The sequence below is a fragment of the Chryseobacterium formosum genome (assembly GCF_026460885.1).
Classification (GTDB): domain Bacteria; phylum Bacteroidota; class Bacteroidia; order Flavobacteriales; family Weeksellaceae; genus Chryseobacterium; species Chryseobacterium formosus.
The window spans coordinates 1-115,343 of record NZ_JAOVZW010000023.1 but is presented as its reverse complement, the minus strand read 5'-3'; the positions used below and the strand labels follow the sequence as shown (position 1 = coordinate 115,343).

At 33.1% G+C, this 115,343-nt stretch carries 105 protein-coding genes, 1 tRNA gene and 1 other RNA gene (1 of these 107 running past the window's edge); 48 read left to right on the top strand and 59 right to left on the bottom strand.

The genetic code is table 11. From position 1 onward, the window contains the following. The 4 genes from OF897_RS17945 to tsf all read right to left on the bottom strand — a co-directional run. Positions 1-331 carry the start of a T9SS type B sorting domain-containing protein gene (locus OF897_RS17945; RefSeq protein WP_267267050.1) on the bottom strand. The gene continues 2,519 nt to the left of window position 1, outside the view, so only the first 331 of its 2,850 coding nucleotides appear in the window; its start codon is at positions 329-331; the stop codon falls past the left edge of the window. A 138-nt stretch (positions 332-469) separates the two neighbouring features. Continuing rightward, a complete protein-coding gene (locus tag OF897_RS17940; protein WP_267267049.1) occupies positions 470-3,547 on the bottom strand; it encodes a T9SS type B sorting domain-containing protein in 3,078 nt (1,025 codons plus the stop codon). An 80-nt stretch (positions 3,548-3,627) separates the two neighbouring features. Beyond that, complete coding sequence (locus OF897_RS17935) at positions 3,628-7,530, bottom strand: T9SS type B sorting domain-containing protein (protein WP_267267048.1); 3,903 nt, start codon at positions 7,528-7,530, stop codon at positions 3,628-3,630. A gap of 200 nt (positions 7,531-7,730) precedes the next feature. Continuing rightward, positions 7,731-8,555, bottom strand: coding sequence for a translation elongation factor Ts (gene tsf / locus OF897_RS17930; protein WP_267267047.1), 825 nt, complete (start codon positions 8,553-8,555; stop codon positions 7,731-7,733). A 148-nt stretch (positions 8,556-8,703) separates the two neighbouring features. On the opposite strand from tsf, the gene OF897_RS17925 reads away from it, so the two are divergent. Beyond that, positions 8,704-9,402, top strand: a complete 699-nt coding sequence (locus OF897_RS17925) for a DUF6759 domain-containing protein (protein WP_267267046.1) — start codon at positions 8,704-8,706, stop codon at positions 9,400-9,402. Positions 9,403-9,454: 52 nt separating this feature from the next. Here OF897_RS17925 and OF897_RS17920 read toward each other — a convergent pair whose 3' ends face one another. Beyond that, positions 9,455-10,411 (bottom strand): acetyl-CoA carboxylase carboxyltransferase subunit alpha, encoded by a 957-nt coding sequence (locus OF897_RS17920; protein WP_267267045.1) that lies wholly within the window; start codon positions 10,409-10,411, stop codon positions 9,455-9,457. A 47-nt stretch (positions 10,412-10,458) separates the two neighbouring features. Next, entirely contained in the window at positions 10,459-11,967 is a 1,509-nt protein-coding gene (gltX, locus tag OF897_RS17915) for a glutamate--tRNA ligase (RefSeq protein ID WP_267267044.1), read from the bottom strand. Between the two features lie 121 nt (positions 11,968-12,088). Between gltX and OF897_RS17910 the strand changes: the two genes are divergently transcribed. Continuing rightward, positions 12,089-12,433, top strand: coding sequence for a phosphomannose isomerase type II C-terminal cupin domain (locus OF897_RS17910; protein ID WP_267267043.1), 345 nt, complete (start codon positions 12,089-12,091; stop codon positions 12,431-12,433). Positions 12,434-12,460: 27 nt separating this feature from the next. On the opposite strand, the gene OF897_RS17905 is transcribed toward OF897_RS17910, so the two are convergent. Genes OF897_RS17905 through OF897_RS17890 form a run of 4 tightly spaced genes read right to left on the bottom strand, consistent with a single transcriptional unit; the run spans position 12,461 to position 16,439 of the window. Continuing rightward, positions 12,461-13,477 carry a hypothetical protein gene (locus OF897_RS17905; protein WP_267267042.1) on the bottom strand — a complete coding sequence of 339 codons (1,017 nt, stop codon included), beginning with the start codon at positions 13,475-13,477 and terminating at the stop codon, positions 12,461-12,463. Next, positions 13,474-14,496 carry a hypothetical protein gene (locus tag OF897_RS17900; protein WP_267267041.1) on the bottom strand — a complete coding sequence of 341 codons (1,023 nt, stop codon included), beginning with the start codon at positions 14,494-14,496 and terminating at the stop codon, positions 13,474-13,476. Before OF897_RS17900 ends, OF897_RS17905 begins: the two co-directional genes overlap by 4 nt. Further along, positions 14,493-15,464 (bottom strand): glycosyltransferase family 2 protein, encoded by a 972-nt coding sequence (locus OF897_RS17895; protein ID WP_267267040.1) that lies wholly within the window; start codon positions 15,462-15,464, stop codon positions 14,493-14,495. Before OF897_RS17895 ends, OF897_RS17900 begins: the two co-directional genes overlap by 4 nt. After that, positions 15,465-16,439, bottom strand: coding sequence for a glycosyltransferase family protein (locus OF897_RS17890; RefSeq protein ID WP_267267039.1), 975 nt, complete (start codon positions 16,437-16,439; stop codon positions 15,465-15,467). It lies immediately after the preceding gene. A gap of 62 nt (positions 16,440-16,501) precedes the next feature. Between OF897_RS17890 and OF897_RS17885 the strand changes: the two genes are divergently transcribed. Further along, entirely contained in the window at positions 16,502-17,581 is a 1,080-nt protein-coding gene (locus tag OF897_RS17885; RefSeq protein WP_267267038.1) for a glycosyltransferase family 4 protein, read from the top strand. Here the strand turns inward: OF897_RS17885 and OF897_RS17880 are convergent. From OF897_RS17880 to pdxA, 11 genes are all read right to left on the bottom strand, one after another. Beyond that, positions 17,578-18,318 carry a polysaccharide deacetylase family protein gene (locus OF897_RS17880; RefSeq protein ID WP_267267037.1) on the bottom strand — a complete coding sequence of 247 codons (741 nt, stop codon included), beginning with the start codon at positions 18,316-18,318 and terminating at the stop codon, positions 17,578-17,580. The genes OF897_RS17885 and OF897_RS17880 overlap by 4 nt on opposite strands. 3 nt (positions 18,319-18,321) lie before the next feature. Beyond that, positions 18,322-19,077 (bottom strand): glycosyltransferase family 2 protein, encoded by a 756-nt coding sequence (locus tag OF897_RS17875; RefSeq protein WP_267267036.1) that lies wholly within the window; start codon positions 19,075-19,077, stop codon positions 18,322-18,324. A gap of 69 nt (positions 19,078-19,146) precedes the next feature. After that, positions 19,147-19,917 (bottom strand): glycosyltransferase family 2 protein, encoded by a 771-nt coding sequence (locus OF897_RS17870; RefSeq protein WP_267267035.1) that lies wholly within the window; start codon positions 19,915-19,917, stop codon positions 19,147-19,149. Positions 19,918-20,035: 118 nt separating this feature from the next. Next, positions 20,036-21,286 (bottom strand): ornithine--oxo-acid transaminase, encoded by a 1,251-nt coding sequence (rocD, locus tag OF897_RS17865; RefSeq protein ID WP_267267034.1) that lies wholly within the window; start codon positions 21,284-21,286, stop codon positions 20,036-20,038. 184 nt (positions 21,287-21,470) lie between these two features. Continuing rightward, on the bottom strand, positions 21,471-22,205 hold the full coding sequence (locus tag OF897_RS17860) for a toxin-antitoxin system YwqK family antitoxin (protein ID WP_267267033.1): 735 nt from the start codon (positions 22,203-22,205) through the stop codon (positions 21,471-21,473). Between the two features lie 108 nt (positions 22,206-22,313). Beyond that, a complete protein-coding gene (locus OF897_RS17855) occupies positions 22,314-22,790 on the bottom strand; it encodes a hypothetical protein (protein ID WP_267267032.1) in 477 nt (158 codons plus the stop codon). A gap of 162 nt (positions 22,791-22,952) precedes the next feature. Further along, a complete protein-coding gene (gene accC / locus OF897_RS17850) occupies positions 22,953-24,308 on the bottom strand; it encodes an acetyl-CoA carboxylase biotin carboxylase subunit (protein ID WP_056075035.1) in 1,356 nt (451 codons plus the stop codon). A 97-nt stretch (positions 24,309-24,405) separates the two neighbouring features. Beyond that, the gene (gene accB / locus OF897_RS17845) at positions 24,406-24,888 is read right to left on the bottom strand and encodes an acetyl-CoA carboxylase biotin carboxyl carrier protein (protein ID WP_267267031.1); all 483 of its coding nucleotides are present in this window, start codon (positions 24,886-24,888) and stop codon (positions 24,406-24,408) included. Between the two features lie 127 nt (positions 24,889-25,015). Then, a complete protein-coding gene (gene rpmF / locus OF897_RS17840) occupies positions 25,016-25,219 on the bottom strand; it encodes a 50S ribosomal protein L32 (RefSeq protein ID WP_267267030.1) in 204 nt (67 codons plus the stop codon). A gap of 59 nt (positions 25,220-25,278) precedes the next feature. Beyond that, on the bottom strand, positions 25,279-25,803 hold the full coding sequence (locus tag OF897_RS17835; protein WP_267267029.1) for a YceD family protein: 525 nt from the start codon (positions 25,801-25,803) through the stop codon (positions 25,279-25,281). An 84-nt stretch (positions 25,804-25,887) separates the two neighbouring features. After that, positions 25,888-26,979, bottom strand: coding sequence for a 4-hydroxythreonine-4-phosphate dehydrogenase PdxA (gene pdxA, locus OF897_RS17830; protein WP_267267028.1), 1,092 nt, complete (start codon positions 26,977-26,979; stop codon positions 25,888-25,890). A 49-nt stretch (positions 26,980-27,028) separates the two neighbouring features. Between pdxA and OF897_RS17825 the strand changes: the two genes are divergently transcribed. Genes OF897_RS17825 through OF897_RS17815 form a run of 3 tightly spaced genes read left to right on the top strand, consistent with a single transcriptional unit; the run spans position 27,029 to position 29,773 of the window. Continuing rightward, positions 27,029-27,625, top strand: a complete 597-nt coding sequence (locus OF897_RS17825; RefSeq protein ID WP_267267027.1) for a riboflavin synthase — start codon at positions 27,029-27,031, stop codon at positions 27,623-27,625. Then, positions 27,615-29,069: a sensor histidine kinase gene (locus OF897_RS17820; RefSeq protein WP_267267026.1), complete on the top strand. Its 1,455-nt coding sequence runs from the start codon at positions 27,615-27,617 to the stop codon at positions 29,067-29,069. Before OF897_RS17825 ends, OF897_RS17820 begins: the two co-directional genes overlap by 11 nt. After that, the gene (locus OF897_RS17815; protein ID WP_267267025.1) at positions 29,069-29,773 is read left to right on the top strand and encodes a tRNA1(Val) (adenine(37)-N6)-methyltransferase; all 705 of its coding nucleotides are present in this window, start codon (positions 29,069-29,071) and stop codon (positions 29,771-29,773) included. Before OF897_RS17820 ends, OF897_RS17815 begins: the two co-directional genes overlap by 1 nt. 55 nt (positions 29,774-29,828) lie before the next feature. Here the strand turns inward: OF897_RS17815 and OF897_RS17810 are convergent, their stop codons facing one another. From OF897_RS17810 to OF897_RS17790, 5 genes are all read right to left on the bottom strand, one after another. Further along, positions 29,829-30,539 carry a cell division ATP-binding protein FtsE gene (locus OF897_RS17810; protein WP_267267024.1) on the bottom strand — a complete coding sequence of 237 codons (711 nt, stop codon included), beginning with the start codon at positions 30,537-30,539 and terminating at the stop codon, positions 29,829-29,831. A gap of 155 nt (positions 30,540-30,694) precedes the next feature. Next, complete coding sequence (gene rpmH, locus OF897_RS17805; protein ID WP_034755721.1) at positions 30,695-30,853, bottom strand: 50S ribosomal protein L34; 159 nt, start codon at positions 30,851-30,853, stop codon at positions 30,695-30,697. A 95-nt stretch (positions 30,854-30,948) separates the two neighbouring features. After that, complete coding sequence (locus tag OF897_RS17800; RefSeq protein ID WP_267267023.1) at positions 30,949-31,368, bottom strand: DUF1573 domain-containing protein; 420 nt, start codon at positions 31,366-31,368, stop codon at positions 30,949-30,951. Beyond that, positions 31,361-32,218 (bottom strand): hypothetical protein, encoded by an 858-nt coding sequence (locus OF897_RS17795; protein WP_267267022.1) that lies wholly within the window; start codon positions 32,216-32,218, stop codon positions 31,361-31,363. The genes OF897_RS17800 and OF897_RS17795 overlap by 8 nt, the downstream gene beginning before the upstream one ends. Positions 32,219-32,298: 80 nt before the next feature. Continuing rightward, complete coding sequence (locus OF897_RS17790; protein ID WP_267267021.1) at positions 32,299-32,553, bottom strand: hypothetical protein; 255 nt, start codon at positions 32,551-32,553, stop codon at positions 32,299-32,301. Positions 32,554-33,019: 466 nt separating this feature from the next. On the opposite strand from OF897_RS17790, the gene OF897_RS17785 reads away from it, so the two are divergent. Next, entirely contained in the window at positions 33,020-34,024 is a 1,005-nt protein-coding gene (locus OF897_RS17785; protein ID WP_267267020.1) for a DHH family phosphoesterase, read from the top strand. On the opposite strand, the gene OF897_RS17780 is transcribed toward OF897_RS17785, so the two are convergent. The 6 genes from OF897_RS17780 to tilS form a co-directional block, all read right to left on the bottom strand. After that, positions 34,025-34,816, bottom strand: coding sequence for a patatin-like phospholipase family protein (locus tag OF897_RS17780; protein ID WP_267267019.1), 792 nt, complete (start codon positions 34,814-34,816; stop codon positions 34,025-34,027). It lies immediately after the preceding gene. Positions 34,817-34,905: 89 nt separating this feature from the next. Beyond that, a complete protein-coding gene (locus OF897_RS17775) occupies positions 34,906-35,688 on the bottom strand; it encodes an alpha/beta fold hydrolase (RefSeq protein WP_267267018.1) in 783 nt (260 codons plus the stop codon). A 12-nt stretch (positions 35,689-35,700) separates the two neighbouring features. After that, positions 35,701-36,222 (bottom strand): hypothetical protein, encoded by a 522-nt coding sequence (locus OF897_RS17770; RefSeq protein ID WP_267267017.1) that lies wholly within the window; start codon positions 36,220-36,222, stop codon positions 35,701-35,703. Between the two features lie 64 nt (positions 36,223-36,286). Beyond that, complete coding sequence (locus OF897_RS17765) at positions 36,287-36,808, bottom strand: ExbD/TolR family protein (RefSeq protein WP_267267016.1); 522 nt, start codon at positions 36,806-36,808, stop codon at positions 36,287-36,289. Positions 36,809-37,017: 209 nt separating this feature from the next. Next, entirely contained in the window at positions 37,018-39,084 is a 2,067-nt protein-coding gene (locus tag OF897_RS17760; RefSeq protein ID WP_267267015.1) for a protein-disulfide reductase DsbD family protein, read from the bottom strand. A gap of 1 nt (position 39,085) precedes the next feature. Next, entirely contained in the window at positions 39,086-40,408 is a 1,323-nt protein-coding gene (gene tilS, locus OF897_RS17755) for a tRNA lysidine(34) synthetase TilS (protein WP_267267095.1), read from the bottom strand. 86 nt (positions 40,409-40,494) lie between these two features. On the opposite strand from tilS, the gene OF897_RS17750 reads away from it, so the two are divergent. The 6 genes from OF897_RS17750 (at position 40,495) to OF897_RS17725 (ending at position 45,416) form a co-directional block, all read left to right on the top strand. Then, complete coding sequence (locus OF897_RS17750; RefSeq protein WP_267267014.1) at positions 40,495-41,328, top strand: OmpA family protein; 834 nt, start codon at positions 40,495-40,497, stop codon at positions 41,326-41,328. Positions 41,329-41,710: 382 nt separating this feature from the next. After that, positions 41,711-42,358 carry an O-methyltransferase gene (locus OF897_RS17745; RefSeq protein WP_267267013.1) on the top strand — a complete coding sequence of 216 codons (648 nt, stop codon included), beginning with the start codon at positions 41,711-41,713 and terminating at the stop codon, positions 42,356-42,358. An 87-nt stretch (positions 42,359-42,445) separates the two neighbouring features. Next, positions 42,446-43,162 (top strand): C40 family peptidase, encoded by a 717-nt coding sequence (locus tag OF897_RS17740; RefSeq protein WP_267267012.1) that lies wholly within the window; start codon positions 42,446-42,448, stop codon positions 43,160-43,162. 6 nt (positions 43,163-43,168) lie between these two features. Continuing rightward, complete coding sequence (locus OF897_RS17735) at positions 43,169-43,636, top strand: DUF1648 domain-containing protein (protein ID WP_267267011.1); 468 nt, start codon at positions 43,169-43,171, stop codon at positions 43,634-43,636. A 26-nt stretch (positions 43,637-43,662) separates the two neighbouring features. Then, a complete protein-coding gene (locus OF897_RS17730) occupies positions 43,663-44,178 on the top strand; it encodes a hypothetical protein (protein ID WP_267267010.1) in 516 nt (171 codons plus the stop codon). Continuing rightward, positions 44,178-45,416, top strand: a complete 1,239-nt coding sequence (locus OF897_RS17725; protein WP_267267009.1) for a 3-deoxy-D-manno-octulosonic acid transferase — start codon at positions 44,178-44,180, stop codon at positions 45,414-45,416. The genes OF897_RS17730 and OF897_RS17725 overlap by 1 nt, the downstream gene beginning before the upstream one ends. Here the strand turns inward: OF897_RS17725 and OF897_RS17720 are convergent. Then, the gene (locus OF897_RS17720) at positions 45,408-46,034 is read right to left on the bottom strand and encodes a deoxyuridine 5'-triphosphate nucleotidohydrolase (protein WP_267267008.1); all 627 of its coding nucleotides are present in this window, start codon (positions 46,032-46,034) and stop codon (positions 45,408-45,410) included. The two genes, OF897_RS17725 and OF897_RS17720, sit on opposite strands and share 9 nt — an antisense overlap. Next, positions 46,034-46,786 carry a glycosyltransferase family 2 protein gene (locus OF897_RS17715; RefSeq protein WP_267267007.1) on the bottom strand — a complete coding sequence of 251 codons (753 nt, stop codon included), beginning with the start codon at positions 46,784-46,786 and terminating at the stop codon, positions 46,034-46,036. The genes OF897_RS17720 and OF897_RS17715 overlap by 1 nt, the downstream gene beginning before the upstream one ends. 144 nt (positions 46,787-46,930) lie before the next feature. Between OF897_RS17715 and OF897_RS17710 the strand changes: the two genes are divergently transcribed. The 11 genes from OF897_RS17710 to OF897_RS17660 all read left to right on the top strand — a co-directional run bounded on the left by OF897_RS17710 (position 46,931) and on the right by OF897_RS17660 (position 57,615). After that, positions 46,931-47,398 carry a lipocalin family protein gene (locus OF897_RS17710; RefSeq protein WP_267267006.1) on the top strand — a complete coding sequence of 156 codons (468 nt, stop codon included), beginning with the start codon at positions 46,931-46,933 and terminating at the stop codon, positions 47,396-47,398. Positions 47,399-47,579: 181 nt separating this feature from the next. Next, entirely contained in the window at positions 47,580-50,570 is a 2,991-nt protein-coding gene (locus OF897_RS17705) for a leucine--tRNA ligase (protein WP_267267005.1), read from the top strand. Positions 50,571-50,808: 238 nt separating this feature from the next. Next, the gene (locus OF897_RS17700; RefSeq protein WP_267267004.1) at positions 50,809-51,672 is read left to right on the top strand and encodes a MotA/TolQ/ExbB proton channel family protein; all 864 of its coding nucleotides are present in this window, start codon (positions 50,809-50,811) and stop codon (positions 51,670-51,672) included. Positions 51,673-51,732: 60 nt separating this feature from the next. After that, positions 51,733-52,341, top strand: a complete 609-nt coding sequence (locus OF897_RS17695; protein ID WP_267267003.1) for an ExbD/TolR family protein — start codon at positions 51,733-51,735, stop codon at positions 52,339-52,341. A gap of 9 nt (positions 52,342-52,350) precedes the next feature. Further along, the gene (locus tag OF897_RS17690; protein ID WP_267267002.1) at positions 52,351-52,893 is read left to right on the top strand and encodes an ExbD/TolR family protein; all 543 of its coding nucleotides are present in this window, start codon (positions 52,351-52,353) and stop codon (positions 52,891-52,893) included. Positions 52,894-52,935: 42 nt separating this feature from the next. Further along, entirely contained in the window at positions 52,936-53,778 is an 843-nt protein-coding gene (locus OF897_RS17685) for an energy transducer TonB (RefSeq protein WP_267267001.1), read from the top strand. 73 nt (positions 53,779-53,851) lie between these two features. Further along, positions 53,852-54,040 (top strand): DUF308 domain-containing protein, encoded by a 189-nt coding sequence (locus tag OF897_RS17680; protein ID WP_267267000.1) that lies wholly within the window; start codon positions 53,852-53,854, stop codon positions 54,038-54,040. Continuing rightward, a complete protein-coding gene (locus OF897_RS17675) occupies positions 54,030-54,902 on the top strand; it encodes a PstS family phosphate ABC transporter substrate-binding protein (RefSeq protein ID WP_267266999.1) in 873 nt (290 codons plus the stop codon). Before OF897_RS17680 ends, OF897_RS17675 begins: the two co-directional genes overlap by 11 nt. 104 nt (positions 54,903-55,006) lie before the next feature. Further along, positions 55,007-56,653 carry a tetratricopeptide repeat protein gene (locus OF897_RS17670; RefSeq protein ID WP_267266998.1) on the top strand — a complete coding sequence of 549 codons (1,647 nt, stop codon included), beginning with the start codon at positions 55,007-55,009 and terminating at the stop codon, positions 56,651-56,653. A 131-nt stretch (positions 56,654-56,784) separates the two neighbouring features. Further along, positions 56,785-57,504 (top strand): bacillithiol biosynthesis deacetylase BshB1, encoded by a 720-nt coding sequence (gene bshB1 / locus OF897_RS17665; protein WP_267266997.1) that lies wholly within the window; start codon positions 56,785-56,787, stop codon positions 57,502-57,504. Positions 57,505-57,539: 35 nt separating this feature from the next. Beyond that, positions 57,540-57,615, top strand: a tRNA-His gene (locus tag OF897_RS17660). Between the two features lie 141 nt (positions 57,616-57,756). On the opposite strand, the gene OF897_RS17655 is transcribed toward OF897_RS17660, so the two are convergent. Together OF897_RS17655 and OF897_RS17650 are read right to left on the bottom strand one after the other, a co-directional pair. After that, positions 57,757-58,092, bottom strand: coding sequence for a DUF3276 family protein (locus OF897_RS17655; RefSeq protein WP_029295477.1), 336 nt, complete (start codon positions 58,090-58,092; stop codon positions 57,757-57,759). Positions 58,093-58,191: 99 nt separating this feature from the next. Next, a complete protein-coding gene (locus OF897_RS17650) occupies positions 58,192-59,853 on the bottom strand; it encodes an ABC transporter ATP-binding protein (RefSeq protein ID WP_267266996.1) in 1,662 nt (553 codons plus the stop codon). 90 nt (positions 59,854-59,943) lie between these two features. Here OF897_RS17650 and OF897_RS17645 point away from each other — a divergent pair, with 90 nt between their 5' ends. From OF897_RS17645 to OF897_RS17630, 4 genes are all read left to right on the top strand, one after another. Continuing rightward, complete coding sequence (locus tag OF897_RS17645) at positions 59,944-60,849, top strand: transcription antitermination protein NusB (protein ID WP_267266995.1); 906 nt, start codon at positions 59,944-59,946, stop codon at positions 60,847-60,849. Between the two features lie 12 nt (positions 60,850-60,861). Next, positions 60,862-61,380: a DUF1573 domain-containing protein gene (locus OF897_RS17640; protein ID WP_267266994.1), complete on the top strand. Its 519-nt coding sequence runs from the start codon at positions 60,862-60,864 to the stop codon at positions 61,378-61,380. A gap of 10 nt (positions 61,381-61,390) precedes the next feature. Continuing rightward, complete coding sequence (gene yajC / locus OF897_RS17635; protein ID WP_267266993.1) at positions 61,391-61,747, top strand: preprotein translocase subunit YajC; 357 nt, start codon at positions 61,391-61,393, stop codon at positions 61,745-61,747. A 232-nt stretch (positions 61,748-61,979) separates the two neighbouring features. Next, entirely contained in the window at positions 61,980-62,705 is a 726-nt protein-coding gene (locus OF897_RS17630; RefSeq protein WP_267266992.1) for an SDR family NAD(P)-dependent oxidoreductase, read from the top strand. On the opposite strand, the gene OF897_RS17625 is transcribed toward OF897_RS17630, so the two are convergent. The 4 genes from OF897_RS17625 to ku form a co-directional block, all read right to left on the bottom strand. After that, complete coding sequence (locus OF897_RS17625; protein WP_267266991.1) at positions 62,706-63,239, bottom strand: hypothetical protein; 534 nt, start codon at positions 63,237-63,239, stop codon at positions 62,706-62,708. Between the two features lie 29 nt (positions 63,240-63,268). Then, complete coding sequence (ligD, locus tag OF897_RS17620) at positions 63,269-65,125, bottom strand: DNA ligase D (protein WP_267266990.1); 1,857 nt, start codon at positions 65,123-65,125, stop codon at positions 63,269-63,271. 77 nt (positions 65,126-65,202) lie between these two features. After that, positions 65,203-65,805 (bottom strand): DNA polymerase ligase N-terminal domain-containing protein, encoded by a 603-nt coding sequence (locus tag OF897_RS17615; protein ID WP_267266989.1) that lies wholly within the window; start codon positions 65,803-65,805, stop codon positions 65,203-65,205. Between the two features lie 2 nt (positions 65,806-65,807). Then, a complete protein-coding gene (ku, locus tag OF897_RS17610; RefSeq protein ID WP_267266988.1) occupies positions 65,808-66,593 on the bottom strand; it encodes a non-homologous end joining protein Ku in 786 nt (261 codons plus the stop codon). Positions 66,594-66,677: 84 nt separating this feature from the next. On the opposite strand from ku, the gene OF897_RS17605 reads away from it, so the two are divergent. Next, a complete protein-coding gene (locus OF897_RS17605; RefSeq protein ID WP_267266987.1) occupies positions 66,678-67,451 on the top strand; it encodes a hypothetical protein in 774 nt (257 codons plus the stop codon). 105 nt (positions 67,452-67,556) lie between these two features. On the opposite strand, the gene OF897_RS17600 is transcribed toward OF897_RS17605, so the two are convergent. The 8 genes from OF897_RS17600 to OF897_RS17565 all read right to left on the bottom strand — a co-directional run bounded on the left by OF897_RS17600 (position 67,557) and on the right by OF897_RS17565 (position 75,565). Then, complete coding sequence (locus OF897_RS17600) at positions 67,557-68,615, bottom strand: hypothetical protein (RefSeq protein WP_267266986.1); 1,059 nt, start codon at positions 68,613-68,615, stop codon at positions 67,557-67,559. Positions 68,616-68,658: 43 nt separating this feature from the next. Next, a complete protein-coding gene (gene aspS, locus OF897_RS17595) occupies positions 68,659-70,413 on the bottom strand; it encodes an aspartate--tRNA ligase (protein ID WP_267266985.1) in 1,755 nt (584 codons plus the stop codon). Between the two features lie 143 nt (positions 70,414-70,556). Next, positions 70,557-70,991, bottom strand: coding sequence for an ankyrin repeat domain-containing protein (locus OF897_RS17590; RefSeq protein ID WP_267266984.1), 435 nt, complete (start codon positions 70,989-70,991; stop codon positions 70,557-70,559). Positions 70,992-71,049: 58 nt separating this feature from the next. Beyond that, on the bottom strand, positions 71,050-73,230 hold the full coding sequence (locus OF897_RS17585) for a S41 family peptidase (protein WP_267266983.1): 2,181 nt from the start codon (positions 73,228-73,230) through the stop codon (positions 71,050-71,052). A 129-nt stretch (positions 73,231-73,359) separates the two neighbouring features. Continuing rightward, positions 73,360-73,566 carry a helix-turn-helix domain-containing protein gene (locus OF897_RS17580; RefSeq protein WP_267266982.1) on the bottom strand — a complete coding sequence of 69 codons (207 nt, stop codon included), beginning with the start codon at positions 73,564-73,566 and terminating at the stop codon, positions 73,360-73,362. A 3-nt stretch (positions 73,567-73,569) separates the two neighbouring features. Continuing rightward, positions 73,570-74,064 (bottom strand): DUF2975 domain-containing protein, encoded by a 495-nt coding sequence (locus OF897_RS17575; protein ID WP_267266981.1) that lies wholly within the window; start codon positions 74,062-74,064, stop codon positions 73,570-73,572. Positions 74,065-74,302: 238 nt separating this feature from the next. Further along, positions 74,303-74,947, bottom strand: coding sequence for a DUF937 domain-containing protein (locus OF897_RS17570; RefSeq protein ID WP_267266980.1), 645 nt, complete (start codon positions 74,945-74,947; stop codon positions 74,303-74,305). 108 nt (positions 74,948-75,055) lie between these two features. Beyond that, positions 75,056-75,565 (bottom strand): DUF2480 family protein, encoded by a 510-nt coding sequence (locus OF897_RS17565; protein WP_267266979.1) that lies wholly within the window; start codon positions 75,563-75,565, stop codon positions 75,056-75,058. A 108-nt stretch (positions 75,566-75,673) separates the two neighbouring features. On the opposite strand from OF897_RS17565, the gene lpxB reads away from it, so the two are divergent. The 10 genes from lpxB (at position 75,674) to OF897_RS17515 (ending at position 89,160) form a co-directional block, all read left to right on the top strand. Further along, the gene (gene lpxB, locus OF897_RS17560) at positions 75,674-76,783 is read left to right on the top strand and encodes a lipid-A-disaccharide synthase (RefSeq protein WP_267266978.1); all 1,110 of its coding nucleotides are present in this window, start codon (positions 75,674-75,676) and stop codon (positions 76,781-76,783) included. A gap of 54 nt (positions 76,784-76,837) precedes the next feature. Then, on the top strand, positions 76,838-78,613 hold the full coding sequence (locus tag OF897_RS17555) for a ComEC/Rec2 family competence protein (RefSeq protein ID WP_267266977.1): 1,776 nt from the start codon (positions 76,838-76,840) through the stop codon (positions 78,611-78,613). A 145-nt stretch (positions 78,614-78,758) separates the two neighbouring features. Then, a complete protein-coding gene (locus OF897_RS17550; protein WP_267266976.1) occupies positions 78,759-79,421 on the top strand; it encodes a succinate dehydrogenase cytochrome b subunit in 663 nt (220 codons plus the stop codon). A gap of 16 nt (positions 79,422-79,437) precedes the next feature. Further along, a complete protein-coding gene (locus OF897_RS17545) occupies positions 79,438-81,450 on the top strand; it encodes a fumarate reductase/succinate dehydrogenase flavoprotein subunit (RefSeq protein ID WP_267266975.1) in 2,013 nt (670 codons plus the stop codon). 24 nt (positions 81,451-81,474) lie between these two features. Beyond that, complete coding sequence (locus tag OF897_RS17540) at positions 81,475-82,242, top strand: succinate dehydrogenase/fumarate reductase iron-sulfur subunit (RefSeq protein ID WP_267266974.1); 768 nt, start codon at positions 81,475-81,477, stop codon at positions 82,240-82,242. Between the two features lie 182 nt (positions 82,243-82,424). Further along, positions 82,425-83,960: a TlpA family protein disulfide reductase gene (locus tag OF897_RS17535; protein WP_267266973.1), complete on the top strand. Its 1,536-nt coding sequence runs from the start codon at positions 82,425-82,427 to the stop codon at positions 83,958-83,960. 167 nt (positions 83,961-84,127) lie between these two features. Beyond that, on the top strand, positions 84,128-85,534 hold the full coding sequence (gene rlmD, locus OF897_RS17530; protein ID WP_267266972.1) for a 23S rRNA (uracil(1939)-C(5))-methyltransferase RlmD: 1,407 nt from the start codon (positions 84,128-84,130) through the stop codon (positions 85,532-85,534). Between the two features lie 43 nt (positions 85,535-85,577). Then, on the top strand, positions 85,578-88,058 hold the full coding sequence (locus tag OF897_RS17525) for a zinc-dependent metalloprotease (protein WP_267266971.1): 2,481 nt from the start codon (positions 85,578-85,580) through the stop codon (positions 88,056-88,058). 3 nt (positions 88,059-88,061) lie between these two features. Then, entirely contained in the window at positions 88,062-88,532 is a 471-nt protein-coding gene (locus OF897_RS17520) for a DUF6452 family protein (RefSeq protein WP_267266970.1), read from the top strand. Next, positions 88,498-89,160: a DUF6048 family protein gene (locus OF897_RS17515; RefSeq protein ID WP_267266969.1), complete on the top strand. Its 663-nt coding sequence runs from the start codon at positions 88,498-88,500 to the stop codon at positions 89,158-89,160. Before OF897_RS17520 ends, OF897_RS17515 begins: the two co-directional genes overlap by 35 nt. A 32-nt stretch (positions 89,161-89,192) precedes the next feature. Here the strand turns inward: OF897_RS17515 and OF897_RS17510 are convergent, their stop codons facing one another. Beyond that, positions 89,193-89,639, bottom strand: a complete 447-nt coding sequence (locus OF897_RS17510) for a hypothetical protein (RefSeq protein WP_267266968.1) — start codon at positions 89,637-89,639, stop codon at positions 89,193-89,195. 145 nt (positions 89,640-89,784) lie between these two features. Between OF897_RS17510 and OF897_RS17505 the strand changes: the two genes are divergently transcribed. After that, a complete protein-coding gene (locus tag OF897_RS17505; RefSeq protein ID WP_267266967.1) occupies positions 89,785-91,800 on the top strand; it encodes a M43 family zinc metalloprotease in 2,016 nt (671 codons plus the stop codon). Between the two features lie 333 nt (positions 91,801-92,133). Further along, positions 92,134-96,600: a GEVED domain-containing protein gene (locus OF897_RS17500; RefSeq protein ID WP_267266966.1), complete on the top strand. Its 4,467-nt coding sequence runs from the start codon at positions 92,134-92,136 to the stop codon at positions 96,598-96,600. A 155-nt stretch (positions 96,601-96,755) separates the two neighbouring features. On the opposite strand, the gene coaE is transcribed toward OF897_RS17500, so the two are convergent. The 3 genes from coaE to ruvB are packed head-to-tail and all read right to left on the bottom strand — an operon-like array spanning position 96,756 to position 99,346. After that, positions 96,756-97,391 carry a dephospho-CoA kinase gene (gene coaE / locus OF897_RS17495; protein WP_267266965.1) on the bottom strand — a complete coding sequence of 212 codons (636 nt, stop codon included), beginning with the start codon at positions 97,389-97,391 and terminating at the stop codon, positions 96,756-96,758. Between the two features lie 8 nt (positions 97,392-97,399). Next, positions 97,400-98,266 (bottom strand): MBL fold metallo-hydrolase, encoded by an 867-nt coding sequence (locus OF897_RS17490; RefSeq protein ID WP_267266964.1) that lies wholly within the window; start codon positions 98,264-98,266, stop codon positions 97,400-97,402. A 57-nt stretch (positions 98,267-98,323) separates the two neighbouring features. Further along, entirely contained in the window at positions 98,324-99,346 is a 1,023-nt protein-coding gene (gene ruvB, locus OF897_RS17485) for a Holliday junction branch migration DNA helicase RuvB (RefSeq protein WP_267266963.1), read from the bottom strand. A 166-nt stretch (positions 99,347-99,512) separates the two neighbouring features. On the opposite strand from ruvB, the gene hutI reads away from it, so the two are divergent. The 4 genes from hutI to OF897_RS17465 all read left to right on the top strand — a co-directional run bounded on the left by hutI (position 99,513) and on the right by OF897_RS17465 (position 104,283). After that, entirely contained in the window at positions 99,513-100,739 is a 1,227-nt protein-coding gene (gene hutI, locus OF897_RS17480; RefSeq protein WP_267266962.1) for an imidazolonepropionase, read from the top strand. A 1-nt stretch (position 100,740) separates the two neighbouring features. Continuing rightward, a complete protein-coding gene (locus OF897_RS17475) occupies positions 100,741-101,847 on the top strand; it encodes a DUF695 domain-containing protein (RefSeq protein ID WP_267266961.1) in 1,107 nt (368 codons plus the stop codon). A gap of 6 nt (positions 101,848-101,853) precedes the next feature. After that, on the top strand, positions 101,854-102,768 hold the full coding sequence (gene hutG / locus OF897_RS17470; RefSeq protein ID WP_267266960.1) for a formimidoylglutamase: 915 nt from the start codon (positions 101,854-101,856) through the stop codon (positions 102,766-102,768). Between the two features lie 222 nt (positions 102,769-102,990). Continuing rightward, positions 102,991-104,283 (top strand): aldehyde dehydrogenase family protein, encoded by a 1,293-nt coding sequence (locus OF897_RS17465; protein ID WP_267266959.1) that lies wholly within the window; start codon positions 102,991-102,993, stop codon positions 104,281-104,283. A gap of 61 nt (positions 104,284-104,344) precedes the next feature. On the opposite strand, the gene pyk is transcribed toward OF897_RS17465, so the two are convergent. The 7 genes from pyk to OF897_RS17430 all read right to left on the bottom strand — a co-directional run bounded on the left by pyk (position 104,345) and on the right by OF897_RS17430 (position 113,311). Beyond that, positions 104,345-105,790: a pyruvate kinase gene (pyk, locus tag OF897_RS17460; protein ID WP_267266958.1), complete on the bottom strand. Its 1,446-nt coding sequence runs from the start codon at positions 105,788-105,790 to the stop codon at positions 104,345-104,347. After that, positions 105,783-106,256 carry an IPExxxVDY family protein gene (locus tag OF897_RS17455; protein ID WP_267266957.1) on the bottom strand — a complete coding sequence of 158 codons (474 nt, stop codon included), beginning with the start codon at positions 106,254-106,256 and terminating at the stop codon, positions 105,783-105,785. Before OF897_RS17455 ends, pyk begins: the two co-directional genes overlap by 8 nt. Beyond that, entirely contained in the window at positions 106,234-106,998 is a 765-nt protein-coding gene (rnc, locus tag OF897_RS17450; RefSeq protein WP_267266956.1) for a ribonuclease III, read from the bottom strand. Before rnc ends, OF897_RS17455 begins: the two co-directional genes overlap by 23 nt. 10 nt (positions 106,999-107,008) lie before the next feature. Beyond that, positions 107,009-108,253 carry a beta-ketoacyl-ACP synthase II gene (gene fabF, locus OF897_RS17445; protein WP_267266955.1) on the bottom strand — a complete coding sequence of 415 codons (1,245 nt, stop codon included), beginning with the start codon at positions 108,251-108,253 and terminating at the stop codon, positions 107,009-107,011. Between the two features lie 29 nt (positions 108,254-108,282). Further along, positions 108,283-108,522: an acyl carrier protein gene (locus tag OF897_RS17440; protein ID WP_002976354.1), complete on the bottom strand. Its 240-nt coding sequence runs from the start codon at positions 108,520-108,522 to the stop codon at positions 108,283-108,285. Between the two features lie 268 nt (positions 108,523-108,790). Further along, positions 108,791-109,190: a transfer-messenger RNA gene (gene ssrA, locus OF897_RS17435) on the bottom strand. Between the two features lie 293 nt (positions 109,191-109,483). Then, on the bottom strand, positions 109,484-113,311 hold the full coding sequence (locus OF897_RS17430) for a T9SS type B sorting domain-containing protein (protein WP_267266954.1): 3,828 nt from the start codon (positions 113,309-113,311) through the stop codon (positions 109,484-109,486). 422 nt (positions 113,312-113,733) lie between these two features. Between OF897_RS17430 and rpsU the strand changes: the two genes are divergently transcribed. From rpsU to OF897_RS17415, 3 genes are all read left to right on the top strand, one after another. After that, entirely contained in the window at positions 113,734-113,931 is a 198-nt protein-coding gene (gene rpsU / locus OF897_RS17425; protein ID WP_034702010.1) for a 30S ribosomal protein S21, read from the top strand. Between the two features lie 81 nt (positions 113,932-114,012). Further along, positions 114,013-114,900, top strand: a complete 888-nt coding sequence (locus OF897_RS17420) for a tyrosine-type recombinase/integrase (RefSeq protein ID WP_267266953.1) — start codon at positions 114,013-114,015, stop codon at positions 114,898-114,900. Beyond that, on the top strand, positions 114,897-115,187 hold the full coding sequence (locus OF897_RS17415; RefSeq protein ID WP_267266952.1) for an HPF/RaiA family ribosome-associated protein: 291 nt from the start codon (positions 114,897-114,899) through the stop codon (positions 115,185-115,187). The genes OF897_RS17420 and OF897_RS17415 overlap by 4 nt, the downstream gene beginning before the upstream one ends. Positions 115,188-115,343 lie beyond the last annotated feature (156 nt).

Sequence of the window (115,343 nt, the reverse complement as noted above, 5' to 3'; positions counted from 1 at the left end):
GTGTACAGTAAAATGGCTTTTCTCCACTCAAATAAAGTCCTTTGTTAATTACTCTAAAGGCATCAGATACACTAGAACCGGCAATATATTGCGCTGGAACTGCATAAATTTGAGGAGATCCTTTACTTATTGTCACTGTTCCGAGTGCAACATTATTGCTATAAACAGTAACGGTAAAAGGTGTGGTCGAATCTGTGGACAAATATAATGTTCGTCCAGTGTAAGAGGTTGATTCATAGTAGGGCGCTATCCAATGCTCTGTGTCTCTCTGAGCGAATAGGATATTACTACTAAAAATTACCATTAAAAAAGTAAGTAGAAGTTTTGTCATAGTCTAGGATTAGGATTCATACAAAAATAATGTAATAATTCATATGTTTTATAAAAAAAATATAAAAAAAATTAAATTTATGATAAAAAAATACCACAACAGTTAAGTTGTGGTATTTTCATTCTATTATTTAAGATTCTATTCTCTATTCTTAACTAAAATCCAACCTGTGTATTTTATTGGAGTTTTAGTAGCATTTGGTTCTGTCCAATTGATGTGATACCAATATGTTCCGGTAACAATCTTTTTATTGGATTGAGTTCCATCCCATTTGTAGTTATTGAATTTATCACCGACAAAGACTTTATTACCATATCTGTCATAAATCGTGAAAGAAAGATTGTCTTTGTAAGCTAATTCACTATAATCGATGAAATCATTTATTTTATCTCCGTTTGGAGTAATTGCATTTACAAGATTTGGAACTGTAATTTCTACAGATACCGGAGAACAGTTGAACTCGTCTTTCACATAGAAAGTATGTTGACCTCTGCTCAAATTTGTAAATACATTAGAATCCTGCCAAGTTGATGTTCCGTCTACCGCATATTTGAAAGGTGCAGTACCTCCGGTTACAATAACTGTTGCTGTATTATTAGAAATTTCTATTGAAGTAATTACTGGCTCCAAAGCTTTTTTCACACTAACCGTTTGTTTAGTATAACATCCTGCATTTTGAAGAATAACCCAATAATCTCCTACTGGTACTGCTTGAATTGTTTGCGTAGTTGCACCAGTACTCCATTGGTATGACTGATATCCTGCTCCAGCATCTAATGTAGTTCTGCTATCAATACAGATATATTTGTCAACCAATAAAGATGATTTCTTTGGAGGAGTAACTTTAAGATTGATTTTTGCAATTGCATAACATCCGTTACTATTAAATACTCTTGCATAAACAGCACCGTCTCCTGAAATATACATATCTACTGGAAGTGTTATTTCATTCGTTCCGTTGCTTGCATCTGTAAACGTTGGGTAATACTTTTTAGTAACTGGAGTTTGTGATGTAACATTCGCATTTGGAAGATTAAATACTCCTTTTGTTTCATTATTTTCAATAAAACATACCGTTAATGTAGTTTCATTTACAACTGGAGTAGGGTAGAAATCAAGAGTGATTTTTGCCGTTCCAATACATCCTTCGTCTGTAGTTACTTGTACATATACTGATCCTAATCCAAAGAAATAATTTGTAGGATTACTGATTTGGTTTGTATTTGCATTTAAGTCTGCTAAAGTTGGATAGAATTTTTTAGTTGTAGGGCTGTAAGAAGTTACAGGCGCAGTAGTTAAATCAAAATATCCTTTGCCGGCATATTGACAAGTTTTGATTGTTACATCTGTAAGTACAAATGGTACAACATTTAGGTTTAGTGTAATTTGTTCACAATCTACAAATTCAGCAGCATTTCCACAGAATTTATAAATAATCTTATCTGCCCCTAAGTAGCCTGCATTTGGTACGTAGGTAATAATTCCTGTAGCAGGATTTAGTGTAGCAGTACCTTGTGTTGGTGCCGTAATGATTTGTACAGTTCCCGGTACTGGTGTTTGCGTTGAGCTAGTAAATGCAGGTATAATAGCTTTCGTACCGCAGATATTTAAAGTTTTAACGGTATTAGTTAAACATGTAAATACTTTATATATTGGTGTAGTAACTGGTGGACACGTACCCATCGTTACTTTTACAGTATAATCCCCTGCAACTGCTGGTGTATATGTAGCAGATGTAGCTCCTGTAATGATACCACCATTCAAATACCACTGATAAGTTTCATAGCTGTCGTCAACTTCCAAAATGATACCGGGAATACAATCTCCAGTTTGTTTTGCAATAACTGGTATTGAAGAGAATCCTGCAAAATAACCACCGTAGCCTGCAGTGCTATATCCTCCGTTTACGCCAGCTGTAACCGCTTTTGTAGATTGAATAGTTAGATTTCCTGTAACACCTTCTATTGCATAAGTCACCCAGTTTGTATTTCCTAGAAGCTGATAAGGCCCTTGTGCTGCCGTTGGTGTGATTGGTGTTCCTCCATTAGTACTATAAGTAACCGTAGCTCCTGCCTCAGTAAGAATATTAAGTTTAAGAGTGATAGTAGATGATGTGTTTGGCATTTCATTTACCTTACCAATCTCATCAATTTTTCTAGGTAGGAAACAGTTGAGGGGAGGAATATAATTAAATCCACAAGTGGCATTGCTATCATCTACAGAAACCAACTGATATAAGTAAACGTTTTTAGAAGTAGATACGAGCATGTTGTAATGTCCACTAGTTCCTTGCAACTGATATGACGAACCTGGAATTCGGTACCATTGTCCCTGGTTAATAGTAGCTGCAGGTATCAATGATCCATTTATAAATACTTGCGTATTATCTTCCGTAGCAATCACTATACCTCCTTCAAGGTCTGAAGATGTGGAAAGTGTTCTCACCATTGCAAAAGTGCTTCCCAATCTTTCGGTAGGGACAGACTGGTCAAGAATTGCATCTGAACCTGAAGGTGAATTTCCAAAATTTCCATTCATGTTACCATTAGTGAGCGTGATTGGTTTAGTGGAAGTTATTTTAGCTCCCATAAACGGAGCGGCACTTGCAGCATTTCCTGCAAATATAAATGATTCCCCCTTATTTAATGTAAAAGTATAGGGATTGGACGGTGGGGTGGCCGGTTGTCCAAAAAACGTTATTGTTCCTGGCCAGCTAACTGTCACAGTTGTAGCGTCTTCGGTAGCCATAACCCCTGCAGTAAAACTGTAAAGGGTAGCTGTACTTCCCGCGTAAGGTGTATTTGCAACATAAAACTCTTTACCTATTCCAGCTTTTCCTTTACTTGTTACAATTTCGCCATGAGAGATTTGCGCCGTTCTTAAAGTGCAATAAAAAGGTTTTGCTCCTTTTAAATACAATCCTTTATTAAGAACTTTAAAACCGTCACTTGTGGAAGCTGTAGAAATATAAGTTCCCACATCATAAGTAACAGGATTGTTTTTACTCACCATAATAGGAGTGGTATTGATCTGCACATTATTACTGAAAATATTCACTGCAAATGGCGTTACAGAATCTGTTGACAGATAAACGGCAGTAGAATATGTTCCCCCTGAATTATAATAGGGTGCAATCCAATGATCAGTATCTCTTTGTGCAAAAAGACTGTTGATTGTCAGAAGCATTACTGCAAAACTTAGTAGAAATCTTTTCATAAAATTATGGAATTAGGATTTCTACAAAATTAGAATAAATTTTAATATATTGTTAATAAATCATAAATAAAATTTAAAATCTATTCTCTATTCTTAATTAAAAGCCACCCAGAATGAGAAACTGGCAATTTTGTGTCCGGTTCAATCCATCTGATAATATACCAGTAAGTCCCTGTTGGTAGATTTCTGCCACCTGATTTTCCATCCCATTTGTAGTTATTTGGGGATGATTTGTAAACCTTTGCTCCGTATCTATCAACCACTTCAATATTTACTTGATCCTTAATTTTTAAGTCAGAATAATCTAAAACATCATTTCTTCCGTCCCCATTTGGAGTAATTGTATTAATTAAATTTAAAATTAAGAAATCTTTAATCACGGGTTGACATCCATCTCTCCCAATTACGTAAACTTTGTGCGGTCCTCTTGTTAATCCTGAGAATACATTTGAACTCTGGTAATCTGAACCGTTTAATGAATATTGATAAGGTGCAGTTCCTCCTGTAACATTAATTGTTGCACTTGTTCCTGTAACAACAATGCTTGTGATTGTTGGAGCTTGAGCGGCTGTTACGGTTACTGTTTGTCTGTAAATACATCCGTTAAATCCTAAATCTACAAAGTAAGTTCCAACACCAACGGTAATTGACGAGGTAGTTGCTCCTGTGCTCCACAAATAAGATGTAAATCCATTACCTGCATTAAGAATTGCTTTTGCGTCTAGACAAATAGTCTGATCTTGTAAAGTACTTGATTTTTTTGGAGATTTTAAACTAATTGTTAGAGTTCCAATGTTCGGACAAGCATTATTACTTGTAAATCTAATATAGAAAGTTGCTGAAGTTGTAATAACCTGAGTTGCAGGTATGGCATTAGTTCCAGCTTGCGCATTGGCTAAAGTAGAATAGAAAGTAAGGGTAACTGACGGATCTGCCGTAAATTGATTTTTATAATCACTAAGATTTACACTTTGAGAGCCATCTAAATCATTATCACAAACTTGTGTCGTTACATTTGTTGTTAGAAGAGTCAGTTTGTTACCTACGGTAAAATTAATTTGTCCAAAAGCAGTAGGGCAAGTTGTACTTGTACCATCCACTCTTATGTAAACAATTGTTGCTGAAGTATACGTCCAGTTGGTTGGAAGTGTATTCCCGTTTCCTGCAGTTGCATCGGCTTGACTTAAGTAATATCTTACTGTAAAATTTGCTGAATTTGTTACAACTTGTGGAGTTATGGTCGCAAAATTTACGTTTACAATTCCGTCAAAATTATCATCACAAAGATTACCGTTAAAATTCGCAATATTGATATTAGGAACAGCATTTACTTTGATAGCTAAATTAGCTGTATTAAAACACTGTGTTGCATTAGTGAATCTTAAATAAAAAGTTCCTGTTGTTCCGTTGTTGATTGTTTGTGTTGCAGAGATTGCATTTGCTCCTGATTGTGCATCTGCCAAACTACTATGGAAAGTAACCGAGGTTGCAGGATCTGTGGTGAAAATATTTTTATAATTCATTAAATTGACAGTTTCAGAACCATTCATGTCTGTGTCACAAATTTCTAATACATGTGTAGGAGTTAACAAAGGAACCTTATTTTTAATCACAAAATTGATTTGTCCAAAAGCGGGAGGACAACCGTTTGTACTTTCAACTCTTATATAAACTGTTGTATTTGAAGTGTAATTCCAGTTAGTTGGTAATGTATTATTATTTCCTGCGGTTGCATCAGCTTGATTTAAATAATATTTTACAATAAAACTCGCTGAATTTGTAACAATTTGAGGAGTAACGGTTGCAAAATTTATATTGATAACTCCAGAAAAATTATCATCACAAAACTCTGCATTATAAGCACTTGTATTGATATTTGGAGATTGGTTCATGATTAATGTAATCTGCGCAACTTTAGAACATCCGTAAGTTGAAGTTACATTAGCGTAAATAATTCCTGCAGGTCCTGTATAATTTGTAGGAACAGCAATTTGACCGGTCAAATTTGAATTGGTAAAATAAGTAATACTTGCTCCAACAGCCGATGTTACATTCGCAGTTGTCAAATTATAGGTTCCATTTCCTGAAGTACTGTTACAAATGCTTATTGAAGCATTATTTACCTGAAGAGCATCTGTATTAATTATAATTTTAAAATATTCAAAAGCAAATGGATTTCCGTTTCCTTGAATATAATAAATAAACTGATCTGTAGTATTTACGGTCGTTGCATTTGGTGTGTATGTAATTTGACCTGTAGTTGAATTTACAGTTGCTGTTCCGTTAGTTGGCTGAGCAATAATTGCTGTTAATGAAGGAACAATGTTTTGTGTAGAGCTTGTAAATGCAGGCGTAATTACTTTTGTATTACAAGATCCGATTGTATAAGTTGTTGTTGAAATTGGCGGACATAATGTGTAGTTATAAATCGTCGTCAATTTTGTTTCACAGTTATTTTTCGTTACCGAACAAGTATATGCTCCTGCTCCATACAATTCAGGATTAATAAAATAAGTTGTAGCTCCGGTAATCGCAACTCCATTTAAATACCATTGATAAGCATCATAATTGTTATCAACCTGAAGCTCAATTCCTGCGTAACAGTCACCAGTTTTCGTAATTGCGGGAACAGAAGAGAATCCTGAAAAATACCCTCCATATCCTACGGCACCACTTCCTGCAGCGATTCCTGCAGTCATAGCTTTTGTGGAATTTAAAGTAATATTTCCTGTCACATTTTGAATAGAGTAGCTTACCCAGTTTGGATTTCCTGTTACAGGATAGGGTCCGTTTCCTGCTGCAATTGGGCCACCGTTTAAAGTTACCGTTGCTCCGGTTTGGGTGATAATATTTAATCTTGTTGCAAAAGTTTGACCTCCAATTCTGTTAATAAAACCAATTTCATCAATTTTATTAGGCATAAAACAGCTTAAAGGTGGTATGAAATTCATTCCTCCGGAAGCATATTCGTTTCCGTTGGTTGCGCCAGAAAGTAATTGATAAACATAAACATTTTTGGTTGCAGAAATATTCATATTGTAATGTCCATTACCTTGATTTTGATATCTTGCACTTGGAACTTGATAATATTGCCCTTCATTTAGAGTTATTGCAGCTCCGGTTCCGTTAAATGTAATCTGTGTATTGTTCTCTGTAGCAATAATTAAAGCGGTTTCCATTTGAGAAGTTACCGTTCCGTTTCCTTTTACCACTACGAAATCTTTTCCTAAACGATCAACAGGTACTGCCTGATCCATCAAAATGTCATTATTGGTAAGGTTTTGAGTAGTATAAGCTGCGTTAAAGTTTCCGTTTGTTACAGAAATTGCTTTTGTCGCAACAATTTTAGCTCCTACTAAACCTGTTTTATTGGCATTTGACCACGAACTTACAACATCTAAAATGTAAGATTTTCCTTTATTAAGTGTAAAAGTTCTTGTTGGAGAAGAAATTCCATCCGAAAAAGTAATAGCTGGATTGTAACCAGAAATAGTCACAACGGTATTGTCCTCAGTTGCTATTACTCCGATTGTTGCATTCATGTGATCTTCTGATCCTGTAATTGGAGCAACACCCGCATAAAATGTAGTTCCTAAACCTGCTGCACCTTTTGAAGTTAAAATTTCGGCATGATTAGGCATTGCAAACCTGTAATTGGCAAAGAATTTTTTTGAACCTTTTACATTTAATCCCATATTGTTAGAAGTAAACAATTGTGATTGCGATGATGCAACTAAAAAGTTATTAGGAATAATAACTTGCGCAGGATTGTTTTTACTTACCTGAACAGTAGTGTATAATGTATTGTTATTAAAAATCTGAACAGCAAAAGGAGTTGCTTCGTCGGTAGATAAATATAAATATCCTTCCAATCCGTTAGTTCCGGCTTTTGCAGACATTGGAGCAAACCAATGTTCTGTATCAAGTTGAGCATTTATGATTAAACACCAAAATGTACAAATAATAAGTAGAAATCTTTTCATGCCTCAGTTTTAGGGGCGACAAATTTACATATTAATAATCAAATTTTTACGTAATGTTTTTAACATTTAATTATAATTTAATATACTTGCGAAATTTCAAAAAAATACTTTATGCTTTATTAATATCATAAAGAGCTTTATGCAAAAAAAATCCCGATGAAAAAATCATCGGGATTAATATTTTAAATTTAAAAAAGTTATTATAAGCTAACTCTGATAAATCCTGTTACTTTAAGGTCTCCGTTTACAGATTTTACGTAATCAGCAACAGAAATAGAACTGTCTTTGATGAAATCTTGGTGTACCAAAGTATTGTCTTTGTAGAATCTCTGCATTTTACCCTTCAAGATATTATCGATAATGTTTGCAGGCTTACCTTCTTCAGTAAGTTTGTGTCTTTCGATTTCCAATTCTTTGTCGATAGTTTCCTGAGAAACAGAAGTTTCGTCAAGTGCAATTGGGTTCATTGCAGCAGCTTGCATAGAAACAGATTTAGCAGCTTCATCAGCTCCGTCTACTTTTGCAGAAAGAGAAGTGATTGCAGCGATTTTGTTTCCAGCGTGGATGTAAGCTCCTAAGAAAGGTCCTGTAATTCTTTCGAAAGCACCAATCTCGATTTTCTCACCGATAACTCCAGTTTGCTCGATCAATTTTTCAGCAACAGTCATTCCGTGGAAATCTGTAGCCAATAATTCTTCTTTAGTAGCAGCGAAAATAGCCATTTCAGCAATTTCGTAAGCTAGCTCGATGAACGCTTCGTTTTTAGCAACAAAGTCAGTTTCGCAATTTAGAGAAATTACAACACCTAAAGTGTTATCTTCGTTTACTCTAGCGATTACAGCACCTTCAGAAGAATCTCTGTCAGCTCTGTTAGCTGCAACTTTTTGTCCTTTTTTTCTAAGGATATCAACTGCTTTTTCGAAGTCTCCTTCTGCTTCAACTAAAGCTTTCTTGCAGTCCATCATACCTGCACCTGTTTGGTTTCTCAATTTTGCTACGTCTGCAGCAGCTGGTGAATAAGACATAATATTTATTATTTTTTTATTTAAAATTATGATTAACTTTAATAGTTTATTTTAAAGATGTGCAAAGATAATGATTTTAATGATAAACTAAAAAATGACTTTTCACGTTATAGTATTTATTTAATAAATTTTTAAAGGTTTCCGCTACATGAAAAAAATATTTCTAATTATATTCCTATCAATCTTCAGTATAGGCTTTGCTCAAAAGAAGAAAAAAGCCAAAGCCAAAGTCGTTGCAGAGAAAGAAACTGTTATTATTTATACACTTGAAGAAGCAGAAAGTACTGCGGAAGCAAGAATTATTGCAGGTTTTATCAAACAAAATCCAGGACACGAAAAAAACGATAAGTTAAAAAGAAAACTAATTTATATTATTATGGCAGATAATTCTATAGAGGCTAAGCCTACTATAAGACCAATCAGCAAAGATAAAATTGAAAAAATAGTAAGCAATAGTGAGCTTAATAAAGGAAAAGATTTAGCGTCTAATTCTAAAGCTGCAACGCCACAACGCACAGTAAATTATGCTGCAGTAGGAAGTTCAAGTAAGAAATCTGAGCCAAGTGCTGATGCAAAAAAAACAGCTTCTTATTTAACGCATCTTTTTAATAATGATCCTAATGATAATGAAGCTTATATTAATATTAAAAATAAATCTAAATGCCGATTGATTGTAAAAATCAGTGGAAAAAAATATTACAATCTTGATGTTCCCCCAAATGGACAGAATTTTGTAATGGTAGAAAAAGGCGAGTATGTTTTGACGACCTCAGTTTGTGATGCAAAATATTCTTCTCTTAAAAAAGTGACCAGAGATATCGAAATTGCATTAAATGTTGCTGATTAAATTGACAATAAAATAAAAAAAGCGGTTAAGAATTTCTTAACCGCTTTTTTTGTTATCCTTTAAATTGCCCCATCGCAATAAACTTGTCTTGTCTGTGAGTTTCTAATTCCTTACCTGTAAATTTAGAGAAAGCTTTAATGTTTTGTAAAATTGAAGCTTTTAAATTTAAATAAGCAACTTCAGGATCGTAATGAGCGCCACCAAGTGGTTCTTCTACGATTCCATCAATGAATTTTTCTCTTAATGCATCAGCTGGAGTAAGATTTAATGCATTAGCTGCATCTTCTTTGTGATCCCAGTTTCTCCAAAGAATTGATGAACAACTTTCTGGTGCAATTACTGTGTACCAAGTGTTTTCCAACATGTAAACTTTGTTACCAACGCCAATTCCTAATGCTCCACCACTTGCACCTTCACCAATAATGTAAGTAAAAATTGGAGTTTTAAGCATCGTCATTTCGAAAATATTTCTTGCAATTGCTTCACCTTGTCCTCTTTCTTCGGCTTCCAATCCAGGGTAAGCTCCTGGTGTATCAACCAAAGTTACTACAGGAATTTTGAACTTTTCGGCTAATTTCATTAGTCTTAAAGCTTTTCTGTATCCTTCAGGATTCGGCATTCCGAATCTTCTGTGCTGTCTTTCTTTGGTAGTTCTCCCTTTTTGAGTTCCAAGAATCATAATTCTCTGACCGTCTAAAGTAGCTAAACCACCAATTAATGCAGGATCATCAGCGAAATTTCTGTCACCGTGAAGTTCTAAGAAGCTTCCTTTATCTACCATTCCTTTAATGTAATCTAAAGTATAAGGGCGATCCGGATGACGCGATAACTGTACTCTTTGCCAAGGTGTAAGATTTCCGTAGATTTCTTTTTTTGTATCTCTGATCTTGTCTTCGATCTGGCTGCATGCTAATTTTACATCAACACCACTTTCTTCTCCTACCAAAGAACATGTTTGATATTGATCCATCAGCTCTTTTATAGGAAGTTCGAAACTTAAATATTCCATTCTTGAAGTAAATTAAATCTTTCAAATGTATGAAAAATTATGAAAACCTATTTAAAATTATTTACAGCATTGCTTATTCTAGCGATACTTTCTTCTTTACCAATGAGTTCTAAAATATCTGGAACGTCTGGTCCTTTCAATTCTCCCACCAAAGCCAGACGGAGAGGCATCATTACTTTCCCCATTCCTAAACCTTTGCTTTCTGCAAAATCATGTAAATTTTGTTTAATGTTTTCAGAGATAAAATCATTTAATGAGTTTAAATTTTCTGCAAATTCAGTCAAAAGGCTGGAAGTTTCATCATTCCAGGCTTTTTTTGAAGCTTTTTCATCGTAAGAAGTTGGTGCTTCGAAGAAAAATTTTCCGTTCTCATAAATGTCTTTCGGGAAAGTTGCTCTTTCTTTCATCAGATGAATAATCTTGAGAAGTTTCTCATCTTCAATATTTAAATTTAAATCTGAATTTTTAAGAATATTCATTAAATCCTCATCTGAAGTTTTTTGAATATACTGATGATTAAACCACTCAGATTTTTCTTTGCTGAATCTTGCTCCGGCTTTGTGAACTTTATTTAAATCAAATTCTTTAGTCATTTCCTCCAAAGTCAAAATTTCTTTGTCGTCTGCAGGAGACCAACCCAAAAGTGCAACCATATTTATAAATGCTTCCGGTAAATAACCGCTTTCTCTGTAGCCTTTAGATATATTTCCGGTTGCAGGATCTGTAAAATTCAAAGGAAATACTGGGAATCCGAATTTATCGCCGTCTCTTTTGCTTAGTTTTCCTTTGCCTTCCGGTTTTAAAATTAAAGAAAGATGAGCAAATTGTGGAGCTTCCCAACCCATTGCTTCATATAATAAAATGTGCAAACCTAATGAAGGTAGCCATTCTTCACCACGGATCACGTGAGAAATTTCCATTTCGTGATCATCGATGATGTTGGCGAAATGGTAAGTTGGCATTCCATCGTTTTTTACTAAAACTTTATCGTCTAAAACATCTGTGTTTACCGCAGAATTTCCTCTGATAATGTCTACTAAACCTAAAGTTCTGTCAACTGGCATTTTAAATCTTACAACATATGGAGTTTTTTCATCCAATAATTTTTGAACTTCTTCCTCAGAAAGCGAAAGACTGTTTCTTAAACGGTTTCTAGTTTTGTTATCGTAAGAAAATACATCTCCTTTTGCTTCATATTCAGCACGGATTGTGTCTAATTCTTCAGCGGTGTCAAAAGCGATGTAAGCATAGTCTGTTTTCAAGATTTGCTCAGTATATTTGTCATAGATGTTTCTTCTCTCAGATTGTCTGTATGGAGCAAATTTCCCGCCTTTTTTAGGACTTTCATCGGGAATAATTCCGCACCATTCCAAAGCTTCTTCAATGTAATCTTCTGCACCTTCAACGTATCTTGCGGTATCTGTATCTTCAATTCTCAATACAAACTCGCCACCCTGATTTTTAGCAAAAAGATAATCATACAATGCGGTTCTTACGCCTCCCAAATGCAAAGGTCCTGTAGGACTTGGAGCAAAACGGACTCTTACTTTCTCCATTTTTAAATAAAATTTTTGCAAATTTACTCAAATTAAATATTTTACAGATGTTTAATATTTTTGATGTTGGGATTTTTTAATCTTATTATATACATTTGTACAAATTTAGAATTCATCAATTATGCTAGAAATCGGCGAAAGACCTTGGGGAAAATATTACGTATTAGCGGACGAACCCAACTATAAACTAAAAAGAATAGAAGTAAACCCGGGACAAAAGCTGTCTTACCAATACCATCACCAAAGACAGGAGCAATGGACAATCATCGAAGGTGATGCTACCATAATTCTTGATGATAAAGAGATAAAACTGTCTTATGGAGAAAGTATTTTCATTCCATTGGGAGCTAAACATAGAATCATGAATCTTTCTGAAAAACCTGTTGTTTTTATTGAAGTTCAGACCGGAACTTATTTTGGTGAGGATGATATTGTGAGGCTGGATGATGAGTATGATAGAAAATAAATAAAAAGACCGAAATTTTCGGTCTTTTTATCTTTTTAGAAAGACAGTCTGAATGTCTTTTATAAATGTTTCTTTTTCTTTTAATAGAATGTTTTTATAAGATTTAAAATCTTGAGAAGCGTCATCGTATTGATTTATACAGTAATCAATAATTTTTGAGATCTGAGGGATATTTTTTTCGTCAAATTCAAATCTGTATTTTTCATCTATTGGCATGTCTTCTTTAAACGCAGCAGAACCTTTTTTGCCAATAATTAAACAACAATCCATCATACAAGACTCTCGTGGCATCCTTTCTTTTCCAGGATGGTAACCAAAATCAATATAAACTTCAGCTTTTTTCATGTTTTCGGAAACTTCTTCCGGAGTCATATTTTCTAAAGCAAGCCATGTGAATTGACTGTTTTTTTCTTTAATTTTTTCGAGAAATTCATCATTTTTTTTAGGATTGTAAATAATGATATTTTCTTTTTGTAAACTATAATCTCCACCTTTTCTAAAGCTTTCACTCATATAGTCGGAAATTTGGCCAATTTTTTCTAATTTATTTTTAGCTAAAAAATCCACAGAAAAATAGGAGTGCGCCAAATGATAAAGTTTCTTAGTCTTTTTCATTCTCTTGATAGTAGGAATGGGATATTTATTAAAATAATGTTTGAATTTAAAATTTTTCAAATGTCTGTACTGCGAAAAATGATCCTCAAGTGAGATTAAATAATTAGTAACACTTAGCCACCAAACAATTTTATTTAAATTTTTATATTCTTCATCCCACAAAAAACAGGTATATGTTTCTGGCAGTATCAAAAAATTATCTTGGTCGTTGATTATTTTTTCTGCTATAGGAACATTGTACTTTTTATAACTTTCATGTACAGGATTTTCAAGAGTTCCATGATCGTTTTCCAGATAAGACATTTGTGCATTAAAGCCAAGTTGATTGAGTTGTTCTCCTAATTGATGCAAAGCTTCAGGTCCACCCGTTGCAAAGTTAGCAGGGCATAAAATATAAATGACAGATTTTGAAGAGATTTTTATACTCATGGTCTTGTTATTTCAGTGAATGGATGTATTTTAAAAATATATTTGATCCAATTTTCAAAAGAATATTTATTATAAACGTCTTCCGGAATATCTTCATAAGGAGTTTTTATAAACTCTTCAAGCCCTTTCATTTCATAATCTTCAAATACAAAAATATTGTTAGGATTATAAAAGTCATATTGTTTTACCAAAGCATTATTGGTTATCAGTTTCTTTTTGTAACCTAAACTTTCGAAAGTACGAAACGATAATCCATGGTGTACAGAGTTTGAAATATCGAGTACAAATTTTGACTTTTTTACATTTTCCTGATTTTCTTCAAATGTAAAAAAACGATCAACAATATTAAAAATATTTTTCTCTTTTCTCAATTTCTTATCTAAGGAGAAAATATTGATATTTGTACGTAATCCTGTATGTTTAAACCTTTTGGTTACTTTATTCAAAAGTTCTTTTCTTTCCGGCAGATAGCTTCCAATAAAGAAAATATCCTGAATGTTATCTTCAGAAGTATTTTTTTCAAAATAAAAATTAGTGATAAAATGAAAGCTAGGGTAAGCTTCTAAATCATGTTCATCAAAAACGAAAAAACGACTAAAAAGATTGGTGTACTCCTTTACTTCAGGAAAACGATCCATTCCATCCCATTGATACGCTGCAGAAACATCAGAAATAGCCACAATACTCTTAACGAACTCTAAGGAATATTGATCAGGTCTTATAAAAAGTGCATAATCAAAATGTTTATGGTCAGAAGCAATGCTTTGTTCGTATTTTTTTTGCCATTCTTCATTACGTACTTTTCTGATTTCAGTTTTATACGTCCTGTCTTTATGTATGATTTTTTTATAATTGTGAATAATTATATCTTTTGGAGGGATGCTCCATCTGTAAATATAAGTGTGAAGAATAACTTCAAATCCGAACTTTTCGAGATTTTGTTTGATTCTTTTATTAATTTCAAAATCTGATGGTGCTGCAAGAAAAAGTTTTTTATTGGCTCCAAAATTCATGTTCATTGTATTTTTCTTTTTTTACTGAATAGGTCTGCTAAATTTAAAATAGAAAATCTAAAAGGATATTTCTCCTTCATTTTTTGTCGATGATAATCAAATAATTCTCTGCAGCGTTTAATGATGTCTTTAGATAAGCTTGTATTCTCATTATCATTTTCTATACTTAGCTCTTTATGTTTGGAATAACTTTGGCTCAATCTTTTTAAGAATTTTTTATATTGAGAAAAGGTTTTGTCTTCAGAAAAAAGATTAAAATGATGCGCAAGTCTGTTTTTTGTTGATTCGTTGTTCTCGTAAATAACTCCGCCAACTTGCTGGTTTTCATGAATTCTATATCTGAAAAGCTTTTCAGGTATCATCGTGAAACTTTTATCATGTGCGGTAATTAGAGCGATCCATTCATCGTGATGAAATCCCTTTTTAATAGGAATTGGTAAAATCTTTTCTCGAATAACTGACCTGAAAGCCATTCCTGCCCCTGTTGCAATATTTTCTATAAAAGCAAGAATATTAAAATAATCGATTTTTATATCTGCATTTTTAAGCAGAGTTGGAACTTCCCAAATTGTCATTTTATCTAAAGTTTCTCCTTTTTCATTGATAGCATTACCATTACTGCAAATTGCATTTATTGAAGGATTATCATTAAAATAATTCAATAAAACTTTTACTTTGTCTCGTTCCCAAATATCATCCTGATCAGAAAGGAAAATAATTTCACCTTTACAAAGAGAAATTGCTTTCTCAAAGTTTTTTACACTTCGAAGATTTTTTTCGTTGATGTAAATTTGAAATATGTCAGGGAATTTGTTTTGATAATCAGAGAGGATATTTTGAGTTTTATCCGTTGAACCATCGTCGCAAACTATAATCTCATCAACTTTTAAAGATTGGTTTAAAATAGAGTCAATTTGCTCGTGGATAAATTTTTCACCATTATAAGTACAAAGTGCAACTGAAATTTTTGTCATTTAGCTCAAATTAAAAACTGTATTCACCCAACTATCAAGTGTGTATTTGTAATAAATTTCGTCTGAAAGTTTTTGATATTCAGTATCGAAAAAAGACTTTTCAATATTACTGAAATCTTCATTCAAAATCAAAATATTATCAGGGTTATAAAAATCGTAATTCTTAATGTTTATATTATCTGTAATAAACTTTTTTTCCAATGCCATCGCTTCAAAAATACGGAAACTCAATCCTATTTGGTTGTCTCTTTGAAGGTCGAGTATTACCTTTGTGTTTTTATATAACTTAGGTAATGATTGTTGGGGGATATTTTTAGTTCTGAAAGTAATTATGTCAATGTTTTTTGTATCAACAATTTGTGTAATTTTGTTTTTCCAGCTTTTTTTTCCGGCAACAATTGTTCTGAATTTTATATTTAAATCGCTAATCTGATTAATCAAAAGATTTAGACGCAATAATCTTTGTGTATCATACGAAGTAATATAAAATAAATCTAATTTAGGATTTTGCTTCTCTGCAGGGCAATATTCAAGATAATTATAATTGGTGATTTTCTTAAACCCATATTTTTTTACATCTTCATCATCAAATGAAAAGACTGTGTCGAAGTAATGCAAAATATGTTCAGCTGGGTTTCTAGACATACTATCATACAAATAGGCAATATTTCTATCTGCATATTTTCGAATAACTTCATGTACTCTTTCCTCAATATTTTCTGGGTTAATAACCAAAATCTGATCTTGTCTTCCGATTTTTTCAAGAGATTCGATGATGAAATCTTGTCTTTTTTCGTGTTTTAGATTTTTACCGATGAAAACTTTGCTCATTGCGTTCGTTACTCTGGCTCCAAAATTTTTATGCGTAAAAGCTCCAATGTTGATATGATACGCTTCAACACCTTTTTCTTTGAGTTTATTTACGATATGTTCATCATAGTGCCAAAAATCAAAACTGATTAAACAAATTTTCATAAAGCAAAAGTAAAGATTTTTAAGTTTAAATTTTTATTTTTGGAGAAAAGCCACGGTTTTTAATGAAAAAGAAGATTCTCATCGACGTTGAACGACTAAAATACCCCAAATCTGGAATTGCAAATGTGTGCATTTCTCTGATAAAAGGTTTAGACGAAAAATTATGCCATTTTGACTATACGCTTTATGGCCCTAAAAAAAATATCCCCTTAATCAAAGCAGATTTTGACATTATTGATTGGAAATTCTGGCAGAAAAAACTCAAAATCAATACGTCGTATTTTTCATTAATTCATGTAACGCATCAACTTTCAGATTATTTTCATTCAAAAAAATCTAATCAAAAAAAGGTGGTTACGCTTCATGATCTGAACTTTCTTCATGATAATAGTTCTGAAAGGAAAATCGAAAAATCTAAGAAATTAGTTCAAAAAAATATAGGAAACGCAGATGCAATTGTCTGTATTTCAGACTTTGTAAAAGATGATTTTCTTAAGAACAAGCATTTATTTAACTTGAAAAGCGATGTTAAAGTTGAAGTGATTTATAACGGATTAGTTTTCCCTGAAAATGAAAAATTTAACTCGGATAAAAATTATGAATTCATCAACAGAAAATATATTCTGAATATCGGTGTTCTTTTTCCGAAGAAAAATCAAGAGGTTTTATTGAATTTAATTGTTGAAAATGACCGTGATTTAGTTTTGATAACTTCTTCAGCAAAGTCTGATTACAAAGAAAAATTTCTTCATAAAATTAAAGATTTAGGTCTAGAAAAACGAGTTCATATTTTAGAAAATGTAGAAAATAATGAAAAATATTTTCTTCTTCAACATTGTGAATCATATTGTCATCCGTCATTGGCAGAAGGTTTTGGAATTCCTCCGGTTGAAGCGATGTATTTTGGGAAGCCTGTTTTTTTGAGCAATTTAACGAGCCTTCCGGAAATTGGCGGAGATTTAGCTTTCTATTTTAAAGATTTTTTACCTGAAAATATGAGAAAAGTTTATAATGATGGAATTGAAAAATTTAATGCTGATAAAGAAAATTTTGTAAAAAAATTAAAAGAAAGAGCTTCAAAATTCAGTTATAAAAAGATGGCTGATTCCTATGAAAAACTTTATGAAGATTTATTGAATTAAAGCTTCGTTTTACCGAATTTGAGTTTCCATTTAAAAGCTTTCAAACTATCACCATATTTTATGTCGATTCTGTTTACTTCAAATTTATTTTTATATGGATAAAAATCTACATTATTTCCGATTCTCATTGCAGAAGTAATTCCGATTCTTTCGAGAAGTGTGAAAAACGCTTTTTTCTTCTGTTTTTCTTTCGGAAATTTCCCGTAAGGATAGGCAAGAACTTTTGTGAAGTTAATTTTATTTTGCTCTAAAATTTCAATGTTTTTAAGCAAATCTATTTCTGCTTCTTCGATTGATAATTGAGAAAAATTACGATGAGAATGACTGTGTAAAGCAATTTCAATTAAATCGGGATTCAAAGATTTTATTTCATCAAAATTCATGTAAACTTTCTCTCCGTTATTTTCGTTTTTCTGAATATATTCAGTTGGAATAAAAATAGTCGCTTTCAATTGATGTTTTTCCAATAAAGGAAGGAGATATTGTAAATTGTTGTAATATCCGTCATCAAAAGTTAGGATGATTTTATTTTCAGTAGATTTTTCCTTTTCTAAATCCTTGAAAAATATGGTTTTATAATTGTTTTTAATGAAATTTAATTGTTCATCAAGATTTTCAACAGTTACAATTAAATCATTTTTTGGAGCGATCGATTGTGGCAAAACTTGGTGATACATCAAAATTCTGACGCTGTCTTTCTTCGAAAAGCCAAAAATCATTTTTAGAAATTGAATCATGGCTTATTTGAATTTATGAATTTCGTGCAGTTTTTTATACTTAAGAAAAGTGTAAAACGCCGCAGTTGTCGCTGCATAATATCCAACCAAACCATCCAGAAAACCTAAACGTAAAAAATAAGACTTGAAAAACTGAAAAAGCGGTTTAAACAATATCTTAAATAAATTAGATTTTTTACCGTTCTTGTACATTTTTTCTGCCATCATCGAAGTATATTTGTTAGATTTTTCGATGTGATGATAAATATCTTTGTAGGTGTAATGGTTGATTTTGCCTTTTAATTTTCCTTTGGACTCGGTTGTAATAAATTCTTCATGAACGATGTCTTCAGAATATTTTCCGTGACCTTTTCTGAAAAGTCGTTCTCTTTTGATGTTTCCCCAGCCTCCGTATTTTAAAGTTTCGCCTAAGAAAATATTATTAAATTCAACATCATAAACATTAAATTCAGGCTTTGCCTCTGTGATTAATTTTCGAATTGAGTTTTTGAGTTCTTCATCAGGAATCTCATCTGAATCTAAAAAAAGAATCCATTCTGACTGACATTTTTCGATTGCAAAGTTTTTCTGTTTTCCAAAACCTAAAAATTTTTGCTGAATGAATTTTACTTTCGGAAATTTAGAACAAATTTCTCCTGTACAGTCTTTAGAAAAGCTGTCTACAATGATAATTTCATCGGCTAAATCGTGAACGGCGTTCAGATTTTTTTCGATTATTCTTTCTTCGTTATAAGTGATGATTGCTACAGAAAGCTTCATAAAAACGTGACTTACTGATGCAAAAATACAGTTTATTTTCAGAATTTTAAAGCGGCTGTAAAATAATCGTTATGCATATTCTTCTTTCAGAAATTCGTAAGTTTTAAATGAGCTCAATGCGCTTAAATAGGAGAGTATAAACCCTTTTCTTCCATCTAAAACACCTAGTTTCAAAAAATACATTTTAAAGAAGTTGAATGCACTTTTAGAAAGTTGTTTCATCTTCTTGTACTGAATTCTTTTCTCGTAAAGATCCCGAGCTTTTAAGTGGGAATAATGAAGTACTTTTTTGTGGTAGGCTTCGTAAGAATCGAAGGAAAAATGAAGCAGATAATTTTGCAAAGTTCCAGGATTATCTACGTTGCTTAGACCCTCATGTACTCTTTTATTTTCATCATAATGAGCAACTTCTTTTTTGAAAAGACGAATGTTTTTGTCATTCTGAGTTCCTGAGTAATTTACTTTCTCTCCCATAAAAAAGAATTTTCTCTTGAAGAAATAAGCTGTTTGAGTAACTGGTTTTTTAATTTCTTTTAAAATCTCAGTTTTTAATTCTGATGTAATTCTTTCATCAGCGTCTAAAAACAGAATCCAATCATTTTTTGCATAAGAAATGCACATATTTCGTTGTTTGGTAAAATCTTCAAATTTATTTTGATATAATTTTACTCGTGGGAATTTAGATTTAATAATTTCAATGGTTTTATCGGTGCTGAAAGAATCCAGGACGATGATTTCGTCTGCAAACTCAACTGATTTTAATGCCTCTTCAATATTTTTCTCTTCATTAAATACAATCAGCAATGCGCTTATTTTCGGATCTTTCATAGTCATTTTCATTATTAAAATAATTAGATGAAAGAAATCTCAAAAAGTTAAGCAATCGTTTGTTTAATTTCTTAAATAAAAAATAACACTCTGATTTAGAGTGTTATTAATTTTAAATATGATGAAAAATCTATTTTTTATATTCTAAAATGGTCTTCTCAATTATTTTTACACAATCTAATAATTGTTCTTCTGTAATGACCAAAGGTGGTGCTAATCTGATGATATTTCCATGAGTTGGTTTTGCTAGTAATCCGTTTTCTTTTAATTGTAAACAAAGATTCCACGCAGTAGAACTTTCAGGTGTATCGTTGATTAAAATCGCATTCAATAAACCTTTACCACGAACTTTAGTAATTAAATCAGATTTTTCAATCACTTTTTCAATCTCACTTCTGAAAAGTTTTCCTAATTCTTCAGCTCTTTCAGAAAGTTTTTCTTCTTCCACAACATCCAAAGCTGCAATTGCAACAGCACAAGCAATCGGATTTCCACCAAAAGTAGAACCATGTTGTCCTGGTTTGATGACATTCATGATTTCGTCATTCGCCAAAACCGCAGAAACGGGATACATTCCTCCAGAAAGTGCTTTTCCTAAAATCAAAATATCCGGCTGTACGTTTTCATGATGACAAGCAATTAATTTTCCTGTTCTTGCAATTCCGGTTTGAACTTCGTCTGCAATGAAAAGAACATTATGTTTTTTACACAATTCTGAAGCGTTTTTAAGGAAATTTTCATCTGGAACGTAAACTCCAGCTTCACCTTGAATCGGTTCAACCAAAAATGCAGCAATATTTTGAGCGTCATTTTTAAGAACTTCTTCTAAAGCGGCAAGATCATTATATGGGATTTTTACAAATCCTGGAGTGAAAGGTCCGTAGTTTTTATTTGCATCAGGATCGTTTGAGAAAGAAACAATTGTTGTTGTTCTTCCGTGGAAGTTGTTTTCACAAACTACAATTTTAGCTGCATTTTCAGAGATTCCTTTTACTTCATAGCTCCATTTTCTTGCTAATTTCACTGCGGTTTCCACTGCTTCAGCTCCGGAATTCATAGGTAAAACTTTATCAAACCCGAATAGAGTTGTAATTTTTTTCTCGTATTCTCCTAAACTTGAGTTGTAAAATGCTCTTGAAGTTAGTGCTAATTTTTTAGCCTGATTTACTAAAGCATCAACAATTTTCGGGTGAGAATGACCTTGGTTCACCGCTGAATAAGCTGAGAGAAAGTCGTAATATTTTTTGCCTTCAACATCCCAAACAAAAACACCTTCACCTTTATCTAAAACCACTGGAAGCGGATGATAATTGTGAGCACCGTGTTTTTCTTCAAGTTCAATAAAATATTGAGAATTTTTTGTTTGTTCAACTGTTGACATATTCTTTTTGCTTTTTTACAAATTTAACTATTATAAATGAAACTGCTCAACAGTTGTGTAGTACTAAGGATGACTATGAATTAAGTTGGTTTTAATAGTGAACAATCATACCGGAAGTTAAATTTTAGTATCCGAAATGTAGATTTGTAGTTTTTATATCTATTTGAAACTCGAGATTATAATTTTAATATTTTTTTGTTTCTATTAGCTTTCCGTTTTCATCGTAGGTTTTCCAGACTCCTGATTTTTCTTCATTTTTATAATATTCCAAACTTTTCACTTTTCCATTTTCGTGATAATTTTTTACTTCTGCATTTTGTCCTTTATTTCTATAGTTTGAGATACTTTCAACTTTTCCGCTTTCATAATAAACAATCCATTCTCCTGTAGCGTCATTATTTTTGTATTTCCCTATTGAAGCTAGGTTCCCGTTTTCGTGGTAATATTTCCATTCGCCTGTTTTGTCACCATTTTCTAATGCTCCTATTTCTTCTAATTGTCCATTTTCATAATAATCTTTCCATTCTCCTTCTCCTTCACCTTTTATATAATTTGAAATGGAGCGTACTTGTCCATTTTTGTGGTAAGCTATAGATTCTCCATCCAACTCGCCGTTTACGTATGTTTCTTTCACATGTAGTTGAGAATTGTCTTTGTAATAACTAGTCCATTCTCCGGTTTTTACATCATTTTTATAATATCCTGCCTCCAGTAATTTTTCATCGTTGTCATAGCTTTTCCATTCACCATTTTTTTTGTCATTATCATAATGAGCTAATTCTAATAATTTGCCATATGCATTATAGGTTTTCCAGATTCCTATTTTTTGTCCGTTATCGTTAAAATTTCCGATTTTCTTTTGTGCATTAATTAAAAATGGTTGTATTATCAGAAGATAGAGTGTGATGAATTGTTTCATAATTTTGTTTAGTTTATATTTTAATAATTTTTTTAAATCAATAGCTTAAAACTATAAATCTCACAATTCAGAAAATTATGAGATTTAAAAGATATTTAATCAGTTAGTTTAATCTTTAAATTCGCCATAGCCTAAAAAACCAATTTTTTCGTCACTATCTGCATAGGTGACAAAAGAAGTTTTTTCTCCTTTTTTACTCCATTGTTTTCTTGTGAAATCTTTACCATCAATAACATTTGAATGCTCCGTTGCTGAATATCCTGCGTCTCTTATTTTCATTTCTATAAAAGTATTATTCATTGCTCCCGCATAAAGCATAATAACCCCATCCATTTCGCCTTTTGGAGTGTATAATACCTGTACTCGGTTAAATTCTGATTTGAAGCTGTGAGCATCGCCCTCTTCCTCACTTTTTTCAACTTCTGCAACAGTGTAACCTTTAGCTTGCATGAAAGTGTTGATATTCTTCTTGGTAGAGTTGTGGTAGATGTCCTGAACAGTCATCAGTTTTTCATTGTCAAATTTTGTCTGTCCAAAAAGGATGTTTGCAAACAGACAAAGAAATAGTAATTGTAAATTTTTCATGGTTTTTAGTATTAGTTAGATAAATTTATTATCCAAATATATTAGAGATATTGAAAAACTGCAATCACCCAAAAGGGGTATTTTTAGGCTTTTATTTTTGATTTTCAAATAAAAAAACCGTCTCAATGCTGAGACGGTTTAAAATTTATTTTTAAAATAATCTTAATGATTATCATATTTTCTATCCATTACAAAACTCTCCATGAATTTTGTGGTATAGTTTCCTGAAAGATAAGCTTCATCTTCCATCAACTGTCTGTGGAAAGGAATAGTGGTTTTCACACCTTCTACATAGAATTCTTCCAAAGCACGCTTCATTTTTGCAATTGCTTCTTCACGGGTTTGAGCCGTTGTGATCAATTTTGCAATCATTGAATCGTAGTTAGAAGGAATTGTATATCCAGAATAAACATGAGTATCAACTCTGATTCCGTGTCCTCCAGGAATGTTTAATCCAGTGATTTTTCCAGGTGACGGTCTGAAATCAGCATAAGGATCTTCCGCATTGATTCTACATTCAATTGAATGTAATTTCGGATAATGGTTTATTCCTGAAATTGGAGTTCCTGCTGCCAAAAGAATTTGCTCTCTGATTAAGTCATAATCAATAACCTGTTCAGTAATCGGGTGCTCAACCTGAATTCTCGTGTTCATTTCCATGAAATAGAAATTTCTGTGCTTATCAACTAAGAATTCAATCGTTCCTACACCTTCATAACCGATAAATTCAGCAGCTTTTACAGCAGCTTCACCCATTTTCTCACGAAGTTCGTCAGTCATGAACGGAGAAGGAGTTTCTTCAGTCAATTTTTGATTTCTTCTCTGAACCGAACAATCTCTTTCAGAAAGGTGACAAGCTTTACCAAATTGATCTCCTGCAACTTGAATTTCGATATGTCTAGGCTCTTCAATCAGTTTTTCCATATACATACCTCCGTTTCCGAACGCAGCAACAGCTTCCTGAATGGCAGATTCCCAATGTTCTTTAAGGTCTTCAGCTTTCCAAACGGCTCTCATTCCTTTTCCACCACCACCTGCAGTAGCTTTGATCATTACAGGATAACCCGTTTCTTCAGCAGTTTTTACAGCGTGTTCGTAAGATTCAATTAAACCTTCAGAACCAGGTACACAAGGTACGTTTGCTGCTTTCATTGTTGCTTTAGCATTGGCTTTATCTCCCATTCTCTCTATTTGCTCAGGACTTGCACCAATAAATTTGATACCGTTTTTCTGACAGATTCTTGAGAAATTAGCATTTTCAGATAAGAAACCGTAACCAGGGTGAATTGCATCTGCATTTGTAATTTCTGCAGCCGCAATAATATTAGGGATTTTTAGGTATGAGTCTTTACTCATCGCAGGACCAATACAAACAGCCTCGTCAGCAAATCTTACATGAAGACTGTCTTTATCTGCAGTAGAATATACTGCAACCGTTTTGATTCCCATTTCTTTGCAAGTACGTAAAATACGCATTGCAATTTCGCCACGATTGGCAATTAATATTTTTTTGAACATCTTTTTCAATTTGAAAATTAGATAATTTGAAAATTAGATAATGTTATTTTAATGTAGAATTTAATCTAACATCTAATGTCTAACATCTAACTTCTACTTAAGATGGGTCTACTAAGAATAATGGCTGATCGTATTCAACTGGAGTAGCGTCATCAACTAAAATCTTAACGATTTTACCACTAACTTCAGAATCAATTTGGTTGAATAATTTCATTGCTTCAATTACACAAACCACTTTTCCAACAGAAACCTCGTCACCTACATTTACAAAAACGTCTTTATCTGGAGATGGTTTTCTGTAGAAAGTTCCAATCATTGGAGATTTAATCGTTACATATTTACTGTCATCAGAAGCTGATTCTACTTTTTCAGTAGCTACAGGAGAAGCAACTTGAGCTTGAGCCAGAGCAGCTTGTTGTGGAGCTTGCTGATACATTGCCGGTTGAGCAACATAGCTTACTTCATTACCTCCAAGTGGGGTTTTAATAGTAATTTCGAAATCTTTTGTTTTGTATTTTACTTCAGAAACTTCAGCTTTAGATACAAACTTAATAAGATTTTGTATGTCTTTAATGTCCATAAATTTGATATTTGATTTTGAGCCAAAGATACCAAAAAAACATAAAAAACAACAAAAAACCGCCAAATTTTATAAAAATCGGGCGGTTTCTGTATTAAAACGAGTGTTTTTCGAGGAAAAGCGACTCTTAGTTTTCGTCAGTAGTTGCTACTTCTTTTTCCAATACTACTTTACCTCTGTAATAAAGTTTTCCTTCATGCCAGTGAGCTCTGTGGTAAAGGTGCATTTCACCTGTTGTAGCATCTTTTGCTAATTGAGGAACTACAGCTTTGTAGTGAGTTCTTCTCTTATCTCTTCTTGTAGACGACTGTCTTCTCTTTGGATGTGCCATTTTGTAATAACTTTTTTAATTGATGATCGATGAGATTCCTCATCCCATCATTAAACTATTTAATTTTTATTCTTTAAATTTTTTAGTGCGTCCCATCTAGGATCGCCTTGCTGTTCTTGCTCTTCTTCTATTTCTTTTGGACTGAATTTTTCAAGAATTTCCAAATCTTCATCACTTATATTAGGTGATATTTTTTTCATTGGTATTGAAAGTGCCACGTTTTCGTAAATCAAATGAGATACATTAAAAGCATGGTCGTTGGTAGGAATGGTGATCACATCTTCTTCGCTGTCATCGTATTCTTCGCCAAACTTCACCAAAATACCGATTTGGTTTTCGATGGGATGGGTAAAATTTTCGTTTGTAATATCACAAACTAGTTCTACTGTACCATCAACTTTAATTTCAAACTCTAAAAAAGTAGTGTGTTTGTCAAGCAAAACATCTACTGTTATTTTAGGTTCTGTAAATTCCTGTTCAGTGTCAAATAATTGAAAGAACTCTTTATCTATCTCAAACCTGAACTCATGTTTGCCGGTTTTTAATCCGGAAAAGCTTACATCGTAGTTTCTTAACTTGTCCATAAAATGAGTGTGCAAAAATATGCAATTTTTTTAATATTACAAATAAAATCCGTAACAAATTAATTTTTAATCTGTTTGTAAATTTTACATTTCATTTTCTACAGGTAAATCTTCATCAATTCCATTGTCTGAAGGTATTCTTTTTGGCTGCAAACGGTTGCTCATCAAATCTTTATAATCATTTCTGTTATTAAAAATTTTTATTGCTGTAAAAATTGCTTCTACAAAACTCTGTTCGTCTGCAATGTTTTTTCCTGCAATGTCATAAGCAACACCGTGATCAGGAGATGTTCTGATAAAAGGAAGTGCAGCGGTATAATTAACCCCTTCTTCGTAAGCTAAAGTTTTAAATGGAGCTAATCCCTGATCGTGATACATCGCTAAAACGGCATCATAGTTTTTATATTTTCCAGGTTGAAAATAGCTGTCTGCCGGAAAGGGTCCGAAAGTAAGAAATCCGCTGTCTGAAAGTTCTTTTATTGCCGGAGAAATGATTTCAATCTCTTCATTTCCAATAACGCCTCCGTCACCGGAATGTGGGTTTAAGCCTAAAACAGCAATTTTCGGTCTTCTAACTGCAAAATCTTCAATTAAAGTTTGATTTAAAGCTCGAATCTGCTTCTTTATTTTTTCTTTAGAAATGTTTTCAGCTACTTGTGACAAAGGAATGTGATGCGTAGAAACGGCCACTTTTAAATCTTCTGTTACCAAAAACATCAACCCTTTTTTATTAAATTTTTCTTCAAAATAACCAGTGTGGCCTGCGTGTTTGAAACCCATTTTCACCATTTCATCTTTATTGATCGGTGCAGTTACCAAAACATCAATTTCTCCTTTTATTAAAGCTTCGGTTGCTGCTTCAAGAGAATCGATTGCCATTTTTGTGGATTCTTCAGTTGGTTTTCCCAATTCTACAGTAGAATTTTCTTTCACAAGGTTTACCATGTTCAGTTTCCCGTTTTGTGCTTGTGAGGCTTCTGTAATGTAGTTGAAGTTTAAATTTAATTTAAAAATATTTTTCTGATAAGTGAAAAGTTTACCCGAACCAAAAATAACAGGAGTAAAAAAATCTGTAATTGTTTTGTCTTTCAGAGATTTCATGATGATTTCCGGGCCGATGCCGTTGAAGTCGCCAATTGAAATTCCTACTCGTACTTTATGGTTTTTTGGGCTCATTTTGATTATCTTTGAAGATTATAATTTTACAAATTTAGCAAAAAATAATATGTTCACAGGAATTATTGAAGCAGTAGGAGTTATTGAAAAAATACAGGAGAACGGAACGAATATAGACTTTACACTAAGTTGCTCTTTTACGAGCGAATTGAAAATAGACCAAAGTCTTGCCCATAATGGCTGTTGTTTAACAGTTGTTGAGATTAAAGACAATCAATACGTCGTTACTGCAATTAATGAAACTTTAGAAAAAACAAATCTAGGAAACTGGAAAGAGGGGAGTGTTGTAAATCTTGAACGTTGTATGATGATGAACGGAAGGCTTGATGGACACATTGTACAAGGTCACGTAGATAAAACCGGAGAAATTGTAAGCATCGAAAATAAAGATGGCAGTTATTTTGTTACTGTAAAATATAATTCAGAAGGTAATTTTGTTACAGTTCCTCAAGGTTCAATCACAGTAAATGGAATTAGTTTAACGGTAGCTAAGAGTGAAGATTTTCAGTTCTCTGTAGCAATCATCCCTTATACATGGGAATTTACCAATATGAATACTCTTCAGGTAGGCAATAAAGTCAACTTGGAGTTTGATATTATAGGTAAATATATTTCAAAATTAGTTAATAGGCAGAATGGCATTTAATAAATATAAAGGATATAGTTTGAGAAACCGAGTATTTTTCGGTTTCTTATTAATATGTCTTTTAAGTGTTGTAGCTTCTTCGCTTGTGCCTTATTTTGTTTTACGAAATAATGCGCTTCAACAGAGTAAGATTGATATGCAGAATAAAACGAATGCGGTTATGGCATATTTCGATTATGCTTTGAGCCGCTCTTCTGTTCAAACGAGTGATCTTAAAAAAATTTTGAGCAGTAAAATTTTTGAAATTGCCGATATCAATCAACACGATATTATTATTTATGATTTAAAAGGTAATTATTTACTTTCTAATAAAGAACAAAATCAGGTTGATCGAAAGAAAATTCCGATTAAAATTGTTAACAGCATTCTTTCCAAGGAAACGAGATATGATATTCGTGGTTATGATGAAGATAAAGATGCGGTTTACACTTCATCCTATTTAGTCCTTAAAAATAATAACTGGGAACCAATCGGAATTATCTATATACCTCTCTATCACAACGAATCTGCTTATATGGATGTGTTACATAAATATGTGATTTACATTCTTCTAGTGGATCTTTTAATTATTATTTTCAGTATTTGGTTAAGCTGGGTTACTTCTAATAATTTAGCTAAAAATATCACTAAATTTTCTGATATGATTACGCGAATCACTCTTTTTGAGAATGAAATGCGCCCAATCAAATATTATAAAAATGATGAATTAAATGCTTTGGCAAGAGCTTATAATCGAATGATTCTTCAGATTCAGGATCAGAAAGAAAGACTTCGTTTTAAAGCATCTGAAGAAGCTTGGCGTGAAATGGCAAAACAGGTCGCTCATGAAGTGAAGAACCCTTTAACTCCAATGAAACTGACGATTCAAAATTTTGAGAGAAAATTTGATCCAAATGATCCGAATGTTACTGAACGAGTGAAGCAAATGAGCAAAACGATGGTAGATCAGATCGATGTAATTGCAACGGTTGCTTCTGCATTTTCTGAGTTTGCAAAACTTCCCGAAAAAAACAACGAAGTAATTAATTTAAATACTGAAGTTGATGATATTCTAAGAGTTTTCAATGATGATCAGATATTTGTTCATGCCAATAAGAGCAATATTATGATTACGATGGATCGTGTTTTTCTTTCACGAATCATTACCAATTTGGTTACCAATGCGAAGCAGGCACAAAGTGACGATAGAGATCTTTTGGTAAATGTCGATATTGAACAGCATCAAAGGAGGGTCATTATTTCTGTTCAAGATAATGGAATCGGAATTCCGGAAGATATGTACGAAAGAATTTTTGAACCTAATTTTACTTCCAAAAACAGTGGGATGGGACTTGGTTTATCAATGGTTCGAAAAATGGTAGAAGATTACAAAGGTGAAATTTCTGTGAAATCCGAAGTCGGAAAAGGTTCTACTTTTACGATCACTTTACCTACAAATTTATAGTGAAATCTTTTAAGTTTAAACAATTTGAAGTTCAACAGTCAAAAAACGTCTTCCGTGTGGGAACAGACGGTGTTTTGTTGGGTGCTTTAGCAAATGTCGGTGATGCTTCAAAAGTTTTGGAAGTAGGAACGGGAACGGGTTTAATTTCTTTAATGCTAGCACAAAGAAATTCTTCTACACAATTCTTAGGAATTGATATTAATGAGGAAGCGGTGAATCTTACTCAGGTTAATTTTGAAAATTCTCCTTATAATTCAAGGTTGAAAAATATTCATCAGGATTTTAAAAGTTTTGAAACCAAAGAGAAATTTGATTTAATTGTTTCAAATCCGCCATATTTTGAAGAATCAGATTCTGAAAAAGATAAATTGGCGCGGCAAACGGTCGAATTGAATTTCCAACAATTAATTTCAAAATCTTCAAAATTGCTTTCTGAAAATGGGATTTTATCAGTAATTATTCCTTTTGAAATTGGTGATAATTTTGTTGAATTGGCTCGTGAAAATCACTTATTTTTAATCCGAAAAATCAATATTAAAGGAATAGAAAATTCAAAAATAAAAAGATTGGTTCTGGAATTTTCATTAACCGAAAAAGACTTGAAAGAATCTGAATTTACTATAGAAAAAAGTCCGAGAAAATACTCGGACCAATATCTTGAACTCACCAAAGAGTTTCATGTATTTAAAGAAGTTGGAGATTAGATTTTACAAATTAGTGTTTTCTAAATCTCTTAATTTCTAAATCTTTCAATCAAATTTATTCGAATAATTCTGCTGTATCTAAAACAGATACTTTCCCATCCTCACATCTGATTGCTTCTCCCGGAAAATTTTGAATCATGTGATAATCATGAGTTGCCATTACAACTGCTGCGTGATTATCTTCGGCAACTTTTTTAAGAAGAGTCATAATTTCGTTAGAAGTTTCTGGGTCAAGATTTCCTGTAGGTTCATCCGCTAAAATTAAATCTGGATGATTTAACAGAGCTCTTGCAATCGCAATACGTTGCTGTTCTCCACCAGAAAGTTCGTGTGGCATCTTATGCTTTTTGCCTTTCATATTTACACTTGAAAGAACTTCGTTGATACGGTCGTCCATTTTTTGTTTGTCACTCCATCCTGTAGCTTCCAAAACAAATTTTAGATTTTTTTCAACTGTTCTGTCAGACAATAATTGGAAATCCTGAAAAACAATTCCCAGTTTTCTTCTCAAATTTGGAATGTCTGAAGCTTTTAATTTAGCCAAATCAAAACCAACAACTTTTGCCTGTCCTGCAACCAACGGAATGTGCCCGTAAAGAGTTTTCAGCAATGAGCTTTTTCCCGAACCTGTTTTCCCGATAAGATAACAGAATCTTCCTTTTTTGATATTAAGGTTGACGTCAGAAAGTACCGTGAAGTTTTTTTGGGCAATCTTTGCATTTTGCAGACTTACGATGCTGTCTCCCGTGATATTTGTATGTGGCATAATTTGATTTTTATGAGGCTTTTCAGAAAGCAATTTTTCAGATTTTAAAAATAAAAAAAGATATTCTATAAACCTAAAAAATTAGTATATTTTAACAACAAAAAATGCCTGAAAAAGTACTTTTCAAGCATAATCTGTATATTGTAACTAAAGAATTATCTTTTAGCTCTTGCAGAACTGATAGATAGACTCTTTCTACCTTTAGCTCTTCTCGCTGCCAAAACTCTTCTTCCGTTTGGCGTAGACATTCTTTCTCTGAAACCGTGCTTGTTTCTTTTCTTTCTTTCTGATGGTTGGAATGTTCTTTTACTCATTACTATATGTTTAAGTCGTAATTATCTATTAATTTTCAGGTTGCAAAGATATAGATTTTTTTATTAGATGCAAATATTATACATCTTTTTTTAATTTATTCGACAATGCCTTTTAATGTTAAAGGATAAATCGTATCAAATTTTGAAATAGTTTTATTTGTTACTAAAAATATTTGCTTTACAGTTAATCCTTGGTCTTTATATTTATTAGGATTATAGTTGGTTTCAACTGTAATAGTATCATTACGAAGATAGAATCCTTTTTTTACATTGCTTATTGTACAATCACATCCATCAAGTACATCATATACTTTTAATGAATCGTGCATTTTGTTAACATATTTGAAAGTATAGTTTTTTGTCGAAGTATTTTTTTTCTTTAATATTCCAAAATCTACGGTAGTACCATCTTCTTTGTCTTTTATAATTAACGTGGTGGTTGTTTCGTGAGTTGCAAACCCAATAATTATAAGAACCAATATCCCTATGATTATATATAAATATTTTTTACTCATTCTTTGTTTTTTTTATGTAAACCTCTAACCCCATCATCATATTTACAAAACTGCTTTTACGTGGATTTTGACCAGCTTTTGATCCCCAATCTCCATATAACCTTTCATAAGTAAGCTCTTCTTCTGATGATGTAGTATATCTAATAGAGGGACCTAATTTTTTATCATTAAATTCATTTGGAAGCCATTTCATGCTTACAAAAATACCGTTTAGAGGAAAAGGAATTTTTAGTTTTTCTACATTTACAATTGCTTGTTTTCTGCTTTTATCCGAAGGTGTATAGATTATTTTACTTTTGTTAAGTTTCATTTTGGGCTTACCTGTAAGAGAGTCTATAGTATAAAAATTTATCTCGACATTAGTATTTCTTACATCAGTATCGGTTTTATGTAAATATAAAGTCACATTACTTACAAAGCCTTTTTTTTCTAAATCATTTTTAAATTTTAGCCCCATTTCCCAGTTGGGGTATGGTATGAATCTTATATTTGATTGCTTTTTAAGCGCAAAATTATAGTTTACTTTCTTGTATTCTTTTTCGTTAAAGACTACAGTTTCAATGTCGTATACTCTCTCCAAAGTTATTTTATGGTTGCTTTCTTTAAAGTCTTTCATAAGAATATCTTTTCTTAGATGACCGGATTTGTTAAATGATATAGTATCTAGTTCTTTAGCTTTAGGAATTGAAAAATAACCATTATTATTAGTATAGGTTATTGTTTTATTATTTAGGCTAATGACTACATCCTTTATTCCTATTAAGTTTTCATTAGAAACGAATCCCTGAACATCTTGACAAAAATAACTTCCAAAAATAAAAAAGAGAATAAGTTTTAATAGTTTTTTCATTGAATATTTTAAGTTGCTAATTAGAGATTTTATATAAATACTTGGTATTGTAATATAATAACAATACCAAGTATTATTTTTTACTCTACTGAAGCTGAGATGTCTGTTGATGGTTTGTCACAACCAGCAACTTCAACCGTATTCCATTGGAAAAGCCCAAAGAAAGCACGATGATGTTCTACTCGCATATAACATTTTGTTGAAGCGTCCCAATATAAACAGCTTGTTCCGTTTGGTCCTACATATCCATCTTTTGAACATGCGTTGACGTTATTAATTAACGCAGATCCTCCTAAAGTTAACAATATTGTCGCTGTAAAAATCATTTTTTTCATTTTTTAAAATTTAATGTTTTAATCCCTACTTATTCAATTTTTATTTCACTTTGAAATTTTTAATCTTTCCTTTCCGAGGGAGGCTTCAGGTTTTCCTACCTTTTTGAAATATTATTAACTCTTTTATTTTTTTACATCGTTCTTTGCTATCCTTTTAAAACGCAACGTGAAAAATAATAAAGGCGAATAGTATTTACAAATGTTTTGAATTTTTCAATCGACGTTGAAAAATAATAATTGCTAGATTTGAGTTTTTGTTTTATAACTTAAATATTGTTATAAAAAAAGAATTTTGGTATTTTGTAACTGAGGATATTTTCATCATTAGTATTGTTTAGTTATTGTGTTTTTATTGATTAGTAACAAATGTAATAATTAATTTTAAAAAAGCAAAAAAATGTTTAAGAACTTGTAAATGTTATCTAGATTAAAAACCTTTATCTTTGGAAACTCAAATTTAAAGAAAATGTTTACACCTGCAGAACTTTTAGAAATCAATACATTGCTTGTTCCGGAAAATAAAATTGTAATTCTTACCCATTATAACCCGGATGGAGACGCTATTGGATCTAGTTTAGGTCTGAAACATTATCTGAAAGCTAAAGGTCTGGAAGCTGAAGTTGTCGTTCCCAATGATTTTCCGAAGTTTCTGAAATGGATGCCTGAAGCAAAGAAAAATATCATTGGTGAATACAAAAGAAAGGTAGCTTTTGATAGTATTAATGAAGCAGATGTAATTTTCTGTCTTGATTTTAATTCTCCTGCAAGAATCGGACTTTTAGGTGATTGGTTGATGAGAGCGAAAGCCAAGAAAATTCTTATTGATCACCATCAACAACCTGAAGATTTTGATTTTGTGTATTCTGACACAATTATTCCGGCAACTTGTCAGATGGTTTATCATTTTATTGAGGCAATGAATGATGAAGATTTGGTTAATAAAGATATTGCAGAATGTCTTTATACAGGAATTATGACCGATACAGGAGGTTTCCGTTTCCGCTCTACAAGTGCGACGACGCATAGAATTGTTGCTAATTTAATTGAAAAAGGCGCAGATCCTTCTGTGATTACTTCAAATACTTGGGATACGAATACTGTTTCACGTATGCATTTACTGGCTTTAATTTTAGGTAGAATTGAGGTTGTGAATGACGGAAAAGTTGCTGTTTTATATTTAACGAGAAAAGAACTTCAGGAATATGGTTTCCAGAAAGGAGATACAGAAGGTTTTGTAAATTACGGACTGAGTATTGTTGGGGTAAGAATAGCAGCGTTTTTCATGGAAGATTTGTATGAGGATTTCATTAAAATTTCTTTCAGAAGTAAAGATGATGTGGATGTGAATCAGTTTTCAAGAAAATATTTCAGTGGAGGAGGTCATATCAACGCAGCTGGAGGAAAATCAATGGAATCTTTACCAGATACAATCGAAACTTTTAAAAGCAGAATTGCAGAAGAAAATTTGTAATTAAATTTTTCTGTAACCTCTTTCTTCAAGGTTATTACAAGTATATTCATAAACTTCCTGAAACATTACATCAAGAAATTTCTTGTTGAATAAACTGAATTTTGTCATTTTCGGAGGATCTAAAAAAATATCACAATGAGTTGCCTTAGAATAAACAGATTTGGCAATCGCTAAGTGCAAGATACGGTCAAACTCTTTCATTAAACTCATGTTTTCCAATCCGTCATAGCTGATAGAATTGACGTGTGAAGCAATTAGAAAATCACATTTATCAATGATGGGCTCAATCGGAAGATTATCTAAAACTCCGCCGTCAACATAAATTTTTTCACCAATTTTTACGGGTGGTAGAACAAAAGGTACACTCGAAGATGCTAAAAGTGGTCCGAAAAGTTCACCTTCAGAGAAAAAATCTACAATACCATGAGTCATTTCTGTAGCTGTAACGTAAACCGGAATCTTTAAAATTTTAAAATCATCTTCAGGAAAATGATCATTAAAAAGTTTTAGAATAAATTTTGAACTGAAAATTCCGTTTTTAGAAAGCTTGAGATATGAACGTGAAAAAAAAGTGGTCTCATGGACAATTTTCATCATTTCATCAGGAGTTTTTCCGAAAGAATAAAACGCTCCAACGATTGATCCTGCGCTTGTTCCGGAGATAATGTCGGGTTTCAAATCGTATTCTTCTAAAGCTTTTAGAACGGCAATGTGGGCAATTCCGCGCATTCCGCCGCCGGAAAGTGTAAGTCCTATAATCGGTTTCTTTTTTTTGAAAGAGAATAAACCCATTGAAAAATTTAAGCCTTACTAAGATACAAGATTTATTTTAAAACCTTGTTAATTCTGTTTTGTGTTGATTTTAAATCTGAGCTTAGGCGTTACAGTAAAAGTTTTTTAGGCAAATGATGAAGAAGTTCGGTGTTAATAATTTCGGCACAAATTGCAGGTTTTTCCCAATGCCCGTTATGCCCGCAATCAAGAACATAAGATTTGATATTGGTACGATCGGGAAGATTATTGATTGTTTTATCAGTTTTTACGGCATTGTCGTGCTTTCCTGCTAAAACTAAAATTCGACACTCTAAATTTTCTAAAATATGTTTTTTATCGGTTCTTTCCACCATACCTTTTACACAGGCTAAAGCTCCAAGATTGTTGGTAGAAAGTGCAACTTCTAATGCAGTTTCTATTTTTCCTTCCAAAACATCTCTTTCATTAGGATTAAATAAATTAGGAATTCCGGCTTTCGCGTAATGTGCAAAAGCATCTTTTATAATTCTGTAGCTCTTAATGCGCTGCTCTTTTTTCTCGGTATCATCCGAAAAATAAGTGGAGAAAAATAAAGTCAGACTTTTTAAATATTCAGGAAATTTTTCAGCAAACGCTAACGAAACATAACCACCCATTGAATGACCGAGCAAATGAATTTTATCTAAATTTTGATGGTCTAAAACTTTTTTAACTTCTTCAGCCATCATTTCCATAGTGTGAACTTCCGCTAGAATATCTGATTTTCCATGTCCTGGAAGATCTATTTTTAGAAGAGTAAAATCTTTGGATAGTTTTTTTTCAAGGTCGCTCCATATCGAAATATTTTCCATAAAACCATGAAGCAGAACCAATGTCTCTTTTCCTTCGCCTTTTTTTTCAAAATTGAGCATAATCTTAAAATTTTAATATTGAATGTCGATATAATCTACAAATCCTGAACCATTTACCATATCCTGAAGTCGGTAGGTTTTTCCACCGTCTTTAGATGCAAATGTTTTAGTGCCTTTTCTTGTGTACGGTTTTCCGTTTTCAGGTATTTTTTGAGTTATTTCGCCTGTGAAATTCATGTATTTAGCAGAAACGACCTGTACAAAACCTTTTATATTTAGAGAATTATTTCCAGATTTAATGTTTCCTGAAACATTATAATTATCTCTTTCGCCTTCAATTTTTTTGAAATCTATGTTTCCTGTAATTTTATTAAAGTTTGAAGTTTCGTAGGTAAATTTATGACTTCCGTTAAAATCTTTGAAACGGTTTTCACTGTTCTTAGCTTTAATACTGTCGTTGATTTTTGTTCTTGCAGCATTGATAGAATCTACAATTTTTGTGCTGTCTGATTTATTCTCAACAGTTGTTGTTTCTTTTTTTGAACACGATAAAGTAAGAATGCCGATACCTGCTAAAACTAAAATTTTTTTCATCCTGGTTTGAAATTTATGCTCAAATTTATATAAAAAAAGAGCATTATAAAAATGCTCTAAGGTTTTATTTTATTACGTTTTCGTAAACTTTCTTTTCCCAGGGTTTGATGTCGCTTATTCCGTATCGTTCTTTTTTAGAGATTGAAATATTATCCATCATATCTACGAAATTTTTGTAATTCGCATCATCAGTTGGTTTTACAATAATGGTGAAAATTTCTTTTTTCGGAGCTTTTTCATAGGCTTCAGAAATAATTTTTGAAACATTTAAGCCATTATAATCTGTTTCTTTTAAACCTGTTTCCTTCAAATCCTTTTCATTACTTTGATGATAGAAAATTCTGTTGTTTTCACCAATGATGAACGTGATTTGATTACGTTGGTCAATATCATAGTTTGTGGGAATAGGATTTGGATCTTTTGCGGGCAATCCTAAATCCATCACATTGGGTTTTGAGAAACTTGATGTGAACATAAAAAACATCAGTAATAAAAAATTTAAATCGACCATCGGAGTCATGTCGATTTTGACGTTTTTCTTTTTTTGCTTGCCTCCGGATTTTTCTTGGGTAATAACTTCAGCCATAATTCAGTTTTTTAAATGTTGAACAAATTTTTAGAATCAATGAAATTTTATTTCACTTTAAATTGATTCGATGCAAAGTTTATACCTAAATTTTCATTTTAGTGTTAAATTGTTAGAATTGTTGTTTGTCTTGTTAATTGATTTGTGTTTTAATTAAAAAAGCCTTATCAAAATGAATTGATAAGGCTAGAATTTATAATTGAACTGTCTTATTTATTATTCTTAAAATAATTAACACCACATTCCAAGAATTTTTTAAATTTCTCTTTTTCCATATAACCGGAAACAGGTGTATTAATTACTTTTCCATCGGGAGTTAAAAGAACATAATGCGGTTGCGAATTATTATTAAAATTAGCCGTCTGGAATAAGCTCCATCTATCTCCAATTGTTTTTACTTTTTTTACTTGTCCGTCTCCCAAATCAATTTTTGTTTTTTGATCTTCTGGAAGCTCTTCTTTGTCGTCAACGTAAAGAGAAGCAAGAACAACATCGTTCTGCAGGATTGGTAAAATATCTGGCTCACTCCAAACAAATTCTTCCATTTTACGACAGTTTTCACAACCATAACCAGTGAAGTCAATCAAAATTGGTTTGTTTTCCTTTTTTGCTAATTCGATAGATTTAAAGAAATCATGTTCAGGATGCATTCCCAAAATTCCATCTTTTTCGTCATGGAAATAACTTACATTTAATGGAGGTAAAATCCCACTCAATAATTGCAGTTTCGGGCGTTCAGCAGGAATTAATCCCTGAATTAAATAGACTACAAAACCAATCCCCAAAACTCCGATGATCTTTCTTGTAACAGAAATTTTTGGTTTCTTATCATCATGAGGGAATCTTATCAATCCGAATAAATAAATAACCAATCCAATGGCAACTACAATCCAGATTGCGATGAACAATTCTCTTTTAATTAAGAATGTTTTAGAAACTAAATCTGCTTTTGATAAGAATTTTAAAGCTAAAGCCAATTCCACAAAACCTAAAACCACTTTCACAGTATTCATCCAACCTCCAGATTTTGGAAGACTCTGTAAAGCTTGCGGAAATAATGCTAATAATCCGAAAACAATCGCCCAAGCCAATCCGAAACCACCCAAAGCAAATGTCAACAACATCGGAACGTTTGCCGAACCAGTAATCGCACTTCCTAGTAAACTTCCCAAAATTGGACCTGTACAAGAGAAAGAAACAATTACTAAAGTTAAAGCCATAAAGAAAATACCAATCATTCCGCCTGCTTCTTCAGCTTTTGAAGATTTGTTAGCAATCGAACTTGGTAAAGTAATATCGTAATATCCAAAAAAGCTTCCTGCGAAGAAAATAAAGATGATGAAGAAAACGATATTCAGCCAAACGTTGGTAGAAATTTCGTTGAAAATATTTCCGGCAATTCCATCGATTAAATGGAAAGGAAGACTTAATAAAACAAAAATCAAAAGAATGAAAAACCCATAAATCAAAGCGTCTCTTTTTCCTTTTGCAGGATTTTTATTTCCTTTTGTAAAGAAAGAAACCGTCAACGGAATCATCGGGAAAACGCATGGCGTCAACAAAGCGATTAAACCACCAATAAAACCTAATAAAAGATAAGTCCAGTAATTTTCAGCGATTTTTGATGAACCGGTTCCGCAATCTGTTAAAGGATTTGCGATGTCGATTGATGCAATTTTTAATTGCTTAGGATCGAGTTTGGGTGTATCAACAACGGTAATTTTTCCAGTTGAAGGATTTTCTACAAGTGTTTCAGTAGTTTTTACAGAATCTTTCGCAGATTCTGCCTTTCCATCTACAACTTCTTCTGTTACTCCGGTTGGTGTAATTTTTTTATTGAATTCTAAAGTATTCGGAGCAAGACAAACTCTGTCATCACAAGTCTGATATGTAATTTCAGCAACTAAATCTCCAGCTTTTGTTGGATCTTTTAGTTTGAATTTTTGTTTGAAACCAGCAGAATTGGAATAATAAATAATCGTCCCGCCGAAAGCTTCAGAAAATTCCTCATGCTTTTTTCCTATTTCCTGAAACTTTCCAATTAATTCTATATTTTTTCCTGAAACAACATATTCTGTGGGAATTCCTGTATCTTCCGGAATATCTCTTGAATAAATATGCCATCCGCTTTCCAAAGTTGCATTCAGAACAGCTTCGTACTGATTGTTGCCAAGGTCATTGACTGCGAATTTGAATTTTACGGGATTTTTGATTTGTGCATTGATTCCTGTTGCCAAAAACAGAAGAATCAGTAAAAACCAGTTTTTAAATTTCATTTTACTTTTGATTAAAAATTGTGAGAACCTTTTGAGTTTTCTCATCTTTTGCGTATCGCCGATCTTGTCTGAACGGAATAATGCCCAAAACAGCGTCATTTCCATCTGTCAGAAGCCAGATTTTTTGCTTCGCTAAAATAGACAATTTTTCGTCCTTAAAAAACTTCGAAACTTTCTTTTTCCCCGAAAAACCGATAGGGTAGAATAGGTCTCCTTCTTTTTTTGCACGAAGTTTCAGCGGATGTGTAATTTTTTCGGCATCAAATTCCCAATTCAAATCTTTATTGATTTCGTCGATGATTTCAATATGATGAGAAAGATTGATGCTCGGTTTTTGATTCGATTCTGTGGTATTAGTTAAAAATATTTCTTCCTGAATTTCAGTGTTTGAATTTAATTTAATGAAAATCAATTCGTTTCTATTGATAATTAATTTAAATTCTTTTGAATGAAATGAACTTCCTGTTTCTGCGGTGAAGATTTTCTGAATTTCTTCGGGTTGATTGAATCCGTATTTTTTTAAAATTTCAAATTGAATAAAATCCGTTTCCTGATTCAGTTTTTCTTTATTTAAAATAATCTTTTCTTCAGATTTGATTGAAATATTTTTTTCAATTTCATTGATTTGTTGATTGACAAAATCTTTAGTTTGATTTAAAATTAAAATGCTTTTTCTGAAATTTTCTAAAAACTGTTCGTTGGTTTCTGAAAGTTTCGTAACAATTTCATTTCTGATTTTATTCCTTAAATAATCACTTTTTTTATTGGATAAATCTTCTCGGAAATCAATTTTATTTTCTTCAGCAAATCGGTAGATTTCTTCTTTTGAAAAATTTAGCAATGGTCGAAGAATATTGTTTTCATTTACTGGAATTCCACTTAAGCCATTAATTCCTGAAGCTTTTGAGAGATTGATAATAAATGTTTCTAGTTGGTCATTTAAATGATGAGCAGTAACTAGAAAATCTAAATTTTCTTTTAATTGAATCTCTCTGAAAAATCTGTAACGAAGTTCTCTTGCCCAAAGCTGAATAGAATTTTCAGGCTTTTCATCTTTCTTCGAAACTTCATATAAATGAAATTTAACATCATTTTTTTTGCAGAAATCTTCCACAATTTTCTGATCCGAATCTGAATCTTCTCCACGAAGTTTGTAATTGATATGCGCAACCTGAAATTTGCAACCTGAAATTCGTAACTCATTAAACAGAAACGCTAAAACCATAGAATCTGCGCCTCCGCTTACTGCCAAAAGATAGGTTTCATTGTCAGAATTTTTTACAAGATTTTGAAGCTGTTTTTCGAAAGCGAATGGTGAAAGCATCATGCTTAGAATTTCTTTTGGACAAAGATAGGCCTATTTATTAAAATGAATTTTGTTACCTTTGAAATCGTTTAAAAAGTTTATTTATGAAGATTTTTAAAATTTTGATGGCTTCGGCAGTGGTGTTGGGAATGACATCTTGCGTAAGTAAGAAGCAGTATGATGCCCTAAGTGGCAACTACAAACAGTGTATTGAAAATATTGGTGAAAGACAACGTGAAATTCAGGATCTGAAAGGTCAGAACTCTACGTTAACTGCGGAAAACAACCTATTAAAAAGTCAGCATGATGCTTTGAAATCATCTTTGGATGCATGTCTTTCAAATACAGGAAAAAGCTCTGCGAATATTGATAAATTGGTTGGAGAAATCAATTCTTCAAACTCTTATATCAAGCAGCTTATTTCGGCAAATGCTAAAAATGACAGCTTAAATTTAGCTTTATCAAACAAACTGAAAAGATCTTTGGATAATGTAACAGATCAGGATGTTCAGGTGAAAGTTCTTAAAGGTGTGGTAATGATTTCATTATCAGATAAATTGTTGTACAAAACTGGTGATTACAACATTTTACCTGCAGCTCAGGAAGTTTTGGGTAAAGTAGCAAAAGTGATCAACGATTACGATAAATATTCTGTATTGATTGAAGGTAATACAGATAATGCACCATTAAGCTCTGCAAACTTGCCAAGAGATAACTGGGATCTTTCTGCATTGAGAGGTACAGCGATTGCTAAAGTTTTACAAAGTCAATTTGGTGTAGATCCTGCAAGAATTACAGCAGGTGGTCGTTCTGAGTACAATCCGAAAGCGACAAACATGAGTGTTACAGGAAGAGCTGAGAACAGAAGAACTGAAATCATCATTATGCCTAAGCTTGATGAATTCATGAAATTAATGGATATTACTCCTAAGAAATAATTTCTGATTTCAATAGAAATAAAAATTCCGATAAGCAATTATCGGAATTTTTTTATTGTGTTTTGTCAAACTACATCTTCTTTTTTGAGAAGCAATATAAGTTGATCTAAGAAATTACTGCGCTTTCTTTTTAGGGTTTTGTGTTGTGCGGAAGAATTAGTTTTTGTGTTCTGTTTAGTTTCTTTCGCTGATAATAATTTTATTTTCACCATCTTCATTATAGTATTTTTACCTCCTGTCAGTTTCGTTGCAGTGGTGCAAAGTTAACGGTGAATGGTGATTTTGGCAATCCGTGTTTTTACGGTATTTTTTTTATCGGAGTTTTAATTTTCCTTAAACACACCGATTTATTTTAATTAAATTTGAACAAATAAAAAAAATAATGAGCTTTTTTGAAGAAAAAAATTCTGAAATGGATAGGTATTTAGAAAATCATGCCTCATCAGAGCCTGATATTCTTAAAAAATTGAGACGGGAAACTTTTCAGAAAACTACTCAGCCACACATGATTTCCGGTTATCAGCAAGGAAGACTTTTAACGATTATTTCTAAGATGCTAAATCCTAAAAATGTTTTGGAAATAGGAACTTTTACAGGATATGCAACGCTTTGTCTTGCGGAAGGTTTATCTTCGGAAGGGAAAATTACGACGCTTGATGTGAATGAAGATTTAGCTTATTTACCAAGAAAATATTTCTCTGAAAGTGAATATTCAAGTCAGATTGATTTTAAAATTCAGGATGCAAAAGAGTTTTTAAGAAATACGGATGAGTTTTTTGATCTTGTTTTTATTGATGCTGATAAAGAAAATTACGCTGAATATTTCAGATTAATTAAACCAAAAACAAAATCAGGCTCTATTGTTTTGTTTGATAATGTGCTCTGGTACGGGAAAGTTTTAGAAGAAAATCCTAAACAAAAATCTACGCAGATTATTAAGGAACTTAATGATTTGGCGGCAAAAGATGAAGATTTTGAAAATCTTATTTTACCTTTGCGAGATGGAGTAAACTTTCTTCGCAGAAAGTAATTAAAAAATTAAAGAATTCAGAGATTTAGACATTAGAAAGCATTGATTTTCTTAATTCCTAAATTTCTTAATCTCCAAATTAATACAATGAATAAAGGAATTTGTATCGTGACTGTTGCGCCTGTTCGTGCTGAAAATTCGGACAGAGCAGAAATTGTGACCGAAATTTTGTACGGTGAAAGTGCAGACATTTTGGAAGTCAATAAAAACTGGACGAAAATTAAAATGCACTATGATGGCTATGAAGGTTGGATGGATACCAAACAAATCAAACCTGTCACAGAAGAATATCTTGCTAACAGAAAAGTAACTTTAATTACGGAAGATTTTTCTTCGGTAATGACGCTTGACGGAAAAACATTGCTTTCAATGGGTTCTGAGGTAGAATTTCCTGCTGTTGCGTCAAGAAGAAGTCATGATTTACGTGAAAGTATTGCTTTAACGGCAAAAGAATTCCTGAACATTCCTTATTTGTGGGGTGGGAAAAGTTTTTTTGCGGTTGACTGCTCAGGTTTTGTACAGTTGGTTTACAAAATTCATAATATAAAAATGCCTAGAGATACTTATCAACAGGCGGAAGTTGGTGAAGCTTTAAGTTTTGTTGAAGAAAGCCAGCCGGGAGATTTGGCATATTTTGAAAATTCTGAAGGAAAGATTATCCACGTCGGAATTATGCTTGAAAACCAAAAAATCATTCATGCTTCAGGAAAAGTAAGAATTGATACATTGGATTCCAGTGGAATTTTCAATAAAGAATTAAACAAACACACTCATAAATTAAGAGTCATTAAAAGCGTTCTTTAAATCTTTATGGGAAGTACAGTTTTAATAATTTTAGATATTCTGAATTTGTTATTGGTTCTGTTTTTATGGAGCTATACATTTAGAACGTATAAAAAACTTCCTGAGAAAATTCCGACTCACTTTGATTTTGAAGGAAAACCTGATCATTTTGGTAAGAAAAAATTTGCTTTCTTACTTCCAATTTTATCAAGTATTTTCTTTGTAGTCTTCTTTTTCATTACTCAAAATCCTGAAAATGGAAATTTCCCGATAGAACTTACGAAAGCTAATTATGAAATTCAATATTTCATTATGACTCTTGTGATGAAATGGCTTCTGCTCTTGGTTTTGCTTCTATTTTTAAATCTTCAGGATTATATTTTTAGATATAGCTTTAACCCTGATTCAAAAGCTAGAGTTCACATCCTATTGTTCATTCCCATTATTTTTGTAAGTGTAATGGCTGCGATTATTACCGCATATATTTATAAATAAAAACTATATATTTTTTTAAACTAAACATGAAAACCACGAAAACATTAGCTCAAATTTCAAGTTCAAAAGGTTTCCAGCTTTCGGAGATTTTGGTGAGTTGGCAATATTACACGGAAGAAACCGTAATTCTTGCTTATTCTGAAATTAAAAGAAGAGGAATTCAAATTAATGAAGAAATCGAAAAATTAATTACAGCGTTTTCAGATGCGCAAGGAAAACCTATTTCGCAACTTGAAACCGAATTGTTTGAAAGTAAAAATGTTGCAAATTATCAGGAGTATTATAATTCTTTACCTACCTATTCTGAGATTTCAAATGAAGAAAGTCACAAGCTTGAAAAATTGAGACGTGACCAAATGTTTCAAAGACAGGCTATGGAAAAGAAAGATGCTAATAAAGACGTTCTCTATGGTGGAATTTGGTTTGTTGGTGGTCTTGCTGTTACACTCGTTTCTGTAGCAAGCGGAAAAGGAGGTTTTATTGCTTACGGAGCCGTAATTTTTGGAGGAATTCAATTCTTTAGAGGTTTAATGAAGAGTTAATGGCTTTTTTATATTCCATATTTATATATCTTCTCATTTTCGGAATGAAAGTTTTGTCGTTGTTTAATGATAAAACTAAAAAAGGCGTTGAAGGAAGAAAAAATTCTTTAGATATTGTAAAATCTTCATTTTCAAAATCTGATAAAGTTTTGTGGATGCATGCTGCAAGTCTTGGAGAATACGAACAAGGGCTTCCTGTTTTAGAAAAATTAAAAGAAAATTTCCCTTCTCATAAAATTCTGATTACTTTTTTTTCGCCTTCGGGTTACGAAAATGTAGTCAAGAAAAAACATATTGCAGATGCAGTTTGTTATCTTCCTTTTGATGAAAAAAATACAGTTAAAGAATTTGTTTCTCAGTTTGACTGCGAATTGTTTTTTACTGTAAAATATGATTATTGGTACAATCTTTTGGCTGAACTTAAAAATAGGAATGTAAAAACTTTTGTGATCTCTGCTTTGTTTTATGAAAGTCAGTCTTTCTTTACGAGTTATGGTAAGTGGTTTGTGAAACAATTAAAAGAAAATATAACTTGGTTTTTTCATCAGACTCAGCATTCCTACGTTTTGGCTAAAAGTATTGGTCTACTAAATTCTTCGGTAACCGGAGATACGCGATTTGATAGGGTGAAACACTTGAAGCTTCGAAATAATCATGTTGATTTTGTTGAAGAATTTATTGGAAGTAAAAAAACAATTGTCCTTGGAAGTTCATGGCAATCTGAAGAAAAAATCGCTAAAATTATTTCAGAAAATAATTCTGATTTAAAAATAATAATCGCTCCACACGATTTAAAAAGAGTAGGGAATTTAAAAGAAATTTTTCCTGAAGCTTTATTGTACAGCGAATTGAAAAACTCTCAAGTTTCTGAACTCTCAAACTCTCAAATTCTAATTATTGATAGTATCGGACTTCTTTCCAGACTTTATTTTTACGCAGATATTGCAATAGTTGGAGGAGGTTTCCATGATGCGGGACTTCATAATATTTTAGAAGCGGCAACTTTCGGTGTTCCTGTAGTTTTTGGAAATCAGTACAAGAAAAATCCTGAAGCGGATAACTTGATTTCGGCTAAAGGAGGAAAGTCTTTTGAAGATGAAAATTCGGCAGTTAAATTTGTTTTAAACTTAATTACAGATAAAAAACAATTAGAAGTGATGTCTGAAAATGCAGAGAAATTTGTTGCTCAACAACCCGATTCATCAAAACTAATTATTGAAAAGATTTTATCACTTTAGAAATCCTTGATTCTTAATATCTTTTATAATTAAATCAAAATGATCTGGGATTCTATCTGTATTAAACCAATTAAAATCGATTCCGTTGTTGATGAAAAGTTTTTCAAGATAAATGTTGCCTGTAACTCTTTCATGGCTAACTGAAAGATATTCATCAATTTCCATCCAATAATCTTCGTCTATTTTTTTAGTTAAAGTTAAGGCTTTCACTATTTTATTAATGATATAAAGGTAAAGTTTGTAAACATCATTGAATCTTTGTCTGCTGAGTTTATCGTTACTTTCAAGAATTTCATTGATTAATAAAAGGTTCAAACTGATGTCGCCAAATTTATCGCTGGTTACTTTTACGTGCTCTGTGATTTGTGCACTTATTTTACGGATAAGTACAATAAAATATTTTTGATTACTGATGTATTTTGAAGCATATTCTACTTTTTCTTTAATCAAATCTTCCATTGCATCACGCTTTTGATCAACGGTTTCTTCATCGATTAATTCGAAATATAATTTTTTAGATAAAATTTCATCTTTTCTCAATAATCTGAAAATCAATCGGTCTTTTTCAACCGTTGAAAGCTGACTTAATGCTGCTTTAAATTCTTTAGAATACTCCATTAATTAAATATTTTCGAATACTTCATAAATCCGTTCAATGCCCAGTTTGTTGTATAATATAAGGATTTTAAAGTCGAAAATCCCATGAAATCTTTATAGACAAGATATTGATCTTTCACAATGTTTTGTTTCTTTCTTGAAATGCTGTTTTCCCGCATTCTGTATTTTGCCATCGTTTTGGGAAGCGGTTTTCCTACGGGAATTTTTTTTAATAAATTCAACCACATGACGTGATCTTCTCTTTTACTTCCTTCTGGGAAAAACTCCTTTCCAACTCTTTTAGAATCGTACATGGAAGAAAGAAGGGAAAGTCTGCAGGTTTTCAATAAATTATTAAAAGTAACTTCTTTGTCAGCTTTAAAATCTTCAATTTTCGGAATTAAATTTTCATCACATCTTGCATAATTTGAGTAAGCAATTTCGGCATTTTCTTTCTTCATGAAGTTTACCATTTCTTCAATGAAATTGGGCTCCCAAAAATCATCGGCATCCAAAAAAGTGATAAATCTTCCGTTAGCTTCTTCTAAAGAAAGATTTCTTGCATGACCTGCACCACCGTTTTTTTCTGCAATAATCAGTTTTATTCTGGAATCTTGATGTTTTTGAATGATTTCAACAGAATTGTCGGTCGATTGATCGTCTGTAATGATCCATTCCCAATCGGTAAAAGTTTGATTCATTACCGAGCTTATTGTTTCTTCCAAAAAAGGAGAAGAATTGTAACAGGGCGTAATGATTGAAACTTCTGGCATGTGTTTTTTTTACAAATATAAGGGTTTGATAATAGAGTAATGTCAGTGAATTTTTAAGAAAATGTAAATTATAGTTCAAAATTCAAAAAAAATGATTGAAATTTTAAAAAAAGTCATAATTTTAAGCCTTGAAAAATTTGATCTATGAAGAAATTAGCATTTATTGCAGGATTATCATTATTAGCTTTTACAGGATGTAATGACGACGATACGCCGGAGCAGGTGTTTCCTCTTGTTGGAACGTGGTCACCAACCAAAGAAGTAAGAACGTCGGTTCCAGCTAGTGGAGCAGGTGTTTCTGATGAAATTGTTTACACAGATTGTCAAAAAGAATCAAGATGGGTGTTTAATGAAAATATGTCTGGGCAAAGAACCAATAAAGATTTGGCGGGTACAACTCCAACTTGTTCTACAATTTCTCAGCGTAATTTTTCTTATATTTATAGTGCTTCAGAAAAGAATTTTGAGATCAAATACCAAGGAACTGTTGTTTCAGATAAAGGAAAAGTGACTTTATTGGATGCTCAAACTTTAAATCTTAAAATTGAAGATACTACAGATCCTACAGTTTATAAGTCTACAACGTATACATTCAAAAGAATTGCTCAATAACAAAAGTTATTTACCAAAATATACAATCTCATCGTAAGGTGAGATTTTTTGTTTAAATAATAGATTAGATTTAATTCAAAATCAATTTCCATTTCTTTTAAATTCATTATTTTTGTGAAAATTAGGATTAGGATTTAAAAATCTAATATCTAATATCTAACATCTAATATCTATAAATAAAGTGTTTTACGATCATCAGCAGATAGAAAAAAAGTGGCAGAAATATTGGGAAGACAACCAAACTTACAAAACTTCCAATAACACAGACAAACCTAAATTTTATGTTCTCGATATGTTTCCGTATCCATCCGGAGCAGGACTTCACGTAGGTCATCCTCTTGGATATATTGCGTCCGACATTTATGCGAGATATAAAAGACACCAAGGTTTCAATGTTCTCCACCCGGTTGGTTACGATAGTTTCGGACTTCCTGCTGAACAGTATGCTATTCAGACAGGGCAACATCCTGCGATTACAACTGAACAAAACATTACGAGATATGAAGAGCAATTAAGAAAAATTGGTTTTTCATTTGACTGGAGTAGGGAAGTGAGAACTTCTGACGCTTCTTATTATAAATGGACACAGTGGATTTTTATTGAATTGTTCCACTCTTGGTATAATAAAGATACAGACAAGGCAGAATCGATTTCGACTTTGATTAAGCATTTTGAAGAAAAAGGAACAGAAGGATTAAATGCCAATCAAAATGACGAATTAAATTTCACTGCAGAAGAATGGAAATCTGCTTCTGAAATTGATAAAGAAGATATTTTATTAAATTACCGTTTAGCGTACAGAGCGGAAACAACTGTAAACTGGTGTCCTGCATTAGGAACAGTATTGGCAAACGACGAAGTAAAAGACGGAAAATCCGAAAGAGGAGGTTTCCCTGTTTTCCAAAAGAAAATGATGCAGTGGAGCATGAGAATTTCTGCTTACTCTGAAAGATTATTACAAGGATTAAAAACTTTAGACTGGCCACAACCCTTGAAAGATTCTCAGGAATACTGGATCGGAAAATCTCAAGGTGCGCAAGTTAGATTTAATGTTGAAGGTCATGATGAAATCGTTGAGGTTTTCACAACAAGACCTGATACAATTTTCGGAGCGACTTTTATGGTATTGGCTCCGGAAAATCCTTTAGTAGAAACAATTACTACGGCTGAACAAAAAGCTGAGGTAGATTCTTATATTGAAGAAACTTCAAAGAAAACTGAGCGTGATAGAATGGCAGACGTGAAAAACGTTTCGGGTGCTTTCACTGGAAGTTATGCGGTCAATCCGTTCAGTGGAGAAAAAATGCCGATTTATATTTCAGATTATGTTTTGATGGGTTACGGAACGGGTGCTGTAATGGCTGTTCCTGCACATGATGAGCGCGATCACAGATTTGCAAAGAAATTTAATCTTGAAATTAAAAAAGTTGTAGAAACAGAAGAAGACATTCAGGAAAAATCTTTTGATTCTAAAGATTCTGTTTGTGTAAACTCAGACTTTTTAAATGGCTTAAATTATAATGATGCAAAATCAAAAATAATTTCTGAAATAGAAAACAAAGGAATTGGTCACGGAACTACCAATTACAGACAACGTGATGCGATTTTCTCAAGACAAAGATATTGGGGAGAACCAGTTCCTATATATTATAAGGATGGAATGCCTTATACATTGCCGACTTCTGCATTGCCTTTGGAACTTCCTGAAGTTGAAAAATATTTACCGACAGAAGATGGAGATCCACCATTAGGAAACTCTAAAACTTTTGCTTGGGACGAAGCAAATCAAAAAGTGGTTGCGACAGATTTAATTGATGATAAAACTGTTTTCCCATTAGAATTATCTACAATGCCGGGTTGGGCGGGAAGTTCATGGTACTTCCTTAGATATATGGATCCGAATAATGATGAGCTTTTTACTAATAAAGAATTATCAGATTATTGGGGACAAGTTGATTTATATATCGGTGGAAGCGAACACGCAACCGGTCATTTATTATATTCCCGTTTCTGGAATATGTTCTTAAAAGACAGAGGATATATTAATAATGATGAGCCTTTCCAAAAGTTGATCAATCAGGGGATGATTTTGGGAATGAGTGCTTTGGGTAATAGAATTTTTCTTGATCCGAAATATTATGAACTAAAAGATAAAACTCTTGAAAAGAAAAGATTGAATTTAGTAATTCCTTCAAAATATCTTAGTTTTTGGGAAAATCCAGATGGAAAAGAAGTAAAAGAAGTTTTTGTTATTGGTCAAAAAGATGAGAAAGAAGTTACTAAACAAATTCAAGAACAAATAGGAATTGAAATTGAAAAGTTTAGTGGTTTTTCTCCTCAAAGATTTCATATAAATATTTCTTTGTTAAAAGGTACAACAGACGAACTTGATATTGACGCATTTAGAAATGATGGACTTTATAATAAAGATTTTGCAGATGCTATTATAATTACAGAAAATGGTAAATATATTGTTGATCGTGAAGTTGAAAAAATGTCTAAGTCTAAATACAATGTTGTAAACCCGGATGATATCTGTAATGAATACGGAGCAGACGGTTTAAGATTGTACGAAATGTTCTTAGGTCCATTGGAACAATCCAAGCCTTGGAACACGCAAGGATTAAGTGGAGTTTATGGTTTCCTGAAAAAATTCTGGAATTTATATTTCAACGAAGATCAATTTAAAGTTTCGGACGAAGAACCGACGAAAGCTGAATATAAAGTTTTGCATACCTTAATAAAGAAGGTTGTTTACGATATCGAAAACTTCTCTTTCAATACTTCTGTATCTTCATTTATGATCGCTGTAAACGAATTACAGAAATTAAAGTGTAACAAGCGCAATATTTTAGAACCTTTAGCCGTTATAATTTCCCCTTATGCACCACATATTTGTGAAGAGGTATGGAATTTGCTGGGAAATAATTCTTCAATTGAGTTTGAAAAGTTCCCAATTTTGAATGAAGAATATTTAATTGAAGATGAAATTGAATATCCTGTAAGCATTAACGGGAAGATGAAATTTAAAATTGCCCTTGCTGCAACATTATCTGCTAAAGAGGTTGAAGATTTAGTGCTTCAAAATGAAAAAATGGGAGCTCTCTTGGAGGGTAAAACCCCTAAAAAAATCATCGTTGTGCCAAAAAAAATCGTTAATATTGTTATTTAAAAGAAATTTAACATTGGTAAAATCAAAATTTTAGGGTATTTATATTTTTGATTTTCTAACGTATTTTCTCAAAATGATAAAAATTAATAAAATATTTAAAAATAATTACGATATCGGAATCTTATCAAATTATCGTTATCAAAAAAAGGCAAAATGTTATTTGATACTATTGCATTTTAATTAATTTTGCCTTTATTTTACAACTTTAAAATTTTAAAACAATATAATTTAGTTAAATATGGAAATGAATGTTTCAAAAAGTGATGAGCAAGTAGTTGCTAGAAAAGCAGGAGGTCTTAATCCAGCTGTAATTATTCCTATTCTATTGGTTATAGGGATTTGTATTTGGTTATTCGTATTGGGTAGCCCGGGTAACTTTAAAGCTGATCCAAGATTGGCAGGTGCGTCAGTAGCATTTTCTGATGTAGAAGGTAAAGAGATGCATCCTGAAGGATTTTTGGGAATGATCTACATGGGAGGTATTATTGTACCTTTATTGGTAACATTCATGATTACTGTAATCGTTTTCTCATTTGAAAGATATTTTGTTTTGAGCAAAGCTTCAGGTGCAGGTAACGTAGATAACTTCGTAGTAAAAGTAAGAAGTTTATTAAATAGCAATAAAGTTGATGAAGCTTTAGAAGAGTGTGACAGACAACAAGGTTCTGTAGGGAATGTTGTAAAAGAAGGTCTTACAACTTACAAAGCTTTAGCTCACGATACTACTCTTAATAAAGAGCAGAAAATGGTTGCTCTAAACAAAGCTATCGAAGAGGCTACAACTCTTGAGATGCCAATGTTAGAGAAAAACATGATGATTCTTTCTACTTTAGGTACTGTTGCAACATTAGTAGCACTATTGGGAACGGTAATCGGTATGATTAGAGCATTCTTCGCTTTAGGAGCTGGAGGTGGTACTCCGGATGCAGCTGCGTTATCAATCGGTATTTCTGAAGCCTTGATCAACACGGCATTAGGTATTGGTACTTCTGCAGTAGCAATTATCCTTTACAACTTCTTTACTTCTAAAATTGACGGATTGACTTATAAGATCGATGAGATCGCTATGAGCATTCAGCAGTCTTTTGCAGAATTTCACTAAGAAATAGTGAACCTGTGTTTTTACACAAAAAAAGAAGTTTTAATAATTAGATAATTAATAATGGCGAGAATAAAACCAAAAAGACATGGTGTAGTTACGGATATGACCGCAATGTGCGACGTTACGTTCCTACTACTTACGTTCTTTATTATGACCACTCAGTTCAAAAAACCTGACGTGGAGCAGATCAAACCGCCATCTTCAATCTCAGAGAAGTTACTTCCTGATGCAAGTTTAATGACTATTAATGCTACTCCGGACGGAAAATTTTATTTCCAGCCAGTAGAAAATGCAACAGAGAGATTAGAGCTTTTAGAAAAAATGGGTAAAAAGTACAATGTTACTTTTGACAATAATCAAAAAGCATCTTTCCAAAAAGTACAATCTATTGGTGTTCCTATGAGCCAATTGAAAAGCTATTTGGATTTGCCAGAAGATGAGCAAAAAAGTTATAAGAGTCCTACTGGGATTCCGATGGATAGTACAAATAAACAATTAATAGACTGGGTAGAACAAAGTTTAAGCGTTAAACCTGATTACAAATTGGCAATCAAGGGTGATGTTACAACAGAATATCCTAAAGTGAAAAGTTTATTTGAGGGTTTAAGAGATATTAATTTTCTTAAATTTTGGTTGATTACGTCACAAGAAGGTAAACCTAACGAATAATAAGAAGAAATGGCAGAAGTACAAGTACAGGATAAGAGTGCCAAAGGCGGCAAGGTTCGATCCAAGAAAAACAACCCCAGAGTCGATATGACTCCTATGGTTGACCTTAATTTCTTACTATTGATGTTCTTTATGTTTACATCAACTTTTAGTAAACCGAATGTGATGGATTTGGGATTGCCTGCAAAACCGGATCCTACAAAACCACAACCACCACCAAACGAAATTGATTTATCTAATTCAATAACCCTGTTATTAGGAAAAGATAATAAGATATTTTGGCATCAGCAAGATCCTGCGGGTCTTAATGATCAGACGTTGAACGAAACTTCTTCAGATAGAGCAGGTATTAGAGAAGTTATTAAGCAAGCAAAAGCAAGAGCTAAAAAGAAAGATCTGTTTACAGTGATTATTAAGCCTACTGACGATGCGGTATATAAAAACTTTGTAGATATTCTTGATGAGATGGCAATTACAAAAAGTGAGAGATACGGTGTAACCGACCTTAAGCCTTATGAAAAAGCTATCTACGACAAGAAAGTAGGTAACTAACAAGTTACTGCAAAGTAATTTAACATTTAAATTTGCAATACAATGGCAGATGAAAATATTTACGGTCAAAATCTTACTTTAGACGAGATTGTATTTGAAAATAGAAATAAAGAATACGGTGCTTACGATATTAGACATCAGTATCCTAGATTACTGACAAAGTCTTTTATTATTGGTACAGGATTATTCTTGGTGACTGCTTTGTCTCCTTTCATTTATATGACGATTAAGAATATGAATGCAGAGGCGCCAAAAGAAGTAAACTCTGAATTGATGGAAATCATTGAAGAGGATCCAATTATTGAGCAGCCAAAAGAAGAAGAACCACCACCTCCTCCACCACCAGTGGAAGAGGAAAAAATTGAGATTATCCAAAACGTAGTTCCGGAACCGGTGAAAGCTCCAAAAGTAGAGACTCCTCCACCTCCAATTTCTGAGCAATTGAAAACTACTACAGGTTTGGAAAATCAAAAAGGTGTTGTAGCTCCGGCATATACGCCACCGCCACCGCCACCATCTACAGGTACTAAAGCTTCAACAGCTGAAGTAAAACCTCAAGTGAGTGATACACAGATTTATAACGAAGTAGAACAAAATGCGGAATTCCCTGGAGGTATTAATGCCTTTAGAAATAAATTCCAAAATAGTTTTGATGGATCTGCGATGAACGGTGATGAAGGTGCTGTTAAATCTGAAATTACTTTTGTAGTTGAAAGAGATGGATCAATTACTGATATAAAAGCTAATGGGAAAAATTCTGATTTTAATGCAGAAGCTGTTAGAACGATCAAGTCTATTAAAAATAAGTGGACTCCTGGAAAAATCAATGGACAATCTGTACGTTTACGTTTTAGATTCCCAGTTTCAATGAATTTTGAAGGGTAATATTTATTTTAAATAATAATTAAAAAAGAGAAGCTTATGCTTCTCTTTTTATTTTTTTTAATATTTTTGTTGTATGATGTTCAATTGGTTATCGTTAGTCGCAGGAATCTGTTACGTTGTCTTAGGAATCGTAATGATGATTTATAAATTCCTCGAGCCTATTTATGCTTATTCATTAGGAGCTGTATTAATTCTATACGGAATTTTCAGAATCTGGAGAGCAATTTCTAAATTTAGAAGCACCGAAGAAGATGAAGAATAGTATTAAATCATTGTTCATTTTATCTGTTTTATTTATTGTCAGTTGTTCAAAAAAAACAGAATCAAAAGTTTCCTACAATAAAGGAGAAATGACAATTTCAACGGATGAGTCTTTTAAAAGTGTAACTGATGCTTTGGTAGAAGGGTATATGATTAGTTATCCCGAGACTAAAATTAAAGTAGTTACCAATAAAGAGGATTTAGGTTTTCTTGATTTATTGAATGATAAGGTTAGGATTTCTGTAATGTCTAAAGAATTATCTCCTGAAGAAATTAAGGCTTATGAAGATAAAGTAGATTTAAAAATCATTCCTGCCAAGTTTGCAGCAGATGCTGTTGTGTTCTTTGTTCCCAAAGATTCTGAGAAATCAAGCATTACAATGGAAGAGATTACTGCAGGATTACAGTCAGAAGATAAAAATTTTGTTTTCGACGGAACAAATTCAAGTAATTTGAATTTTGTTGCTCAAAAGCTTAAAAAACAACCAAAAGATCTTAAGTTTTCTATTATTCCTGGAAGTATTAATGTTATTGAAGAATTAAATAAATATCCAAATAAAATCGGGGTAATTGGTTTAAACACAATTAGCAGACCTTATGATAAAGAAGCTCAGAAATTGAGAGACATGATTAAGATTCTTCCTGTGGTAAATAATGGTAAATCATTTTCTCCGGATTTTAATGGTCTTAGTGAAATGAAATATCCTTTCACAAGAGTTCTTTATTTCTTAACAAATGAAGGTAATTTTAACATTGCCAACGGTTTTATCAGATATTCTTGTACGCAATTAGGTCAGATGATTGTTGAGAAAGAGGGATTGCAACCTTATAATATCTATAAACGTGAAGTTCAAATGCGTTAAAAAATCTTAATATTAGCTTTTATACAATTTAAATATATTATTTTGGTCTGAAAATTGTGTAATTCTAATTCGGTTTTTTAAAATAGAAAAAGTTTAAAATAATAATGAAAGATATAATGATTATGAATGTAAAGAAGATTGCTTTAGGAGCATCAGTGGTATTTTTTACCAATTTTGCTTTTGCACAAACATTGCAAGACGGTATAAACAGTATTGATAGTGATAAATTCGCTGCTGCAAAAACCAATTTCTCTGCAATGATCGCAAAAGAACCTACAGCAGAAAACTATTTTTACTTAGGAAATACTTTCTTAAGACAGGCAGAGCCTGATTTTGCTGCAGCTACAGAAAACTTCAATAAAGGTTTAGCTGCTGATAAGAAAAGTTATTTAAACCAAATCGGTTTAGCAGCGGTTAAATTAGGAAAAGGAGATAAGTCTGCGATTGCAGAAATTCAAAAAATTGCTGATTCTAAAGAAAAAGATGCCGAAGTTCAATATAGAGCTGCCGAAGCATTAACTTTATTTGAGAAAAATAACTCTCCAGATTTAGCAATTCAGTTTTTGAATAAAGCTATTGAAAGAGCTTCTAAAAAAGAAGTTCCGGCTTATTACTATTATACTTTAGGGGACGCTTACAGGTTAAAAAGAGTTCCTGGAGACGCAATGTCAGCTTATGATAAAGCTTTGCCTTTAGCTAAAAATAAAGCTTCAGTTCTTACAAGAATTGGTACGCTTTGGATGGCTGCTCAACAATGGCAACAAGCTAAAACGAGTTTAGACAAGGCAGTTGCTACAGATGCTACTTATGCACCGGCTTATAAAGCTATAGCTGCTTATAATATTAAGTATCAGGAAAATGCTAAGGCAACTCAGGATTTGATCAACTATACAAAATATGCTGATGAAGATCCTTACACACAGTTAGAGATTGCTAAATTGTATTTTACTAATGAAGATTACGCTAATTCTAAAGCTATTTTAGATAAGATTTTTGATAAAATCAACGATCCTATCAAATTTAAATTGAGAGCTTACGTAAATTATGCTGATGGAAAATATGCAGAAGCAAAACAAAATATGGATACTTTTGTATCTCAGGCAGAAAAATCAAGAGTTCAACCTGCTGATCAAGGTTTGATGGGATTAATTGCTGCAGGTTTAGCTAAAACTGAAACTGACGCAGCTAAAAAATCAGCTTTGCAAACAGAATCTCAACAAAAAATTGCCATTGCAAAAGGAGCTAAAGATGAAACTTTGAAATGGGATATGGAGTTGGCTAAAATAAATGGAGGAGGAGCTTCTCAGGCTTCAGTAGATGCAGGACCAACTAACCCGGCAATTGAAGCTTTGAAAAAACAAGTTGCGGCAAACCCTCAAGATTCTGATGCATTGTATAAATTAGCAAATGCTTATCAGGATGCTAAAAACTGGAATGGAGCTGTGTTAACTTGGCAAAAGATGAGTGGTTTGCTTCCAGATTGGGCTCCTGCTTATTACAGCCAGGGTTATGCACACCAACAAGGAGGTAATAATGATGCAGCAAAAATTTCTTATGAGAAGTTTATTTCAACTGTAAAACCGGCAGATGTTGAAGCTAATAAGCAAACTTTAGCATATGCATATTTTGCAGTAGCTTATCTTGAAAAAGATAAAGATTTGGCTAAAGCTAAAGACTATGTTGCGAAATCTTTACAGTTAGATCCTACTTATCAGGACGCTGTAAAATTAAATACAGAAATCAATAAGTAATTTAAAATTTAAATTATAACTATAAAAACTTCCCATTCGTAATGTTTGGGAAGTTTTTGTTTTAAATCTTACCTTTGAAAAAAAGATATTGACACTCATTTTAATTTGAGTGTTTACAAAATTTTAGATAAATGAAAACAGATATACTTGCTTTTGGTGCTCATCCCGACGATGTAGAATTAGGATGTGGCGGAACAATTGCTAAATTAATTTCAGAGGGAAAAACCTGCGTTATTGTTGATTTAACAAAAGGTGAATTAGGAACTCGAGGAACTGATGTTACGAGAAAAGAAGAAGCAACTGAGTCGGCAAAAATTCTAGGAGTTGCTGCAAGAGAAAATTTAGGATTAAAAGATGGTTTTTTAGTCAATTCTGAAGAATATCAAATGGAGATCGTAAAAATGATCCGCAAATACCGCCCGGAAATCGTCTTAGCCAATGCAATTGATGATAGACATCCAGATCATGCAAAAGCTGCGAAATTAGTATCAGATGCGTGCTTTTTATCTGGTTTAAGAAAAATTGAAACCACAATTGATGGAGAAATTCAAGAAGTTTGGAGACCAAAACAAATTTTCCACTATATTCAATGGAAAAATGTTGAGCCGGAATTTGTAATTGATATTTCAGAACATTTAGAGAAAAAACTGGAAGCTTGTATGGCATTTAAAACTCAATTTTATGATCCAAAATCGACAGAACCAGAAACTCCAATTACATCAAAAGACTTTTATGAAAGCTTGACATATCGAGCTCAAGATCTGGGAAGATTATCTGGAGTTGCCTATGCAGAAGGCTTTACCACAGAAAAATTACTTGCTTTGAAAAATTTTGACGGAATTATTTTGTAATTAAAAATTCTTTCTTATATTTGCACCACCAAAACGGTGATTGTAGCTCAGTTGGTTAGAGCGCCGGATTGTGGTTCCGGAGGTCGGGGGTTCGAGACCCCTCATTCACCCACATTTGAACACATTTTCTTCATTGAAAATGTGTTTTTTTATGCAATAATGTTGATAAAAATTATTGAGATTTATTTAAATTCAAACATAAAAAAAGCATCCTTTTCTCAAGATGCTTGTGTTTTTAGAAATTCTTTTTAGTTAAACTTCGTCGTCAGAATCAATGGTGTAAGTTCTGCTTTTGAAGTCTTTATCATGCTTTTCTGAAATAACATCCTCACCCTTTTCATTAATGATGAAATCTGTGGACTCATTAAACATCTCCTGAAAACTCTTAAAATCTTCTTTATAAAGATAAATTTTATGTTTCTCGAATGTGGCCTCTCCATTCTCTCCGAAATTCTTTTTGCTTTCGGTAATCGTAAGATAATAATCTCCTGCTTTCGTCTCGCGCACATCAAAGAAATAAGTTCTTCTCCCCGCTTTTAACACCTTAGTGAAAATTTCATTTTCATGGCGTTCCTTGTATTCACTCATTATTAGATATTTTTTAATCTTGTTAAGAACAAATATAAAATATTTCTTTTAATCACAAAGTTTTTTTTATGATTTATTTAACAATTCAAAATGTTTTGGCTAAGCAGTTGCAGAATTGGTAATTTCGCTAAGATTAAGGATTTTATCGGCTCTTTGAGCGCTAGACTCTCTGTGTGTGATAATTATAGATGTTGCATTATCTATTTTTGTGTCGATATTTTCAAGGATATTTTGCTCGGTTTCTGTATCTAAAGCGGAAAGCGAATCATCAAAAATAATGATGTTTGGGTTCTTAATTAAGGCTCTTGCGATACAAATTCTTTGTTTCTGACCTCCCGAAAGCATTACTCCACGTTCGCCAACAAGTGTTTTGTACTGATCTTTAAACTCAATAATGTTTTTGTGAACATCTGCAATTTTAGAATATTCAACCACTTTTTCATGAGTTGGGTTATCAATAGAAAAGCCAATATTATGTTCTATAGAATCTGAAAAAAGATAACTTTCCTGAGGAATATATCCTATGAAATTTCTATAATTTTCTAAATTATGTTCCTTTAAATTTTTACCGTCAATTAAAATTTCGCCTTCAGAAGGGTCAATTAATCTGCATAGAAGTAAAGCGATAGTAGATTTCCCACTTCCGGTTTTCCCCATGATAGCTAAAGATTTTCCGGCTTCAATTTTAAAACTTAAATTATCTAAAGCTTTAATTCCTGTATTTGGATAAACGTAAGAAACGTTTCTGAACTCAATATCTCCTTTAATAAGATAGTTTTCAAAGTTTTTATTATAAATCTCTGATTGTTTTTCCATAAACTCATTGATTCTCTGCATCGAAGCTTCCGCTCTTTGGTTGATTGAAGTTACCCAGCCTACCATTGAAAACGGCCAAATCAAAATGTTGATGTACATAAAGAAATCAGCAATTTTACCAACTGTAAGTTCTCCTGCAATATATTTTTGTCCACCAATTAAAATAACGGCAACATTCAATAATCCGATTACGAATAAAATAATCGTAAAGAAATAGGCTTCAGTTTTTGCTAAATCTAAAGCTTTGTCCTGATAATCGCTAACTTTGATTCCGTAATTTTTTTGAATGTATTTTTCTTTCGCAAAATATTTTACCACTCTGATTCCTGAAAAACTATCCTGTACAAAAGTGGAAATTGCAGACTGACTTTTCTGCATCACTTTTGATTTTTTATTGATAATTGAACTTACTTTAAATATAATAAAAGATAAAATAGGAAGTGGTAATAATGTCCAAACTGTCATAGATACGTCAGTTTTTAGCATATAAACACTCGTAATCAATAAAAGAACAACCAAATTGACAACGTACATTACTCCTGGTCCTAAATACATTCTTACTGCAACAATATCTTCGCTTAATCGGTTCATTAAATCTCCGATTGTCGTTTGTTTATAATCAGTTAAAGATAATTCCTGATAATGTCTGTAAATTTTATTTTTCAGTTCGTATTCAATTCTTCTTGAAGCAACAATAATAGTTTGTCGCATCATAAAAGTGAAAAATCCGGTAAGAAGTGAACAGCCGACAATAATCGCAACGTAGATCAAAACCTGCTTATTGAAGCCAAGATTTCCATGTTTCGTCAATTCATCAACAGATTTTCCTACAAACTGTACTTTATATATATTGAAAAAATTACTGGCGATGATGAATAGTAACCCCCAAAACAATAATATTTTGTGCTTCCAAAAGTAAGGGTTTAGAGTTTTCAGTGCTTTCATAAACTTTCACAAAATTACAAAAATTGAAGCAGACTCAGAATTTCATGAATTTTAAATTTCATATCTTTGCACCCATAAAAAGCTCTTTGAATGTTAGGAAGAAGACAAATCCGTGAAAAAGTAGTAGAAAGTGTGTATTCGTACTACCAGAACCCGATAAAATTCGATGTTTTAGAAAAGAACATGTTTTCGGGAATAGAGAAAATCTATAATCTCTATATTTTTCAGTTGAATTTTTTGGTAGGTCTGAAAGATCTTGCAGAAAATCAAATGGAAATTGGTAAGAATAAGTACTTTAAAACTGATTCAGAGGTCAACCCCAATCAAAAATTTATCAATAATCAAGTTTTAAAAAAGCTTGAGGAAAACCCTGAAAGATTATTCTTTTCTGGTCAGCATAAGGATTTGAAATGGGATTTGCATGATGATATGTTGGTGAAAACTTTCCAACGAATGACTGCTGGAAAGCGTTATCAGGATTTTATGAAAGAAGAAGGTTATTCTTTTGAGGAAGATCAAAAATTTATTGGTAAATTATTTTTAAGATATATTGCTGAAAATGATGATTTCCATGATTATATCAGTGATAGAGAGCTTACCTGGTCAGATGATATTCATATTGCTAATTCAATGGTTCAAAAAACAATCGGTTTCTTGAAAGAAAATGAAGAAAGCAGAACTTTAATTAAAATGATTAAAGATGAAGAAGATAAAACTTTCGCAAGCAAATTATTGAGACATACCTTAAATAATTGGGAAGGAAATGAGAAAAAACTTTCTGAGCGTTTAGAAAACTGGGATTTGGAAAGAGTAGGATTGATGGATAAAGTAATTTTAACGACTGCCATTTCCGAGCTTGATAATTTTCCTTTTACACCTTCAAGAGTTATTATTAATGAATATATCGAGATTGCTAAAGTATTTGCTACTGACAGATCAAATATATTCATCAACGGAATTTTAGATAAATATTGTAAAGATTTAAATAGAATATAAATATAATTTAATATGAAAAAGACGTTATCAATTATCGCTTTGTCTATTATTGGCTTCGGATTAGTTTCTTGTAAAAAAGAAGAAAACAAAACAGCAGAAAACTCTGCAGTTGCTGGTGTAGATTCTACAAATGCTCCTTCAACTGATTCTACAGTTGCACCGGTAACTCCTGCTGCAGTTGGTGGTGAAGTTGCGGCTCCTGTGAAATCTAATCAGCCTACAACTACAATTGCATTATCTGAAAGCAATTTCGATTTTGGAAATATCAAAAAAGGATCAAAAGTAAACCACGTTTACGAAGTAACCAATACAGGTACAAACCCATTAATTATTTCTGAAGTAAAACCTGGATGCGGATGTACTGCTCCTGAATTTACAAAAGAACCAATTATGCCGGGTAAAAAAGGAAAAATTACTTTGAGTTTTGATTCTGCAAACTTCGACGGTGCTGTAAATAAATATGCAGACGTTTTTGCTAACGTAGAAAATGCTCCGGTAAAATTAACATTCAATGCGAATGTTCAACCATAATTAAATACATATGTTAACATTATTTTTACAAGCTACAACAGCTCAAGGCAATAATCCTTACATGATGCCATTAATGATGGGAGTGATGGTTGTCGGGTTTTATTTCCTGATGATCAGACCGCAAATGAGAAAGCAGAAGCAGGAGAAAAAATTCCAGGAAGATCTAAAAGTGGGAAGCAGAGTAGTGCTTACTTCTGGTCTTCACGGAAGAATTGCCCAAATTCAGGAGGATGGAATTGTTATTGAAACACTTTCAGGGAAATTGAAATTTGAGAAAGCTGCAATTTCAAGAGAATTTACAGCAACTAGATTTGGTGACAAAGCTACAGCTGACAAAAAAGAAGTTACAGAAACTGAAAAGAAATAATTTTTAGTTTTAATAATATTGTGTTTCGGCGCGGTGTCCAAAAGTAAAACCCCCCCCTATTTTTTTTTTAATATTTTTGTTTTTCGGCGGGGTCAACAACGGACCCCGCGCCGATTCTTTTTTATTTCAGCTATAAATTTATAATCATTATGAAAATAAAAAAGCATAATCAATTTTGTGTTATTAGTGAGAAAGATTCGTGAAATTCGTGTTTAAGAAATATCTTTGCCCAATGAATCAAAACAAAACCGTTCTCATTCTAGGCGCAAACTCTGATGTTGCCAAACAAGCCATCAAACAATATATTGAAAAAGGATTTTCGGTAACTGCTGCCTCCAGAAATACAAAGTCTTTGGATGAATTTGTGCAGGAAAATAATTTCGGTTCAAAAGTGAAGGTTTTATCTTTTGATTCGGTTGATTTTGATTCTCATAAGAAATTTTATGACAAACTTCCTATAAAACCTCATATTGTTGTTTACGCTGCAGGATTTTTAGTAGATAATGAAAAGGCGTTGAATGATTTTAAAGGTACTCAGCAAATGATGTTGGTAAACTATATTGGAGCGGTTTCTATTCTGAATATTATTGCGACGGATAAAAACAATAAAAATTTAGAAAGAATTATCGGATTATCGTCTCTTTCTGGAGTTCGTGGAAGGAAAAGTAATTTCGTGTATGGAAGTACAAAAGCAGCTTTTACAACATATTTAGCTGGTTTAAGACAGGAATTAGCTTCAAGAAATATTAAAGTCAATGCTTTGGTTATAGGTTATATCCGCACGAAGATTAATGAAGGTTTAGAATTAAATGAATCTTTAATTATGGAACCGGATTACGTTGCAAAACATATCGTCAATGCCGGAAATTCTTTTACAATTGTTCCGAATTTTAAATGGAAACTCATTTATTTAATTTTGAAAGTTTTGCCGGAGGGTTTGGTGGCGAAGTTACCGTAATTACTTTTTTTGATTAGATTTTTTCTTCAAAAAATCGATTATATTTTTATATTGATTAGTCTCTTCCTCGGTTACAATATACGTGAAAGTTGTTCCCATTTGAACAGTAATATAAACTGTTTTTCCAGAAACCTCGTATGAAACATATTTCCAAATACTTCTGATATCATATTGCTCACTTTTGATGTAAAAAGAATTTTCATCAAAGTATAGTTCTGAAACAGGGTTGAATCCCTTAATTTCAGCTATGTGTTTGTTTAATTTAGAAATGTGGTTTGCTTTATTTAACAGGAAAATAAATAGATAGAGAACGCTGAAAATGACTAGGAAGATCCCGAGAAACTTTAAAAAATCAATTCTACTTCTATCGCTTTTGAAAATACTATCAACAATGCTTAAAAATAAAACGATAAAGAAAAAATTCTTTAGTAAGGTTGGTAATTTCTTTTTCCAAGTGTAGAAATAGTATTTCTCGAGTTGCGTTTTTGTGATTTTTTCATCAAAATTGATAAATACCTGTAAAGAACTTTCCATATGCATTTAGTTTTTGTAAAAATATTGATTTACTCAACATCCTGCAACAATTCCAACGCTTTCATCATATCAATTCCCTTTCCTAAAACAGGTTTAAACAAATCTCCTTTTCCTTTAACTCTTTCCAAAGCATTATGAATATTAAAATCCGTGGGTTTCAATCCTTTTTTCAATTCTTCCCATTCTAAAGGCATTGAAACAGATGCTCCTTCCTTTGGACGAATGCTGTAAACGCTTGCTAAAGTCTGTCCGGAACGGTTTTGAAGATAATCGAGGTAGATTTTTTTATCATCACGTTTTTTCAAACTTCTTTCTAGCGTGGTCAATTTTGGTAATTTTTGGTTCACTTGCTTCATCAGAATATGTGCAAAATCTTTTACTTGATCAAAGTCATATTTTCCACCCATCGGAATGTAAATATGAATTCCCGTACTTCCTGAAGTTTTGCAATAGCCTTTAATTTTTATTGATTTTAAAACTTCATTCACTTGCAGAGCAGTTTCAATTACATCGTCAAATGTGTTTTTTTTCGACGGATCAAGGTCTAAAACCAAAAAATCGGGATTTTCTAAATCGGGTAGAGAAGAATTCCATGGATTAAGGTCAATACAACCTAAATTATTCAGATACGCTAAAGTCGCTTTGTCGTTACAGTAAATATAATCGATGTTTTTGTCGGTAGATTCTGAGTAAACCTTTGTTGTTTTAATCCAATCTGGTACGCTGTCGCCTGCGTCTTTCTGATAAAATCCAAGTTCTTCAATGCCATTTGGAAAACGGTTTAAAGAAAGCGCACGATTCTTTAAATGAGGCAAAATATATTTTGAAACAGATTGATAATATTCTATTACGTCTCCTTTTGTAATTCCATCTTTCGGAAAGTAAATTTTATCTTGATTCGTAAGTTTTACTTTTTGTTTATTCAGAGTAATTTCTTTGTCTTTGTCGGACGTTTCTGCTTTTTTAGTTGACGTTTTAGCTTTCATTTCTTTAGTTTTTTGATTAAGATCTTCAGGATTTTTATCTTCCCGAATTACCACAAATACAGGATGTCTGAAAATACCGTCTTTCGTTATTTCTGAGAATTTAATTTCACAAACCAACTCGGGTTTTGTCCATGTTACGGGCATATTTGTTTTAGGAACATTTTCAAACGGAGAAGTCTTACTGACTATTTTTTTTAGTTTGTTATGAATTTCATTAATCAATTCTTTGTTAAAACCCGTACCTGTATGACCGGCATAAATTAGTTTTCCGTCAATATATTTCCCTAAAATTAAAGCTCCAAAACCTTCTCTTGTTCCGCGTGGTTCCGTAAACCCGCAGATAATTGCTTCCTCTGTATTCGTAAATTTTATTTTGAGCCAATCTGAACTTCTGCTGTTTTCGTTATAAACGCTGTCAGATTTTTTTGCAATCATTCCTTCAAGTTCCATTTTTTTCATTTGTTCAAAAAAATCAATTCCTGTTTCTTTAATATGATCGCAATATTTTATGAGATTAGTTTCAACTAAAGCGTCTTTAAGCAATTCTTTTCGCTGAATTAAAGGCAGTTCTTCTGTAGAATGACCATTCAGCCAAAGCAAATCAAAAACCTGATAGGTAAGAGCTAAATCAGGGTTGTCGCCAATTTGTTGTAAGAGTTGAAAACTTGGTTTTCCGTTTTCATCGTAGGCTACAATTTCTCCGTCGAGAATCATTTTATGTTTCTGATTTTCTAAATCGTCAGCAATTTTGTCAAACTTAGATACGAAAGAAATCCCATTTCGGGAGTAGAATAATGGCTGTTTTTCACTGAGATCGGCAATAGCACGATAACCATCCCACTTTATTTCAAAAATCCAGTCTTCATCATCAAATGCTTTTTCAAAAGGTTTTGCAAGCATTGGCTTAATGAAATTTTCTAATTTTTTCTCGTCGACTAAAGAATTAAATCGCTGAAATTTTGGTTTGGTTTCAGAAGTTATGACTTTTTTTTGCTGCTTTTTAGGCTTTTTTTTTCCTCTAAAAATTTTGTAACCTGAGAGTTTTTTGCAGTATTTTCTTCAGCATCATATTTTTCAGTCGCAAATTTATCTTTGTGTTTGATGAGAAGCCAGGCATTATTTTCGGCATTTTTCATTTTAACTAAAGCAAATTCACCTTTCAATTTTTTTCCGTGGAGAATAAATTTTAAAGAACCGGTTTTTAATTCTTTCAATAATTCTTTTTCATCAGAAAGTCTAGACGTGTCGTCTAAAGGCTCATAAGTTCCACTATCCCAAACCTCAACTTGTCCTGCTCCATAATTTCCTTCAGGAATATTTCCTTCAAAATCTTTATAATCGTAGGGGTGATCTTCCACCATCATCGCAAGACGTTTGTCTTCAGGATTCAGTGATGGTCCTTTCGGAACAGCCCAGCTTTTCAGAACACCTTCCATCTCCAGACGGAAATCGTAGTGAAGCCTTGACGCAGCATGTCTTTGGATCACAAAAATGAGTTTGTCATCGCTTTTTTTTATTTTTCCTTTGGGTTCGGATGTTTTATCGAATTTCCTTTTGTCGTTGTAATCTTTCAGAGCCATGATCAGGAAGCGTTTTTAGATTTTGGAGTTTGTAAGCTGGCTTTCAGCTGCGCCATCAGATCAATCACTTTGCCCTGTTTTGCAGGTTCAGATTTTTTCACTTTAACAGATTTTCCTTTCGCTTTTTTCTTGATAATTTTCAAAAGTTCTGCAGAATAATCGTTTTTATAAAATTTTGGATCAAACGGTTCTGAAAGTTGCTGAATAAGATTTTTTGCCATCTTCAATTCAGCTGGTTTAGGCGCTTTTTTAGCTGGAATTTTCAAAGTCTTGTAATCCCTGATTTCCTGATCAAATCTCAGGCGGTTTAAAACCAGAATATCATCATTATAAGGTCGAATCATTCCTATGGCTTCACTGTCTCTAAGTATAAAAGTTCCAATTCCAACCATTTTTGTCTGTTGTAAAGCTTTGATTAAAAGTCTGTAGGCATTTTCGCCATTCTTTTGTGGTTCAAGAAAATAAGGAGTTTCAAAATAAACAGAATCTACTTCAGCTTCTTTTACGAAATGTTCAATAGACAGAATTTTAGATTTTTCCGGACTTGCTGCAGCGTAATCATCTTCATCTAAAACAACATATTTGTCATCTATGAGAAAGCCTTTTACAATATTTGCCCATTTTACTTCTTTACCTGTTTTTTCGTTAACTCTTTTAAATTTAATATTAGAAAAATCAGATTTATCAAGCATATCCAAATCGAGCTTGCTTGTTTCTGTTGCAGAATAGATTTTTACAGGAATATTGACTAATCCAAAGCCAATGGCGCCGTTCCAAATTGCTTTCATTTTGTCTGTTTTTTTAGATAAAACTTACAATGATTGTGCCGTGGAAAATTATTTGTAATTTGAGCACAATTAAATAATTTTTAGATGAAAACAATTTTTACATTTTTATGCGTACTTGGAATAAATATTTTTCTTTTAGCGCAAAAGGTTGATTACAAGAATAATATTATTACCGTTGATGGTCAGAAAATAGGAAAAGTAGAAGTACAGAAACAAAATCTGGGCTTGACGAAAAATTTTAACCTTTACTCAATGGAAGGCAAAAAGTTGGTCATTGCAGTTTTGAGTACTGAGTTTGAAGGCGATAAAAATGACAATACAACAATGTATTATCGCTTTACCTTTCTGCCAACCAATCAAGTGGGGATTTTCAAATTATCAACATTAGGTATGGAAAAAGGTTTTGTAAATCTTATTGGTAAAGGAGGCGTTGTTGAAGGAAATATCTTGAATGAAGCGAAAATTACCGAACTTATCGCATCAAAAGGTGTATCACCGAGAACTGCAGTAAATTATACATTGGTTTCTCGTAACAAAAGTTGGCCAATTGAGTTAAAAGAATCAAAAGCTATTGAACAAGGTGGAGAACAAATTGGATTTTTTAATCCTACAGGAAATAGAAACGGACAAGATTTTTATGAATTTTTTATTCCGGGAGGAATTCTGGTTGCTAAAGTAAATTTTGCAGGTGGTAATAATGCTCAGAATTTTGAACTGTTTAGCGCTAAAGATAATGTGAGAAAAGTGGTTTCTATTCCTCAAAAGGATAAAGTGAAATTTCTTTCATCTGCTGTAGATCCGAATGCTCTTACTCTAAAAAGAATTACAGCTTGGTTGGTACAGAATGGGTATTTGTAAAGTAATTTTATATAAGAGTTAAAAAAACCGGAGAAATATTCTCCGGTTTTTGTTTTCAAGATAGATTGTTGCTTGTCGTACTGAAAAGATAAAATTGCCTTAAAATCAAAAATATTCAATCTTTCGGATGTATTTCTTTTTTTGAATCTCTTTTTTAGGAGAATCGTTATTATAAATTAAATTTATAGTTTCTGAAATATTGATTTCACTCCAGTTACTATTTTTATCATAAGAATAATGCGCTTCTCTGATAAGTTCATTTTTGTCATCGTAATATTTCTGTACAACTAGTTTTTGGGTTTCATCATATTCATAAACTGTTCTGTAACCAACTTTATTATCAGACACATTTTGTTTTTCTATTATTTTACCTTTTTGTTTGGGATATGTTAATTCAATTTGATACAGTTTTTTATCTTTGGGTGGACTTGCAGAATATCTTAAAATTTTTGCGGTGTCTTTTTCTTTAAGATAATCATAAGATGTTTCGTAAAGGCTATTGTTATAGTTTTGTTTTTCAAGTGTTATTCTTCCCAGATCATCGTAGAAATAATTCATTTTTAATACAGGTCGGTTTTCACTTTTACTTATTTCTTCGGTTATTAAATTACTTTTGTTATAAATACTTTTAGTGCTCGAAAGCAATTTATTTTCATCGTCATAGCTTTCTCTTGAAAGAAGTTTAGATTGAGCATTGTAAGTAGATTTTGCGATAGAAGTCAGGTACCCTTCTTCTGTATAATATTTTTCCAAAACAATATTGCCTTTTTTATCAATGGTTTTGTAGGTTTTATTTCTTACACTGGGATCATTTGTTGCATAACCAGAATAAGGATATTTTTGATTTTCTTTAATAGAAAATTTAGAAAAATATTGGTCGAAATTATCACCACAATGTTCACAAAGCGTCGTAATAATTTGATTGGGTTTGTACTCGTTTCGTTCTTCACTTCTGAAATATCCATCATTGTATTTTTTTAAAACGAGAGGTCTTCCTGTAATATCGAAAGTTTTTAGTTCAACAGGTTTTTCTTTATTACTATATTCGATAATAAACAAATCAATAGATTTTATATTGCCTTTTAATTTTTCATTTTCAACTATATAATTTTGTGCTGAACTGAAAAATCCTATCAGAAGAAAAAGATAATTTAATTTTTTCATATCAATAAAATAAAAAAGCGGAGAAAAAATCTCCGCTCTAAATTTATGCTTTTAAATTCAATTGTAATTCCAATTCATCGAGTTGTGCTTCGGCAATTGCAGCTGGAGCGTCAATCATCACATCTCGCCCTGAGTTATTCTTAGGGAATGCGATATAATCTCTGATCACTTCATTTCCGTCAAGAATTGCTACCAAACGGTCAAATCCGAAAGCTAAACCACCGTGAGGCGGTGCTCCGTATTTGAAGGCATTCATTAAGAATCCGAACTGAGCTTCTGCTTCTTCTTTTGAGAATCCTAAAAGGTCAAACATTCTTGACTGTAAATCTTTATCAAAAATTCTGATAGAACCTCCACCGATTTCGTTTCCGTTCAAGACCATATCGTAGGCGTTGGCTCTTGCTTTTCCCGGATCTGTTTCCAATAAGTGAATATCTTCAGGTTTTGGTGAAGTGAAAGGGTGGTGCATTGCGTGGTAACGTCCGCTTTCTTCGTCAAATTCCAATAAGGGGAAGTCAACAACCCAAAGTGGTGCGAAAACGTCGCCTTTTCTTAATCCCAAACGGTTTCCAAGTTCCATTCTTAAGGCGGAAAGCTGAGTTCTTACTTTGTGTTCGTTTCCAGAAAGAATTAACATTAAATCGCCTTCTTTTGCTCCGAATTTCTCGATGATTTTCGCTAAATCTTCTTCGTTGTAAAATTTATTCACAGAAGAAGTTTTCACTCCATCATTCTGGAATTTAGCCCAAACCATTCCTGATGCTCCGATCTGTGGTCTTTTCACCCAATCAACAAGCTCGTCGATTTGCTTTCTTGTATAATCTGCACATCCTTCAACATTGATTCCGACAACCAATTCAGCGTCATCAAATATTTTGAAATCTTTTCCTTTAACTAATTCATTCAACTCAACGAATTCCATTCCGAAACGGATATCCGGTTTATCGTTTCCGTATTTCTGCATCGCATCGGCGAAAGTCATTCTTGGGAACGCTCCGAATTCCTGACCTGTAATATCTTTGATCAAAGTTTTCGTCATTCCTTCAAAAACATTCATCACATCTTCCTGCTCTACGAAAGCCATTTCACAATCGATTTGTGTGAATTCCGGCTGTCTGTCTGCTCTTAAATCTTCATCACGGAAACATTTCACGATTTGGAAATATTTATCCATTCCACCCACCATCAACAATTGTTTGAAAGTCTGTGGAGATTGTGGCAATGCATAGAATTGTCCCGGATTCATTCTGCTCGGTACAACGAAATCTCTCGCTCCTTCTGGAGTAGATTTGATTAAAACCGGAGTTTCAACCTCGATAAATCCTTCGTCTGAAAGATAATTTCTCACTTTCTGCGCCATTTTGTGACGGAAGATCAATTTATCTCTTACCGGAGCTCTTCTGATATCCAGATAACGGTATTTCATTCTTAATTCTTCACCTCCGTCTGTTTCATCTTCAATCGTGAAAGGCGGAAGTTGAGATTCATTAAGAACTTCTAATTTTTCAACTAAAATTTCAATTTCCCCAGTTGGAATATTGGGGTTTTTGCTGACTCTTTCGATCACGCGTCCTGTAACCTGAATAACGAATTCACGTCCCAATTTTTTTGCATTTTCCATCAATTCCGCTGTAGAACGGTCTTGGTCGAAAACCAACTGAGTAATTCCGTAACGATCTCGTAAATCTATCCAAATCATAAATCCTTTATCACGGATCGTTTGTACCCATCCTGATAGTGTAACTTCTTCATTAAGATTTTTCAGAGATAATTCTCCGTTTGTGTGCGATCGAAACATTGTTTTTAGATGTTAGATATTAGACGTTAGATATTAGACTTTTATGAGGCTAATTTTTCGTTGGCAAAGATAAGGTTTTTGAAAGTTTTTAAAACAAAAAAAACTCCCCGAAGGAAGTTTTAAATATTATTTTTGAAATTTTTCTAAAGAATTGCAGCAGTTGCTGTATGTTTGTATTCTACAGCGTAATCTTTTGCTGTTTTACCATTCTTATCTTTGATATCTTTCTTTGCTCCATTTTTAAGCAAAACTTTTGCCGTATCTGTTAAACCATACATCGCGGTGTACATTAGCGGAGTCATATCGCTACAAGATTTGTTAACATCAACTTTATTGGAAAGAAGATAATTCATCACATTTTTTCTTTCGTATAGTGCACTTAGAGTAAAAAGATTAAATGATGTTTCTTTAATCTGAAAACATTTTGTAAACTCATCTTTCGTGAATACCTTCTTCACGTCTTCCAATTTATCTGTTTGGAAAATTCTCATTTGGTCTTTCGACATATCCTGAGCAAAAAGAGTGTTGCCAAAAATAGCAATTCCAAATAATAGAGTAGTAGTAATTATTTTTTTCATAAATCTTAATTTTATCTAAACAATATACAAAGTTAATTAATTTTTTTGATACATGTTGCTAATTATTAATCCATTTCGTTGCTTTTTCCAAAACTTCGTCTTTGCTGTTTTTTATGCCTTCAATTGTTGGTTTTACTTCTTCATCGGGAATAATTCCTATTCTTTGGGTTTCTTTTCCGTCGGGATAATAAATTCCGATTCCGCTGATTTGAGTTTTAATATTTCCGGGAAGCACAAATTCTGAAACATTTCCGTCGGCTCCTGCAGTTTGAGAACCAAAAACTTTTGCATTCGGAGCTGTTCTGAAAGCCATTGTATGGTATTCTGCGCTACTTTGAGTTGTTTCATTAATTAAAATAGCGATTTTTCCTTTGTAAGAATTCTTTCCGGAACCAGGAACTTCTAAATTTGAAGAGAATGTGAAAAGTCCAGGTTGATAATTTTTTGTATGTGTGAACTTAACAAAAGCAGAAGGATCGACCTTTAATAATTTACCCATTTTGAATACAACAAAATCTGAAGGATAACTTCTGAAATCTACAACCAACCCTTTAGTATCTTTAATTTTCTCAAAAATAGCTGGAAGATCATCGGCTTTTACACTTCCCATATAGAAATAAGCAGTATTATTATCGAGCATTTTGAAAAATTCTTTCTTATCTCTTTTAAAATTTAATTCAGTTGGAGTATAAGTTTTAATGGTCTTCTCTTCTGTTTTTCCGTTTCTTATCAATTTTATTTTAATGGTTTCGTCATTACTTCTTAAAAGATTTCCTGCAACATCTCTCAATTGAGTGGCGTAATTGGAACCTGGAATATATTTCAGCAGACTGTTTACAAAATCTTCTGTTTTTATTCCGTTAATTTCTGTAATCACATCTCCAATCTGAATTCCGGCTTCTTTAGTAAGACTTTCATTATAAAAATCATCAACTACAGCTTTGTTTTCTACAAAATTTAACTCAAAAGCGGGATATCTTTTCCCGAAAAACTCGTATGTTTTTTTATTATAATTAATGATGTTGGCATGACTGTCTTTTACTCGTCCGATAATTTCCAAAGAAGCCAAGGCATATTCTTTTTCATCCTTTGCATTGATGAATTTTGGAACAAATTCCTTCAATACGCCTTTCCAGTCTTCCTCAATAAGATTTTTATAAGGGAAATAATACTGAATCATATTCCAATATCTGTAAAGCGAAAGCAAACGGAAACCTTCGTCTGGATAAGTCATTTTGCGGTAAGCATTTTCATTTTTAAAATCGGGATTTCCTACACTCGGAAAAAAGTCTACATAATAGTTTTCACGCGGCCTTTTAGCATTTTTCAAGTTTGAAAGTTCCTGCGAAAGTTCTTTGGAAAAACCGGAGTTTGTAATCCAATCTAAATCTGGTTTAAATTTTACATTTTCAGGTTCAGTATTTTTTACGGTTTGATATTTACCTAAATCTTTAATCCATTGTACAAGAATTGCATCCCTTTGATTTGCCGAAACATTTCTTGTTTTTCCATATATTCTGAAAAGCTCATAATCCCAATTGTAATTGCATTCCGCAACACTTGGATGATAATATTTCAGATAGCCCCAAATAAGCCCGAGTTTTGTAAGATAATCCACATTTTCTTTTTCAAGATTGATGTTTAAAATTTTTGAACCAAGATCAAACTCTTTATCCAGTTCAACTTTAGTCAATTTTTTCTGAAAAACTTTTGCATTTTTAATCTCTTTTCCGTCAATAGAAACCGTAAGATTATCAACCCACATTTTTCCTTTTCCGACCAATAATGCTCCCAAAACAATTTTATCTGTGTTTTCTGGTGACATATTGAGTGTGACTTCGTACTTTTTCCAGTCATTGGTTCCTTTCAAACCTGTTTTTTTCATGTTGTCAAAAGCTACATCAGGATCAATTCTCAGCCAAAGACCAGCAAATCCATCAGAAACGTTTTCTGTTTTGATGTAACCTGAAAGTGTTATTTTTTTACCTGCGTAATTTTCAGGAAGTTTGTACATCAATGCTTTAAACCCTGAATTTTCTGTCGCATTGAATAGAACCGAAGTTTTTCCTTCTTGTTTTATTTGAGAATCTGCAGTTATTGTTGCTGAGCTTTCACCAAATGTCGTCCAATGAGTGGGAAGTTCTTTATCAAAACTTTCAAAATTTAGATTTTCAATTTTTTGTTGGGCAAAAGAATGTAAGGCAAGAAATAATGAGGTAAGCAAGAAATATTTTTTCATAGTATTAAATTTTTCCAAATGTAGTGAGCTGTATCCTTTTGAATCTACAAAAGGACTGTGTTTTAAGATAGTTTGGTAAATTGATATTTGAATTTAACAGAATCTTAGAAGTAAAATTCTTAAGAAATCTTAATTTTTTACGTATTCTAAAAGATCTCCTGGTTGACAATCGAGAATTTTGCAGATTGCTTCTAGCGTTGAAAGCTTTAAAGCTTTTGCTTTTCCGGTTTTTAGGATGGAAAGGTTAGCTTGCGTAATTCCTATTTTCTCTGCAAGTTCCTGAGACTGCATTTTTCTTTTCGCCAACATGACGTCTACGTTGATTATTATTGGCATAAGTTATATTGTTAAATCGTTTTCAGATTGTAATTGATATCCTCTTTTGAAAAATGCGGAAGTAAAATACATTGTAATTCCTAAAAAGAAGAAGATAAAACAAGTAATGAGCATAGAGCTATCTAAATGAGCGTTAAAAAGATAAAGCCAAATGAAAAAATATAGAGGGGCATAAAGAATATTAATAATCGAAAATATTTTCAGTTGCTGTATTATTTTTTCTGTGAAAAGCTTATGATTTGTTAGGTGATTAAAAATTTTATGTAAAAAGAAGAAAAATAAACAGAAGAATATATTTTGAAAAGAATGGAACAGTACAGTTTGTTTTGTGAAAAATCCCATCATCATTTGTTGATTAGAAAATGGATATTTAAAGATAAAATAAATATCAAACTGAGGCGAATAATTTCCTTTTGATTTTCCCATCTCAATGACTTCGGGTAAAAGATGTTCAGAGTAAGTATAATTATAGTAGCTAACTCCAAATAAAAAAGTCATGTAAATTGTGTGTAATATCAAAAAGATAAACAGGAAAAGAAATAAATAAGATAATCCTGTAGAGATAGATTTTGGTCCGAGTAATTTCATTGTTGTAATATTTTATTATTGCAAATATATAATTAATTATTGTTTTACGATAATTAATTATTAAAATTTTAAAATATTTTTAATTTAATTATAAAAAAATACCGAAGCATAAACTTCGGTATTAAATATTTTTAAAGTGTAATAAGGGTTATTTTCCTCCAAGAAAACCTCCTAGAATATCTCCAAGACCACCACTTTGTTTGTTGTTTCCGCCTCCTAGAACGCTTCCTAAAATGTCACCAAGTCCACCGCTTGATTGTGTTGTTCCACCTCCAAGCACACTTCCCAAAATATTACTTAAAGGATCGTTTGATGCTTGAGACTGGTTTTGAGCATTTCCTAAAATTCCTCCCAAAAGATCACCAATTCCTCCGGCTCCTACATTATTCTGTTGCTTCTCTTTTCCAATGTAACCCATGATTACTGGAGCAAGCATTGCTAAAATTGGTCCAATCTTGTCGATAGAAATACCCGTGTTTTGAGAAAGATTATTTTCAACTGTATTTTTGTCGTTTCCAAAGACATGAGAAAGAATAGAACCTCCTTCATTTTGTCTTGCATCAGCTTGAGAAACGTCATCTAAAATACTTCCGTCGTGATCTTTGTCTAAAGCGTTGTTTAAAGCTTCAGCTTCTTTACTGTCTTGCGATTTATTTCTTAAGTACGAAATAACCAAAGGTGCAGCTACTGCCAAAAGTGCAAGAATTTGAGTTTTGCTTACACCGAATTTGTTTTCTGCCTGTGTTGCAACCTGATTTCCTGTGTTTCCTGTTAAAAGATCTAATAGACTCATTTTGTGTTTAAAATTTATTTGTTAAGTTTTCAAATGTATTAAAAAATATATCACAAACTGAAAATTTTTTATTAAAATCAAAAAGGTATTACAATTCGGCTTTTAGCATTAATTTTTCAGAATTGGAACATTCGAACAAGCCTCCCCAAACATCAAAGATTTTACAATCGGCTGAATTTTTTCCACCAATTCTACATAAGCGTTTTCAGGAATTTCTTTATCCGAACATCCTTTTACCAAAACTCTTTTTCCGTTCATTTCCGAAAAATCGTGATTTGTAATGGCGTCGTGCATTAAGATTATCTCTAAATTTTCTAAATTTCCGAAAATGATTTTCTTAGTAACCTCAGTCAATTTAGCAGTAATCAGAAAATACGCCCAAAGCGGAACGATGGCATCTGCAGAATTATACACATAAACATATGAATCTCGGTATTCTTCAACATTGATTGCGGCTACTTTTTCACGGAAATCTTTTTCTTTTAAAACCATTTCCATAAACAGAAAATCTTTTAAATCAATTCCTTTTCTGATGCCTTTAGGAACCAAATCAGTAAGGTCGAAATTGATTAATCCACTTGCAGCTACTTTATTTTTTATTTCAAATTCTTCTGACATTTTTATCATTATCTTTGAAGCAAATTTACTCAATTATTATTTGAACTTTGATGTTTGAAACTGTCAGTTCAATAGATAAAATCATTCATCGTACATCACTCATCGTTTATGAAATATTACATCATCGCAGGTGAAGCTTCCGGAGATTTGCACGGAAGTAATTTAATGAAAGCTTTAAAAGAAAAAGATTCCAACGCAGAATTCAGATTTTGGGGTGGAGATTTAATGCAGAAACAAGGTGGAACATTGGTGAAACATTACCGAGATTTAGCTTTTATGGGCTTTCTTGAAGTTGCGATGAATCTGAGAACGATTTTAAATAATATTAAAATTTGCAAAGAAGACATTAAAAATAATAAACCAGATGTTTTGATTTTGGTTGATTATCCAGGTTTCAACTTGCGAATTGCAAAATTTGCCAAAGAATTGGGAATTAAGGTTATCTACTATATTTCTCCACAACTTTGGGCATGGAAAGAAGGTCGTGTAGAAATCATCAAGAAATATGTGGATCAAATGATGGTGATTCTGCCTTTCGAGGAAGATTTTTATCATAAACACGGAGTAAAATCGCATTTTGTGGGTCACCCATTATTAGATGCCATCTCTTCACTTCAGGAAATTAATATTGAGAATTTTAAATCTGAAAACGGTTTAAACGAAAAAGAGATCATTGCACTTTTACCCGGTTCACGTAAACAGGAAATTGAAAAAATGCTTGAAATCATGCTTTCTGTTCGTCCGCATTTTGAAAATTATCAGTTTGTGATTGCTGGTGCACCAAGTTTGGAAAAAGAATTCTATCAAAAATATGTTGATGATAATGTGCATTTCGTTTCCAATAAAACTTATGATTTATTGAGGTGTTCGAAAGCCGCTTTAGTCACTTCAGGAACGGCAACTTTGGAAACCGCTTTGCTGAATATTCCTGAAGTAGTTTGTTATCGGGGAAGTAAAATTTCTTATGCTATCGCCAAAAGACTGGTTAAAAACATCAAATATATTTCGTTGGTGAATTTGATTATGGACAGGGAAGTGGTGAAGGAATTAATTCAAAGTGAACTCAATACAAAAAATCTTGTCGAAGAACTGAATTTCATTATCGAAGGTAAAAAAAGAAGCGAAATGCTTGATGATTTCAAACTTTTGAGAGAAAAATTAGGTGGAAAAGGGGCAAGTGAAAATGCGGCAGATATTATTTTAAATCTAAAAAAGTAGAGGAATTTAGTTTTCATATTCTAAAATTTTTTAACTTAGTCTGTACAAACACAAATGATTTTGGACAGACAACCTCTCTTGATTCTTGTCATTTCTTTTATGCTAGGAATTTTCTTTCAGGATAAATTTTCTTTTGAGCAGAATTCAATTCTGATCATTTTATTATTTTCTTTTCTCTTTTTCGGGTTACTTTTTCTGAAAAATCAGATTTTATTTAAGTTTAGAAATGTTTTTCTCGTCGTTTTATTTTTTGGATTAGGAATTTCGTTTCATTTTTATAATCAATTGAATGACGGAAAATTTAATTTAAAAACCAATGAAACCATAGTTTTTAAAGTTTCAAAAAAATTAAACTCAAACGAAAAATATAAAAAATATGATGTTTTTGCTGAGGTTGAAAATCAATCTTTCAACGCAATCATAAGTGTTGAAAAAGACCATAAAGAATTAGATTTCAATCATTATTACAAAGTAGAAGCTTATGTTGTTCAACCCAAATCTCCCGAATACGACTTCCAGTTTGATTATTCTAAATATTTACAGCGAAAGAATATTTATTATCAATGCTTTATCAACGGAGAAATTTCTTCTGCAACAAGAAATGATGTAAGTTTTTCTGAGAAAATTAAACAAAAACGTTTAGAAACTTTACAGGAAATCGACGATTCTAAAATGAATTTTCGCAGTCGTGAATTTCTAAAAGGAATTATTCTCGCTGACCGTACAGAAATAGATTCTGAAACTGTTCGGGATTTTAACCGTTCTGGTTTGGTGCATTTTTTAGCGATTTCGGGAACGCATATCGTCGTGATTTTCGGGATGTTTTATTTTTTGATGATGAGGTTTTCATACATTAAATTAAAAAAATATGCAATCATCATCAGCTTAATTTTTATCTGGATTTTTGCGGTATTCATAGGATTTGGAAATTCTGTTGTACGTTCCTGCATTATGATTTCTGTGTATTTTATTTATGTTTTGCTTCAAAGAAAACCAGATTTGCTTCATTCTATGGCACTTTCGGCATTTATTATTTTAATGATTGATACGCAGCAGATTTTTGATGTTGGTTTTCAATTAAGTTTTCTCGCAGTTTTAGGAATTTATTGGTTGAATCAACCGATTTTGAAATATCTACCAAGACAGGATAATTATTTTAAAAAGCTTATTTACAATACAATTTCGATTTCAATCGCAGCGCAATTGGCAACTTTGCCTTTGGTTTTATATTATTTTCATCAGTTTTCATTGATTTCAATTTTGGCAAACTTTTTTATCGTACCGTTTTCAGAATTAATAATTGTTTTTTCTTTCTTAATGACTGCATTAATTGGATTCAATTTAGATTTTGAAATTGTTAATTTGATTTATGATTTTGTCATTCAAATTTTATTAAAAATAATTCATTGGTTTGCTGGTTTTGATACTGTTTTTTTTGAAAATATCCCATTAAACTTAACTGAAGTTTTTGCTCTGTTTGGAATTGTATATTTTCTGAGGTTTCTTTTAAATAAAATCAGCTTAAAAAATATTTCTAATCTGATTTTAGCTGTTTTTGTATTTTTAATTGTTAGAATTTCTTTTAATGTGTTTGAAAATCAAAGAGATGATTTTTTAGTCCACCATTATAAAAAAGAAACTATTATTTCAATCAAAAAAGGGAATAGAGTAGAATTTTGGTTGAGTTCAAACAAGGATAAAAGTAAAATTCAACAATATATTATTAATCCCTATTTATCTTCACGAAGAATAAAAAATATAGAAGTCAAAAATATTCCAACTTCTGCAAGAATGGTAAAGTTTAATAATCAAATTTATCAATTAAAGTAATTTCAAATTTTACAGGTTTTCCTTGAATTAAATATCGTTACAAATCTTATTTAGAAACATTACAAACTGTCTAATAGTGAGATTTCTCACTTTTTAGTATTGTTAACATTTCCTAATTTTGTGGAAATTCAAATTTGAGCTTAATATGGCAAGTTTAACAAGTTCTACAATAGGTAGGAAGTATGCAATGGCACTTTCGGCAATGTTTCTGCTGATCTTCTTGGTAATGCACATGTCTACCAATATGATGTCCGTTTTCAGTGAAGACGTTTTTAATGAAGCGTCACATTTTATGGGATATAATCCTGCGGTGCAGTATTTAATGCAGCCGATTCTTATGTTTGCTGTAATCTTTCACTTTGTGATGGGTTTTGTTTTAGAAATTAAAAACAACAAAGCGCGTCCTGTAAAATATGCAAACAACAATGGCGCTGCAAATTCTACATGGATGTCTAGAAACATGATTATTTCAGGAGCGGTGATTCTTGCGTTTCTTGTACTTCACTTCTACGATTTTTATTTTCCGGAAATGAATTACAAATACATCCAGGGAAATACTCCGGATGAAACAAGATATTTCGCTGAATTACACCACAAATTTCACGATATCTGGAGAGTTGTATTGTATGTGATAGCTTTTGTGCTTTTAGGTTTACACTTAGCTCATGGTTTTCAGTCTTCATTCCAATCAATTGGAGCGAGACACCCAAAATACACTCCTGTAATCAAAGCTTTCGGAAACTGGTATTCAATCTTGATTCCTGCTGGCTTTATTTTTATTGCAATTTTTCATTACGTAACTCAATAATTATCAATATACTAATATGAGTAAATTAGATTCAAAAATTCCTGCGGGTCCGTTAAAAGACAAGTGGAAACATCATAAAGACCATATGAACCTTGTTGCACCAAACAACAGAGATAAAATTGATATTATTGTTGTTGGTACCGGTTTAGCAGGTGGTTCTGCTGCAGCTACTTTAGCTGAGCAAGGATATAATGTAAAAGCATTCTGCTACCAAGATTCACCAAGAAGAGCGCACTCAATTGCTGCTCAAGGAGGTATTAATGCAGCTAAAAATTATCAAGGAGATGGTGACTCAACTTACAGACTATTTTATGACACTATCAAAGGTGGAGATTATAGAGCAAGAGAGGCAAACGTTTACAGATTAGCTGAAGTTTCTGCAAATATTATTGACCAATGTGTTTCTCAAGGTGTTCCTTTTGGTAGAGATTACGGCGGACAATTAGATAACCGTTCATTTGGTGGAGTTCAGGTTAAAAGAACTTTCTACGCAAAAGGGCAAACTGGTCAACAGTTATTATTAGGTGCATATTCTTCATTAAGCCGTCAGATCGGAAAAGGAAGAGTGAAAATGTACAACCGTCACGAAATGCTTGAATTGGTAATCGTAGATGGAAAAGCAAGAGGTATCATCGCAAGAAACTTGGTAACAGGTGAAATCGAAAGACACTCAGCTCACGCTGTAGTTATTGCTTCAGGAGGTTACGGAAACGTATATTTCCTTTCTACCAATGCAATGGGGTCAAACGTTTCTGCAGCTTGGAAGATTCATAAAAAAGGAGCATATTTTGCAAACCCATGTTATGTACAGATTCATCCGACTTGTATTCCGGTTCACGGAACACAGCAGTCTAAACTGACTTTGATGTCTGAATCATTAAGAAACTCCGGAAGAATCTGGGTTCCTAAGAAAATTGAAGATTCAGTTGCGATCAGAGAAGGTAAATTGAGACCTGAAAATATTAAAGAAGAAGACAGAGATTACTATTTAGAAAGAAGATATCCTGCTTTCGGAAACTTGGTTCCTCGTGACGTTGCGTCTAGAGCGGGTAAAGAAAGATGTGATGCTGGTTTCGGAATCGAAAATAACGATACTAAAGAAGGTGTTTACTTAGATTTCTCTACAGAAATCATGAAAAAAGGTAAAGAATCTGCTATTGAAAAGCATATTCACAATCCTACAGAACAGCAAATCTACGATTTAGGAAAAGCTTGGATTGAGGAAAAATACGGTAACTTATTCGTAATGTACGAAAAAATTACAGCGGATGATCCTTATAAAACTCCAATGAAGATTTATCCTGCTGTTCACTATACAATGGGTGGTGTTTGGGTTGATTATAACTTACAGTCTACAATTCCTGGATGTTTTGTTATCGGTGAAGCTAACTTCTCAGACCACGGAGCAAACAGATTGGGAGCTTCTGCATTGATGCAAGGTTTGGCAGATGGATATTTCGTTCTTCCTTACACTATTGCAGATTATCTTTCTGCAGACATCAGAACAGGAGAGATTCCTACGAATTCTGCTGAGTTCGACGCAGCTGAAAAAGAAATCAAAGACAAAGTAAACTTCTTTGTTAATAATAAAGGAACACATTCAGTAGACCATTTCCATAAAAAATTAGGACACATTATGTGGAATAAAGTTGGAATGGGAAGAACTCCTGAAGGTTTAAGAGAGGCAATTGCAGAAATTGATGAAGTGAAAAAAGATTTCTGGCAAAATGTAAAAGTAATGGGTGAAGCCGAAGGTATGAATACTGAACTTGAAAAAGCTTTCAGAGTGGCAGACTTTATCGAATTAGGACAGTTAATGGCTATCGATGCTTTACACAGAAACGAATCTTGTGGAGGTCACTTCAGAGAAGATCACGCTACGCCTGAAGGTGAAGCTGAAAGAGATGACGTTAACTTCAAATATGTAGGAGCTTGGGAGTATCAAGGTGATGATATTAAAAATGAAGTTCTGCATAAAGAAGATCTTGTTTACGAGAACATCGAAGTTAAAGCGAGAAGTTATAAATAATCTCCAACCTATAAATATAAAATTATGAGTGCAAAAAAAGGCCTTCATCTTACGCTGAAAATTTGGAGACAAAAAAATACAAAAACTAAAGGTCAGTTTGAGACCTACAAAATATCAGATGTATCTACAGATTCTTCTTTCTTGGAGATGTTGGATATTCTGAACGAAAACCTTATCAACGAAGGAAAAGAACCAATCGCTTTCGATCACGACTGTCGTGAAGGAATCTGCGGTATGTGTTCTCTTTACATCAATGGTAGAGCTCACGGTCCGGATACTGGAATTACAACGTGCCAGCTTCACATGAGAATGTTTAAAGACGGTGAAACAATCGTTATTGAACCTTGGAGAAGTGCTGCGTTCCCTGTTATTAAAGATTTAATGGTAGACAGAAGCGCATTCGACAGAGTAATGGCTGCAGGTGGATTTATCTCGGTAAACACTTCAGGAAATACTTTGGATGCAAACGCAATTCCCGTTCCTAAAGAAGATGCAGACAAAGCAATGGATGCTGCAGCTTGTATCGGATGTGGAGCTTGTGTGGCGACTTGTAAAAACGGTTCTGCAATGTTGTTCGTAGGAGCTAAAGTTTCTCAGTATGCTCTTCTACCTCAAGGTAGAGTAGAAGCGAAGAGAAGAGTTCTGAATATGGTGAAAGCTATGGATGACGAAGGATTCGGAAACTGTTCAAATACAGGAGCTTGTGAAGTAGAATGTCCTAAAGGAATTTCTCTTGAGAATATCGCAAGAATGAACAGAGAGTACATGGCTGCCTATGCAGACAGAGGATAATCTGTTTTTAAAATAAATAATAAAATCGTCTTCTTCAAGGAAGGCGATTTTTAGTTAAATCTTTCATAAAATAAGTTCAAAAATTATATCTAGTTGAGTTGAAAAACTTACTTTTGCTAAATTATTTAAAATCAAAAATGAAATCGAAGATTCAATCTTTTAAAAAAAATTATAGTACAATAATGATTAAAAAATATCTTTTGTTGTTTGTCATTGCAATATTTGCGGTGTCTTGTTCAAAAAAAGTTGAAGTAAAAGGAAAAATCGCAGGTGGTTCTCCATTAGAGAGAATTGATTTTGCTGAAGCTTCAGGTGTTGCAACATTACCTTTGATAAACATTGGTGTTGATAAAGACGGAAATTTCTCAGGAAGCTTCGAAGCTCCAAAAAATGGGATGTATGTAATTAATTATGCAGGAAAGCAAAACTTAATCTTCCTTAAAGGAGGTCAGTCTATCAATATTTCTGGTAATTCTGCTACATTCCCGAATGAATATGTAGTTACAGGTGACGGGAAAGCTGATAATGATTTCTTCCAGGCTTGTCAGAAATTCTTAATGACTTACGGTCAGACTCTGAATATTCAGGAATTGGCTGCAGGTGATGAAGCGAAATATGTGAAAGGAATGCAGAAAATTGAAGCTGATATCAATAAAAATATTGAAGAAAACATCAAAAAATTCAATCCTGGAAAAGAAGTAGTTGAATGGAAAAAAACAGATGCTAAAGTGGCAATTCTTAATTTAATGGTAAATTATGAAATGACTAAAAAGCAAATGTCTGGAAACAACCCTTCATTCAAATTGGGTAAAGTTTTCACAGATTACGAAACTAAGCTTCAGGAAAATAAAGATTCGATGATAAAGATGAGTCCGTTTTACAGACAATATCTTTTAACTAAAATGAGTTCAGGTTTCCAAACATTTGCTCAAGGAAAAGCTCAAGGTAAAACTGATATTACGACTTCAGAATTATTCAGCGAATATTTAAAAGGTCAAAAAGAAGTTTCTCAAACTGAAAAAGATTATCTATTGGCGTTTGTAATGGCTCAGTCTGATATTCATCCGCAAACTCCGGCTGCTACAACAGATAAAATCAAAAAAATTATCGAAGAAGATATCAAAGATGCTACAATTAAAGCTGATTTGAAAAAAATGCAGTTCGCAATCAACGGATTTAAAGTTGGTGACGATGCTCCGGAAGCTTCTTTGGTAAAGCAAGACGGATCAGCTTATAAATTAAGTGAGAACAAAGGGAAACCTTACATGATGGTGTTTTATGCATCTTGGAATCCTTACATCGCTGAAGGAACAGTTCCTGTTTTGAAAGAAGTTGTAAATTTCTATAAGTCTAAAATGAATTTCGTATTTGTAAATGTAGATGATACTAAAGATCAGTTTACAAAAACAAGCAACGCTTTGTTAAAAGGGATTCAGGGAACAAATGTTTATGGCGATGGAGGTTTAAACTCTGATGTTGCTAAAAAATATGGAGTTTATGGTTTCAAATTACCGAGCTTCGTAATTGTAGATAAAAATGGGAAAATTGCAAGCAGAACTTTCAACAATCTTGGAGATCAGGATTTGATTACGGTTTTGGATAAGCAAACCGGTTTATCTGCTCCGAAAGTTAATCCTGCAGCGCAATTGCAAATTGATCCTTCTGCATTACAGCAAGCTCCGCAAACAGCACCGGCTCCTGTAGAGGCAAAAAAATAAAAACTTTAATAAAATATAAAGAAAACCTTGTCTTCGGATAAGGTTTTTTTTATTGTATTTTTGCAGACAGATTTGAAACTGAAAGGTTTCAAAGAATTTATTAGAAAAAATAGAAAAATTAGATGGAATTTAGAGTAGAAAGCTATTTTCCGTCACAGTGAATTGTTATGAGAAAGAAGAAAGACGTAATTCTTGAAAATATAAAACTTTTTGCAGCAGGTGCAAAAGGTGTAGCTATTGGAAAAACTGAAGAAGGAAAAACGGTATTGATTTCGGGAGCTATTCCAGGAGATGTGGTGAATGCAAGAGTGAGAAAATCAAAGTCAAAGTATTTTGAGGCTGAAGTAAAAGAGATTGTTGAAAAATCACCATTCAGAGTTGAACCGAAGTGTATTCATTTTGGAACTTGTGGCGGTTGCAAATGGCAAAATATGAGCTACGAAAAGCAGCTTGATTTTAAACAGGAAGAAGTTTATAACAATATTAAAAGAATTGGCGGAATCGACGATTTTGAAACCGTTCCCATTTTGGGAGCAGAAGAGCAATATTTCTACAGAAATAAAATGGAATTCTCTTTCTCCAATGCAAGATGGCTTTCTCAATATGAAATAAGTTCTGAAGAAAATTTTGGAAGCAGGGATGCGCTTGGTTTCCATATTCCGGGAATGTGGAGCAAGATTTTAGACTTAAAAGAATGTTTCCTTCAGGAAGATCCTTCTAATGCAATTCGTTTGGCAGTTAAAAAATTTGCGGAGAATAAAGGATTAGACTTTTTTGATGTAAAAGAGCAGAAAGGTTTCCTGAGAACTTTGATGATGAGACAAAACTCTAAAGGCGAATGGATGGTTTTATTCCAGCTTTACAGAGAAGAAAAAGAAAACCGCACTCAGCTTTTTGACTTTTTACTGGAGCAATTCCCACAGATAAAGACTTTGGTTTATGCAATTAATCCAAAGCAAAATGATTCTATCTACGATTTAAATGTAAATGTTTATTTCGGAGAAGGATTTTTAATGGAAGAAATGGATGGTTTGAAATTTAAAATTGGGCCAAAATCGTTCTTTCAGACTAATTACAAACAGGCTTTAGAATTATACAGAAAAACTCTTGAATTTGCTGATTTAAAAGGTGATGAAGTAGTTTACGATTTATATACCGGAACAGGAACGATTGCTCAATATGTTGCAAGAAATGCAAAACACGTAATCGGAATTGAATCTGTACAGGAAGCAATTGATGCGGCTATCGAACACGCTGAATTAAACGGTTTAACCAACACGACTTTTTATTGTGGTGATATGAAAAACGTTTTCAATGACGAATTTTTAGAAAATCATCCTAAAGCTGATGTTTTGATTACCGATCCACCAAGAGACGGAATGCACCAAAAAGTGGTTGAGCAGATTTTGAAATTAGCTCCTGAAAAAGTGGTGTATGTAAGTTGTAATTCTGCGACTCAGGCTAGAGATTTGGCTTTGATGAAAGATCATTATGCTTTGGTGAAAATTTTGCCGGTAGATATGTTCCCGCAAACGCATCATGTTGAAAATATTGCGTTGTTGATTAAAAAATAATTTAATTAAATTTGAAAATATAAAAATCAAAAGTTTAATGAATATGATAAAGAACGGTAAAGCTTTTTTCTTAGTTGGTGCATTGTTTTTCAGCCAGCAAAATTTATTTTCTCAGGAAAAAGAGAAAGATTCTGCGGCAACTGTAAAAAAAGATACTGCTGTTGTAAAAAAAGACGATAAAAAGAAAAGTCTGATCAAGCCATTTAAAGATATTATTACCGATAAAGCGGTTTCAGATCAGGGAGTTTTTACAGTTCATAAAGTTGATGACAAATATTATTTTGAAATCCCTGATTCTATGTTGAAAAAGGAATTTCTTTTGGTGACAAGATTAACAAAAGCTGCTGCAGGAATGCGTTCGGGAACTTCAGGTTATGCGGGAGATCAGATTGGGCAGCAAGTAATCGCTTTTGAAAAAGGTCCAAAAGATAAAATTTTGTTACGTTCGATTTCTCATGTAGATTATGCTAAAGATTCTACGTCGCAGATGTATAATTCCGTGACGAGAAATAATGTGCAGTCTATCATTAAGTCTTTTGATGTAAAAGCTTACGGAGTAAAGAAAAATTCTTCTGTAATTGAAGTTACAGATATTCTCAATTCTGATAACGAATTGACTTCTTTTTCGGTTTGGTCTAAAGATTCTTACAGAGTCGGAACTTTCCAAAAAGATATGTCTTTTGTGAATTTCGTGAAATCTTTCCCGACGAATATTGAAATTAACACGACTAAAACTTTTGCAAGAACTTTAGGAACGCCCGTAACTCCGGCCGTTCCGGGAAGACCTGCACCAAAAATTAGTGGAAATTATACCGTCGAAATCAATTCTTCTTTCGTTCTTCTTCCTGAAAACAAAATGCAGGCAAGATATTTCGATCCGAGAGTGGGTTATTTTACAGTGGGCTATACTGATTTTGATTTAGATCCTCAAGGTGTAAAAAGAATTTCATTGGTAAAAAGATGGCGTCTTGAACCAAAACCGCAGGATGTAGAAAAATATAACAGAGGTGAGTTGGTAGAACCTGCAAAACCAATTGTATTTTATATTGATCCGGCAACTCCCAAAAAATGGGTTCCTTATTTAATGCAGGGAGTTAATGATTGGCAAAAAGCGTTTGAAAAAGCCGGATTCAAAAATGCAATTGTTGCGAAAATTCCTGATCCTAAAGTTGATACAGAATGGAGTTTGGAAGATGCAAGATTTTCTGCTATCGTTTATAAACCTTCAGATGTACCAAATGCTTCAGGACCTTCAATTGCAGATCCAAGAACGGGTGAAATTTTAGAAAGTCATATCAACTGGTATCATAATGTAATGTTGTTGCTTAGAAACTGGTATTTTGTACAGGCTTCCCCAAATGATCCAAGAGCTAGAAAAATGGAGTTTGACGAAAAACTGATGGGTGAATTGATTCGTTTTGTTTCTTCGCATGAAGTTGGTCACACTTTAGGTTTAAGACATAACTACGGCTCAAGCTCGACAGTTCCTGTTGAAAAGCTTAGAGATAAAAAATGGTTGGAGAAAAACGGTCACACTCCTTCGATTATGGATTATGCAAGATTTAATTATGTTGCGCAGCCGGAAGACAATATCGGAGATTCAGGGATCTTCCCAAGAATTGGTGATTATGATGATTGGGCAATCGAGTGGGGTTATAAAAGATTTAATCAATTTAAAACTCCTGATGCAGAAAAAGAACACCTTAATAAATGGGTAATTAAAAATCTTAAAAACGAAAGACTTTGGTTTGGGACAGAATCCAATCCTTTAGATCCAAGATCTCAAAGTGAGCAGGTTGGTGATAATGCCATGATTGCAAGTACTTATGGAATTAAAAATTTAAAGAGAATTGTTGATAATCTGAATGATTGGACGAAAACTCCAAATGAAGATTATAAAAATCTTGATATGATGTACGATCAGGTAACGACGCAGTTCAAAAGATATTTAGGTCACGTTTCAAAATATATTGGTGGACAAATGGAAACTCCGAAAACGGCAGAACAATCGGGATCAGTTTACGAAGTTGTAGCGAAAAAAGATCAGAAAGAAGCGATGCAGTTTTTAAATGAAAATGTTTTCACTACACCACAATGGTTATTGAAAAAAGATATTTTTGAGAAAACAGGAAAAACTCCTGTAAAAACTGTTGAAGAAATTCAGAATGTAGTTTTGGGTAGAGTTTTAAGTCCGTTTGTGCTTCAAAGTTTGTATCAATCGGAAGCAGTTGATCAAAATTCATATTCTTTGGTTGAATTTTTCTCGGATATGAATAATTCAATTATTAAAAAAGATAATGCAGATATTTACGGAAGAAATCTTCAGAGAAATTATGTTGATACTTTAATTAAATTAGTTGATACTAAAAATTCTGATAAATCTGATGTTTCTGCAATCGTAAGAGGGAATTTAAATACAATCAAGAAAGATCTCTCTGCAAAAACGGCTTCAAACGATTTGGTTAATAAATATCATTATGAAGATTTGGTTTTCCGTATTGAGAAAGCTTTAGATCCAAAATAAATTATGAAATATTTAAAATTCATTTTATTCTTTTTTACACTATCATCGATCATTTCTTGTGGAGGTGATGATGATATTTGCGACAGCGGTGAAGGTACACCGAGAATAAAAATTATGTTTAAAAAACAGGATAAGATTGCAGACGTGGATTCTATCAGAGTATATGCCGATCTTGGTACCAATATGATAGATTTGGGCTGGAAAACTGCGGTGGATTCTGTATTTGTTCCATTACGTGTTGATGATTCTGCTTTTACAGATCTTTATGTGAAAACTACTACTCAAGAAGATTCTACGAGAGTTCGGGTCAATTATACAACTAAATCAATTTATGTATCTCCCGGATGTGGTGTGAAAAGAAATTACGAAAATGTAAATTCGGTATTATCAACGCCAAACTCTTTGAAAAGTGTAGAACAAGGGCAAAATTTTATAGAAAATGAAGACAAGACTAATTTATTCTTTAATTTTTAGTGTTTCCGGTTTGCTGACTTTATCTGCACAGGAAAAGAAGGAAGCCGAAAAACCAAAATGGAAGTACGAACCCAATTTTATGGTGGGTGTAGATCTTTTGAATGCAGGAGTTTCATTTTTTTCGGACAGACAAATGTTTCAGGGATTTGTTTCATCAAGAATTAAAGATAATTTTCACGGAATCATTGAAGCTGGTTTTGATAAAAATATTTACCAAAATAACGGATACGATGCTGAAGCAAGCGGACCTTTCGTGAAAATCGGAGCCTTTTATATGTTGGCAAGAGATCGTGAAAATGATTTTAACGGATTTTATGGAGGTGGAAAAGTTGCAGGAGCATTTTATACTCAGGAATATATGGCAATTCCGGTAAGAGGATATGCAGGAAACAGTTCATCTGTCTCAATGCCGTCATCTTCGCAATCTTCATTTTGGCTGGAAGGAACTTTAGGAGGAAGAGTACAATTATTTGAATCTAATTTTTACATCGATGTGAGTATGCAGCCAAGATATTTGGTTGTAGCCGGAAAGCAAGATGAAGTTGTACCCATGATTGTTCCTGGTTTTGGAAAAAGCTCTAATAAATTTACAATGGGTTTTGCCTGGAATATAGCGTATAAATTTTAAATATGTATTTTAAAAATAAAAAAGAGCAGGTTTTACTTGCTTTTTTTTGTTTCTATCAATTTCTGAATTTCAACATAAAGACTTTTTAATTCCGCAGGAGGATTTCCTGAATCAAAAGCTGAAGATTGATATTCAGTTTCGTTTTTAGTGATGGTTATAATTGAAGCCAGTGCAGCATCGCTATATCGTTTGGTGGATGGCGCTTCTAATTTTGAGATTTCTTCAAGTTTTATTTTATCTGCAAAATCTGTAGTTTTAGACCAATCATTCTGAGAAATTTCCTTATTGTTAATAATTCCATTAATAGATGACTCTAATTTTCCGTTTGATAATGTAAAAGTTCTGTTTGTTCCTCTGGTTCTTTCAGATAAAGATATTTTTTCAACCTTAGAAATTGATTTTTCAGAAGAAACAGCTTTTGGTTTGCAACTTAATATCGTTAATGATAATATTGTTGATGTTATGATAAAATATTTCATAATGACTTGTTTTTCAATAATTGGTAAATGAGTATTTGTTGTTGTAATGTAAGCAAAATAATGATTTTTTTTAAATAAAATTAATACAATATTAATGTAATTGTAATTTATATTATATTTGCCAAAGATTTAAATTAATTTTAAAATGAAGAAATTTACAGTTTCAAAAGTAATTTTGCTGTTTTCTATGATTTTTGCTGCAACATTCAGTGCGCAGAAATTAGAAAACAGTAAATTGGTTTTTGGTAAAGCTTATACGATGGATGAGCTTAAGGATGCGAATGGGGTAATGCGTTGTGCTTCTACAGGGTATGAGAAATACCTGCAGGCAATGTATCCTGATAGAATGACTGAGGCTCAGTTTGAAGCATGGATTAATCCTTTAATTGAAAATGCAAAATCGAATAAATCTCAAAACGGAGGGATTATTACAATTCCGGTAGTTGTACACGTTATACATGCAGGACAGGCTTATGGTGTGGCTCCGAATATTACAGATACTCAAGTTCAATCTCAGATAACTGTAATGAATAATGATTACAGAAAAGCATCCGGAACTCCGGGATTCAATACCAATCCTGTAGGTGCAGATATAATGATACAATTTGCTTTGGCAAAAGTAGATCCAAACGGAAATCCTACAAATGGTATCGATAGAGTTAATCTGTGTTATGCAAGTTGGACACAAGCGGGAGTTAATTCTTATGTGAAACCAAGAACAATTTGGGATCCTACCAAATATATGAATATGTGGAGTGTTCAATTTGGAGGTTCTAGTTCTACGCTCTTAGGATATGCACAGTTTCCTTCAAATTCAGGATTGGCAGGTCTAAATACAAGTGGTGGTATTGCAACTACTGATGGTGTAGTAGCAAATTATTCTACATTTGGAAGTTCTGATTATGACGATGGTACTTTTATTTTGGGAGCTCCTTATGATAAAGGAAGAACAATGACTCATGAGGTGGGGCACTTTTTAGGATTAAGACATATTTGGGGCGATGCTACTTGTGGAACAGATTACTGTGCAGATACTCCTACAGCACATACAGCAAATTATACATGTAATGAATTTATCGCAAGCTGTGATAATGCAAGCGTGTTTGAGATGGTTCAAAATTATATGGACTATACAAACGATACTTGTATGAATATCTTTACGGTAAATCAAAAAGACAGAATTACTGCTGTAATGAACAATTCTCCAAGAAGGCTCGAACTAAAAACATCAACAGCAGATATTGCGATTCCTCTTTTTGCGAACGATGGAGAAGTAAAATTAGAAACAAACTGTACAACAACAGCAAATTCTACATGTGGTGGAACTGCAGCTTCTACAACTAAAATTTCTTTATACAACAGAGGAACAAGTACAATGACTTCAGCGGTTATTACTTATGGGGTAGGTACTAATACTCAGAGCTATACTTGGTCTGGAAGTTTAGCGCCAAATCGTTACGCATTGATTGATTTATCAGTTCCTAGTACAATGCCTTCAGGTAACATGACGATTACAGTTACTACGGTAAATAGTGTAGCTGATCAAAGAGCAAGTAACAGTTCTTTAACAACTTATTTTGTAGGATCTGGTGCAGTACCGGCAGTTCAGGGTACTTATGCATTTAATTTACAAAGAGATATTTACGGTTCTGAAACTACTTGGAATTTGAAAAACAGTGCAGGAACTATTGTTTATAGTGGTGCTGCTACTACAGATACTTCTGCTCTTCCAGCACTTTATACTCAAAACTGGGCTTTAACTCCTGGATGTTATACATTCACAATTAATGATTCTGAATCTGATGGAATTTACGAATATGGTGGATATTATAATTTGAAAGATTCTGCAGGAAATATTGTTTTCCAGGGAAGTTCGTTCTTTGATACTCAAACAAGAGCTGTAAATGTTACTGTCTTGGCTACAGGTGAAACTAAACTTGAAAGCTTTGCTGTTTATCCAAACCCAGCAACTGATGTTTTAAATATAACTAAAGTTTCTAACAAAGCTAAATTTGAAATTCATAATGCTGTAGGACAAATTGTAAAAGCTGGTGAAATTAACAATAACCAAGTTAGAGTATCTGAATTAGTGAGAGGTACATATATTATTACAATTAATGATAAAGGTGTATCTGAAAGCGTGAAATTTATTAAGAAATAATAATTTCTTTTTATATACTAATGAATCCTCAAGTTTTGCTTGAGGATTTTTTTATTATGTAATCATAAGACCGTTTTTAGTGAAGTAATAATAAAAAAAAAACTAATCATTTGCTGGAAATGACAAAAAATGTTTAGATTTGTATTTAATATAAAAATAATATTGCCTATGGCGGAATTTTACATTCTCAACACATTTTATGTGTTTAAAGTTGATTTTTATCAACAATATCATTTAGATGATGTTTACGATAGATTAGTATTGCAGAATCTAAAAAAATACTTAAACAAACGATCCAATGAATTTAAATTTAATTATTAAGAATTGTATAATATGAAAAAAATATTACTGATTTGGGGTTTACTTATCGGTTTGTTAGTTCATGCGCAGGTAGCCCAAATAACTACCGGAACCGCTGGAACACCTGCCTATAATGCTGGACCCGTTTATCGATCAAGTACCTCAAGTAGTTATGATGCTAGTAGATATTCTTATCTTTATACCGCAAGTGAGCTCGCTGCTGCTGGTATAACCTCGGGGGTCACTATTAATGATTTGGGGTGGGTAAAGAATAATAATGCAACTACTACTGGTGGTGGAATTTTCAGAATATATATGAAAAATTCTACAGCTACAGCTTATGCTGCAGCATCAGAAACTTGGGCAAACCTTAATTCTGGAGCTACTTTAGTTTATCAAAACTTAAATCAAGCTATCCCAGCAACGATGACACCAAATTACATCGTTTTTGCATTAAATACCCCTTTTACATATACAGGTGGATCTTTAGAGATTTCTGTTGAGTGGGATATTAATCAAGTTACAGGAAATCCTTCAACGGGTACTTTTGATTGGCTTTGGAGTACGGTGCCAAATAGGATTTATGGTACTGGAAATACAACTTTAGCAGGGATTACAACTCTATCGTCAACTACAAATTCAATAAGTACTATTGATGATAGAAGACCTTTCTTGCAAATTGGATATAGCGCTGGAGGCGCTTGTTCGGGTGCGGTAACCGCAGGAACGGCTTCAGCTTCGGCTACAGCAGTTTGCGCAAATATACCTTTCAATCTTGTACTTACAGGTGCAACAACCGGAGGAGGGATTACCTATCAATGGCAAAGATCTCCGGCTGGAGCCAATACATTTACTAATATTGTAGGTGCTACAACTATGTCTTATGCTGTGACAAATCATACTGCAGCAAGCGATTATCGATGTGTGGTAACTTGTACGAATGGAGGAAGTACACAGAATTCGAATATAGTAACTGTAGGACTTAATACAGGTGGACAGTGTTTAAATTATTGTACACCAATTTACACATACAACTGTGGTAGCGGCGATGACTTAAATAGTTTTGTAATTACAGGTGTTGCTCCTTCTATTATCAGCGATTTGAATACAGGTTGTAACGGAGCAGGATATTATGACAGAACAACTGCATTTACTCCTGTAAATCTTTTACCGGGACAATCTTACCCGGTTCAGATTAATACTACATACTCATCACCTGATTATGAAAAAGTAAGCATTTGGATTGATTTTAATGACAATGGTACTTTTGATGCTGCTGAAAAATTATTGACAGATTTGCCACTTCTTCAAAGTCCAGCATTTGCAAACGCTAATATTGCAATTCCGCTTACAGCACCTGCTGGTGTTCATAGAATGCGTGTACGTGCAATATATAATACTCTAGGGGTTGATGCATGTAGTTCAGCTTCTTATGGTGAAACACATGATTATAATGTTAATATACTTGCATTGGCTCCATGCGCAGGTGCTCCTGTTTCTGGAACAGCCTCTGCTACAACAACTAATGCTTGTATAGGCGTACCATTTAATTTGGTGCTTACAGGTTATACATTTGGAGGAGGTATTACTTATCAATGGTTTAGTAGTCCAGCAGGTGCAGGTACATTTACGGCAATTGCGGGTGCAACAACTCCTACATACACTGTTGCAAGCCAAACAGTAGCTACAGATTATCGTTGTGTGGTAACTTGTGCAAATAGTAGTCAGTCAGCTACATCGAATATAGTTTCCGTAGGACAAAATCTTCCTTCGCAATGTTATTGTACACCAACTGGTGGAAGTAGTTCAAATTCATATTATTTTAATAATATCACTACTACATTAGGGTGGACTAATCTTAATTATACAGCAACATCTTATAATGCATACGTAAATACGAATACAACCGTATTGACATCTCCTGGAAATAACGTTAATATCAGTTTAGCTACTACAGGAGGAAGTTCTTATTATTATAAAGTATGGGTAGATTGGAATGGTGACGGAGTTTTTGCTAACCCAGGAGAGCTAGTACTTTCTAATGCAAATTATGTAGCAACACTGTCTGGAACAATTCCGGTACCTGCAGGTACAGCATTAGGAAATTATAGAGTTAGAACATCAACTTCTTATAGTGGAGTGGTTCCTCCTTGCGGACCTGCACCGTATGGAAATTATGTTGACTTTACATTATCTGTGGTAGCACCTCCTACTTGTTTACCTCCAACGAATTTTACATTACAAAGTGCAACAACTACGAGTGCAACAGTACAATGGACAGTACCAAGTCCAGCTCCAGCAGGTGGTTATGATGTGTATTACAGTACATCAAATACACCTCCTACAGCAGGTACAGTACCTCAGTTTTCTGGAGTATCAGGTCCTAGTCAATTAATTAATGGATTGACGCCAAGTACTACCTATTATGTGTGGGTTAGAGCAAAATGTAGCTCATCAGATATTAGTTATTGGTCTGGTCCTGTAACAGTATTTACAAATTACTGTACACCTACAGGTGGATCATCTTCTACATCATACTATCTGAAAACGGTTACAACGACTGGAGGTTTTACTAATCTTAATTATACTGCTAATACATATCAGGCGTATGTAAATAATTCAGCTACAAGTTTCTCTGTATTACCAAATAACCCTGTAGATTTTAGTATGAATGGTGGTACAAGTAACTACTATTATATTTGGATTGATTGGAATAATGATATGGTATTCACACCAGGAACAGGTCCAGGTGGAGAAGAAGTTTATTTTTCAAATGGATATGTAAATACTGCTACTGGAACTATTTTAACAACTGGTCGTCCTTCGGGATCTTACAGAGCAAGGTTTGCTACATCATGGTCAGGTACACTTACACCTTGTGGTGCAGCAAATTATGGTAACTATGTAGATTTTACATTTATCATTAAACCATGTTCTACTGTAGCACCTACAAATGTTACTGTAAATACAATTACTCATAATTCTGCAATTGTTAACTGGACACCTTCTCCAGATAACCTTAACTACAGAGTATATTGGAAAGAGTTAACTTCTGCTACTTGGACGAACTCATCAGTAATTTTGTCACCACCAGCCACAAGTTATCCTATTAATACAGGTTTACAGCCTGCTACAAATTATGAAGTAAAGGTAGTGGCAATTTGTAATGGTACAGAAGGAACAGCTCCGTCGGTTCCGTTTGCTACAAAATGTGATCCGGCACCGCCGACTGTTACAATTAGTAACATCACACCAAATTCTGCTGTTGTAACGTGGAATCCTTTAGTTGCAAGTGCAGTATATACGATTAGATGGAGAAAAGTTGGTTCAGGTGTAGCAGGATGGCAATCACCTCCAGCTCCTGGAACTCCACAACCTCCATTAAATAGCTATACCATTACAGGTTTAGATTCATTTGAAAATTATGAAGTACAAGTAAGTACTACTTGTGTTGGAGCTAGTGTTGCAAATCCATGGTCTAATCCAGAAGTATTTACAACGATTAGAGTTTGTGAAATACCACCTCCAGGATTAACAATTACACAACTTACACCAACAACTGCTGAAGTTATTTGGGATGCATATACAGGTGCAGGTGCTACTAACAGCTATGTTTTCAGATATAGAAAAGTAGGAATACCAAGCTGGACGACTGTGAATGTAAATACTAATACTTATACTATTACAGGATTATTAGAATTGACAAAATATGAAATGCAGGTAGCAAATGTTTGTACTGGTACACCGGGTAACTTTACTCCTCTGTATTACTTTACAACACCTACAGTAGTGTATTGTCAGATGGGATCTACAAATTTTGTTAGTGAGTTCATTTCAAAGGTTACCGTTACACCTACAGGAAAACCTCAAATGACTAACACAACAGCAGGATCTCAATATTCTGATTACACAGGTACACCTACGAAATTCATCGAAATGATTCAAGGATCAACAGGTAACCAGATTGTTGTTGACAAAAAATTAGGTTCAGGAGCAAAAGGAGGTGTTGCAGTTTGGATTGACTTTAACAGAAACGGAACTTTCGATTTAAATGAAAGAATCCTTGCTGATGGTCCGAATGAAAGTACTACGGCTAGTGCAACTTTCAATGTACCGACAGATGCTTTTGTGAGTATGACAGATTATAAATATGTTGTCATGAGAGTTGCAATGTCTAAAGATGCTATTCCTGTAAACTGTACAAGTTTTGCTAACGGTGAAGTTGAAGATTATACAGTAAGAATATCTAAACTTCCAGTAGCGAATGCTCTTAATCAAACAGACATAATGATTTATCCTAACCCGGTAAAATCAACATTGAATGTTAAGAATATCAGCAAAAAAGCTAATTACAAGATTTATAGTGCAGCTGGTCAACTAATCTCAAGCGGAATAATCTTAAATAATAAGATTGACGTAAGCAGATTGATCAACGGTGTTTATATGATCGATATTGATGATGTTCAGGGCACAGCTCAGAAGAAATTCATTAAAGAATAATCAAACTTTTTTAAATAGAATAAGCTCTCAGAAATGAGAGCTTATTTTTTTTGTATTAAACTTAAATTAGATAATTAAGTTAATCTAAATGTAATTTAAATAACCATTAATTTAATCAACAAAAAACTCCCGCTATATTATAACGGGAGTTTTTATTATTCTATATCAAAAATGACTTTTTCAGTTTGATCTTTCAAATCATCCAAATTGGTATTGTTGTAAATAACACAATCTGCCAATTTGATTTTATCTTTTTCAGGTAGTTGTTTTTCCATAACAGATTGTACTTCTCTGTAGGTTTTTCCATCGCGATCCATTACCCTTTTAATTCTGATATTATCTTCGGCAGTAACTAAAATCGAACGGTAACATTGCAGATGTAGTTTTAATTCAAAAAGTAAAGCTGTTTCTTTAAAAATTAAATACTTCGTCTGCTTTTTCACCCAATCTTCAAAATCAATCCGAACAGCAGGATGAATAATTTCATTTAATTTTTGAAGTAAATCTTTATCATTAAAAACTTTCTCAGCGACGAATTTCCTGTTATAAAGTCCATTTTCATCGTAAGCCTCATTTCCTAAAAGTTCCGTGATTTTAAGTTTTAAATCGTTGTTGTCATTCACAATTTCTTTAGCTCGGTCATCCGAATAATAAACTGGAAATCCACAGTCTTCAATAAACTTTGCCACGGTAGTTTTTCCTGAACCAATTCCACCAGTTAAACCGATTATTTTGGATGTCGATAAGGGATCGGGTTCTGCTTTTTTAGTTTCTGAATGTAATTCTTCCATAATTCAAATTAATATCCAAAAACATCATTAAAACTATAAGTCTCATCCAAACGAACTCCTTTTTCTGTCATTTTTAAACTTGCCAATTCGTGGTGTGCATCATGTTCAAAAAACAAGAGATAATCATTTTCTACGCACTGTTTTAAAAACTTCGCTTTTTCTTCAATAGTCAACAAAGGTCTTGTATCGTATCCCATCACATAAACTTGCGGAATATGTCCTGCTGTAGGAATTAAATCTGCTGCAAAAACAATCGTTTTTTCCTGATACTGAATGACAGGAAGCATCTGCTTTTCCGTATGTCCATCCACAAAAATAACATCCATCTTCAAGTCCGGAGCAAATCCATAATTTCCATTTGCCGGAAGTGGTAAAAAGTTCAGTTGTCCACTTTCCTGGATAGGAAGAATATTTTCCTTTAAAAAACTTGCTTTTTCTCTTGCATTAGGTTCTGTTGCCCATTGCCAGTGATTTTCGTTCGTCCAAAACTGTGCATTTTTAAAAGCAGGTCTGTATCCGGATTTATCATCATTCCATTCAATAGCGCCACCGCAATGATCGAAGTGAAGGTGTGTTAAGAAAACATCGGTAATATCTTCTTTTACGAAACCATATTTCTTTAAGTTTTTATCTAAATTATCGTCTCCCCAAAGCGAATAATGACCGAAAAATTTATCATCTTGCTTGTTTCCAAGACCACAATCAATTAAAATTAATTTTTTTCCGTCTTCAACAAGTAAAGATCTTGTTCCCAGTTCGATTAGATTTCTCTCGTCTGCAGGATTGGTTTTCTCCCACAAACTCTTTGGGACGACTCCGAACATTGCTCCGCCATCGAGCTTAAATTTTCCACATTGTATTGGATATAATTTCATATATATTATGTTTTTATTTTCTTATTTAAATTTTAAAGCAGAGCTTTAAGCATAGAACTAAAAAAGTTCTCCCGGATTTTTTGGTCTCGAAATATTCAGATGTTTATAGGCTTTATCCGTCACTTCTCTTCCTCTCGGAGTTCTGATAATAAATCCTTCCTGAATCAGAAATGGTTCATAAACTTCTTCCAAAGTCTCAGGATTTTCTGCAATAGATGTTGCCAAAGCTGAAATACCAACAGGTTTTCCTTTAAAATTTTCAATCATGACACGCATGATTTTATTATCCATTTCATCCAAACCAAATTCATCAACATTTAATGAATTTAAAGCATATTTAGTTATATCAATTTCAATTTCGCCGTTTCCTTTAATCTCCGCAAAATCACGAACTCTTCTCAAAAGTGCATTCGCAATTCTCGGTGTTCCACGGCTTCTTCTTGCAATTTCAATTGCTGCATCTTCATAAATTTTTACACCTAAAACTCTTGCACTTCGAATAATAATCATTGATAACAATTCAATTGTATAATATTCCAGTCTGCTTTGAATTCCGAATCTCGCTAACATTGGTTTTGTTAGCATTCCGCTTCGAGTTGTGGCTCCCACGAGTGTAAAAGGATTTAAGCTAATCTGAACACTTCTAGCATTCGGGCCACTTTCCAGCATGATGTCGATTTTATAATCTTCCATCGCCGAATACAGATATTCTTCCACAATTGGCGAAAGCCTATGAATTTCATCGATGAAAAGGACATCGTTTTCCTCAAGATTAGTCAGTAAACCGGCTAAACTTCCCGGTTTGTCTAAAACTGGACCAGAAGTAATTTTACAACCTACTCCAAGTTCATTGGCGATAATATTGGCTAAAGTTGTCTTTCCTAAACCTGGCGGACCGTGTAAAAGAACATGATCGAGTGCACCGCCACGCTTTTTGGCGGCAGTGACAAAAACTTCGAGATTTTCTAAAGTTTTTCTTTGTCCTGCGAAATCCTTGAAACTCTGCGGTCGAATTTTTTCTTCCTGCATGAGCTCTTCATTGGAGTAATTGTCTTTATCTGGATGTAAAAAATCAGGCATTAATTCAGTTTCATTTACCGTAAAGATAGCAATTTTAGGTTTAGGCAGAGACTGAGATTGAGGAAAAATTCATGATTTGAATACAACAGATATTTTGAGTATTTTTGAGAGAGAAAATTTTAGAGTTGCGGTTTTTTGCCTCAACCTTAACCTCAACCCTTATTTAATGAAACTAATTGGTCCTTTCAAGCAGGTTGTAACACTTGCGAATCTCCCTTTAAGAGGAAAACTGTTTGACGAACAACTTGAAATTATTGTTGATGGCGGAATTTTAATTCAGAATGAAAAAATTCAGCAAGTCGGAAATTTTGAAGTATTAAAATCAGAAAATAAAAATGTTGAAATAGAAACGATAGAAGGCGAACAAATTGTTCTTCCTGCTTTTGTAGATTCTCATACTCACATTTGTTTTGGTGGAAATCGTGCGAACGATTTTGCGATGCGGAATGCAGGTAAAACCTATCTTGAAATCGCTGAAAGTGGAGGAGGAATCTGGAGTTCAGTTCAACATACAAGAAATGCCTCAGAAGAAGAATTATTGAAAACTTTATCGGAAAGAATCGATTTTTTGATTTCTCTCGGAATTACAACAATTGAAGTGAAAAGCGGGTATGGTTTGGATGTAGAAAATGAACTGAAGATGCTTAGAATCATCAAACAAGCTCAGGGACAAACAAAAGCGACATTAGTTCCGACTTGTCTTTCGGCACATTTAAAACCACGGGATTTTGAAGGAAGCAATAAAGAATATTTACAATATATTTTAACAGAAATTTTACCAATAGTAAAAGAAGAAAACTTGGCAAAGCGTGTTGATATTTTTATTGAAAAATCAGCATTTCAACCTGAAGAAAGTAAAGGTTTCTTACTTAAAACTAAAGAGCTAGGTTTTGAAATTACGGTTCATGCAGACCAATTTACAGCGGGAAGTTCAAGAATCGCAGTGGAAGTTGGTGCAAAATCTGCGGATCATTTAGAAGCAACAATTGATGAAGATATTGAGTTTTTGGCTAAATCAGATACTGTTGCAACAGCTTTACCTGGCGCAAGTTTAGGTTTGGGCGAAAAATTTACTCCCGCAAGAAAATTATTAGATGCAGGAGCAATTTTAGCCATTGCGAGCGATTGGAATCCCGGTTCTGCACCAATGGGAAATTTAATTACACAAGCTTCTATTTTAGCAACATTTGAGAAGTTAACTACTGCGGAAGTTTTAGCAGGAATGACTTTCCGTGCAGCTTTTGCATTAAATTTGAATGATAGAGGAAGTTTAAGACAAGGCTTGAAAGCAGATTTTGTAACTTATAAAACCAATAATTTCCAGAATGTTTTGTATAATCAGGGAACTTTGAATGCGGAAAATGTGTATATTGATGGAAGCAAAATAAAATAATATGGGAATTTTCGATAAAGTTTTTGGTAAAAAAGAAGACCATAAAGAAAATGAAATTAAAGATTATAAAGATTTTTGGGATTGGTTTTTAACGAAAGAAAAAGATTTTTATGAAGTCATCAGGAACCATAAAAATATAGAAACTGATTTTTTTGATATACTTTCACCCAAACTAAAGCAGCTAAATGAAGGTTATTATTTTCTTTGTGGAATGAGTGAAGATGCTGTGGCCGAATTGATTATTACAGCAGACGGAGATATTAAAAATATTGTTTTTGCAGAAGAAATTATCGCAGAAGCTCCAAAGCTTGACCAATGGAAATTTACTGCCCTGAAGCCGGAAATGAATATCGACCACGGAATTAAAATTGATGGAAAAGATTTTTCACAAGATAATATTTCTTTTTATTCAAATGAAATTGATGGTTATCCCGATGAAATTGATATTACTTTTGTCTATGATGGTTTATCTGAAGAAACAAAAAGTTCTTGTGTGACCGGAGTTTGTATTTTTTTGGATAATTTTTTAGGTGAACTGAATTTTGCAACCCAAATCGATACATTTAATATAGTGGGTAAAGATGATGCAAAGAAAGAACTTGTTCCGATCTCTAAACTGAAAGATTTTTTATCTTGGAGAGAAAGAGAATTTATTAAAAAATATAAAAATGTAAAAGATATTGGCGATGACGATGCTTATACAGTTTTGGAAGCTGTTTTGAATAATGGTTTGCCACTTATTGCAACCGTAAATACAACAGCGCTCAATTATGATTCTAAAACTTCTTATCCATGGATCTCAGTGTTAAAGATTGAATATGACGGAAAGGAAAACAGCGGACTTCCAGAGAGTAAAGATTACGAAAAATTAGACAAAATAGAAGATGACGCATTCCAAAATCTGAAAAATGAAGGCGGAAGTGTGTATATTGGAAGAGAAAGCGCAGACAACATAAGGGAAATCTATTTTGCAAGTAAAGACTTCAGAAAGCCGTCTAAGATTTTGCAAAAAATAATTAAAGATAATCCTGCTTATAAGATGGTCTTAGAAATTTACAAAGACAAATATTGGCAGAGTTTTGAACGCTATAATGTAAATCAAAATTAATTTAAAATGATTTGGCAAGGAAGAGTAGATGGTGAAGAATTACTTTATCACAGAATATTTCAGAGAGTAAAAGAAGAAACAAATTACGATGTGATTTCAACGAACGATTTCGTTGTACACGGATTTGCTGTTGATGAAGGGGTTCGCAGAAATAAAGGAAGACAAGGTGCAAAAGATGCTCCGGATATTATCCGAAAAAATATGTCGAATTTTCCTGTAATTCGTCCTGATTTTTCTCTTCTTGATTTTGGAAACATTATCTGTGAAGACGGAAATCTTGAACAGACACAAAATGAATTAGCAAAAAATATTTCAAAAGTCTTGTTGAAAGGCGGAAAATCCTTGGTTCTTGGTGGAGGTCACGAAGTAACTTTCGGTCATTATCGGGGAGTGAAAACGGCTTTCCCTGAACAGAAAATCGGGATTATTAATTTTGATGCACATTTTGATAACAGACAACCCGAAAATGGAGTAGGAGCAAGTTCAGGAACTGGTTTTTGGCAGATTGCTCAGGAAGGAGAAATTAATTCCTTGCATATCGGAATTCAAAGAAATTCAAATACTTTGAAACTTTTTGATACTGCCCATCAATTCGGAATGAAATATATTTTAGCGGATGAATTGTTTTTTGAAAATCTTCCATCGATTTATGAAAGAGTAAATGAACTTGTAGATTCAGTTGATGTTCTTTACATGACAATTTGTATGGATGTTTTTAATGCTTCGATTGCTCCTGGAGTTTCTGCTTCTGCCTATAATGGAATTTTTGCTGATGCTGCTTTTATGCATTTATATAAGCATATCTTGAAAAATGAAAAGCTTATTGCATTGGATATTGCAGAAGTCAATCCACATTTTGATATTCAAGATCGTACTGCAAGATTTGCTGCGAGTCTGGCGAATGAATGGTTTATGATTTAGCAAATTAAACGGATTTTGTTACTATAATAAATCTGCTCAATCTCCTTAATCTGCGAGAGAAATATTTTAATTAAACTTTAATTTCTCTTAGCTATAATAAATAAAATTCATAGAATTTATCATTAATTAAATATGATATAAGGAACATTTTTTGTTGCCTTACAAATGCTTATCCAAAAGCAGAAGATTCTGTTTTGAATCTTTAAAAATGGAAAATTTAACATGGAAAATTTAATAGAAAACAAGCTGTTAAAAGCTGACCAGGCTTTTCAAGAATGGAAAAAAGTTCCGTTTGAAGAAAAGCAAAAACTCATTGCAAAAGCTGCAGGAATTTTTAAAACTAAATCTGAAATTTTTGGCGAAATCATTACCAATGAAATGAATAAACCCATTTCTCAATCTATCGCAGAGGTTGAAAAATCTGCGTTAATGATGAATTATTATGCCGAAGCTGAAAATATTTTAAGTCCGGAAAAAATTGAATCTGAATACAACATTTCAGAAATTCATTATGTTCCAAAAGGAGTTATCTTAGGTGTAATGCCTTGGAATTTTCCTTTTTGGCAGGTTTTGAGATTTGCAACGCCTGCTATTTTGGCTGGAAATACAGTAGTTTTAAAACATGCATCAATTTGCTTTGGAAGCGGAAATGCTATTGAAAAAGTTTTTATTGAAGCAGGTTTTCCTGAAGGAGTTTTCCAAAATCTTGAAATTGGACATAAAGAAGTTCAAGAGGTTTTAGAACATAAAACCATAAAAGGTGTAAGTCTTACAGGAAGCGAAAAAGCCGGAGCAGAAGTGGCGGCAACTGCTGGAAAAAATATTAAAAAATCTCTGCTTGAATTGGGTGGAAGTGATGCTTTCATCGTTTTGGATGATGCAGATTTAGATGAAGCTGCAAAAGTTGGTGCTTTGGCAAGACTTCAGAATTGCGGACAAACCTGTGTAGCAGCCAAAAGATTTATTATTCAAAGAGATATTGAGTTTGATTTTCTTCCGAAATTTATTGAAGAATACAAAAAATATGTTTCAGGAAATCCTAAGTTGAAAGAAACAAAATTGAGCGGAATGGCAAGACCAGATTTAGCAGATGATTTGGAAAAACAATATCAGAAAGCTTTAGATCATGGTGCAGAAGCAATTATTCCGCTGGAAAGAATTTCTGAAAATGAATTTAATCCCGGATTAATCAGAGTGGATGAAGGAAATCCTATTCTGCAGGAAGAATTATTTGGTCCTTTAGGTATGATTATGATTGCTGAAAACGATGATGATGCTTTAGAAATTGCGAATAATATCCCTTTTGGGTTATCTAATGCAGTTTGGACGAAAAATAAAGAACGTCAGCAGTTTTTTATTGATAATTTAGAATCGGGAACAGTAAATATCAACAGAATGACGAGTTCTGACCCACGTTTTCCATTCGGTGGAACCAAATCTTCAGGTTACGGAACCGAGCTTTCTTTGTTGGCTTTAAAAGAGTTTGTCACAGCGAAAACAATTTTAGGAAAATAAACATAAAAAACTCCCGATTTAATTTTAAATCGGGAGTTTTCATTTATATCAAAGACAACAATTAAATCGTCGTTAATCTCAAAGTATTTGTTTTTCCACCTTCGTACGACGGTGTTGCATTGATGTTGATTACGAAATCACCCGTTTCAATATAACCGTGATTGTGTGTTAACATATTCACCTGAATGATCGTTTCATCAGTTGGTTTATTCATGTCATAATAATAAGCACGAACACCCCAAAGAAGATTTAACATTGTAATTACTTTCTTGTTTCCACTGTAAACAATGATGTGAGAATTTGGTCTGTGAGCCGATAATTGGAAAGCTGTATATCCAGAACTTGTCAAAGTAACAATTGCTGAAACATTGGTACTTTTTGCAATTCTTACAGCCGCAAGACAAACTCTATTGGTGATAAACCTTTCGTCGATGCAATTGTAATCTTTCTCGATTGGTTCGTTTTTATTTTGGTAAAAACTCGTCATTTCGATATTTTTTACAATTTTCGCCATATTTTCAACAACTTGAATAGGATATCTACCTACAGAAGTTTCACCTGAAAGCATTACTGCATCAGCTCCGTCCAATACAGAGTTTGCAACGTCATTTACTTCGGCTCTTGTTGGCGTTAAACTGCTAATCATTGTTTCCATCATCTGTGTAGCAATAATTACAGGTTTTGAGAAGAATCTTGCTCTTTCAACCAAGTTTTTCTGAATTGCCGGAACTTCTTCCATCGGAACTTCAACTCCCAAATCTCCACGTGCAACCATTAATCCATCACATTCCAATAAAATCTGATCAATGTTTTTTACACCTTCAGGCTTTTCAATTTTCGCAATAATTGGAGTTTTGAACTTACCATTTGGATGCTTAGCAATTAACTCTTTTAGATCAATAATATCCTGAGCATGACGAACGAATGAAAGTGCGATCCAGTCTACTTCCATATCCAACATAAAGTTGGCGTCCTGAATGTCTTTTTCAGTCAAAGCCGGAAGAGAAACGTTTGTGTTAGGAAGATTAACTCCTTTTTTAGAGCTTAAAGGTCCACCCTGAATAGTTTTAGCTTTTACAGTATCAATTTGGTTAGTTTCAAGAACTTCAAGCATCAGTTTACCATCATCAATAAGAATTCTTTCGCCTACTTTCACATCCTGAGGAAACTGCTGATAAGTCATGTAAACTTTCGTAGAATCTCCTTCGATTTTTTCATTGGTAAACGTAAGAATGTCTCCAGGATTTAGGTAAGAACCTTCTTTTACAACACCAACTCTCAATTTTGGACCCTGTAAATCTCCTAAAATACTTACTGAATAACCATATTCCTTATTAAGGTCTCTGATGATTTCTATATTCGAACGAACTAAATCGTAGTCTGCGTGAGAAAAATTGATTCTAAAAACGTCAACACCCGCTCTCATCAATCCTAACATTACCTCCTTCGAAGATGAAGCAGGCCCAAGTGTTGCGATAATTTTTGTCTTCTTTAAATACTTATTCATAATACTGTATTATTTGATAAAGTTCTTCTTCAGAACTTAGATTGTAATCTTGAATAGGAAACGCAAGATTTTCAGCCAGCAAAATTACGGAAAAATCAGGAAATTGTTCCGAACTATGCAGAATATATTCTACATCTGGATGATTATTTAATAAAAACTTAATGTTTTCTTCTTCTGTGAAGAGTTCAGTTTGTAATTTTTTTTGATTACTTTCTGAACATTTGTTGGAGATAAATGTAAAACAGGTTTTGGTATGCTTATGATAAGCTTCAAACCTTGGGAAACAAAAATCGTAGTAAGTCCCGTGATAAACGAGATCTGTAATTCTTGAAAATTTTAAATCGTTTTTTTGATTGATTTTAAAAAAAAACTCATGATCCGGTATATGTTTGACTAATCTCACCAAAGCAATGGCAATATCTTCAAATTCTATATCGTCAAGATCATAAAGTTTTTGGATTTCCAAGTATATTTTCTTTTTTGTTTAAAATATAAAATGCTCTTTGTGCAGCTTTTTCTTCTGCTTTTTTCTTTGAAGTTTCTGTGGCATTTGAAATTTTCTCTGTTCCTAACCAAACATGGCATCGGAAAACGATAGATTTATTCACCTGAATTTCTTCACAGGTTTCGTACTTTATATTCAGTTTCTTTTTCTGGCTCCATTCCAGCAAAAGACCTTTGTAACTTACAATTTTATTTTCAAGCTTATTAATCTCTGTTGGCGTGAGTAGTCTTTCCAAAACAATTCTTTTGCAAGTTTCGTATTGGAAATCTAAATAAACTGCACCAACAAGTGCTTCAAAGAGATTCCCTGAAATGTTTTCTCCCAAAGCAACAGCATGATTGTTTTTTTGTAAAAGACCGGTAAGCTTTAAATCTTCTCCTAATTTGTTGAGATTTTTCCTATTTACAATCTTCGATTTCATCTGTGTCATATATCCTTCATTCGCTTTAGGATAAGTGTGAAACAAATGGCACGAAATAATTGTACCCAAAACAGAGTCTCCTAAAAATTCAAGCCTTTCGTAATTGCTTTCTTGATTTTTAGAAGAGGTTTTAATTGAAAAAGCTTCACGGTAAAAATTGACATTCTGAACCTCAGTACCTAAAATTTTATTTAGTTCTGTACTCAGGAAATAGTCTCTTTCCGTAAGTTGTCTTTTTCTTTTTTTGAGAAGGAATTTAGAAAAATATTTCTGTAACTCCATTCAGTAATAATTAGATTTTCTTAAACAGAACGCAAGCATTGTGCCCACCAAATCCAAAGGTATTACTCATGGCAACTTTTACATCTTTTTTTGCAGCGGTGTTAAATGTGAAATTTAATCTGCTGTCGATGTTCTCATCATCAGTAAAATGGTTGATTGTAGGAGGAACAATACCATGAATAATAGTTCCTATAGCAGCAATGGCTTCAATAACTCCGGCTGCACCCAAAAGGTGACCTGTCATTGATTTTGTAGAATTAATCTGAATGTCATAAGCGTGCTCACCCAATAATCTTGAAATTGCGCTAGATTCTGCAATGTCTCCTAATGGAGTAGACGTACCGTGCATATTGATATGGTCTACATCATTAGCAGTTAATCCTGCATCTTCCAGACAATTTTTCATTACTAAATAAGCTCCTAAACCTTCAGGATGTGGTGCCGTCATGTGATGTGCATCTGCACTCATACCGCCACCTAATAATTCAGCATAGATTGTTGCACCACGCTTCACAGCGTGTTCGTACTCTTCAAGGATGATACAACCCGCTCCTTCACCTAAAACAAATCCATCTCTGTCTTTGTCAAAAGGTCTTGATGCAGTTGTAGGATCTTCGTTTCTTGTAGAAAGTGCCATCATTGCATTAAATCCTCCAACACCACTTGCCGTAACGGCAGCTTCAGAACCTCCACAAACGATAACGTCTGCTTTACCTAACTGAATAAGCATTTTAGAATCAATTAATGCATTTGCTGATGAAGCACAAGCAGAAACTGTAGTATAATTGGGACCGTGGAAACCGTATTCAATAGAGATATGCCCCGGTGTAATGTCCGCAATCATTTTAGGAATAAAAAAAGGGTTAAATCTTGGGATGTCTGTATTTGCCCAACCCAAAACTTCGGTTTCGAAAGTTTCTAGACCACCAATTCCTGATCCCCAAATCACTCCGACTCTGTTTTTATCAACATTATCTTCCATGATTTTTGAATGACTTACTGCTTCTCTGGCAGCAACCATCCCAAGCTGAGTGTTTCTATCCATTTTCTTAGCTTCTTTCTTATCGAAATGATCTAATGGATTGAAGTTTTTCACCTCGCAAGCGAATCTTGTTTTGAAGTTTGTGGCATCAAAAAGAGTAATAGGAGCGGCTCCGCTCTCGCCTTTTACAAGACTTTCCCAGTATTCATTCGCATTATTACCGACCGGTGTTATTGCGCCAAAACCAGTTACAACTACTCTTTTTAATTCCATAAACTTTTAAAATTTTCTGTTGAAGAATATTATTTATTTACTACTTCTTCTATATAAGCGATAGCGTGCCCTACAGTAGTAATTTTTTCAGCTTGATCATCAGGAATCTGAATGTTAAATTCTTTTTCGAATTCCATGATAAGTTCAACTGTATCCAGAGAGTCTGCTCCTAAATCATTTGTGAAGCTAGCCTCAGGAGTTACTTCTGTTTCTTCAACGTCAAGCTTATCAGCGATGATAGCTTTTACTCTTGATGCAATGTCTGACATAGTAAATTATTTTTTTTAATTGTTAGATGGTGCAAATATATAAAATTCTTTACGATAAAACATTTTTTTAATCTTTTTTGTGGCCAGAGAAATGATAATTTCTCGTATTTTGAGATAGTCTTTTCGTAATCAGGACTTTATATTTGCTTAATTTTAACATATATTTATTAGGATAATAGAAGTTGTTTACCGCACATTGCCTAAAAATAAAAAAGAGAAAATGTAATTATTTAAAATTCAATAATTTACAAATTCTCTTTTAGTTTAAAAGTGGAGTTGGAGGGATTCGAACCCTCGTCCAAACAAGCAATACATAAGATTTCTACATGCTTATTTTACTATTGGTTTTCGAACTTAAGCAGAGAGCAAACACCCAACTTAAATCTTAGCTTCTGAATTTTTCGAGTTTTGGTCAAAGCTCCCAAAACCTTATTTCTGCATTACTATATCTCAGAATCAAACGCCGCAAAACAGAGCATTTGTGAGACATCTTGCTTCCTTACTATCTTCGGGAAAGCGCTTGAAATCTTACTTTATTCGGATTAAGCTGCAAGAGCGAACTCTTCGTTGCCAGTTAAAATTTTGTAGCAAGGGATTTAAGAGATCGCGCTACGGTTCTCTGCATGCTTACTTACCCATTGACCTTGCTGTCGAAACCAGTCAACCCCATGTTAAAGTGATTGCAAAGATACTACTTTTGTTTAAATTCTCTTAATATTGATCTTGTTTTTTAATATTTAAAATTTATTTTAGGAGCTATTTCCCGCTGTCCACTATATCTTTTTTGCAGCGGTCTCCTCTTCGTTCCGTCCGCCACAAAAAAGGATGTCGTTTCCATCGGGGCTAAATTGTGGTTGGTTATTTAAATTTAGTGATTATAGAAATTGTAGTGAAGAATTGTAATAAAAAAGTGTCAAGAATTTTTCCGACACTTTTTTAAAACTCAATCTTAGCCTCAACCTTAATCTCTATTTTTAAGTAAAATCCAACCGTTTATTTGTACCGGTTTTTTGGTGATTTTGTCTTCCCAATATAATTTATACCAATAAGTTTCTGTAGGTAAAGGTCTTCCAAGGTATTTGCCATCCCAAATCGGAGTTTTAGTTGAAGCTTTAAATACAGATTTCCCGTATCTGTCAAAAATATCCCCTTCAAAATTTCCATATTTGCTGATTTCGCTGAAATCAATGACATCATTTTTGCCATCGCTGTTTGGAGTGATAACATTGGTCATGAAAAATGTATAATACTCTGCGGAAGTTTCACAAGCAACACCTCGATATTTTAATTTAATAGAATATTTTGTGTTTTTCATTACGTTGAAAACATTTGATGTTTGCCACGTTACGCCATTATCTATAGAATATTCAATAGGTAAGGTTCCTTTATTTTTAACAGTAATGGTTAAAATGTTATTAGTGTAAGTAATTTCTGTTATTTCTGGTGTTACAATATATCCTACTGTTGCTGTAAAAGTTTTTGAGCAAACTCCATTGTTGATTGTTACAGAATAAACTCCCGCTGTTGCTGTGCTTATTGTTTGTGTTGTTGCTCCTGTGCTCCATATGTAAGTGTAGTTTGGTCCTGCTCCTGCATCTAAAGTTCCTTTATCACCTTTACAGATTTCTATATTATGCAGAGTTGAAGCAATTTCTGGAACTACAGTTATCGTTATTGTTGCTGATGTAGTTGCTGAACATCCATTTAATCCTATTCCTGTAACGGTATAAGTTGTTGTAGATGTTGGTGAAACGGTTTGTGTACTTCCGTTTCCTGGCAATCCTGTCCATGTGTAAGTATTGGCTCCAACTGCGGTAAGTGTAATGGACTCACCTTTACATATTGTCAGTTTTGGAGCTGAAATATTAATTACTGGCGGAGTGATATTTTTAATAACCGTTATTGAAGCTTGCTTTGTACATCCATTTGTGGTTGCGCTTGTAATTGTTAAAGTATAAGTTCCTGCGGTGTTTACAATTGGAGTTAATGTATTTGCTCCCGAAACAATATTTCCGCCTCCTGTTGCGGTCCATAAGAATGTTGCTCCGGCTTGATAAACTGAAGACGTTGCATTTAAGGTAATTTGTGTATTGGTACAATTTATTTCTCCCGGTGCATTAATGTTGACGAAAATTGCAGGATCCATTATTGTAGTCACTGTTTTCGTGTATTGACAACCGTTTGGAGTTGTTACTGTCACACTATGATTTCCCGGAGTATTTACAGTTGTTGTAGTTGTGGTGGCTCCGTTTGACCAAAGGAATGTATTTCCTGTTCCGTTTGCTGTTGCGGTTAATGTTGTTGAATTGCCTTCGCAGAATGTCAACGTTCCTGAAATTTGAACATTCGGATCTACTCCTTGAGTAATATTTATCGAAACAGGGAGGCTTGTGCAGGTTCCGTTATTGTTAGTTAAAGAATATGTTCCGGGTGTAGAAACGGTTATTGATTGAGTTGTTGCTCCATTAGACCAAGTGTTTCCTGTGGCGAAATTTGAGGTTAAAACAACGGGATTGTTGCTGCAAATTGCATTAGATGAGCTTGAAATTGTAGTAATTGGTGTTAAGTTAACGATTAATTGCAATTCTGCGACTTTTGAACAAGAACCTGTTTTAACCAAAACATAAATAGTTGCATTTCCTGAAGTATGGGTTGTTGGAGTTGTAATTATATTACCGTTTCCAGCTAAAGCATCTGCTTGATTTAAATAATAACTAAAAGTTACTCCAGAAGTTGTACTAATATTAGGTTGAGCCGATGTTAAATTAAATGTTCCTGTATTAGTCGTTGAGCATAAATTTAAAGATGAATTTTGCACAACAGGAACTGTTCCTTGTGTTAGTGTTACAGATTTTGTGTATTGACAGCTTGCAGGTGTTGTAACGGTCACTGAGTAAATTCCGGGTGTAGAAACTGAAATCGTGTTTCCTGTAACTCCTGTTGACCATAAATAAGTATTTCCGGTTCCATTCGAAGTTGCTGTTAAAACGGATGGTGAGCTACAAATAATAAGGTTACCCACAATCTGAAGATTTGGATCGCTTTCTGCTGTTAAGGTTATTGAAGCTGGAAGGCTTGTACAGATTCCGTTTGAAGTTGTTACAGAATAAGTTCCCGCTGTCGTTGCGGTGATAGATTGTGTTGTTGCTCCGTTTGACCATGTATTTCCTGTTGTTGCGCTGGATGTTAACGTTACGTTTCCTCCAAAGCAGATTGCTGAAGAAGTGCTCGTAATTGTAGGAGCTGGAAGTTGGGAGACGTTTAATTGTAATGATGCAACTTTTGCGCAGGTTCCGGATTTTACTCTTACGTAAATTGTTGCGTTTCCGGAAGTATGAGTTGTTGGAGTTGCTATTGTGCTTGTGTTTCCTGCCAATGCATCTGCTTGATTTAAATAATAATCAAAAGAAACTCCTGGAGTTGTACTGATATTTGGTTGAGCTGTAGTTAAATTAAATACTGCTGTAGTTGTATTAGAACAATTCGTTAAGGTTGCATTTTGTACTACTGGAACCACACCTTGAACAACATTGACAGACTTTGTATACGTACAATTTGCCGGAGTTTTTACGGTTACTGTATAGTTTCCTGGAGTTGTTACGGTAATTGCTGGAGTTGTTGCTCCTGTTGACCATAAATAAGTATTTCCGGTTCCTGTTGAAGTAGCTGTAAGCGTTGTTGAAGTCGCTTCACATAAAGTTAAATTTCCTGCAATCTGTGGATTCGGATCAGTGTCTTGAGTGATGACTACTGAAGCTTGCGGGCTTGTACAGATTCCGTTTGTACTTGTTAAAGTGTAAGTTCCGGGAGCTGTTACCGTGATAGATTGAGTCGTTGCTCCTGTCGACCAGGTATTTCCTGTGGAATTACTTGATGTTAAGGTAACATTTCCGCCAACACACAATTTTGTTGCAGATGCTGTGATTGAAGCAGTTAAACTTTTGTCTTTGAAAATAATAGCATTGGTTTGTTTGCAAGAATTGGCTGCACTTGTTGGGTTAGTCAAGTCTTGATAACTAATACTGTAGTAATAAGTTGTAGAAGTATTTACTGTTGTTGGAGCTGTAATAGGATTTGTTCCTGTTGCCGCATTGTTTGCTGTACTGTAGTAATTGACAACAAAGTTAGGATTTCCATTAATTATTCCGGGCGATAAAGAATTGAAATTAAAAGTTGTATTATTTCCGCAAATATCGATTTCTCTCGGAGAACCGGGATTCGGTCCCGCTGATCCTGGTGGAATAAAAGGATTCGGAGCGGTCGTTGAATTGGTGAAAGGAGATACAAAAGTTGCTGTTCCTCCCCATGTTAAATTAAATGTATATATCGTGGTTGACCAATTATCAACATATAAATAATAGGTTTGTCCTGCGACAACATCCATATATCTACAGTAAGGATTCGTATTTCCTGCTCCGGAAGTAATGTTGGTATTGGTCATATTCATCCCTGTGTTGGTGAAATTCCCAGAAGCATTACATCTTATTGGTGTGCCTCGGTTTGCACAGGTTACGTTTGGTCCATAGATTGCCCAGTCATAATCAACAGGTCCGGTTGGAGCAAGATCGAAAGTAAGCGTTCCGCTTGTTGCAATTGTAAATTTATACCATACCGAGTGATTTTCGTAGGAAAGGCAACCTCCAAGTGTTTCGTTGATGTTTCCAATTCCGACAGGAGTGTAATTGATGCTCGAATTTCCACACACGGTAATTGCAGAAATACAATCCTCTTGTGCAAATGCAAAAATATGGAAGATGATTAGTAATGAAGAAAGTAGTTTTTTCATCATATAGAAAGTTTTATTTGTATTTTTAACTAAAGTTTCCTCTTATTTCTCTCTTATTTTAAATAAAAGAGCTGTTAAAAGAGTAGTAATGATTGATCAAAATAAATGAAATTATTCTAAAGTGTAGAATTTTATATGTGATTTAGAGCGTGTTGTAGCGTCCTCATGATTGTTTAGTTATGGTTTAAGTATTGGTTTTTAGTTGTTTAAAATAATTTACAAATCTAAAATAAATATGGTATGTAAAAGTAAAAATTTTATTGATTTCATTTGAATTAATAAAATCCTTTCAAAATGCCTTGTCATAAAGGGTTTTCTTTTGATCTTAAATATTTAAATAAATAAAAAATGAATATTTTTATCCCATAAAGTTTGCAGTTTAATAAAAAACGCTTAGTTTTGCAATCCAAAATGAGATGTAATATATGTTAATAATTCCAGTAAAAGACGGAGAGTCTATCGACAGAGCGTTAAAAAAATATAAAAGAAAATTTGACAAAACAGGTACTGTTCGTCAATTAAGATCAAGACAAGCTTTTATTAAGCCTTCTGTAACTCTTAGACAAGCTAGATTAAAAGCGGCTTATAAACAAAGAGGATTAAGCAAGGAAGAGCAAGCTTAAGATATTTTCTTAAACACATACTAAATCACTTCTTAAATAGTTATATTTAAGAAGTGATTTTTGTTTTATATTTACAAAAGTATGCGAGAAAAATTTTTAGACTATTTACAATTAGAGAAGAGGTATTCGCCTCATACTATTATAAGCTATCGTCGTGATCTCGACGACTTCTATTCTTTTTATCTTAAAACGGAGTCTTCCGAAGATATTCTTAAGGCTGATAAAAAAATAATCAGAAATTTTGTTGTTCAGCTCAGTGAGAATGGTATTTCTAAAAGAACGATCAACAGAAAACTTTCTACACTTCGCAGTTTCTACCTTTTTCTTTTAAAACTGGGTGAAATTAAAGTTTCTCCTATAGAAAGTATATCATCATTAAAATTCTATCCCGAAAAGCAAATTCCCATCTCACAGGAAGAAATGCATGTTTTACAGACTAAGATTTTTGATGAGGTAGAAGATGTGCTGGAAAAATCCATCGTCGAAACTTTATACCAAACCGGAATCCGAAAATCTGAACTTTGTGGCTTAATATTTGAAAGTGTAAACTTAGAAGGAGATGAGCTTAAAATCTTAGGAAAAGGTAATAAAGAAAGATATATACCTATTTCTGAAACTTTAAGTGCTTTACTAAAAGACTATCTAAGGATAAGAAAACCATTGGATGATTTTAAATCCTATTTTTTTATCAATAAAAAGGGAAAAAAACTCACAGAAAAATTTGTCTATGTAGTAGTTAATAAGTACCTTAGTCTTGTAACTTCGAAAGAAAAAAGAAGTCCTCACATTTTAAGACACAGCTTCGCGACGCATGTTTTAGACAATGGGGCAGAGATATCGAAAGTAAAAAAAATATTGGGTCATTCTAGTCTTGCAAGCACACAAGTGTACACTAATGCCAATATAGAACAGTTGAAAAAAGTGTTTAATCAAGCTCATCCAAGAGCAATTAAAAAAGAAGAATTATGAAGATTTCAGTACAAGCAATCGGCTTAACTCCACACGAACCTCTAGAGTCACATGTAGACAAAAAGGTAAGCAAACTAGAAACGTTTTATGACAAAATTCAAGAATGCAAAGTGTTTTTGAAAGTTGAAAACAATTCTGATAAATCAAATAAGACCACCGAGTTGATTTTGGTCGTTCCGGGAGACGATATCGTGGTTAAAAAAACATCAATTAGTTTTGAGGAGAGTTTAGATCAATGCGTTGATGCTGCTAAGAAACTGTTAATCAAGAAAAAAGAATTAGCTTAATAAAAAAAGTAAAAAAACTTTCTAAAAAGTTTGAGAATTCAAAAAATCCGTTCTATATTTGCACACGCAAAAAAGGAATAGAGATCTTTTGAATTCTTTTTGTTTTATTAGGCTTCCATAGCTCAGTTGGCTAGAGCAGCTGATTTGTAATCAGCA

Coding starts and splice junctions, on each gene's coding strand:
- OF897_RS17940 (WP_267267049.1), bottom strand. CDS start 3,547: ATGAAAAGATTTCTACTAAGTTTTGCAGTAATGCTTCTGACAATCAAC.
- OF897_RS17935 (WP_267267048.1), bottom strand. CDS start 7,530: ATGAAAAGATTTCTACTTATTATTTGTACATTTTGGTGTTTAATCATA.
- tsf (WP_267267047.1), bottom strand. CDS start 8,555: ATGTCTTATTCACCAGCTGCTGCAGACGTAGCAAAATTGAGAAACCAA.
- OF897_RS17925 (WP_267267046.1), top strand. CDS start 8,704: ATGAAAAAAATATTTCTAATTATATTCCTATCAATCTTCAGTATAGGC.
- OF897_RS17920 (WP_267267045.1), bottom strand. CDS start 10,411: ATGGAATATTTAAGTTTCGAACTTCCTATAAAAGAGCTGATGGATCAA.
- gltX (WP_267267044.1), bottom strand. CDS start 11,967: ATGGAGAAAGTAAGAGTCCGTTTTGCTCCAAGTCCTACAGGACCTTTG.
- OF897_RS17910 (WP_267267043.1), top strand. CDS start 12,089: ATGCTAGAAATCGGCGAAAGACCTTGGGGAAAATATTACGTATTAGCG.
- OF897_RS17905 (WP_267267042.1), bottom strand. CDS start 13,477: ATGAGTATAAAAATCTCTTCAAAATCTGTCATTTATATTTTATGCCCT.
- OF897_RS17900 (WP_267267041.1), bottom strand. CDS start 14,496: ATGAACATGAATTTTGGAGCCAATAAAAAACTTTTTCTTGCAGCACCA.
- OF897_RS17895 (WP_267267040.1), bottom strand. CDS start 15,464: ATGACAAAAATTTCAGTTGCACTTTGTACTTATAATGGTGAAAAATTT.
- OF897_RS17890 (WP_267267039.1), bottom strand. CDS start 16,439: ATGAAAATTTGTTTAATCAGTTTTGATTTTTGGCACTATGATGAACAT.
- OF897_RS17885 (WP_267267038.1), top strand. CDS start 16,502: ATGAAAAAGAAGATTCTCATCGACGTTGAACGACTAAAATACCCCAAA.
- OF897_RS17880 (WP_267267037.1), bottom strand. CDS start 18,318: ATGATTCAATTTCTAAAAATGATTTTTGGCTTTTCGAAGAAAGACAGC.
- OF897_RS17875 (WP_267267036.1), bottom strand. CDS start 19,077: ATGAAGCTTTCTGTAGCAATCATCACTTATAACGAAGAAAGAATAATC.
- OF897_RS17870 (WP_267267035.1), bottom strand. CDS start 19,917: ATGAAAATGACTATGAAAGATCCGAAAATAAGCGCATTGCTGATTGTA.
- rocD (WP_267267034.1), bottom strand. CDS start 21,286: ATGTCAACAGTTGAACAAACAAAAAATTCTCAATATTTTATTGAACTT.
- OF897_RS17860 (WP_267267033.1), bottom strand. CDS start 22,205: ATGAAACAATTCATCACACTCTATCTTCTGATAATACAACCATTTTTA.
- OF897_RS17855 (WP_267267032.1), bottom strand. CDS start 22,790: ATGAAAAATTTACAATTACTATTTCTTTGTCTGTTTGCAAACATCCTT.
- accC (WP_056075035.1), bottom strand. CDS start 24,308: ATGTTCAAAAAAATATTAATTGCCAATCGTGGCGAAATTGCAATGCGT.
- accB (WP_267267031.1), bottom strand. CDS start 24,888: ATGGACATTAAAGACATACAAAATCTTATTAAGTTTGTATCTAAAGCT.
- rpmF (WP_267267030.1), bottom strand. CDS start 25,219: ATGGCACATCCAAAGAGAAGACAGTCGTCTACAAGAAGAGATAAGAGA.
- OF897_RS17835 (WP_267267029.1), bottom strand. CDS start 25,803: ATGGACAAGTTAAGAAACTACGATGTAAGCTTTTCCGGATTAAAAACC.
- pdxA (WP_267267028.1), bottom strand. CDS start 26,979: ATGAGCCCAAAAAACCATAAAGTACGAGTAGGAATTTCAATTGGCGAC.
- OF897_RS17825 (WP_267267027.1), top strand. CDS start 27,029: ATGTTCACAGGAATTATTGAAGCAGTAGGAGTTATTGAAAAAATACAG.
- OF897_RS17820 (WP_267267026.1), top strand. CDS start 27,615: ATGGCATTTAATAAATATAAAGGATATAGTTTGAGAAACCGAGTATTT.
- OF897_RS17810 (WP_267267024.1), bottom strand. CDS start 30,539: ATGCCACATACAAATATCACGGGAGACAGCATCGTAAGTCTGCAAAAT.
- rpmH (WP_034755721.1), bottom strand. CDS start 30,853: ATGAGTAAAAGAACATTCCAACCATCAGAAAGAAAGAAAAGAAACAAG.
- OF897_RS17800 (WP_267267023.1), bottom strand. CDS start 31,368: ATGAGTAAAAAATATTTATATATAATCATAGGGATATTGGTTCTTATA.
- OF897_RS17795 (WP_267267022.1), bottom strand. CDS start 32,218: ATGAAAAAACTATTAAAACTTATTCTCTTTTTTATTTTTGGAAGTTAT.
- OF897_RS17790 (WP_267267021.1), bottom strand. CDS start 32,553: ATGAAAAAAATGATTTTTACAGCGACAATATTGTTAACTTTAGGAGGA.
- OF897_RS17785 (WP_267267020.1), top strand. CDS start 33,020: ATGTTTACACCTGCAGAACTTTTAGAAATCAATACATTGCTTGTTCCG.
- OF897_RS17780 (WP_267267019.1), bottom strand. CDS start 34,816: ATGGGTTTATTCTCTTTCAAAAAAAAGAAACCGATTATAGGACTTACA.
- OF897_RS17775 (WP_267267018.1), bottom strand. CDS start 35,688: ATGCTCAATTTTGAAAAAAAAGGCGAAGGAAAAGAGACATTGGTTCTG.
- OF897_RS17770 (WP_267267017.1), bottom strand. CDS start 36,222: ATGAAAAAAATTTTAGTTTTAGCAGGTATCGGCATTCTTACTTTATCG.
- OF897_RS17765 (WP_267267016.1), bottom strand. CDS start 36,808: ATGGCTGAAGTTATTACCCAAGAAAAATCCGGAGGCAAGCAAAAAAAG.
- OF897_RS17760 (WP_267267015.1), bottom strand. CDS start 39,084: ATGAAATTTAAAAACTGGTTTTTACTGATTCTTCTGTTTTTGGCAACA.
- tilS (WP_267267095.1), bottom strand. CDS start 40,408: ATGCTTTCACCATTCGCTTTCGAAAAACAGCTTCAAAATCTTGTAAAA.
- OF897_RS17750 (WP_267267014.1), top strand. CDS start 40,495: ATGAAGATTTTTAAAATTTTGATGGCTTCGGCAGTGGTGTTGGGAATG.
- OF897_RS17745 (WP_267267013.1), top strand. CDS start 41,711: ATGAGCTTTTTTGAAGAAAAAAATTCTGAAATGGATAGGTATTTAGAA.
- OF897_RS17740 (WP_267267012.1), top strand. CDS start 42,446: ATGAATAAAGGAATTTGTATCGTGACTGTTGCGCCTGTTCGTGCTGAA.
- OF897_RS17735 (WP_267267011.1), top strand. CDS start 43,169: ATGGGAAGTACAGTTTTAATAATTTTAGATATTCTGAATTTGTTATTG.
- OF897_RS17730 (WP_267267010.1), top strand. CDS start 43,663: ATGAAAACCACGAAAACATTAGCTCAAATTTCAAGTTCAAAAGGTTTC.
- OF897_RS17725 (WP_267267009.1), top strand. CDS start 44,178: ATGGCTTTTTTATATTCCATATTTATATATCTTCTCATTTTCGGAATG.
- OF897_RS17720 (WP_267267008.1), bottom strand. CDS start 46,034: ATGGAGTATTCTAAAGAATTTAAAGCAGCATTAAGTCAGCTTTCAACG.
- OF897_RS17715 (WP_267267007.1), bottom strand. CDS start 46,786: ATGCCAGAAGTTTCAATCATTACGCCCTGTTACAATTCTTCTCCTTTT.
- OF897_RS17710 (WP_267267006.1), top strand. CDS start 46,931: ATGAAGAAATTAGCATTTATTGCAGGATTATCATTATTAGCTTTTACA.
- OF897_RS17700 (WP_267267004.1), top strand. CDS start 50,809: ATGGAAATGAATGTTTCAAAAAGTGATGAGCAAGTAGTTGCTAGAAAA.
- OF897_RS17695 (WP_267267003.1), top strand. CDS start 51,733: ATGGCGAGAATAAAACCAAAAAGACATGGTGTAGTTACGGATATGACC.
- OF897_RS17690 (WP_267267002.1), top strand. CDS start 52,351: ATGGCAGAAGTACAAGTACAGGATAAGAGTGCCAAAGGCGGCAAGGTT.
- OF897_RS17685 (WP_267267001.1), top strand. CDS start 52,936: ATGGCAGATGAAAATATTTACGGTCAAAATCTTACTTTAGACGAGATT.
- OF897_RS17680 (WP_267267000.1), top strand. CDS start 53,852: ATGATGTTCAATTGGTTATCGTTAGTCGCAGGAATCTGTTACGTTGTC.
- OF897_RS17675 (WP_267266999.1), top strand. CDS start 54,030: ATGAAGAATAGTATTAAATCATTGTTCATTTTATCTGTTTTATTTATT.
- OF897_RS17670 (WP_267266998.1), top strand. CDS start 55,007: ATGAAAGATATAATGATTATGAATGTAAAGAAGATTGCTTTAGGAGCA.
- bshB1 (WP_267266997.1), top strand. CDS start 56,785: ATGAAAACAGATATACTTGCTTTTGGTGCTCATCCCGACGATGTAGAA.
- OF897_RS17655 (WP_029295477.1), bottom strand. CDS start 58,092: ATGAGTGAATACAAGGAACGCCATGAAAATGAAATTTTCACTAAGGTG.
- OF897_RS17650 (WP_267266996.1), bottom strand. CDS start 59,853: ATGAAAGCACTGAAAACTCTAAACCCTTACTTTTGGAAGCACAAAATA.
- OF897_RS17645 (WP_267266995.1), top strand. CDS start 59,944: ATGTTAGGAAGAAGACAAATCCGTGAAAAAGTAGTAGAAAGTGTGTAT.
- OF897_RS17640 (WP_267266994.1), top strand. CDS start 60,862: ATGAAAAAGACGTTATCAATTATCGCTTTGTCTATTATTGGCTTCGGA.
- yajC (WP_267266993.1), top strand. CDS start 61,391: ATGTTAACATTATTTTTACAAGCTACAACAGCTCAAGGCAATAATCCT.
- OF897_RS17630 (WP_267266992.1), top strand. CDS start 61,980: ATGAATCAAAACAAAACCGTTCTCATTCTAGGCGCAAACTCTGATGTT.
- OF897_RS17625 (WP_267266991.1), bottom strand. CDS start 63,239: ATGGAAAGTTCTTTACAGGTATTTATCAATTTTGATGAAAAAATCACA.
- ligD (WP_267266990.1), bottom strand. CDS start 65,125: ATGCTTGCAAAACCTTTTGAAAAAGCATTTGATGATGAAGACTGGATT.
- OF897_RS17615 (WP_267266989.1), bottom strand. CDS start 65,805: ATGGCTCTGAAAGATTACAACGACAAAAGGAAATTCGATAAAACATCC.
- ku (WP_267266988.1), bottom strand. CDS start 66,593: ATGAAAGCAATTTGGAACGGCGCCATTGGCTTTGGATTAGTCAATATT.
- OF897_RS17605 (WP_267266987.1), top strand. CDS start 66,678: ATGAAAACAATTTTTACATTTTTATGCGTACTTGGAATAAATATTTTT.
- OF897_RS17600 (WP_267266986.1), bottom strand. CDS start 68,615: ATGAAAAAATTAAATTATCTTTTTCTTCTGATAGGATTTTTCAGTTCA.
- aspS (WP_267266985.1), bottom strand. CDS start 70,413: ATGTTTCGATCGCACACAAACGGAGAATTATCTCTGAAAAATCTTAAT.
- OF897_RS17590 (WP_267266984.1), bottom strand. CDS start 70,991: ATGAAAAAAATAATTACTACTACTCTATTATTTGGAATTGCTATTTTT.
- OF897_RS17585 (WP_267266983.1), bottom strand. CDS start 73,230: ATGAAAAAATATTTCTTGCTTACCTCATTATTTCTTGCCTTACATTCT.
- OF897_RS17580 (WP_267266982.1), bottom strand. CDS start 73,566: ATGCCAATAATAATCAACGTAGACGTCATGTTGGCGAAAAGAAAAATG.
- OF897_RS17575 (WP_267266981.1), bottom strand. CDS start 74,064: ATGACTTTTTTATTTGGAGTTAGCTACTATAATTATACTTACTCTGAA.
- OF897_RS17570 (WP_267266980.1), bottom strand. CDS start 74,947: ATGAGTCTATTAGATCTTTTAACAGGAAACACAGGAAATCAGGTTGCA.
- OF897_RS17565 (WP_267266979.1), bottom strand. CDS start 75,565: ATGTCAGAAGAATTTGAAATAAAAAATAAAGTAGCTGCAAGTGGATTA.
- lpxB (WP_267266978.1), top strand. CDS start 75,674: ATGAAATATTACATCATCGCAGGTGAAGCTTCCGGAGATTTGCACGGA.
- OF897_RS17555 (WP_267266977.1), top strand. CDS start 76,838: ATGATTTTGGACAGACAACCTCTCTTGATTCTTGTCATTTCTTTTATG.
- OF897_RS17550 (WP_267266976.1), top strand. CDS start 78,759: ATGGCAAGTTTAACAAGTTCTACAATAGGTAGGAAGTATGCAATGGCA.
- OF897_RS17545 (WP_267266975.1), top strand. CDS start 79,438: ATGAGTAAATTAGATTCAAAAATTCCTGCGGGTCCGTTAAAAGACAAG.
- OF897_RS17540 (WP_267266974.1), top strand. CDS start 81,475: ATGAGTGCAAAAAAAGGCCTTCATCTTACGCTGAAAATTTGGAGACAA.
- OF897_RS17535 (WP_267266973.1), top strand. CDS start 82,425: ATGATTAAAAAATATCTTTTGTTGTTTGTCATTGCAATATTTGCGGTG.
- rlmD (WP_267266972.1), top strand. CDS start 84,128: ATGAGAAAGAAGAAAGACGTAATTCTTGAAAATATAAAACTTTTTGCA.
- OF897_RS17525 (WP_267266971.1), top strand. CDS start 85,578: ATGATAAAGAACGGTAAAGCTTTTTTCTTAGTTGGTGCATTGTTTTTC.
- OF897_RS17520 (WP_267266970.1), top strand. CDS start 88,062: ATGAAATATTTAAAATTCATTTTATTCTTTTTTACACTATCATCGATC.
- OF897_RS17515 (WP_267266969.1), top strand. CDS start 88,498: ATGAAGACAAGACTAATTTATTCTTTAATTTTTAGTGTTTCCGGTTTG.
- OF897_RS17510 (WP_267266968.1), bottom strand. CDS start 89,639: ATGAAATATTTTATCATAACATCAACAATATTATCATTAACGATATTA.
- OF897_RS17505 (WP_267266967.1), top strand. CDS start 89,785: ATGAAGAAATTTACAGTTTCAAAAGTAATTTTGCTGTTTTCTATGATT.
- OF897_RS17500 (WP_267266966.1), top strand. CDS start 92,134: ATGAAAAAAATATTACTGATTTGGGGTTTACTTATCGGTTTGTTAGTT.
- coaE (WP_267266965.1), bottom strand. CDS start 97,391: ATGGAAGAATTACATTCAGAAACTAAAAAAGCAGAACCCGATCCCTTA.
- OF897_RS17490 (WP_267266964.1), bottom strand. CDS start 98,266: ATGAAATTATATCCAATACAATGTGGAAAATTTAAGCTCGATGGCGGA.
- ruvB (WP_267266963.1), bottom strand. CDS start 99,346: ATGCCTGATTTTTTACATCCAGATAAAGACAATTACTCCAATGAAGAG.
- hutI (WP_267266962.1), top strand. CDS start 99,513: ATGAAACTAATTGGTCCTTTCAAGCAGGTTGTAACACTTGCGAATCTC.
- OF897_RS17475 (WP_267266961.1), top strand. CDS start 100,741: ATGGGAATTTTCGATAAAGTTTTTGGTAAAAAAGAAGACCATAAAGAA.
- hutG (WP_267266960.1), top strand. CDS start 101,854: ATGATTTGGCAAGGAAGAGTAGATGGTGAAGAATTACTTTATCACAGA.
- OF897_RS17465 (WP_267266959.1), top strand. CDS start 102,991: ATGGAAAATTTAATAGAAAACAAGCTGTTAAAAGCTGACCAGGCTTTT.
- pyk (WP_267266958.1), bottom strand. CDS start 105,790: ATGAATAAGTATTTAAAGAAGACAAAAATTATCGCAACACTTGGGCCT.
- rnc (WP_267266956.1), bottom strand. CDS start 106,998: ATGGAGTTACAGAAATATTTTTCTAAATTCCTTCTCAAAAAAAGAAAA.
- fabF (WP_267266955.1), bottom strand. CDS start 108,253: ATGGAATTAAAAAGAGTAGTTGTAACTGGTTTTGGCGCAATAACACCG.
- OF897_RS17440 (WP_002976354.1), bottom strand. CDS start 108,522: ATGTCAGACATTGCATCAAGAGTAAAAGCTATCATCGCTGATAAGCTT.
- OF897_RS17430 (WP_267266954.1), bottom strand. CDS start 113,311: ATGATGAAAAAACTACTTTCTTCATTACTAATCATCTTCCATATTTTT.
- rpsU (WP_034702010.1), top strand. CDS start 113,734: ATGTTAATAATTCCAGTAAAAGACGGAGAGTCTATCGACAGAGCGTTA.
- OF897_RS17420 (WP_267266953.1), top strand. CDS start 114,013: ATGCGAGAAAAATTTTTAGACTATTTACAATTAGAGAAGAGGTATTCG.
- OF897_RS17415 (WP_267266952.1), top strand. CDS start 114,897: ATGAAGATTTCAGTACAAGCAATCGGCTTAACTCCACACGAACCTCTA.